108 protein-coding genes, 3 tRNA genes and 1 pseudogene (1 of these 112 running past the window's edge) are annotated in these 115,343 nt (G+C 51.7%); 50 read left to right on the plus strand and 62 right to left on the minus strand.

Features of this window, described 5'->3' with window-relative positions:
* The coding region (locus DXY38_RS11225; protein WP_305791127.1) for a sigma factor-like helix-turn-helix DNA-binding protein at positions 1 to 170 on the plus strand (170 nt) is incomplete at its 5' end.
* Positions 171 to 178: 8 nt separating this feature from the next.
* Here the strand turns inward: DXY38_RS11225 and DXY38_RS11230 are convergent.
* Together DXY38_RS11230 and DXY38_RS11235 are read right to left on the minus strand one after the other, a co-directional pair.
* Entirely contained in the window at positions 179 to 658 is a 480-nt protein-coding gene (locus DXY38_RS11230) for a hypothetical protein (protein ID WP_006852311.1), read from the minus strand.
* A gap of 43 nt (positions 659 to 701) precedes the next feature.
* Complete coding sequence (locus DXY38_RS11235) at positions 702 to 2,351, minus strand: AarF/ABC1/UbiB kinase family protein (RefSeq protein ID WP_115072032.1); 1,650 nt, start codon at positions 2,349 to 2,351, stop codon at positions 702 to 704.
* A 223-nt stretch (positions 2,352 to 2,574) separates the two neighbouring features.
* On the opposite strand from DXY38_RS11235, the gene DXY38_RS11240 reads away from it, so the two are divergent.
* Positions 2,575 to 3,999 carry an aminotransferase class I/II-fold pyridoxal phosphate-dependent enzyme gene (locus DXY38_RS11240; RefSeq protein ID WP_115071729.1) on the plus strand — a complete coding sequence of 475 codons (1,425 nt, stop codon included), beginning with the start codon at positions 2,575 to 2,577 and terminating at the stop codon, positions 3,997 to 3,999.
* Complete coding sequence (locus DXY38_RS11245; protein ID WP_115071730.1) at positions 3,996 to 4,916, plus strand: phosphatidate cytidylyltransferase; 921 nt, start codon at positions 3,996 to 3,998, stop codon at positions 4,914 to 4,916. Before DXY38_RS11240 ends, DXY38_RS11245 begins: the two co-directional genes overlap by 4 nt.
* 39 nt (positions 4,917 to 4,955) lie before the next feature.
* Here DXY38_RS11245 and DXY38_RS11250 read toward each other — a convergent pair whose 3' ends face one another.
* The 5 genes from DXY38_RS11250 to DXY38_RS11270 all read right to left on the minus strand — a co-directional run bounded on the left by DXY38_RS11250 (position 4,956) and on the right by DXY38_RS11270 (position 10,790).
* Complete coding sequence (locus tag DXY38_RS11250) at positions 4,956 to 5,594, minus strand: DUF2993 domain-containing protein (RefSeq protein ID WP_115071731.1); 639 nt, start codon at positions 5,592 to 5,594, stop codon at positions 4,956 to 4,958.
* Complete coding sequence (locus DXY38_RS11255; protein ID WP_115071732.1) at positions 5,591 to 6,457, minus strand: alpha/beta fold hydrolase; 867 nt, start codon at positions 6,455 to 6,457, stop codon at positions 5,591 to 5,593. The genes DXY38_RS11250 and DXY38_RS11255 overlap by 4 nt, the downstream gene beginning before the upstream one ends.
* Positions 6,454 to 7,587, minus strand: a complete 1,134-nt coding sequence (locus DXY38_RS11260) for an iron-containing alcohol dehydrogenase family protein (protein WP_115071733.1) — start codon at positions 7,585 to 7,587, stop codon at positions 6,454 to 6,456. Before DXY38_RS11260 ends, DXY38_RS11255 begins: the two co-directional genes overlap by 4 nt.
* Before the next feature lie 7 nt (positions 7,588 to 7,594).
* The gene (locus DXY38_RS11265; protein ID WP_115071734.1) at positions 7,595 to 10,177 is read right to left on the minus strand and encodes an ATP-dependent Clp protease ATP-binding subunit; all 2,583 of its coding nucleotides are present in this window, start codon (positions 10,175 to 10,177) and stop codon (positions 7,595 to 7,597) included.
* A gap of 190 nt (positions 10,178 to 10,367) precedes the next feature.
* Positions 10,368 to 10,790 (minus strand): GNAT family N-acetyltransferase, encoded by a 423-nt coding sequence (locus DXY38_RS11270; protein WP_115071735.1) that lies wholly within the window; start codon positions 10,788 to 10,790, stop codon positions 10,368 to 10,370.
* 93 nt (positions 10,791 to 10,883) lie between these two features.
* Between DXY38_RS11270 and lysA the strand changes: the two genes are divergently transcribed.
* The 7 genes from lysA to DXY38_RS11305 are packed head-to-tail and all read left to right on the plus strand — an operon-like array spanning position 10,884 to position 17,367.
* Complete coding sequence (gene lysA / locus DXY38_RS11275; RefSeq protein ID WP_115072033.1) at positions 10,884 to 12,245, plus strand: diaminopimelate decarboxylase; 1,362 nt, start codon at positions 10,884 to 10,886, stop codon at positions 12,243 to 12,245.
* A 29-nt stretch (positions 12,246 to 12,274) separates the two neighbouring features.
* Positions 12,275 to 13,108, plus strand: a complete 834-nt coding sequence (gene cdaA / locus DXY38_RS11280; RefSeq protein WP_115071736.1) for a diadenylate cyclase CdaA — start codon at positions 12,275 to 12,277, stop codon at positions 13,106 to 13,108.
* Entirely contained in the window at positions 13,105 to 13,878 is a 774-nt protein-coding gene (locus DXY38_RS11285; RefSeq protein WP_115071737.1) for an isoprenyl transferase, read from the plus strand. Before cdaA ends, DXY38_RS11285 begins: the two co-directional genes overlap by 4 nt.
* Positions 13,879 to 13,926: 48 nt before the next feature.
* Entirely contained in the window at positions 13,927 to 14,904 is a 978-nt protein-coding gene (gene bioB / locus DXY38_RS11290) for a biotin synthase BioB (RefSeq protein WP_115071738.1), read from the plus strand.
* The gene (locus tag DXY38_RS11295) at positions 14,904 to 15,851 is read left to right on the plus strand and encodes a rhodanese-related sulfurtransferase (protein ID WP_115071739.1); all 948 of its coding nucleotides are present in this window, start codon (positions 14,904 to 14,906) and stop codon (positions 15,849 to 15,851) included. The genes bioB and DXY38_RS11295 overlap by 1 nt, the downstream gene beginning before the upstream one ends.
* A 35-nt stretch (positions 15,852 to 15,886) precedes the next feature.
* A complete protein-coding gene (locus DXY38_RS11300; protein ID WP_115071740.1) occupies positions 15,887 to 16,864 on the plus strand; it encodes a DUF952 domain-containing protein in 978 nt (325 codons plus the stop codon).
* Positions 16,864 to 17,367: a hypothetical protein gene (locus DXY38_RS11305; RefSeq protein ID WP_115072035.1), complete on the plus strand. Its 504-nt coding sequence runs from the start codon at positions 16,864 to 16,866 to the stop codon at positions 17,365 to 17,367. Before DXY38_RS11300 ends, DXY38_RS11305 begins: the two co-directional genes overlap by 1 nt.
* Here DXY38_RS11305 and lipA read toward each other — a convergent pair.
* On the minus strand, positions 17,349 to 18,251 hold the full coding sequence (gene lipA / locus DXY38_RS11310) for a lipoyl synthase (protein WP_115072034.1): 903 nt from the start codon (positions 18,249 to 18,251) through the stop codon (positions 17,349 to 17,351). The two genes, DXY38_RS11305 and lipA, sit on opposite strands and share 19 nt — an antisense overlap.
* Before the next feature lie 31 nt (positions 18,252 to 18,282).
* Positions 18,283 to 18,882 (minus strand): recombination mediator RecR, encoded by a 600-nt coding sequence (recR, locus tag DXY38_RS11315; protein ID WP_071778013.1) that lies wholly within the window; start codon positions 18,880 to 18,882, stop codon positions 18,283 to 18,285.
* 74 nt (positions 18,883 to 18,956) lie between these two features.
* Here recR and psbP point away from each other — a divergent pair, with 74 nt between their 5' ends.
* Together psbP and DXY38_RS11325 are read left to right on the plus strand one after the other, a co-directional pair.
* Positions 18,957 to 19,511: a photosystem II reaction center PsbP gene (psbP, locus tag DXY38_RS11320; protein ID WP_006852329.1), complete on the plus strand. Its 555-nt coding sequence runs from the start codon at positions 18,957 to 18,959 to the stop codon at positions 19,509 to 19,511.
* Between the two features lie 139 nt (positions 19,512 to 19,650).
* Complete coding sequence (locus DXY38_RS11325; RefSeq protein ID WP_115071741.1) at positions 19,651 to 20,949, plus strand: NHLP bacteriocin system secretion protein; 1,299 nt, start codon at positions 19,651 to 19,653, stop codon at positions 20,947 to 20,949.
* Between the two features lie 196 nt (positions 20,950 to 21,145).
* Here the strand turns inward: DXY38_RS11325 and DXY38_RS11330 are convergent, their stop codons facing one another.
* The 6 genes from DXY38_RS11330 to DXY38_RS11355 form a co-directional block, all read right to left on the minus strand.
* A complete protein-coding gene (locus tag DXY38_RS11330) occupies positions 21,146 to 22,957 on the minus strand; it encodes a TolC family protein (RefSeq protein ID WP_244279112.1) in 1,812 nt (603 codons plus the stop codon).
* Positions 22,958 to 23,273: 316 nt separating this feature from the next.
* Entirely contained in the window at positions 23,274 to 24,419 is a 1,146-nt protein-coding gene (locus DXY38_RS11335; RefSeq protein WP_115071743.1) for an FUSC family protein, read from the minus strand.
* A complete protein-coding gene (locus DXY38_RS11340; RefSeq protein ID WP_170952940.1) occupies positions 24,420 to 25,370 on the minus strand; it encodes an aromatic acid exporter family protein in 951 nt (316 codons plus the stop codon).
* A 27-nt stretch (positions 25,371 to 25,397) separates the two neighbouring features.
* Positions 25,398 to 26,306 (minus strand): LCP family protein, encoded by a 909-nt coding sequence (locus DXY38_RS11345; RefSeq protein ID WP_115071745.1) that lies wholly within the window; start codon positions 26,304 to 26,306, stop codon positions 25,398 to 25,400.
* Between the two features lie 67 nt (positions 26,307 to 26,373).
* Positions 26,374 to 28,464 carry a cation:proton antiporter gene (locus tag DXY38_RS11350; RefSeq protein WP_115071746.1) on the minus strand — a complete coding sequence of 697 codons (2,091 nt, stop codon included), beginning with the start codon at positions 28,462 to 28,464 and terminating at the stop codon, positions 26,374 to 26,376.
* 30 nt (positions 28,465 to 28,494) lie between these two features.
* Entirely contained in the window at positions 28,495 to 30,303 is a 1,809-nt protein-coding gene (locus DXY38_RS11355) for an ABC transporter ATP-binding protein (protein WP_115072036.1), read from the minus strand.
* A gap of 97 nt (positions 30,304 to 30,400) precedes the next feature.
* Between DXY38_RS11355 and DXY38_RS11360 the strand changes: the two genes are divergently transcribed.
* Complete coding sequence (locus DXY38_RS11360; RefSeq protein ID WP_115071747.1) at positions 30,401 to 30,586, plus strand: hypothetical protein; 186 nt, start codon at positions 30,401 to 30,403, stop codon at positions 30,584 to 30,586.
* A 19-nt stretch (positions 30,587 to 30,605) separates the two neighbouring features.
* Here DXY38_RS11360 and DXY38_RS11365 read toward each other — a convergent pair whose 3' ends face one another.
* From DXY38_RS11365 to DXY38_RS11400, 8 genes are all read right to left on the minus strand, one after another.
* Positions 30,606 to 30,962, minus strand: coding sequence for an RNA-binding protein (locus DXY38_RS11365; RefSeq protein ID WP_006852339.1), 357 nt, complete (start codon positions 30,960 to 30,962; stop codon positions 30,606 to 30,608).
* 272 nt (positions 30,963 to 31,234) lie between these two features.
* Positions 31,235 to 31,483, minus strand: coding sequence for a hypothetical protein (locus tag DXY38_RS11370; RefSeq protein ID WP_006852340.1), 249 nt, complete (start codon positions 31,481 to 31,483; stop codon positions 31,235 to 31,237).
* A 48-nt stretch (positions 31,484 to 31,531) separates the two neighbouring features.
* Positions 31,532 to 33,340: a DEAD/DEAH box helicase gene (locus DXY38_RS11375; RefSeq protein ID WP_115071748.1), complete on the minus strand. Its 1,809-nt coding sequence runs from the start codon at positions 33,338 to 33,340 to the stop codon at positions 31,532 to 31,534.
* Positions 33,341 to 33,443: 103 nt separating this feature from the next.
* A complete protein-coding gene (locus DXY38_RS11380; RefSeq protein WP_115071749.1) occupies positions 33,444 to 33,833 on the minus strand; it encodes a phosphomannose isomerase type II C-terminal cupin domain in 390 nt (129 codons plus the stop codon).
* Complete coding sequence (locus tag DXY38_RS11385; RefSeq protein WP_115071750.1) at positions 33,834 to 35,525, minus strand: ATP-dependent RecD-like DNA helicase; 1,692 nt, start codon at positions 35,523 to 35,525, stop codon at positions 33,834 to 33,836.
* Entirely contained in the window at positions 35,522 to 39,175 is a 3,654-nt protein-coding gene (locus DXY38_RS11390; protein WP_115071751.1) for a UvrD-helicase domain-containing protein, read from the minus strand. Before DXY38_RS11390 ends, DXY38_RS11385 begins: the two co-directional genes overlap by 4 nt.
* A complete protein-coding gene (locus tag DXY38_RS11395) occupies positions 39,172 to 42,468 on the minus strand; it encodes an exodeoxyribonuclease V subunit gamma (protein WP_115071752.1) in 3,297 nt (1,098 codons plus the stop codon). The genes DXY38_RS11390 and DXY38_RS11395 overlap by 4 nt, the downstream gene beginning before the upstream one ends.
* The gene (locus tag DXY38_RS11400; protein WP_115071753.1) at positions 42,462 to 43,070 is read right to left on the minus strand and encodes a metallophosphoesterase; all 609 of its coding nucleotides are present in this window, start codon (positions 43,068 to 43,070) and stop codon (positions 42,462 to 42,464) included. Before DXY38_RS11400 ends, DXY38_RS11395 begins: the two co-directional genes overlap by 7 nt.
* A 116-nt stretch (positions 43,071 to 43,186) precedes the next feature.
* Here DXY38_RS11400 and DXY38_RS11405 point away from each other — a divergent pair, with 116 nt between their 5' ends.
* Complete coding sequence (locus tag DXY38_RS11405; protein ID WP_244279113.1) at positions 43,187 to 43,411, plus strand: hypothetical protein; 225 nt, start codon at positions 43,187 to 43,189, stop codon at positions 43,409 to 43,411.
* A gap of 373 nt (positions 43,412 to 43,784) precedes the next feature.
* Here the strand turns inward: DXY38_RS11405 and DXY38_RS11410 are convergent, their stop codons facing one another.
* Positions 43,785 to 47,459 carry a multicopper oxidase family protein gene (locus DXY38_RS11410; protein ID WP_170952941.1) on the minus strand — a complete coding sequence of 1,225 codons (3,675 nt, stop codon included), beginning with the start codon at positions 47,457 to 47,459 and terminating at the stop codon, positions 43,785 to 43,787.
* Between the two features lie 1,293 nt (positions 47,460 to 48,752).
* Here DXY38_RS11410 and DXY38_RS11415 point away from each other — a divergent pair.
* The 5 genes from DXY38_RS11415 (at position 48,753) to DXY38_RS11435 (ending at position 57,941) form a co-directional block, all read left to right on the plus strand.
* Entirely contained in the window at positions 48,753 to 53,159 is a 4,407-nt protein-coding gene (locus DXY38_RS11415; protein WP_115071756.1) for a multicopper oxidase family protein, read from the plus strand.
* A gap of 133 nt (positions 53,160 to 53,292) precedes the next feature.
* Complete coding sequence (locus DXY38_RS11420; protein WP_115071757.1) at positions 53,293 to 54,546, plus strand: MFS transporter; 1,254 nt, start codon at positions 53,293 to 53,295, stop codon at positions 54,544 to 54,546.
* A gap of 761 nt (positions 54,547 to 55,307) precedes the next feature.
* A complete protein-coding gene (locus DXY38_RS11425) occupies positions 55,308 to 56,855 on the plus strand; it encodes a GMC family oxidoreductase (RefSeq protein WP_115071758.1) in 1,548 nt (515 codons plus the stop codon).
* 30 nt (positions 56,856 to 56,885) lie between these two features.
* A complete protein-coding gene (locus DXY38_RS11430; RefSeq protein WP_136988115.1) occupies positions 56,886 to 57,266 on the plus strand; it encodes a putative quinol monooxygenase in 381 nt (126 codons plus the stop codon).
* Between the two features lie 306 nt (positions 57,267 to 57,572).
* Positions 57,573 to 57,941, plus strand: coding sequence for a putative quinol monooxygenase (locus DXY38_RS11435; protein ID WP_115071760.1), 369 nt, complete (start codon positions 57,573 to 57,575; stop codon positions 57,939 to 57,941).
* Between the two features lie 1,661 nt (positions 57,942 to 59,602).
* Here DXY38_RS11435 and DXY38_RS11445 read toward each other — a convergent pair.
* The gene (locus DXY38_RS11445) at positions 59,603 to 60,469 is read right to left on the minus strand and encodes an NAD(P)-dependent oxidoreductase (RefSeq protein WP_115071762.1); all 867 of its coding nucleotides are present in this window, start codon (positions 60,467 to 60,469) and stop codon (positions 59,603 to 59,605) included.
* A 397-nt stretch (positions 60,470 to 60,866) separates the two neighbouring features.
* On the opposite strand from DXY38_RS11445, the gene DXY38_RS11450 reads away from it, so the two are divergent.
* Positions 60,867 to 61,325, plus strand: coding sequence for a hypothetical protein (locus DXY38_RS11450; RefSeq protein ID WP_115071763.1), 459 nt, complete (start codon positions 60,867 to 60,869; stop codon positions 61,323 to 61,325).
* Between the two features lie 137 nt (positions 61,326 to 61,462).
* Here the strand turns inward: DXY38_RS11450 and DXY38_RS11455 are convergent.
* From DXY38_RS11455 to DXY38_RS13505, 3 genes and pseudogenes are all read right to left on the minus strand, one after another.
* Positions 61,463 to 61,804 (minus strand): annotated as a pseudogene (locus DXY38_RS11455) (DUF3764 family protein).
* A gap of 535 nt (positions 61,805 to 62,339) precedes the next feature.
* Positions 62,340 to 63,188, minus strand: a complete 849-nt coding sequence (locus DXY38_RS11465) for an RNA polymerase sigma factor RpoD/SigA (protein ID WP_115071764.1) — start codon at positions 63,186 to 63,188, stop codon at positions 62,340 to 62,342.
* A gap of 237 nt (positions 63,189 to 63,425) precedes the next feature.
* Positions 63,426 to 63,806 (minus strand): hypothetical protein, encoded by a 381-nt coding sequence (locus DXY38_RS13505; protein WP_170952942.1) that lies wholly within the window; start codon positions 63,804 to 63,806, stop codon positions 63,426 to 63,428.
* Positions 63,807 to 64,259: 453 nt separating this feature from the next.
* Here DXY38_RS13505 and DXY38_RS11475 point away from each other — a divergent pair, with 453 nt between their 5' ends.
* The gene (locus DXY38_RS11475) at positions 64,260 to 64,484 is read left to right on the plus strand and encodes a hypothetical protein (protein ID WP_115071766.1); all 225 of its coding nucleotides are present in this window, start codon (positions 64,260 to 64,262) and stop codon (positions 64,482 to 64,484) included.
* A gap of 183 nt (positions 64,485 to 64,667) precedes the next feature.
* On the opposite strand, the gene DXY38_RS11480 is transcribed toward DXY38_RS11475, so the two are convergent.
* The 3 genes from DXY38_RS11480 to DXY38_RS11490 all read right to left on the minus strand — a co-directional run bounded on the left by DXY38_RS11480 (position 64,668) and on the right by DXY38_RS11490 (position 65,600).
* Positions 64,668 to 65,060, minus strand: coding sequence for a hypothetical protein (locus DXY38_RS11480; RefSeq protein WP_115072037.1), 393 nt, complete (start codon positions 65,058 to 65,060; stop codon positions 64,668 to 64,670).
* A 157-nt stretch (positions 65,061 to 65,217) separates the two neighbouring features.
* Complete coding sequence (locus tag DXY38_RS13780) at positions 65,218 to 65,466, minus strand: hypothetical protein (RefSeq protein WP_115071767.1); 249 nt, start codon at positions 65,464 to 65,466, stop codon at positions 65,218 to 65,220.
* A 60-nt stretch (positions 65,467 to 65,526) separates the two neighbouring features.
* A tRNA-Pro gene (locus DXY38_RS11490) sits at positions 65,527 to 65,600 on the minus strand.
* A 78-nt stretch (positions 65,601 to 65,678) separates the two neighbouring features.
* Between DXY38_RS11490 and DXY38_RS11495 the strand changes: the two genes are divergently transcribed.
* Complete coding sequence (locus DXY38_RS11495) at positions 65,679 to 66,062, plus strand: PAS domain S-box protein (protein WP_006852354.1); 384 nt, start codon at positions 65,679 to 65,681, stop codon at positions 66,060 to 66,062.
* 46 nt (positions 66,063 to 66,108) lie between these two features.
* On the plus strand, positions 66,109 to 67,239 hold the full coding sequence (locus tag DXY38_RS11500) for a HAMP domain-containing sensor histidine kinase (RefSeq protein WP_256359572.1): 1,131 nt from the start codon (positions 66,109 to 66,111) through the stop codon (positions 67,237 to 67,239).
* On the opposite strand, the gene DXY38_RS11505 is transcribed toward DXY38_RS11500, so the two are convergent.
* Together DXY38_RS11505 and DXY38_RS11510 are read right to left on the minus strand one after the other, a co-directional pair.
* The gene (locus DXY38_RS11505) at positions 67,236 to 67,589 is read right to left on the minus strand and encodes a response regulator transcription factor (protein WP_006852356.1); all 354 of its coding nucleotides are present in this window, start codon (positions 67,587 to 67,589) and stop codon (positions 67,236 to 67,238) included. The genes DXY38_RS11500 and DXY38_RS11505 overlap by 4 nt on opposite strands.
* 73 nt (positions 67,590 to 67,662) lie before the next feature.
* Positions 67,663 to 67,734, minus strand: a tRNA-Lys gene (locus tag DXY38_RS11510).
* A gap of 79 nt (positions 67,735 to 67,813) precedes the next feature.
* Between DXY38_RS11510 and DXY38_RS11515 the strand changes: the two genes are divergently transcribed.
* The 7 genes from DXY38_RS11515 (at position 67,814) to DXY38_RS11545 (ending at position 73,351) form a co-directional block, all read left to right on the plus strand.
* Positions 67,814 to 68,377 (plus strand): gamma carbonic anhydrase family protein, encoded by a 564-nt coding sequence (locus DXY38_RS11515; RefSeq protein WP_115071769.1) that lies wholly within the window; start codon positions 67,814 to 67,816, stop codon positions 68,375 to 68,377.
* 27 nt (positions 68,378 to 68,404) lie between these two features.
* On the plus strand, positions 68,405 to 68,527 hold the full coding sequence (locus DXY38_RS11520; RefSeq protein WP_006852358.1) for a photosystem II protein Y: 123 nt from the start codon (positions 68,405 to 68,407) through the stop codon (positions 68,525 to 68,527).
* Positions 68,528 to 68,570: 43 nt separating this feature from the next.
* Positions 68,571 to 69,950, plus strand: coding sequence for an FADH(2)-oxidizing methylenetetrahydrofolate--tRNA-(uracil(54)-C(5))-methyltransferase TrmFO (gene trmFO / locus DXY38_RS11525; protein ID WP_006852359.1), 1,380 nt, complete (start codon positions 68,571 to 68,573; stop codon positions 69,948 to 69,950).
* Positions 69,931 to 70,884, plus strand: coding sequence for a cation transporter (locus tag DXY38_RS11530; protein ID WP_115071770.1), 954 nt, complete (start codon positions 69,931 to 69,933; stop codon positions 70,882 to 70,884). Before trmFO ends, DXY38_RS11530 begins: the two co-directional genes overlap by 20 nt.
* 31 nt (positions 70,885 to 70,915) lie before the next feature.
* Positions 70,916 to 72,451 (plus strand): carotenoid isomerase, encoded by a 1,536-nt coding sequence (gene crtH / locus DXY38_RS11535; RefSeq protein ID WP_115071771.1) that lies wholly within the window; start codon positions 70,916 to 70,918, stop codon positions 72,449 to 72,451.
* Positions 72,452 to 72,530: 79 nt separating this feature from the next.
* Positions 72,531 to 72,812: a hypothetical protein gene (locus DXY38_RS11540; protein ID WP_115072038.1), complete on the plus strand. Its 282-nt coding sequence runs from the start codon at positions 72,531 to 72,533 to the stop codon at positions 72,810 to 72,812.
* Positions 72,809 to 73,351, plus strand: coding sequence for a hypothetical protein (locus tag DXY38_RS11545; protein WP_115071772.1), 543 nt, complete (start codon positions 72,809 to 72,811; stop codon positions 73,349 to 73,351). Before DXY38_RS11540 ends, DXY38_RS11545 begins: the two co-directional genes overlap by 4 nt.
* A gap of 505 nt (positions 73,352 to 73,856) precedes the next feature.
* On the opposite strand, the gene DXY38_RS11550 is transcribed toward DXY38_RS11545, so the two are convergent.
* Complete coding sequence (locus DXY38_RS11550; RefSeq protein ID WP_371411012.1) at positions 73,857 to 74,579, minus strand: response regulator transcription factor; 723 nt, start codon at positions 74,577 to 74,579, stop codon at positions 73,857 to 73,859.
* A 118-nt stretch (positions 74,580 to 74,697) separates the two neighbouring features.
* Here DXY38_RS11550 and DXY38_RS11555 point away from each other — a divergent pair, with 118 nt between their 5' ends.
* Positions 74,698 to 74,970, plus strand: coding sequence for a DUF6761 family protein (locus DXY38_RS11555; protein ID WP_006852366.1), 273 nt, complete (start codon positions 74,698 to 74,700; stop codon positions 74,968 to 74,970).
* 23 nt (positions 74,971 to 74,993) lie between these two features.
* On the opposite strand, the gene grxD is transcribed toward DXY38_RS11555, so the two are convergent.
* The 4 genes from grxD to DXY38_RS11575 form a co-directional block, all read right to left on the minus strand.
* Positions 74,994 to 75,317, minus strand: a complete 324-nt coding sequence (gene grxD, locus DXY38_RS11560) for a Grx4 family monothiol glutaredoxin (RefSeq protein ID WP_048346315.1) — start codon at positions 75,315 to 75,317, stop codon at positions 74,994 to 74,996.
* Positions 75,318 to 75,366: 49 nt separating this feature from the next.
* The gene (locus tag DXY38_RS11565; RefSeq protein WP_006852368.1) at positions 75,367 to 75,600 is read right to left on the minus strand and encodes a BolA family protein; all 234 of its coding nucleotides are present in this window, start codon (positions 75,598 to 75,600) and stop codon (positions 75,367 to 75,369) included.
* A 68-nt stretch (positions 75,601 to 75,668) separates the two neighbouring features.
* Positions 75,669 to 76,208, minus strand: coding sequence for a hypothetical protein (locus DXY38_RS11570; protein WP_006852369.1), 540 nt, complete (start codon positions 76,206 to 76,208; stop codon positions 75,669 to 75,671).
* Between the two features lie 26 nt (positions 76,209 to 76,234).
* Positions 76,235 to 76,861: a lysophospholipid acyltransferase family protein gene (locus DXY38_RS11575; RefSeq protein ID WP_115072040.1), complete on the minus strand. Its 627-nt coding sequence runs from the start codon at positions 76,859 to 76,861 to the stop codon at positions 76,235 to 76,237.
* 205 nt (positions 76,862 to 77,066) lie between these two features.
* On the opposite strand from DXY38_RS11575, the gene DXY38_RS11580 reads away from it, so the two are divergent.
* The 4 genes from DXY38_RS11580 (at position 77,067) to DXY38_RS11605 (ending at position 80,810) form a co-directional block, all read left to right on the plus strand.
* Positions 77,067 to 77,816 carry a pyridoxine 5'-phosphate synthase gene (locus DXY38_RS11580; RefSeq protein ID WP_115071773.1) on the plus strand — a complete coding sequence of 250 codons (750 nt, stop codon included), beginning with the start codon at positions 77,067 to 77,069 and terminating at the stop codon, positions 77,814 to 77,816.
* Entirely contained in the window at positions 77,813 to 78,133 is a 321-nt protein-coding gene (locus DXY38_RS11585; RefSeq protein ID WP_006852372.1) for an MgPME-cyclase complex family protein, read from the plus strand. The genes DXY38_RS11580 and DXY38_RS11585 overlap by 4 nt, the downstream gene beginning before the upstream one ends.
* 1,804 nt (positions 78,134 to 79,937) lie before the next feature.
* Positions 79,938 to 80,333 (plus strand): phosphoribosyltransferase, encoded by a 396-nt coding sequence (locus DXY38_RS11600; RefSeq protein ID WP_115071776.1) that lies wholly within the window; start codon positions 79,938 to 79,940, stop codon positions 80,331 to 80,333.
* 9 nt (positions 80,334 to 80,342) lie between these two features.
* Positions 80,343 to 80,810, plus strand: a complete 468-nt coding sequence (locus DXY38_RS11605) for a nucleoside 2-deoxyribosyltransferase (protein WP_115071777.1) — start codon at positions 80,343 to 80,345, stop codon at positions 80,808 to 80,810.
* Here DXY38_RS11605 and DXY38_RS11610 read toward each other — a convergent pair.
* From DXY38_RS11610 to DXY38_RS11625, 4 genes are all read right to left on the minus strand, one after another.
* Complete coding sequence (locus DXY38_RS11610) at positions 80,789 to 81,424, minus strand: DUF3598 family protein (RefSeq protein ID WP_115071778.1); 636 nt, start codon at positions 81,422 to 81,424, stop codon at positions 80,789 to 80,791. The two genes, DXY38_RS11605 and DXY38_RS11610, sit on opposite strands and share 22 nt — an antisense overlap.
* Positions 81,425 to 81,484: 60 nt before the next feature.
* Positions 81,485 to 82,066, minus strand: coding sequence for a glutathione S-transferase family protein (locus tag DXY38_RS11615; RefSeq protein WP_115071779.1), 582 nt, complete (start codon positions 82,064 to 82,066; stop codon positions 81,485 to 81,487).
* Positions 82,067 to 82,144: 78 nt separating this feature from the next.
* The gene (locus tag DXY38_RS11620; RefSeq protein WP_115071780.1) at positions 82,145 to 83,146 is read right to left on the minus strand and encodes an SDR family NAD(P)-dependent oxidoreductase; all 1,002 of its coding nucleotides are present in this window, start codon (positions 83,144 to 83,146) and stop codon (positions 82,145 to 82,147) included.
* A 236-nt stretch (positions 83,147 to 83,382) separates the two neighbouring features.
* On the minus strand, positions 83,383 to 83,622 hold the full coding sequence (locus DXY38_RS11625) for a hypothetical protein (RefSeq protein ID WP_006852382.1): 240 nt from the start codon (positions 83,620 to 83,622) through the stop codon (positions 83,383 to 83,385).
* A 61-nt stretch (positions 83,623 to 83,683) separates the two neighbouring features.
* Between DXY38_RS11625 and DXY38_RS11630 the strand changes: the two genes are divergently transcribed.
* Positions 83,684 to 84,169, plus strand: a complete 486-nt coding sequence (locus DXY38_RS11630) for a hypothetical protein (protein WP_244279115.1) — start codon at positions 83,684 to 83,686, stop codon at positions 84,167 to 84,169.
* Here the strand turns inward: DXY38_RS11630 and DXY38_RS11635 are convergent.
* Complete coding sequence (locus tag DXY38_RS11635; protein ID WP_083825887.1) at positions 84,166 to 84,402, minus strand: hypothetical protein; 237 nt, start codon at positions 84,400 to 84,402, stop codon at positions 84,166 to 84,168. The two genes, DXY38_RS11630 and DXY38_RS11635, sit on opposite strands and share 4 nt — an antisense overlap.
* Positions 84,403 to 84,507: 105 nt before the next feature.
* On the opposite strand from DXY38_RS11635, the gene DXY38_RS11640 reads away from it, so the two are divergent.
* Positions 84,508 to 84,954: a Fur family transcriptional regulator gene (locus DXY38_RS11640; protein ID WP_006852385.1), complete on the plus strand. Its 447-nt coding sequence runs from the start codon at positions 84,508 to 84,510 to the stop codon at positions 84,952 to 84,954.
* On the opposite strand, the gene DXY38_RS11645 is transcribed toward DXY38_RS11640, so the two are convergent.
* Positions 84,955 to 85,428 (minus strand): hypothetical protein, encoded by a 474-nt coding sequence (locus tag DXY38_RS11645; protein WP_115071781.1) that lies wholly within the window; start codon positions 85,426 to 85,428, stop codon positions 84,955 to 84,957. It lies immediately after the preceding gene.
* Positions 85,429 to 85,483: 55 nt separating this feature from the next.
* Here DXY38_RS11645 and DXY38_RS14045 point away from each other — a divergent pair, with 55 nt between their 5' ends.
* A complete protein-coding gene (locus DXY38_RS14045; protein ID WP_256359576.1) occupies positions 85,484 to 85,747 on the plus strand; it encodes a cell division protein SepF in 264 nt (87 codons plus the stop codon).
* Here DXY38_RS14045 and arsS read toward each other — a convergent pair.
* From arsS to DXY38_RS11665, 3 genes are read right to left on the minus strand one after another with little or no spacing between them, the layout of a single operon-like run.
* Positions 85,740 to 86,717 (minus strand): arsenosugar biosynthesis radical SAM (seleno)protein ArsS, encoded by a 978-nt coding sequence (arsS, locus tag DXY38_RS11655; RefSeq protein WP_244279117.1) that lies wholly within the window; start codon positions 86,715 to 86,717, stop codon positions 85,740 to 85,742. The two genes, DXY38_RS14045 and arsS, sit on opposite strands and share 8 nt — an antisense overlap.
* A gap of 60 nt (positions 86,718 to 86,777) precedes the next feature.
* A complete protein-coding gene (gene stpA / locus DXY38_RS11660; RefSeq protein ID WP_115071783.1) occupies positions 86,778 to 87,989 on the minus strand; it encodes a glucosylglycerol 3-phosphatase in 1,212 nt (403 codons plus the stop codon).
* A gap of 56 nt (positions 87,990 to 88,045) precedes the next feature.
* Entirely contained in the window at positions 88,046 to 88,633 is a 588-nt protein-coding gene (locus DXY38_RS11665) for a glutathione S-transferase family protein (RefSeq protein ID WP_115071784.1), read from the minus strand.
* 513 nt (positions 88,634 to 89,146) lie between these two features.
* Between DXY38_RS11665 and DXY38_RS11675 the strand changes: the two genes are divergently transcribed.
* Positions 89,147 to 90,676: a hypothetical protein gene (locus DXY38_RS11675; RefSeq protein WP_115072044.1), complete on the plus strand. Its 1,530-nt coding sequence runs from the start codon at positions 89,147 to 89,149 to the stop codon at positions 90,674 to 90,676.
* Here DXY38_RS11675 and DXY38_RS11680 read toward each other — a convergent pair.
* Positions 90,673 to 93,324, minus strand: coding sequence for an AAA family ATPase (locus DXY38_RS11680; RefSeq protein WP_115071786.1), 2,652 nt, complete (start codon positions 93,322 to 93,324; stop codon positions 90,673 to 90,675). The two genes, DXY38_RS11675 and DXY38_RS11680, sit on opposite strands and share 4 nt — an antisense overlap.
* Positions 93,315 to 94,514, minus strand: coding sequence for a DNA repair exonuclease (locus DXY38_RS11685; protein ID WP_115072043.1), 1,200 nt, complete (start codon positions 94,512 to 94,514; stop codon positions 93,315 to 93,317). The genes DXY38_RS11680 and DXY38_RS11685 overlap by 10 nt, the downstream gene beginning before the upstream one ends.
* Positions 94,515 to 94,623: 109 nt before the next feature.
* Here DXY38_RS11685 and DXY38_RS11690 point away from each other — a divergent pair, with 109 nt between their 5' ends.
* From DXY38_RS11690 to DXY38_RS11715, 6 genes are all read left to right on the plus strand, one after another.
* Positions 94,624 to 95,790 (plus strand): phosphotransferase enzyme family protein, encoded by a 1,167-nt coding sequence (locus DXY38_RS11690; RefSeq protein ID WP_244279118.1) that lies wholly within the window; start codon positions 94,624 to 94,626, stop codon positions 95,788 to 95,790.
* A gap of 1 nt (position 95,791) precedes the next feature.
* On the plus strand, positions 95,792 to 96,388 hold the full coding sequence (locus DXY38_RS11695; protein WP_115071788.1) for a DOMON-like domain-containing protein: 597 nt from the start codon (positions 95,792 to 95,794) through the stop codon (positions 96,386 to 96,388).
* Between the two features lie 19 nt (positions 96,389 to 96,407).
* The gene (locus tag DXY38_RS11700; protein ID WP_115071789.1) at positions 96,408 to 97,400 is read left to right on the plus strand and encodes a lytic transglycosylase domain-containing protein; all 993 of its coding nucleotides are present in this window, start codon (positions 96,408 to 96,410) and stop codon (positions 97,398 to 97,400) included.
* A gap of 64 nt (positions 97,401 to 97,464) precedes the next feature.
* The gene (locus DXY38_RS11705; RefSeq protein ID WP_115071790.1) at positions 97,465 to 98,169 is read left to right on the plus strand and encodes a hypothetical protein; all 705 of its coding nucleotides are present in this window, start codon (positions 97,465 to 97,467) and stop codon (positions 98,167 to 98,169) included.
* Positions 98,170 to 98,193: 24 nt separating this feature from the next.
* Positions 98,194 to 99,516 carry an O-acetylhomoserine aminocarboxypropyltransferase/cysteine synthase family protein gene (locus DXY38_RS11710; RefSeq protein WP_115071791.1) on the plus strand — a complete coding sequence of 441 codons (1,323 nt, stop codon included), beginning with the start codon at positions 98,194 to 98,196 and terminating at the stop codon, positions 99,514 to 99,516.
* A 171-nt stretch (positions 99,517 to 99,687) separates the two neighbouring features.
* Positions 99,688 to 100,581 carry a homoserine O-succinyltransferase gene (locus DXY38_RS11715; protein ID WP_006852399.1) on the plus strand — a complete coding sequence of 298 codons (894 nt, stop codon included), beginning with the start codon at positions 99,688 to 99,690 and terminating at the stop codon, positions 100,579 to 100,581.
* Positions 100,582 to 100,625: 44 nt separating this feature from the next.
* On the opposite strand, the gene DXY38_RS11720 is transcribed toward DXY38_RS11715, so the two are convergent.
* The gene (locus DXY38_RS11720; protein ID WP_115071792.1) at positions 100,626 to 100,940 is read right to left on the minus strand and encodes a hypothetical protein; all 315 of its coding nucleotides are present in this window, start codon (positions 100,938 to 100,940) and stop codon (positions 100,626 to 100,628) included.
* A gap of 85 nt (positions 100,941 to 101,025) precedes the next feature.
* Between DXY38_RS11720 and DXY38_RS11725 the strand changes: the two genes are divergently transcribed.
* A complete protein-coding gene (locus tag DXY38_RS11725; RefSeq protein WP_115071793.1) occupies positions 101,026 to 101,613 on the plus strand; it encodes an alpha-ketoglutarate-dependent dioxygenase AlkB in 588 nt (195 codons plus the stop codon).
* Here DXY38_RS11725 and DXY38_RS11730 read toward each other — a convergent pair.
* Complete coding sequence (locus DXY38_RS11730) at positions 101,555 to 102,391, minus strand: AEC family transporter (RefSeq protein WP_115072045.1); 837 nt, start codon at positions 102,389 to 102,391, stop codon at positions 101,555 to 101,557. The two genes, DXY38_RS11725 and DXY38_RS11730, sit on opposite strands and share 59 nt — an antisense overlap.
* Before the next feature lie 210 nt (positions 102,392 to 102,601).
* Here DXY38_RS11730 and DXY38_RS11735 point away from each other — a divergent pair, with 210 nt between their 5' ends.
* Positions 102,602 to 102,817: a hypothetical protein gene (locus DXY38_RS11735; RefSeq protein WP_006852405.1), complete on the plus strand. Its 216-nt coding sequence runs from the start codon at positions 102,602 to 102,604 to the stop codon at positions 102,815 to 102,817.
* Here DXY38_RS11735 and DXY38_RS11740 read toward each other — a convergent pair.
* From DXY38_RS11740 to DXY38_RS11760, 5 genes are read right to left on the minus strand one after another with little or no spacing between them, the layout of a single operon-like run.
* Positions 102,802 to 103,545: an amino acid ABC transporter ATP-binding protein gene (locus tag DXY38_RS11740; protein WP_115071794.1), complete on the minus strand. Its 744-nt coding sequence runs from the start codon at positions 103,543 to 103,545 to the stop codon at positions 102,802 to 102,804. The genes DXY38_RS11735 and DXY38_RS11740 overlap by 16 nt on opposite strands.
* A 24-nt stretch (positions 103,546 to 103,569) precedes the next feature.
* Complete coding sequence (locus DXY38_RS11745; protein WP_115071795.1) at positions 103,570 to 104,598, minus strand: amino acid ABC transporter permease; 1,029 nt, start codon at positions 104,596 to 104,598, stop codon at positions 103,570 to 103,572.
* A complete protein-coding gene (locus DXY38_RS11750; protein ID WP_006852408.1) occupies positions 104,598 to 105,101 on the minus strand; it encodes an HdeD family acid-resistance protein in 504 nt (167 codons plus the stop codon). Before DXY38_RS11750 ends, DXY38_RS11745 begins: the two co-directional genes overlap by 1 nt.
* 25 nt (positions 105,102 to 105,126) lie before the next feature.
* Entirely contained in the window at positions 105,127 to 106,026 is a 900-nt protein-coding gene (locus tag DXY38_RS11755; protein WP_115071796.1) for an ABC transporter permease subunit, read from the minus strand.
* Entirely contained in the window at positions 106,023 to 107,075 is a 1,053-nt protein-coding gene (locus tag DXY38_RS11760; RefSeq protein ID WP_115072046.1) for an amino acid ABC transporter substrate-binding protein, read from the minus strand. Before DXY38_RS11760 ends, DXY38_RS11755 begins: the two co-directional genes overlap by 4 nt.
* 179 nt (positions 107,076 to 107,254) lie before the next feature.
* On the opposite strand from DXY38_RS11760, the gene DXY38_RS11765 reads away from it, so the two are divergent.
* The gene (locus DXY38_RS11765) at positions 107,255 to 107,509 is read left to right on the plus strand and encodes a hypothetical protein (protein ID WP_244279119.1); all 255 of its coding nucleotides are present in this window, start codon (positions 107,255 to 107,257) and stop codon (positions 107,507 to 107,509) included.
* Between the two features lie 19 nt (positions 107,510 to 107,528).
* Here the strand turns inward: DXY38_RS11765 and DXY38_RS11770 are convergent, their stop codons facing one another.
* Together DXY38_RS11770 and DXY38_RS11775 are read right to left on the minus strand one after the other, a co-directional pair.
* On the minus strand, positions 107,529 to 109,100 hold the full coding sequence (locus DXY38_RS11770) for a SulP family inorganic anion transporter (RefSeq protein WP_115071797.1): 1,572 nt from the start codon (positions 109,098 to 109,100) through the stop codon (positions 107,529 to 107,531).
* A 36-nt stretch (positions 109,101 to 109,136) separates the two neighbouring features.
* Positions 109,137 to 110,405, minus strand: coding sequence for an FAD-binding protein (locus DXY38_RS11775; protein ID WP_244279120.1), 1,269 nt, complete (start codon positions 110,403 to 110,405; stop codon positions 109,137 to 109,139).
* Between the two features lie 94 nt (positions 110,406 to 110,499).
* Between DXY38_RS11775 and DXY38_RS11780 the strand changes: the two genes are divergently transcribed.
* Both DXY38_RS11780 and DXY38_RS11790 read left to right on the plus strand, forming a co-directional pair.
* Complete coding sequence (locus DXY38_RS11780; RefSeq protein ID WP_115071798.1) at positions 110,500 to 111,633, plus strand: sirohydrochlorin chelatase; 1,134 nt, start codon at positions 110,500 to 110,502, stop codon at positions 111,631 to 111,633.
* A 394-nt stretch (positions 111,634 to 112,027) separates the two neighbouring features.
* A complete protein-coding gene (locus DXY38_RS11790) occupies positions 112,028 to 112,291 on the plus strand; it encodes a DUF2811 domain-containing protein (protein ID WP_115071800.1) in 264 nt (87 codons plus the stop codon).
* On the opposite strand, the gene DXY38_RS11795 is transcribed toward DXY38_RS11790, so the two are convergent.
* From DXY38_RS11795 to DXY38_RS11805, 4 genes are all read right to left on the minus strand, one after another.
* Complete coding sequence (locus DXY38_RS11795) at positions 112,272 to 113,933, minus strand: GMC oxidoreductase (protein ID WP_115071801.1); 1,662 nt, start codon at positions 113,931 to 113,933, stop codon at positions 112,272 to 112,274. The genes DXY38_RS11790 and DXY38_RS11795 overlap by 20 nt on opposite strands.
* Positions 113,934 to 113,954: 21 nt before the next feature.
* Positions 113,955 to 114,089, minus strand: a complete 135-nt coding sequence (locus DXY38_RS14105) for a hypothetical protein (RefSeq protein WP_256359573.1) — start codon at positions 114,087 to 114,089, stop codon at positions 113,955 to 113,957.
* 313 nt (positions 114,090 to 114,402) lie between these two features.
* A tRNA-Met gene (locus DXY38_RS11800) sits at positions 114,403 to 114,479 on the minus strand.
* A 53-nt stretch (positions 114,480 to 114,532) separates the two neighbouring features.
* Positions 114,533 to 115,343: the 3' portion of an asparaginase gene (locus DXY38_RS11805; protein ID WP_115071802.1), read on the minus strand. The gene runs 161 nt beyond the window's last position; the window shows 811 of its 972 coding nt (coding positions 162-972); its start codon lies off the right edge, out of view; the stop codon is at positions 114,533 to 114,535.

Below are 115,343 nucleotides of genomic sequence, written 5' to 3' on the forward strand. Positions count from 1 at the left end.
GAAAAGTGTTGCGTATGCGCTACGGGATGGACGGGGAAGAGCCGATGAGCCTCACGGGGATTGCCAAATCCATGAAGATGAGTCGAGACCGGACGCGCAGGCTCGAACGTGAAGGCCTTGAGATGTTGCGCCGAGGTGATGAACAACTCCACGCCTATGTGCTTGTTTAAGCCTGAATTCAGAAGAATTCGTCGAAGTTGTCGAAATCAACGGCTTTGAAATTGCCGGATTCCACTTGAGTCATTAATCGCTCCAATTGCACCCATAACGCTCCACCCGTGAGAAGGGAAAGCAGCATGGCAACCAGGTATCCAGCCCCAGACGCGAAGCCAAACACTTGAAGTGACCCTCCGATGAACAGGGTGATACCGAGCAGGGTTCCGGCATAACTCATCGTGACTTCTGCCGTCCCAAGGGGCAACAGGGCGAGCCGATCTTGCTTCCATCCATCTAAGCGAATCTGGATCAGACGCGCAAAGGTGAGCCCGCACAACACGCCAATGGCTAGCCCCAGCCCCGCCACGAGATAGGGAGGCTGGCTCATCGGAGCGTATTCCAGCAATATTTCACTGGGATCGAGATCACCAAAGAAATCACTGAGTGCATCGAGGTCGGCTTGGTCTAACTCGATGGGCATGAGGTCAGGGGCTAATCCCATAACAGTGAGGTTGAGAGTGTGAGGTGAAAGCGTTGGGGGGACCCTAAGCGGCAGCTAGTGGATTCAGTTGTTGGAGCATGCGCCCTGCAATGCGACGCGGGCTAAAGGTGCGTCCAAGCAGGGAGGTCAGGGATCTGATGTCTGCTGTGCTGAGGCGATCGTCACGCACGAGGGTGAGCAGCAGCCGTCTGCGCAGGTCGGCGCCATCCTTGCTCAGCAGTAAGCGCAAACCGGCTCCCGCAACTGGGATGAGCTCAGCACCCGGTGTGGGTGCATCGCTTCCCACAACGTCGAGGAGGCTTTCCAGTCGTTCGAGGCGTAGGTGGCCCTCGGAATCAAACAAGACCTCCAAAAGCTTTTCGCGCATTTCTTTGGTGTCTCCCGCCAAAAGTCGCTTCGCCACGTAGGGGTAGGCCACGGCAATGATTTTGAAATCCGGGTCTAGACGCAGAGCAAGACCCTCCTGACTCACAACGGCGCGGATGATCAGAGCAAAGCGAGCTGGCACGCGGAATGGATAGTCGTACATCAATTCCGAAAAGCGATCGGTAATCGCCTTGAAATTGAAGGTGCCAACGGAGTCGCCCAGGCTTCCCCCCAACACTTCTCTCAGCGGAGGAATGATCGACTCCAGGTCGGCATTGGGTGTCAAGAATCCCAGCTGTTGGAAATCCTTGGCCAGCGCTGAAAAGTCCTTATTGATCAGGTGAACCACGGCACCAGTGAGCGTTAAGCGGTCTGCATCACTGATGGAATCCATCATTCCGAAATCAACGTAGGCCACGTGACCGAGATCCCCCGTTTGTCCACTCAGGGCAAACAGATTGCCCGGATGAGGATCAGCGTGGAAGTATCCATATTCGAGAAGTTGCTGGAGGCCGCTAATCACCCCCGTGCGGATCAGGGCTGGGGGGTTGAGACGTTGAGATTTCAACTCCTGCCGATCTCTCATTTTTGTGCCATGAATCCAGGAGGTGGTAAGCACACGCCTAGCGGATAACAGGCGCTCAACCTTTGGAATCGTGACGGCTGGATTATCAGCAAACAGCGCAGAAAATCGTTCGGCATTGTCGGCTTCGCAGTAGTAATCGATTTCTTCAAACAAGCTGCGACCAAATTCATCGATGATCTCTCCCAATCCGAAGCCCAAGTTGAGAGGCAGGAAAGGTGCTCCGATCACGCCCAAGGTGCGAATCAGCACCATGTCGCGCCGCAAAATAAACGCAAGATTGGGGCGTTGCACCTTCACGGCAACCCAGTGCTGACCATGCAAACGCGCCTTGTAGACCTGCCCCAGACTGGCGGCAGCAACAGGGACGTCGGGAAAGTCTTCGAAGAGTTGCTCCACCGGAGCGCCTAGCTCCTCTTCAATGGTTTGCAGGGCGATCGCATGGTTGAAAGGGGGGAGATCGTCCTGAAGCTTGGTGAGTTCATCGAGCCAATCGCGTCGGATCAGATCAGGCCGTGTGGACAGGGCTTGCCCCACTTTGATGAAACATGGCCCCAGATTGGTGAGGGTGCGAAGCAGGGTTCTGGCCAGTTTTCGCTGCACCTCGGCGTCCTTGCTTCTGCCGCGAAGCAGCAAGCTGACGACCAACCCCGTGAGTGCCCAAATGATTTGGAGGACCCGCGGCAAATAGATCCACGGTCGGAGTAAGAGCCAGCGCGCATCCTTGCCAGGGGAGTAACGCATGCGTTGTTCAGAAGCGTCTTTAGGCGGGGTGTTGTTGGTCAGACTGATTCGCTCTGCCATATCCAACACACTTCGATCTTTAGATCGTGAATCTTAGGCAGATCGTTCCTTCAACTCGTTTCATGGGCGATTGAATGGCCATCGTTGTCGTGTTGTCTTTTCGTTCCATCGCTTTCTGGGCGACCCTGCCCCTTTTGGCTGAACTGAAGAAGCGCAGGCCCTTATGCACTCCTTAATTCCCTTATTGCGGCCTGATCGTCGGCAGCCTCTGCACTTGCCAGTGCATGGTCGGGGCAGAGCCTTGCCGCCCGCTTTGAAGCGTTTGCTGCGGCAGGCACCCGGTAGTTGGGACCTCCCAGAACTTCCAGAGATTGGTGGCCCCCTTGAGAGCGAAGGGGCTGTGGCTGAATCGCAAGCACAACTGGCTTCCCTATTGGGTGTTGCGGGTTGTTGGTTTGGTGTGAACGGGGCCACCGGTTTGCTTCAAGCAGCGCTTTCGGCCCTGGCAGGACCTGGGCAGGCGGTGTTGTTGCCGCGCAATGCGCATCGCAGCTTGATTGCTGCCTGTGTGATGGGAGGGATTCGGCCTGTGTTTTTACCCGTTCCTTTCCTGTCTGATCGTGGACATCCCGGTGCGATGTCTGAGCCATGCCTGGAGCAAGCGCTCATGGCTCTGCCTTCCATCCCCGAGGCGATCGTGGCTGCTGTGTTGGTGCATCCCACTTATCACGGGTATGCGTCCGACCCCACGCCGTTGATCGCAGCCCTGCATCGGCGCGGCTTGCCCGTGCTTGTGGATGAGGCGCATGGCACCCACTTCGCTTTCTCTGGCGGGGAGGACCTCCCGCGCTCCTCCCTTCATGCGGGCGCTGACCTCATCGTGCATTCCCTGCATAAATCAGCTCCTGGTCTCGGGCAGACAGCCGTGCTTTGGCTGCAAGGAATGCGTGTCAGCTCTGAAGCCGTGCAAGCGTCTTTGCTCAGGTTTCAGACCAGTAGCCCCAGTGCCTTGTTGTTGGCTTCCTGTGAGGCAACGTTGCATTGGATGCTGACCTCATCATGGGAGCGTTTGCTGCAGCGAAGGTTGAAGGAAGCGCATCAGATCGCCGCTCGCCTTCGTGCTGCAGGACTGCCCTTGAGAAGCAGTGATGACCCTTTGCGTTTGATTTTGGTGACGGCAGAGCAGGGAATGAGCGGTTTGGATGCCGATGCCTGGTTCATGCAGCGGGGATTGATCGCCGAGCTCCCAGAACCTTTGTGTTTAACCTTTTGCTTTGGCTTGGCCTCTCAGCGTGGGTTGGCTCAACGCATGCAACAGCTTTGGCGGAGGCTCCAGCTGTCCCAACCCCGTTCTGAGCCCTTGGAGCCGTTGCTTGTGCCGCCTCTGGAGACCAGTTCAACCCCTGAACTGCTTCCAGCGCTTGCCGTTCGGGCCCCAGCCTGTGAGCTGTCTCTTCAGGACAGTGGTGGGCGCATTGCCGCCGAGATGATTTGTCCCTACCCGCCAGGGATTCCATTGCTGATCCCTGGAGAAAGAATTGAATCGGATCGGTTGGAGTGGTTATTGAATCAGCACCAGAGATGGCCGGAACTGGTGCCCGGTAAGGTGAAAGTTCTGGCTGAAGAGCCGCAGGTGCAACTGGGGTGATTTCAGACGCAGCAAGCAGCAGCAAAGGCAAAACCAAGACGGGTTTTGATCGCAAGCGCTTGCTCAGTGGACTGCTGGCTGGCGCTTTTGGGTTGCTGGTGGTGGGACTCGGCGGCTGGTGGTTCACGCTCGCGTTGGGGGTGATCGTGCATCTGGGCTTGTTGGAATTTTTCCGAATGGCCCAGTTCAAAGGCATGAGGCCTGCCACGAAAACAACGCTTGTGGCGTGTCAGCTCTTGCTTTTGAGCACGCAGTGGGCCAATTCAGGAGGTCTTCCGGCTCTTTTGCCTGATGCCGTGCTGCCCTTATCGGGTGCAGCCATTTGTGGTTGGTTGCTCTTGCAGCCGGTTACAGGATCGATTGCGGACATCGCCGCTTCCATTTTTGGTTTGTTTTATCTCGGCTTTCTTCCAAGCCATTGGTTGAGACTTCGCAACCTGACTGATTTTGAAGTTGCTCCGATTTTGCAACGGCTAAGCATTGATAATTCCTGGCTTTCATCGGGCTTATTAATCACTCTGGCTGCCTGTTTAATGGTGGTTGCGAGTGATATTGGCTCCTACATGATTGGTCGTCGATTCGGACGCCATCCCCTGTCTCCAATCTCTCCGTCAAAGACGATTGAGGGGGCGATCGGAGGAGCCTTATGCTCTGTTTTAGTGGGGGCTTTGATGGCAAGCCTGATGGGCTGGAACCTGGGGTGGCTGAGTGGTGGTTTGCTTGGAGCGCTGGTGGGGTTATTTGCTCTTGTCGGTGATCTGACCGAGTCGATGATGAAACGCGATGCAGGAGTGAAAGACTCTGGAGATGCTCTTCCAGGACATGGGGGGATTCTGGATCGGATTGATAGTTATTTGTTCACCCCAGCGGTGGTGTATTACGCCTTGATTTTGATCATGCCTTTACTCGCCAACTAGAACTTCGAATTTGCAAGTCACGGAATGATCAAGGACTGATCAGGGACTAACAGTGGCCTTCCCTTGAAGGATTAATTGACCTGCTTTGAGGTTTGCCTTGTCAATGTGAATGACGGGATCCATGGGCAATAAAAACGATTTTCCTGTCTCGAGCTGGGTGATTTGAATGGTGCCTTCCGCGGCCTGAAGACCAAAACGAGCGCGAACAGGATCTTGGGTTGCAATCACGGCTGCCTGCAATTCCAGTAAGTCGTCGTCAATGCTCAAGGTTTGCAGAGGTGTGAGCCCCATCAATTGCTCACTGATGAGATCTCTTAACCACCTCCAACGATCACTGGCGAGGGCACGGTTGAGATCGGCTCCGCTGAGGACCACCTCTCCATCAATGGTGAAGGGGTGCGAAAGCTGAATCGGTTGGCCAGGATTGGAGGGATTGATGTGGGCTTGAAGGGCACCGGATTTGAGCTCAGCCCGCAGAAGGGGGAGTTTCTGAAAACTCACTTTGCGAGCGGTTAAGGACACACCTTCCAGCTTGCCGCGCAGAAGTTGCAAAGCTGATCCTTGGAGATTCAGCTTCAACTCACCGACGTCATCGCATTGACCTCGGATCCAAATTTGCAGACCATTGGACAGCAGCTGTAGCAGCGGGCCAGAGCTATTTGCGTTCATGGCAGTCATTCTGATGCTTGCCAGCGTTTCGCCACCAACTCCGGTTGATCGAGATGGGGAAGATGCCCGCAATTGGCAACCGATTCAAGCTTGTCTCCCAATAATTCCTGAGCGGAACGTTTTTGAGGAGCGCGCAGGATTCGATCCTGTTCACCCCAGAGCACATGCAGGGGCTGAGGGGGAAGGGGGGCACCACACCCGGCAAACCCTCCGCTGCGGGCGAAGGCCGCTAAGGAACGGGCCCACCCAGGCACCTTGAGATGCAGGGATGCAATCTCAATTTCTGGTTCTCCAACGTTGCTGTCGGGATCGGCGAAGGCTTGTCTGCATAAACCTCGTCTCACGCCAGGTCTGCCTAGAAACCAAACCCCTAGTTGGTCCAGCACCGGAGGCAGGGGCATCGGTTTGCCATCCAGTCCTGCTGGAGCAAGAAGCAGCAAGCGATCGATGCGTTCGGGGTGGCGCCGCGCCAGTTCCATCGCGACAGATCCACCCATCGAGGCTCCGATCACACCGATGGTTTCGTCTGTTGGCAGGGTGTCGAGCAGGGCATCGAGATGGTTGAGCACCAGCTCAGGTCCGTAGCTGGTTTGTTCTGGCCTTGGACAGAACCCGAAACCGAACAGATCGGGAATGATCAGTTTGTTGTTGGTTTTGAGCAGGGGCACCAGACGTCTGAATTCCAGATTGGAACTATCAAATCCGTGCAGTAACAACACCGGTGGCCCACTGCCCACAGTCACCACTGGGTAGTGGTCTGCCCCCCCATCGGTGCAGGCAAGTTCCAACCACTCCAAGCCCTGGAGCTGTTCACGGGCCAGAGGATCGAGAAGGGTGGATGCAGCGTTCTCGAGAATGCGCTTGTTGGTCAAGCTTCGGTCTCCAGCGAGGTGCTGAAGGAGCGACTGTCTGCGTCGGTGCTCACGAGAGCTTCCAGCAGATCGGTCTCAGTGACATCGAAGGGGAGATGGTGCAGGTCGGAGCCTGGCCGGCAGGCGAAGCTGCAAATGGCGCGCAATTCATGCAACCCAGCTTCTCCAAGTCCAAGATCTTGGAGCGTGACCGGGACACCCAGCTCTTGAAGCAGAGGCAAAAGTTGACGACGGGATTGGGCGGCTAATTGATTGCCACCAAGGCGCTCTTCTAGCCGGAGCTGCACAAGAATGCCGAAGCCCACTTTTTCTCCGTGCAACTTGCTGTGACAGGAATGCAATTGCGTTAAGCCGTTATGGACCGCATGGGCCGCAACCGTTCTGCATTGCGCACCTCCAAGGCCACCAATCACCCCGGCGGTGAGACCACAGGCTTCAGCCACCCGAACCCAGGCTTCACTCTCAGGTTGAGCCATCGCCTCGCGGGCATCGATCAAAAGTTGATCGCGAAGCACCCGGGCCATCTGTACGGCCTGTTGGATGATTCCGTCCGTGCTGGATCCGCTCCCCACAGAGGCCTCGTACCACTTGGCGAGGGCGTCGGCGATGCCACTGGCCAACGTTTGATTCGGGGCTTGGCGAACCAGGCCATGGTCAAAAATCAAAAGATCTGGGCAAGCGGCGAGTGCCTCGTCGGAAATAAAGGCTCCATCGGGGGAATAGATGTTGGCAAGCGCTGTCCACCCGGCGCAGGTCGCGGCACTAAGCGGCACCGTGATGCATGGAAGCTTGAGTCGATAGGCCAGAAGTTTTCCTGCGTCTAAAACCTTTCCTCCACCGGCTGCAATCACGGCGTCACAGGCTGTTGCCTGCAGTTGGGCCTGCAGGCGTGTGAGGTCGTCTTCGCAGCAGTCGAACTGGAGTTCGCTCTCCACAACGGCCAAATCACAGCCGATGAGATCGGCCTTTAATCGAGCACGAATGGCTTGGGTTGCGGGGCTGCGTCCGAGTAGGGCAGGTCGCTGACAGAGATCAGCAATAGCGGGGAGACCTTGTTGCCAGGCTTGCTCTCCCCGGATCACCCGGGAAGGAGCAATGGCATGGGTATGGCAAACCAACGACGTGGTCATGCTTGCCTCAAACCCCAGCGTTGGCCAGTTGAGGTGTCACTGGGGTGGTGGTGTTGAGGTGTCGAACAACTACTTTTTTGTCGTGGTCGATGTCCACTTCAGCGGAATCGCCTTCCTTGATACGCCCGGTGAGGACTTCCTCCGCCAGGCTGTCTTCGAGAAGACGCATCACGGCACGACGCAAAGGTCTTGCGCCGTAAGCAGGGTTGTAACCCTCCTCCACAAGCCGCTCTTTGAAAGCATTGGACACCGTCAAGGTGATTCCCTTGTCGCCAATACGAGCGAAGACCTCTTTAAGCATGATTTCAGCAATGTCTTTCACCTCCTCACGGTTGAGTTGACGGAAGACGATGATTTCATCAAGACGGTTAAGGAATTCAGGGCGGAAATACTGCTTCAGTTCCTCATTTACAAGAGATTTGATTCTGTTGTATTGATTCTCTTCGGCATTTTCACCAGAGAATTCGAAACCTAAACCACCACCACCTTTTTCAATCACTTTCGAACCGATGTTCGAAGTCATGATGATCAAGGTATTTTTGAAATCAACGGTCCTTCCTTTGGAATCGGTCAGGCGACCATCTTCGAGAAGTTGCAGAAGCAAGTTGAAGACATCGGGATGGGCTTTCTCAATCTCGTCAAAGAGAACAACGGTGTAAGGACGACGGCGAACCGCTTCGGTGAGCTGTCCTCCTTCGTTAAATCCCACATATCCAGGAGGTGAACCGATCAATTTGCTGACCGTGTGCCTCTCCATGAATTCCGACATGTCGAGACGGATCATCGCTTCTTCGCTACCGAAGAAATAGGCGGCGAGAGCCTTGGTGAGCTCGGTTTTACCAACGCCGGTGGGGCCAGAGAAAATGAAGCTGGCAATCGGACGATTGGGGTTTTTCAGGCCAACGCGTGCCCGCCGAATCGCCTTGGAAACCGCTTTCACCGCCTCATCTTGTCCAATCAAACGCTTATGGAGTGTTTCCTCCATGTTCAACAATTTGACGGACTCGCTCTCGGTGAGCTTCTGAACGGGGACTCCAGTCCAGGAGGCCACGATGTGAGCGATATCTTCCTCGTCCACAATCGGAGTGGTGAGGAGTTGAGGTTGGGCTGTTGATCCTTCCGCTGAATCGGAGGACAAAGCCTCTCCCACCGCACCCTCGCTGGTTTGGCCGGCATCCCCGCTGTTAACAGGAGTTTCTTCTCGGCTGCTTTGCAGCAACGTGCGGATCTTTTCACGCAACTCAACTTCTTTGTCGCGGAGTTCTCCTGCGCGACCGAAGTCTTGATCGCGAACAGCATCCTCTTTTTCCTTCTGGACAGCGCGGAGCTCTTTGTCCACTTCCTTGGCGGCAGGGGGAAGCTTGGAATTCAGCAAACGAACTCTGCTTCCAGCTTCATCAATGAGATCGATGGCCTTATCTGGAAGGAAACGATCGGAGATATAACGATCCCCCAAGGTTGCTGCTGCATCGAGGGCCGCGTCGGTGATTTTGAGGCGATGGTGCTGCTCGTAGCGCTCGCGCAGTCCCCTCAGAATTTCAATCGTGTCTGGGATGGAAGGTTCGCCCACGGTGACGGGCTGGAAGCGACGCTCCAGGGCCGCATCGCGCTCAATGTGTTTGCGGTATTCATCAAGGGTGGTTGCTCCGATGCATTGGAGTTCGCCACGAGCCAGTGCTGGCTTGAGGATGTTGGCGGCATCGATGGCACCTTCAGCCGCTCCAGCACCGATCAAGGTGTGAACCTCGTCGATCACCAAGATCACATTGCCGGCTGATTTGATCTCTTCCATAATCTTCTTGAGCCGCTCCTCAAATTCCCCTCGATATTTCGTGCCTGCAACGAGCAAGCCGATATCGAGGGTGAGAACGCGCTTCTCTTCAAGAATGTCTGGGATATCCCCCTGCTGAATTCTCTGAGCAAGGCCCTCAGCAATAGCCGTCTTGCCAACTCCTGGTTCCCCGATAAGAACAGGGTTGTTTTTTGTGCGTCGGCCGAGAATCTGGATCACCCGTTCGATTTCTTTGTGACGTCCAACAACCGGATCCAGTTTGGATTCAGTTGCCAATTGGGTGAGGTTGGTGCCGAATTCATCCAACGTTGGAGTCTTGGTGGACCCTTTGGCTCCGCCACCCCCTCCGGCTCCCACTTCAGCTGTTTCGCCAAGCATGCGAATCACCTGAGTGCGCACCTTCGCCAGGTCGACTCCGAGATTTTCGAGCACGCGTGCCGCAACCCCTTCGCCTTCGCGGATCAGGCCTAAGAGCAGGTGCTCGGTGCCGATGTAGTTGTGACCCAGCTGCCTCGCCTCTTCCAAGGAGAGTTCAAGGACGCGCTTGGCACGGGGAGTGAAAGGAATCTCAACGGCAACGAAGCCTGATCCCCTTCCAATGATTTTTTCAACTTCAACCCGAGCGTCCTTGAGGTTGACGCCCATCGACTTGAGCACTTTGGCGGCGACGCCAGTGCCCTCACCGATCAAACCCAACAAAATCTGCTCTGTTCCAACAAAGTTGTGGCCGAGGCGACGGGCCTCTTCCTGGGCCAGCATGATCACCTTGATGGCCTTCTCGGTAAACCGCTCGAACATCTTGAGGGCCGTTAATGGTGAAACCAAGCTATCAGGGATGAAGAGTTGTTGTGATCACTCTCGATACCAACTCAGATCCCAGTAGTGATTTGGGGTGAGCATCCCAAAAAGTGTTAATCAATGCAGAAATGTAGTGCGGGTTTCTGTTTGATCAGTGCGGTTATCCCTACCGATTGCGTGCTGAATTGATTCAATTCAGTTTGATGTCTGTTTGCAGCTCAAGGGACTGAATCAAGGCGTCCTTGCCGTTGCGGTAATAGCCGGCCCTGCGACCAATGGTGTGGAAGCCAAAGGCCCCGTAAAGAGCGAGGGCTCCATGGTTGTCTTCGGCCACATCAAGAAAGGCCTGCCTTGCCCCGGCGTTGCTGGCGTCCACGAGCAGCTGTTTCAAAACAGTTCGGCCCAGTCCTTGGCGCCGTTGCTCAGGATCAACGGCAACCACGGTGATTTGGAGCTCATCGAGGACAACCCAGCCGCTGGCCACTGCAGACACATTGTCTGAGCCCTCTGTCATTCCGACACAAATGCGCTTGGGATCGGAGAGTTCACGCTCCCAATGGTCGGCATTCCAAAGGCCATTGAGCGCTCGGGCATCGAGTTTTAGGCAGGCCAAAGCATGCGTTGGATTGAGCCTGATTGTTTTTGGAGTCAGGGTTGAGAAGCGTCGCTTCTTACATTGCCCTGATTGCCTGCCCCTGACGAAGCCATGGCCACCCCTTATGAATCCGGCTGTGATCCCGTCAGCCCCAATCGAAATCTCGCTCCCGTCTCGGCTGAGCTCGATGATCAGGGCCGTCTGATGGTGGGGGGCTGCCGTCTGAGCGAACTCGCAGAGCGATACGGAACCCCGCTTTACGTCCTTGATGAGCTGAGCATTCGCGCCTCGGCTCAGGAATACCGCGAAGCCCTAAAGCGTCATTACCCCGGCGATTCCCTTGCCGTGTATGCATCAAAAGCCCATAGCTCCTTGGCCTTAACCGGACTCGTGGCTTCAGAAGGGCTGGGTCTTGATGCCGTTTCAGCTGGAGAGTTGCTCACAGCACTCGATGGAGGGATGCCGCCAGAACGCATGGTGCTGCATGGCAATAACAAGTCGGTGGAGGAGCTCGCCCTTGCCTACAGCCATGGCGTGATGGTGGTGGCTGATAACCAGCACGATCTGGATTGCCTCGCTGAGCTCGTTCCCAAGGGTGGAGCACCGGTTCGCTTGATGTTGCGTTTCACGCCGGGCATCGAGTGCCACACCCATGAGTACATCCGTACGGGACATTTGGACAGCAAATTTGGGTTTGATCCCGATCAATTGCAGCCCGTGCTGACAGCGTTGGCCGGGTGTGCTTGGGCCCGTGTTGAAGGCCTACACGCGCACATTGGCTCGCAGATTTTTGAACTGGATCCGCATCGGGATTTGGCGGCTGTGATGGCAGATGCCCTGAAGTTGGCCCGTGAGCTCGGACATCCAGTGCGTGATCTCAATGTCGGCGGGGGGCTGGGAATTCGCTACGTCGAATCCGACGATCCACCGTCGATTGATGCCTGGGTCAAGGTGGTGGCTGAAGCCGTGACCTTGGCCTGCAGGGAGCGTGGTCTTGAGCTGCCGCGCTTGATGTGCGAGCCGGGTCGTTCTCTGGTGGCATCCAGTGGGGTGACGGTGTACACCGTGGGTGCACGCAAGGTGGTTCCTGGCATTCGCACCTATGTCTCTGTTGACGGTGGGATGAGCGACAACCCGCGTCCGATCACTTACCAGTCGCTCTATACGGCCTGTCTTGCTGATCGTCCCCTGGCAACGGCAGACGAAACGATCACTTTGGCCGGAAAACACTGTGAATCCGGTGACGTGTTGCTCAAGGATCTGCCGTTTCCGACTTGCCGCAGTGGTGAGGTGCTCGTGGTTCTGGCGACGGGTGCCTACAACCTCTCGATGAGCTCGAACTACAACCGGATTCCAAGACCCGCTGCCGTGCTGGTGCATCAAGGCGAGGCGGAGCTGATTCAGCGGCGAGAACAGCCAGAGGATCTGCTTCGTTTTGACCTGATGCCAGATCGCCTGCGCTCGTTAAAGTGAGGTGAACGTATGAGGGGTGCATAAACGGAATGGCGGTGTTGCAACTTCGCCTGCTGATCGACGTTTTCTGCGCCTCTGCTCTTGGTTTTCTTCTCTTCACGAGAGTCAACGAGCAGCGAACCCTTTGGCTGTTAAGGGGGTACCTGTTTCTTGTTGCTCTCGCTTGGTTCGTTAAACGCTTTTTCAATCTTCCGCTCACATCGACGTTGGTCGATGCCTTGGTTCTGGCCTGCTCGCTTTCTTTGGCCATCCTTTGGCAAGGGGAATTGCGCCGGCTGATGGAGCTGCTCGGCACCGGAAGGCTTGCCGTTTTGTTGGGGAATCCGCAAAGCAAGCTCAGAGCGACCGCCAGCACCGTTGCGCAACTCACGGATGCGGCAGGCCGGCTGTCCAAATCGCGCCGTGGTGCCTTGATCGTGGTGGATTTGGGTAGTGATTTGCGCCCCGAGGATTTCCTGAATCCAGGGGTGACCGTCGATGCTCAATTGAGCAGTGAACTCCTTCTCAACCTGTTTGCTTCTGACACCCCTCTGCATGACGGTGCTGTGGTGCTGAAGGGAAATCGCATTATTTCCGCTGGCGTGATCTTGCCGCTGTCGCGGCAAGGGATTAGTCGCTACGGCACCCGACACCTCGCGGCCTTAGGAATCACGGAACGCTTTGACCGCTGCATCTGTGTTGTGGTTTCGGAAGAAACAGGCACTCTGTCGCTCGCGAATCAGGGCAAGCTCGAACGTCCGATCACCAGTTCGCGTCTTCAGGATCTCTTGACCGAACTGATGGCGGCTCCAGTGACTTCAACGCCAGCGAAAACCGGGTCTTCACGTAGCGTGAAAAGTGCTTCCCAGGACTCAACGCCTTGAGTCAACGCTTGGTCACTAGTTCTGATGACGCTCGGATAGACGTTCGTCCTGCCGAGATCAATCCTCAGCGTTTGCCGGCTCACGTAGCAGTGATCATGGATGGCAATGGACGCTGGGCCCAATCAAGGGGCTTACCGCGGGTGATGGGGCATCGGGCCGGTGTTGAGGCTCTGAAAGCCACCTTGCGTCGCTGTAGCGATTGGGGTGTGAAGGCTCTCACCGCTTACGCCTTCTCCACGGAAAACTGGTCTCGCCCTGGAGACGAGGTGAATTTTTTAATGACGCTGTTTGAGCGGGTGCTGGAACGGGAGCTTCAGGCCTTAGAGGCGGAGAGGGTGCGGATCCGTTTTCTTGGTGATCTTGAGCCCCTGCCTTCCCGTCTGCAGTCCTTGATTGAGGAGGCGACAAAGCGCACGGCGTCCAACGATGGAATTCATTTCAACGTTTGTACTAATTACGGCGGACGGCATGAGCTGGTGATTGCTGCCAGACGGCTGGCTCAACGGGCAGCCAGTGGGGAGCTTGACCCCGCTGAGATCGACGAGCAGACCCTCGCAGGCGAATTGTTCACCGCCGGTGAAATCGATCCCGATCTCTTGATTCGCACCAGTGGGGAACATCGAATCAGCAATTTTTTGTTGTGGCAGCTTGCCTATGCCGAAATCCACGTCACCGATGTCCTCTGGCCCGATTTCGATCGTGATGCCTTAGTGGGTGCGTTTGTGGATTACCAAAGCCGAACCCGTCGCTTTGGGGGGTTAGTGGTCTAATCGCCGATGCTCTGGGATCCTGAGGGTTCGAGGTTTTCTCTCAGGGTGATGACGGAAGCGGTTGAAGTGCGCCACGACTGGACGCGAAGCGAGATCGAAGCGCTTCTGGATCTTCCACTGATGGATTTGCTTTGGCGTGCCCAGGGGGTGCATCGAGCGTCCAACCCTGGATATCACGTTCAGTTGGCCTCGCTTTTGAGCGTCAAAACCGGAGGCTGTGAAGAAGACTGCGCCTACTGCCCTCAATCGATGCATCACAGCAGTGATGTCACGGGGCAGCCCGAATTGCAGGTTGCTTCTGTTTTAGAGCGTGCCAAAGCAGCCAAGCAGGCAGGTGCGGATCGATTTTGCATGGGCTGGGCTTGGCGTGAAATCCGTGAGGGTGCCCCCTTCGACGCCATGTTGAAAATGGTGAGTGGCGTGCGTGCCCTGGGGATGGAAGCCTGCGTGACCGCCGGAATGCTCACCGATGACCAGGCACAACGCCTCGCTGAAGCGGGTTTAACGGCGTACAACCACAACCTCGATACCAGTCCTGAGCACTACGACAAAATCATCACCACCCGGACCTTTCAAGAACGTCTGGAGACGCTTGAGCGGGTGCGTCAAGCGGGTGTGACCCTGTGCTGCGGCGGCATTATTGGCATGGGGGAAACCGTGAAGGATCGAGCCTCCATGCTGGAGGTGCTGGCGTCGATCAACCCCCATCCAGAAAGCGTTCCGATCAACGCCTTGGTGGCAGTGGAGGGTACTCCGCTCGAAGAACTCCCTCCCATCGATCCCATCGAGCTCGTGCGCATGATTGCTGTCACGAGGATCCTGATGCCAAGCAGTCGGGTTCGTCTGAGCGCGGGTCGGGAACAGCTCAGCCAGGAGGCTCAGATTTTGTGTTTGCAGGCTGGTGCGGATTCGATTTTTTATGGTGAAACGCTGCTCACGACGGGAAACCCCGCTGTGGAGGCTGACCGTGCCCTGCTTCGCACGGCCGGAGTGCTGGCCAACTGGCACTCCCCTGCGGCTGCCTGATGGAACCGGCAATGGGAGCTGATGGAGTCCAGAGCGATCTGTTGGTGGCGGCTTTTTATGCCTTTACCCCTTTGGCTGAGGCGGATCAACAGGAGCTCCTCAGCGCCCTTCCCCCCCTGGCTCAGACCGAAGCCGTTCTCGGGTCAGTGCTGATTGCTGCTGAAGGCGTGAACGGCACGGTGTGCGGTCCTTCGCTGGGAGTGGAGCGATTGCTCGCTCTTCTACGCAGCGAACTTCAGTTGGGTGATGCCCATTACGAGTGTTTGGAGGTGAAGCGCAGCTGGAATCCGGATCAAGTGTTTCGACGCTTTAAGGCCAGGAGCAAGCGCGAAATCGTCACGCTTGGCCAGCCCCAAGTGGATCCTCGCGACAGTGTGGGCACGTACGTGGACCCTCAAGACTGGAATGCCTTGATCGATGATCCCAACACGTTGGTGATCGATGCGCGCAACACCTACGAGGTGGCGATCGGTAGTTTTGCCGGGGCCCTGAATCCGCAAACGGAGAGTTTCAGAGACTTCCCCCACTGGGTGGATCAAGAGCTTCGTCCCCGTGTGGAGCGAGAGGGACCTCAGCGGATTGCAATGTTTTGCACGGGAGGAATCCGATGTGAAAAGGCCAGCAGTTTTCTGCAGCAGCAGGGATTCGGCGAAGTTCATCATTTGCGCGGGGGCATTCTTCGCTACCTCGAAGAGGTTCCTGAGCAGAACAGCCGTTGGCAAGGGGAGTGTTTCGTGTTTGACCAACGCGTTGCGCTCAACCACCAGTTGGAACGGGGCGACTACTGCCTTTGCCATGCTTGCGGCCTGCCGGTTTCCTCTGAGCAGCAGACCCTGCCGAGTTACATCAAGGGCGTGCAGTGTGTGCATTGCATCGATCAATTCACAGAGGCCGATCGCCGCAGATTTGCGATGCGCCAACAACAGATCGACCAGCTTCAGGCCTAGTGCTTCAGTAGCCCTGACTTGCTTTCAGGCTTCACTTGCTGCCCATCCTTTACAGCTTTCGCCGTTGTCCCTACGCGATGCGTGCTCGCTGGGCCCTGCTCCAGGCAGGGCTCTTGGTGCATTGGCGTGAGATTGAGCTCAAAGCCAAGCCTGCAGCGATGCTGGAGGTCTCGGCGAAGGGCACGGTTCCTGTGCTGGTCCTTCCGGATGGCAGCGTGATCGATGAGAGCTTGGCGATCATGCGCTGGGCTTTGCAGCAGGCCGATCCCCGAGGCGTGTTGGAGGGGGATGGCTCGGACTTTTTGATCGAAGAAAATGATGGGCCGTTTAAGCATCATCTCGATCGCTTCAAATACACCGATCGCTATCCAGGAGCCTTAAAGGAGAACCATCGCCAGGCTGGTCTTGAGATCCTGCGCCGTTGGAGCGAACGCATCCGTCGGAACGGCTGGTTGCTGGCGGATCGGCTGGCTTTGGCGGATGCGGCCCTCTGGCCGTTTGTACGGCAATGGCGTCTGGCGGATGAAGCTGGATTTGATGCCGATCATCACTTGGCGCCATTGCGGGAGTGGCTCATGCGCTTTCTCGATGACCCGATGATGGAACGGTTGATGCAACGGGCAGATCCTTGGTTGCCAGGCGCCATGCAACCGATTTTCCCGGCGGATGCCATTGCGATTCCCATCGATCAGCCGTTGTTTCATCTCGCCTTGGAATCCGATTGGAAGGCTGCGCTGCAGCACGGCGAGTATCGCGTTTCAACCCGCGGACTTTCTCTTGAGCAGGTGGGATTCATTCATCTGTCTTGGCAAGAGCAGGTGCAAGACACGTTTGATCGGTTTTATGCCGACGCTGGTGCCGTCCTATCGCTCAGAATCGATCCAAAGCTGGTGTCTGCCCCCCTGCGAGCAGATGCCATTCACACAGGCGTGCTTTTCCCGCATCTGTATGGCCCGCTTCCCATTGCCTCGGTGGTCGAGGTGAGTCCCTTCTCTTCCCTGCCCACGTGCTGATGCTCAATGACTTAGAAGCTCAGGCGCGCGAGCGCGGCTTGCTGCTGCGCCTCAAGGTGGGACGCCCCTTAGGGCTGTGGAGTTTGCGTCTGGTGGTGGCTGAACAGTTGGCTGATGATCGCTTGCAACTCCAGGGCGAGATGAAAGCCTGGGCCTATGGCGCCAGCGCTGGATTGCAGCTCGATACGATGCGCGTTCATCCCCAAGCTCCGGCCGGAACAGGCGATTTGATTTGGGCCGCCACCATGGCTTGGGCGTTGGAGTCCACTCCTTGCCGGAGGGCCAGGCTGTTGGCGATTCGCGATGCAGAGGGCCAACATCGGCGTTTGGTGCGCTATTTCCAACAGCGGGGCTTCCACACGGTGCGTGAGGTGGAAGCAGCTGTTTGGGATTTGCCTCTGCGCATGGTTTGGGGTGGTGCTGGTGCGCTGATGACGGCTGATTGTGCCCAGGTGCAGCAGCGAGCAGAGCAGCGCTGGACGGCTCAGTCGCCCGCCGCGTGATAGCTGCTACGGACCAAAGGTCCACTGCGCACTTGAGAAAAACCAAGCTCGCTGGCGATGGCACCAAGCTCTGCAAATTCCGTGGGGTGCCAGTAACGCTCTACGGGGATATGGGCCAAGGAAGGCCGGAGGTACTGGCCGAGTGTGATGCGCTGACAATCCACACGGCGTAGATCTTTCAAGGTGTCGACGACTTCATCTTTGCTTTCACCCAAACCAAGCATCAGGCCACTTTTGGTGGGTATCGATGGAGCAAGCTCTCTGGCCGCGGCGAGTAGTCCAAGCGAGCGGATGTACGTCGCTCCACGGCGCACTTCGCCTTGCAATCGTTTCACCGTCTCGAGATTGTGGTTGAAACAAACGGGCTGTGCCTTCAGAACGCTCGCTAACCGTTGCCGTTGAGCTTGGAGGGCTTTGGCTTGATCGGCCACACCGCCCCAGAAGTCTGGGGTGAGCACTTCGATAGCGATCAAGGGGTTGCGGGCGCGAATCGCCGCCATCGCGTTGGTGAACAAGCTGGCCCCATGGTCTGCAAGGTCATCGCGGGCTACGGCCGTGAGGACCACATAGCGCAGTCCCATGCGCAGCACGGCTTCCGCCACCCGTGCCCCTTCCTCAGGGTTCAGGGCTTCTGGTGATCGGCCTTTGTCGACTTGGCAGAACGCACAACTACGGGTGCAGATGGAGCCACCGAGCAAGAAGGTGGCGGTATTGGCTGCGTAACACTCCCCCCGGTTGGGGCAGCGGCCCTCCTCGCAGATCGTATTGAGCCCGTTTTGTTTGACCAGGTTTTGCACCTCTTCAATCGCCGAGGCATTGCCGATCGGCCGTCTCAACCACTCGGGTAGGCGCTCACTGGGGCGGATTCCGCTGTAACGGCTCATGCTCGTTTTCATGACCGCATTTCTGGGGGGTTCATTCAACTGCTCGACGGCCTTCAAGCGCCCGACTCAAGGTGACGTCGTCGGCATATTCGAGTTCGCTTCCGACCGGAAGGCCGTAGGCGATACGGCTGACGTCCGTAAATGGTTTGAGCAGGCGAGCCAGGTAAAGGCTGGTGGTGTCCCCTTCCACGCTCGGTGTGAGCGCCAGGATCACTTCTTTGATGTCGTCTGCTGCGACCCTGTTCACGAGGCTGCTGATTTGCAGCATTTCTGGACCAATGCCGTCCATCGGAGAGATCAGGCCGCCCAAAACGTGATAGTTGCCGGCATATTCTCTGGTGCGTTCAAGGGCAAGCAGATCCCTTGAATCGGCCACCACGCAAAGCAAGCCGATCGAGCGCTCTGGATTCCTGCAGATCTCACAGGTGGGTTCCGCACTGAGATGGAAACAGGTTTGGCATTGCCCCACCTGACTTCTTGCTGCCAATAGAGCATCAGCAAAACTATGGATCTGCTCTTCCGGTTGGCGAAGCAGATGGAGCGCCAGCCGTTGTGCGGTCCGTGGACCAATGCCAGGGAGACGTTCGAACTGGTCGATCAACCGGGCTAGCGGTCGGGTGAAGCCGCTCAGAACTCTTCTGCAAGTCTCTGAAATCTAGGCAGGGAGATCTCCGGGCAGAATGGGATGGATTCATGAACGATTCGATGCGCTTCCCTTCGCAAGTTCCGCTCCGATCGCTCCTCAGCGTCGTCTGTGTTTTATTGCTCACCGCCTGCAGTGGCGCTGGAGCTGGTCTTAATTCGTTCCAGAGCCCTGATGGCAGGTACGCCTTCCTCTATCCCACGGGTTGGACCCGTGTGGCGGTGACGGGAGGTCCCACCGTTGTCTTTCACGATTTGATCAACAGTGATGAGACGGTGAGCCTGGTGGTCTCGGATGTGGATGCTGATAACGACCTCCAAACCCTTGGCAGTGCTGTTGCCGTTGGGGAACGGTTGCGCCGTGATGTGATCGCCCCAGATGGGAGTGGACGCAATGCCGAGTTGATCGAAGCGCGAGAACGGGAGTCCTCAGGTCATACGTTCTATGACCTCGAGTACGCCGTGCATCTTCAGGATCGTGACCGCCATGAGCTGGCCACCGTCGTTGTTGATCGGGGCCGTTTGTATACCCTTGCCACAAGCACGAATGAAAGCCGCTGGCCTCGCGTTAAAGACTTATTTGAGTCTGTGATTACATCGTTTACGTTGTTGATCTGATAGATGTCCTAGCCATGGAGGAGGAGCTGATCCTTGAACTGATCCTTGAACATTGTTGACACAAGATTAATGTTCTTAGAATGACCTCATCCATGGTTTTCAGGATGGACCTGCAGAAGAGATATTCCTTGTGGCTTTAATGTCCCTCAGCAAGTTGAAAACGCGTTGGACTGGTCTTGATGACCATCGGCAGGTTGGGGTCTGTTTGGCAGGGATGGGGGGATTGTTCACAGCTTGGCTTTTGTTTTGGCCAGTCCCTACTCAAGTTGAAGGGAAAGGAGTTCTGATCTATCCAGATAATGCTGGCGTTTTGAATGCCAGGTCTGCTGGTCAAGTGCTTGATGTTGATGTGCGTGTCGGTGATCGCGTTGAGAAACAGCAGGTCCTCATGACGCTGTATTTGCCTGAGCTTGAAAGTGAACTGGAGCAAGAAAAAGGGAATTTAAATCAGCTTCAAAAACAAAATGTCGAGTTAAACCAGCGCGATGCATTGAGGATTGAGACTGCACGACAGGCTCTCGATACAACGCTCGCCAAACTCAAAGATGACGAGCGACGGCTGGGTGACCTCCAGAGCACGTTTGCGGGAAAGCTTCGCAACCTTGAATGGTTATCGCGTCGTGCGGTGGTCGCTCCCCTGTCCAATGAAGTGGTGTCAGCAGAGCAAGGACTGACCAGCACCAGTGTTGCTTTGGATGACCTCAAGATTCAAAGCAAACAAGCGCTGACGATGTTTCAGCAAATCAAACTAGATCTTGAGTCTGAGCAGCTCGATCGGACCTTTGTTATTGATGATCTGAAGCGCAAGATTCGCGTCAGTGAGGCGAAATTAGCCTTTGATGGCACGATTACAGCCCAACGCGATGGCCGTGTGCTGGATCTGCAGGTGATTCCCGGTCAGACCATCAAAATGGGGGATCGTCTTGGCACGATTGGACGGGGTGATGAGGCCCGAGGTAACGGCCGCGATCTGATCGCTGTCGCCTACTTCTCCCCTGCTGATGCGCGTCGTTTACCCCTAGGGCTCCCCGTTGAAGTGGTCCCGCGCTGGAACCAAAGGGGGCGTTTTGGCGGCATTGAAGGGAAGGTAACGAGTGTGCTCACCTTGCCTGCAACCCAAGAAGATATCGCCACAACAACCGGTAATGCACAGCTGGCGAAAGACTTGGTCGGGGATGGCCCAGTGATGCGAGCTGAGATCAGTCTGCAGCGTCAATCCAACTCTGATGACGGATTCCTTTGGACGCTTTCTGATGGAAGTGGCGTCTTCCCGATTCGCGATGGTTTGACTGTGGACACCTTTGCTTATGTCGAATGGCGTTCACCGGTCACCTATGTCTTGCCGGGGCTTCGTTCGCTCACAGGTGGTTATCGCTCCTTGAGGATTGACCGCTTCTTTGACTTACCTTTTCTGCGCCAACCAGACACTCTTCCTTGATTCTGTTTCCACGATGTCATTGCGTCCACTCCTCAAACAAGAGATTCCTTGGTTAATCTCTGAATTGGTTTTATTGATCGTGCTTTTGAATGCTAACCCACCAGAATTATGGTTTTGGTTCGTCGTTTTTTTGGTGATTTTTGGGTATCGAATTGAGCGCTGGTGGTCTTCAAAGTCTCATTAGCTAAGGCTGCTTTCAAGGAAAACGAAGCGTTAATTGGGTTAAGACGGGTTCGTTAGGATTCTTAGGCATGGGTAAGAGTTCACGCAGCATGCGTGCATAGGTGACATTCACATCCACAGTGGCGAATAATCGTCTCACTAAGGCATTCACGAGCTGTTCTTGGGTCATGGATAGATCCACTTCATCGCTCAGTCCGGTCTGGTAGCGCAGTTGTGTGTCGCGGAAGGCCTCTTTGCTGGCACCAACCGCTCGTCTAGCTGACACTAATTTCGCCAAACTTGCTTCATGATTTAAAAACGCTCGCTCGAGTCGTAAGCGAATCGCGTTTCGGGTCTTCGCATATTGTTCGGCGGCTGCTTGCTCTTGAAGTTGCAGTGCCTTCACTCTGTTTGAGGTTCCACCGGCATCAAAGATCATCCAATGGAAGGCCAGCCCCACCGACCATTCGTAACCGCTGACTTGCTCGAGTGGAAGAAACGTGCCGCCGCAGCATCCACCTCCGATCAGCGAAAGATTGAAGGTGCGTTCTACGCCGCCCAGGCCACCGGCTGCTGCAAATAGGCTGAGGCGCGGGAGTAGCTGGGCAGCCGCCTCATCTTGACGACGCATCAGTGCCTGTTGTGTGGCGAGAATCGCTGTGAGCTCTGGATTGTCGTCATAAGCCGCCAACACCGTTTTTTCTAGGTTTAAGGGCCATCGTGGTTGGAGTGTGATCGGGTCGCTGGCACTGGGGGTGATCTCACTCGACAGGTTGAGAACGGTCCAAAGTTCACGGCGGGCGACCGCACGATCAGTCATTGCTTGGATCAAACTTTCTTCGTCCAAAGCGAGAAGGCTGCTCCGTCTGAGCAGATCCACTCTTGGAACAAGACCAGCTTGTTTGAGGTTAAGTGTGTCTTCTAAAACGACAAGATCGGTGCGAACGATCGCATCGCGAATGCGCACAAGTTGCTCAGCACGTTGAAGGTTGTAATAGGCCTCACTCACTTCAAGCTGAATCGCTCTTAACTGGTTGGCATAGAGATTTTCTTGTTGCCTAAGACGGGCTTGTGCGGCTTGAACTCTGGGAGTTCGCGCAAAATTAATGATGTCGTAATCGACTTGAAGCCCCGCATCGGCGGAGACCCCATTGGATACCAACCCGATGCCCCCCCCGGGTGGCTGGTAAAAGGGGCCAGCACTCACTCCACTGATGTCTTTCCCATTCTTGGTCAGCGCAAAATTGGGAGTCTGATCTTTTTGATTAAAGAGCGATCCCAGTCCATAGGTGTTGTTGCCGTAGGGGGTGTAGGTGGTTGTTCCGCTTTGAAATCCATCCAGATTGGCGAACACACTGATCGTTGGCCAATAGCGACTTGATTCGGATGCAATGGTGGCGGCCTGCGCCTCGATTAAATCTCGCTGAGCGCCTAGGGAAGGGTTGTTGCGGAAGGCTGTCGTGACAGCCTTTTCAAGAGTGAGAGAAAGGACGCGTGTTTGGCGGTCAGTGGATGAAGGAAGGCGAAGAAGTGGATCAGGCTGCGCGTCTTGTTCTGTAAGCACACCGGAAGGAGAGGCATTGACATCGATCAGCCGTTGGGGGATTTCCAGGGTTCGGAGATCGTCACTGCTCTCGATCGCTGGTGCTGGACCGGTCAACGTGTCAATAGCGTTGACCTGGATATTCAGTCGTTCCCAGTTTTTCTCAAGTTGTTCTGTTGTGTCATCTCGATCAAGGGGAGCCGCAATGGACTGAGCGGCGACGGGCGCGAAGGTGCTGCAAATCAATCCGAGCGCGGATAGGTAACGGCTGAGGACCAGATCACATCGGGAGGAATTCAACACGTGCTTCGGATGACGGCTCCTAAAGCCACTTTTGGGTATGTTCACGCACTTTGGTCAGCAGTGACAGGTGTCCATGGCACAAGTTGGTTGAGTTTGACCGTTCGCGATTCATCGTGATCATGACCATGAGACTGTTTGCAAGCTGAACGAGGCTGCAGCAATGGATCGCCAATTCCTTCCATAGATTTTTGCCCTTGACGGATCAATGCATGGGAGAAAGCTTCGCCTTTTTGGATCAACTTTTTGGGTGAGACTCTCGGCCAGTTTGGATGGATCTTTGGGATGCTTATTAATTGGGGTTGATTGAATCTTCTACCTATGACTTGTTTGAGATGGCTGTCATGGATGGAATCGATACCGCTTCGATGATGGCCGATCGAATGTAGTCAATCAAGGTAACTCTTAGGATGATTTGTCTCAATCGTTGCTTGCTGATCTGGCTGTGTTCATTGGCTAGGTGGTCGTGGGTGGTTTGTTCGAGCCATTGGCCATAATCACAAGAAAGATTCTTGATCTTAAGCATCGCCTGAGGATTTAATTTTTGATAGCTAATTGTTTTTGGGCTTCTGAGCTCGCTGCTAATCGTTAGGATCTGCTTGCAGAGTATGTCTAATAATTCTGCTTCCTTTTGGTGAAGTTGCTTGATTTTTTCAGGCTTCTGAATGGGCGCACTCAGGCTTCTTATCGCCCATAGGGAGGTGAGTAGTTGTGAAGCTAGAAGGTCGATGCTGCTCCATAGTTCATGCAACGGATGCTGTTCAGGGTTCACTCCTAGCTCCATTTGTGCCATGGCCTGCTGTTGTCTCGCTGCATTGAGTTGTGTTTGGAGGGAGATGCGATTTGCCTGTTGTTGTTTTGGTGATCTGGCGCTTATGGAATCATCCTTCAGCCGACGACTCTCTGTTGATAATTCTTGTTCGATAGCTGCGAGTAGTGATGCAAATTGTTGATGGAGTGCGGGAATGCTTCGACTGGGCCATATCGATTGTGATGCCCACAGTGATATAACAATCCCAAGTCCAGTCCAGAAGAGGCGAATCGGGCCCCAGACGGTTTCCACCTGTTCATGGACAAGCCATCCCATCACAATGATATTCCCAGCCACTTTGTAGCCCACTTGTAGACCTAAAATCCCTCCAAAAAGCCTCGTTGTGGCTAGAGCCAGCCCGAGCCCTAAAGGAAGAGGTAGCTCCAGTCCTCGGGTGAAAATGATCAGGACAATGACACCCATGAGGGAGCCCAGCAGTCTCTGAATGCCAAGCCTCATTGAATTTCCGTAGGTGCTTGCTAAGACAGCTGTTGTTGTGAGTGGTAAGTAATAGCCATAGGGAATAGGGCTTAGGAGACCAAGTCCGGCACTGAGTCCGGTGACGACGGCGAGGCGTAGATCTTGTCGAGTCAACCAGGGATGCTGCTCGTGATGACGTTTGCTCTGTTGAGGGTGATGGTTATGACCTAGCATTTATTTGCTTCCTTGAATCAAAATTTGATTCAGGCGTCTTTGACTGTTGACCAGTCGAAGAAAGCATGTGAACTCTTCCTCCAAGAGGATCCTCTGGGCGAGGCCAAGTGGATGATCTTGATCGTGGAGTTTTAATCGCTTCCAGCCAATCACGTAGTTTGGATCTAACTGTTCAGCCAATTCAGGTAATCGTAGAGACTGGTTCCTGTGCGATAGATCATCAAGAAGCCTCTCGCTTAAAATCCAGTGCGATTGAAGGCTGCGCCAAAGGCTGATGCGTTGTTTCCAGCGCAGCCGAATGAGCTGATGGCGATGCCGTGGACCGAGTTGTTGTTCGATATTGATCAGACGCTGAATTTCTAAAATATCTCGCGTGATTGAGCCAGGATTTAATGGAGGTGGTGGAGTCGTGATCCCCTGCAGTGCTTGCGTGTGATGCTGCATCCGCCGATTCAGTGCGGTCATCAGTTTTTGATGGATTTCTTCCATGCGCTTCAAGCGATCTTTCGGCCAAAGCAAATGGCCTATCACTAAAGCTACGCAGATTCCAACGAGGGTGTCGATGCTCCTATTAAGGATGTAACTCCAATTTAAGAGTGCGTAATCATGGATCCCTAGAAACATCACCGTAATCACAACAGCCGTCGATAAACCACTGGTCCAGCCCAGGCGCCGAAGCAGGGGGACGGTGATCAGAAGACTGACCAATATCCCGATCCAGCCTGATAAAAGTGTATGGACTAGAAAGACAACCAAGCCCCCACTAATCGTGCCGAGAATTCTGCCTCGAGCTGCTCGTAGAGTATTTTCATCTTGATCATCAACCACAAAAATTACGGCTAAGACCGAATACCAAACGAAGTCGATTCGATCAAAGTGCTGAGCGATTGCGCAGGTAATTAAGACACTAATTCCGAGTCTCAGGCTTTGTTTGACAATGTTGTCGTTCATGCCGGATATGCTTGCTTGCAGGCGTCCTCAGAACAGCAGCTGGAAGCGTCTGCTGCTGGATTCACTCGAATCGATGCCTCGTTCTGGAACATTTGCAGGCCATTGTGTGTCGAGATAACTCACTCCGTTTTGATAAAAGGGACGGGCCTTGAGCCGACTGGTTTGGAGTTCTGTTGTTCCCATCGTGGTGATCAGTTTGCCTAACTCCATAGGGCCAAGATCTGTTTCAAGATTGCGTCCAGCTGCCGTGATGAGGGCTGGCAAACGGATGAGATGTTGTGGCTGGATGAGTTTATTGAATAGGCTTTTCAAGACGAGTTGTTGTCGGTCAAGTCGGCCAAAGTCACCCTGTCCATCGTGGCGCCAGCGTAGAAAACCTTCAAGCTCACGGCCTTTGAGCACCTGAGGGCCTGGCTGAAGATCAATTAGTAATCCTTGGCTTTTGTCTTGGTAGTAGAGGCGTTTAGGTACATCAACTTCTAGGCCTCCAAGTAAATCACTAATGGTGCGAATTCCTTCGAGATTGACTAAAATATGATGATTGATTGGGCGGCCCATTAAGCGAGTTAATTCTGTCTTAACGGCATCTGGTCCTCCTCTCGCATGAAGTGCGTTGGCCTTCATGGGACCAAAGCTGTGAGAATCAATGTAGCTATCTCTTGGGATTTGAATGATCGAGGTTTCACCATCTTCAATGCCAAGGATGAAAATGGTGTCTGTATTGCCGCCTCCAGCATCCATCCCAAGAACAACGATATTTTCATTGTCAAAGCTGGACCAGCCTTCAAATGGGTTGCTGACGGAGACCAGATTGGGAAGTTCTGTTGATGGAATCAGGGATCGACTGAGAGGGATCGATAGCAACAAGCCGCCAAAGAGTCCTACCACTGCTGCTGTGAACAGGGTTTTTTTATTCGGACTTCTTTGGCCGTTCATCTGCAAATTCTAGGTCTGTTCCTCCAACCGTCGAATTGTGTTGAAGTTTGTGTCGTGACAACCATGATTAGTGGAGTGGATCGCTAATCATTAGGGCCGGACAGCCCAACTGATGCACCAAGTTGCTCGTGCGATCACTGGCAGGAATGGGGAGGCCAGCAACGCGACGTCGTTGTGAACGCAGAATCACGAGATCTTGGTTTTGGCTGAACCAGTGGATTTTTGAATCGATGCCAGGTCCTTGCAGCAGTTTGATTTGAATCTGTTGGCTGGAGATGTTACGCGGACACCAGCTCAGTAGTTGCTCTTCCATCCAGGATCGTTCGTGGCGATTGAAGCGCGGATCATGGATGTGAAGAAGGCTGATGGTGGTGGATGTCGGGTCAGGCGCGGTGGATAGGAGCCGTAGGGCGAGCTCAAATTGTTCGCGCGCACTGGCCGATAGATCTTTGATTGGAACCAAAATTTGGTTGAGTTCCTTGAGGTCTCGCCGCCCCAGATTGGCTACCACCACTGGACAATGAGCCGTTCGGCAGACCCCATCGACCAGATCGCCCAGGAGCCATTTGCGTAGTGGGTCAGGGCGTCCTGCTCCGATTAAAAGCAGATCAGCTCCCTCCTCTAAAGCGCTTCTGCTCATGCCCGCAGCGATGTCGTCATCCACGCGTAGGAGGCAACGCGTGGTTGCCTTAAGGCCCTCGCCGTTGCTGGCTGCCTGACTGAGCCTGCTCCTTGCGGCGGACAGGGCCCGATTTAAGCCACCGCGTGCTTCCTCAAGGCTTGGGCTCACCAGTGCAAGCGGAAGAAGCTGCCCATTGTGATCCCCCTCTCCCTGGGAGAGTCGAGCCGCCAACTTCAGCAGACTCAACTCTGTCTCTGGGTTGGCCACTGGCACCAATACTTTCAGCGGGCGGCGCACCACCTCTCCAGGTACGTCCTGATCTTGATCGAGTCCTGGTGTTCCAAAGCCGGAGTGTTCATTCGGTTCCATCAGGGCCACGACGGATCGAGTGGTGAGGGTTGGACCGAGCGTCGCCGTGACCACCATGACGGCCAGAACGCTGTTGAGAACTGTGTTGTCGAGCAAGCCGGCTTGATAACCAATGAATGCCGTTGCCAGCGTGGCGGCCACCTTCGGCATGGCGAGCGACCACATCAGCAGCATTTGATTGCGGCTGTAGCGGAACCAGCGCCCGGCAATCACGGACGCCAGGGCTTTGCATCCCAAAGCGCCAGTGAGCATGAGGGCTGTGAATTCAATGTTGCTGATGCTGTCGGCAAGGCTGCCGAGATCGAGCAGCAGTCCTAAATGAATGAAGAAGATGGGGATGAATAAGGCTCCCCCTACAAAGATCACCTGCTCTTTGACCTTGCCTTCTGGAAGGACGGAATTCACGGCGAGCCCAGCCAGAAAGGCGCCCACAATTTTTTCAACCCCCGCGAGTTCAGCGCCAAGGGAAGCCACAAATAAGGTGAGTAACACCGCCAGAAACACCCGGTTTTCATCGATGACGCTGCGCATCCATAGATGGCGCCCAAGCATGCGAATGCCCCAGACGACGACGAAAGCAAACACACCGATGCTGATCAGCAGCGCCGTAAAGCTGCTCGGTGTGAGGTTTCCCTTGCCGAGCCCTAGGGCTACAGCGAGCAGTAATAGCGCTGCAATGTCGGTGAAGATCGTGCTTCCAACGCTCACAATCACGGATTCGTCACGCTGGGCTCCGTAACTCCTCACGATTGGATATCCCAGCGGAGTGTGTGTGGCCATCAGGGCCCCCAAGAGCAGGCTGGGCACTAAGGGGAAGCCAAAGATCTGGCCGATGCCGAACCCCGTTCCAACCCCCAGGACAAAAATCAGGGCTCCGAAGGTCACGGAGCGACTTTTCACCCTGTTGAACTCTTCCAGGTCGATTTCCAGTCCAACCGTGAACAGCAAATAGATCGCTCCGATATCAGAAAGAAGCGTGATCGTTTCGCTTTTGGCATCGATCCAATGCAAGACGTGGGGACCAACCAGGACGCCAGCGGCTAACAGTCCGACCAGATCCGGAAGCCTTAGCCGTCTGGTTAAGGGCGGAATCAAGACGCTGATCCCAACAAGCTGAGCAAAAATGCCCAGTGGGTGATGCATCAGGTGGGACAGCGAAGCAGCCATCGGCGAAGTCTTGGATGAAAAGTTTTGGCGTTAAAGCGTCAGCGCTTCGTCACTGCGTAAGCCAGCTTGAACCCGCCAGAGGTCGGCGTAAGCGCCTGGTTTGTGCAGAAGTTGATCATGGGTGCCCTGTTCAACAATGCGACCAGCGTCCATCACAATGATCTGATCGGCATGTCGCACGGTGCTGAGTCGATGCGCAATTACCAGTGTGGTCCGATTCGCCGTAATGCGCATGAGCGAACGCTGAATTGCCGCCTCTGTTTCATTGTCAACAGCGGCTGTTGCTTCATCGAGGATCAACACGGGTACATTTTTTAATATGGCTCTAGCCAGGGCGATTCTCTGGCGCTGACCACCGGACAAACGCTGACCTCTTTCGCCTACAAGCGTGTCAAAGCCTTGCGGGAGGCTTTCGATAAAATCTAGGGCTTCAGCTTGTTCTGCTGCCCAAGCGATGGACGACCTAGACGCTTCAGGAGATCCGTAGGCAATATTTTCTGAGACGCTTCCGTGAAACAAATAAACATCTTGACTCACGAGTGCAATGCAGCGGCGAAGATCTTGCAGATGCAGCGATGCAATCGGATGGTTGTCAAGAACAATCCTGCCGCTCGTGAGCGGATAAAGCCTCAGGAGTAATTTAACCAGTGAACTTTTCCCTGAACCTGTGGCACCCACAATGCCAATGGTTTCTCCTGCACGAATCTCTAGGTTGAAGTTGTTGAGTAGTGGTTCGCGATCTCTATAGGAGAAGCAAACATGTTCATAGCGTATGTCTCCTTTGATAGCGCTTGGGTTGAGGCGAGTGCTTCCACTGGCGATTTGAATCGGAGTGTCAATGAGATCGAGAACTCGCTGTGTGGAGGCCATTGAACGTTGGTAATCGTCCAAGGTTCGTCCCAATGTGGTGAGGGGCCAGAGCAGTCGCTGGGTAATAAAGACCAAGAAGCTGTAGGTCCCCACAGCGATAAGTCCTTGCCAAGCTTGGATGCCTCCGATCAGAAGGATTGCTAAAAAGGCAAATAAGATTGCAAAGCGAATTAGGGGGATAAAGGCAGCAGAGATTCGAATCGCCTGACGATTGCACTGTCGGTAGGAATCACTGGCTGAACGTAGTTGTTCGAGTTCCCATGCTTCAGTTGCAAAGCTTTTGATCGTGAGCATCCCGCCAAGATTGTTAGAAAGTCGAGAGGCGAGATCTCCAGCTCGTTGGCGTACGTCGCGATATCGCGGCGCTAGGCGACGTTGAAAATTGAGCGATCCCACAAGGATGATCGGGATCGGTAGAAAGGCGAAAAGTGCTACTCCCGGTGCCATCAACGTCATGGCGCCACCGACCAGCAGAACGGTGGTGACTAATTGAAGAATTTCGTTTGCGCCCCGTTCAAGAAAGCGTTCCAGCTGATGGATATCGTCACCAAGAACGGTGAGAAGGCGTCCAGTGCTATCTCTTTCAAAGAAATCCATCTCTAGTTTTTGGAGATGGTCGTAGGCCTCCAACCTCAAACTGTGTTGGGTGGTTTGTGCAAGATTGCGCCACAAAACACCGTAGAGATATTCAAAGAGTGATTCTGCGGTCCAGACCAGGAAGGACAGCAGCGCCAGAACAATCAGTTGGCTGGGCACTGTTGTGGCACCCAAGGCTGCCAGCCATGAAGAATCTTGCTGAACAACAACATCAACGGCGAGGCCAATGAGGACTGGAGGCAGCAGATCGAAGACTTTGTTGATGATGGAGCAGCTCACTGCCATCCAGACCCGTCTTCTGTAGGGCTGGAGATGGCTTAAAAGCCTTGGCAGGGCAGGCTGAGTGCGACCAGGCAGAATTTGATCGGCCATCACCAATGGCAAGACGTTCTATTCAAGCGTTGTGTTGCCCAACAGCGTCAAACCTCCTGAAACGGTGTAGACCGGAATCAGAGATCGAGGAGACTGGATGACTCGTACAAGAGCTTTCAATCGTTTTCATCGCTTCTTAGCGCGGAAGCATCGTGATGAAGTACGCAATGCAGCTCCCGTTTTGCCTGTTGAAGAGACAAGGCCTGGGGATCGCATTCAAAAGTTGATCGATCGTCGTTTTGAACTGGATTGCAGGCTTGAAATGGAGGAGACGGCTCGATGAGCTGTCTCCTCCCGATGGATCACCAGCGGTTGCCGCCGCCGTAGCCGCCGCCACCGCCACCATTGCCACCACCGTTGCCGCCGCCGCCGCCGTAACCGCCGCGGCCGCCGCCGCCACCGCCGCCGCCAGTGCGCTCACGTGGGGTTGCTTTGTTAACGCGGATCATGCGACCCATCCACTCCACGTTCTGGAGGTCGTCGATGGCTTTTTGCTCATCTTCGTCTGTGGCCATTTCAACGAAGCCAAATCCGCGCTTGCGGCCTGTTTCGCGATCGAGAGGAAGACTTGCGCTCTTAACCTCTCCGTATTGACCGAATAGATCGAGAAGATCTTCTTGTTCTGCCTGGAAAGACAGATTGCCGATGTAGATGGTCATTTCCTGAGGGGACCGTTGGACATTTGATCAGAGAAGTTTTGGTCCGAAAAGGAAAGTCCTTGATGCTGAAGCTGGAGAGCTGAAGCCTGGGGGAGCGAGCCGATCAGAGCCGAACATGAAGCTGATGCCTCACCACGCTACAGGTTTGCATGGAGCGACATCACAACATTTGATGAGAAAATCCAAAAGTTTCATTTTTTTCGATGTTCTGTTGCATGGTGTGGAGATCCTGACCATGCGACAGGGATGCGACAGGGATGCGTCAAGGGACATCACTGGGTTTTCATGAGGGGGCCGTACTTCTCGGCGGCCAATTCTTTGCAGATTGTTTGGGCTTGCATGATAAAAGCAAGGCCCTTCATTTCTCTTGCAAAGCATGAACAGGTGAAATCACCCATGCCTTCTGGTGGCGTTTGTCCAGCTTGAGACATGGCGGCATTAAAACCAGCCATGCAAAGCTTCTTGATTTCTTCCGAATCATCGGCGGCCTGCGCGATTGATCCGGTGGTTGTGATCAGCATGGGCGATAGGCAGAGGCTGATCACAAGTCGGAGAAGATGATTCAAGAGTTAGGAATCCTGGCGGATTTGAAGCTCTCGGTTCATCACTTTCAGTTGGCGTAGTGAATTGAAAACGTTCTCAGGCATCCCTTTAGGAAGGTCCACCAGGCTGTGCGTTTCAAAGATTTGAATTCGCCCAATCATCCGTCCTTCAAGTCCTGACTCATTGGCGATGGCTCCAACAAGGTTGCCGGGTTTGACGCGATCGCGATGGCCGACTTCAACCCTGAACCGCTCCATATCATCTTCGGGTGGGCGTGATGCCCGCTCGGGTCGCCTGCCGCGGTCGTGACCACCGCGATCTCCGCGTCGGTCATCTCTCCTGTCGTTGCGCATTGGAGCTTTCAACCAGCTTTCATCGCCCTGCACCAACAGAGGTCCTTCGCCAACGGCCAACCTCATGGCGGCCAGGGTGAGTTGACCGGGTTCCACCTCGAGCTCTTGGGCCACGCGTTGGATGAGCTCTTGAAGCAGTGCGGTTTCTTCCTCTGGTTTGTCTTCGCTGGTAGCTTCAGCGCTTAAGCGGGTGCGAAGACGGTCGAGTCGACTCTGGTTGATTTCGGCATTGCTAGGGATGTCCATCGGTTCGATGGCCTGTCCCACGGCGCGTTCGAGATTGCCAACGAATCTTCGCTCCCTGGGCGTGATGAACAGGATGGCTTCCCCACTACGGCCCGCTCGGCCTGTGCGACCGATGCGGTGCACGTAAGCCTCACTATCAAAAGGCATGTCGTAGTTGATCACGAGACCGATGCGATCAACGTCGAGTCCGCGCGCTGCCACATCGGTGGCAACCAGGATGTTGACGGTCCCTTTGCGTAGGCGTTCCACGGTGCGCTCCCGTTGGTTTTGGGGCACGTCTCCGTTGAGCACAGCCACGTCGTGACCAGCGGCTTCGAGGGATTCCGCAACGGTGAGGGTGATGGCTTTGGTGCGCGCAAAAATAATCACTCCTTCACCCGTCACCGCCTCGAGCACACGGTTGAGTGCTTCGAGCTTGTGAGAGTTCTGCATCGTGATGCAGCGATGACGGATTCGGCGTGCCTCCTTCTCCTTCGTTTTGATCGTGATTTCTGCCGGTTCACGCAAATAGCGCTTGGAGAGCCTGCGGATTTCGTTCGGCATCGTCGCTGAAAACAGCACGACCTGACGCTCTTCAGGCAATTGTTCAAGGATCCATTCGACGTCGTCGATGAAACCCATCCGCAGCATTTCATCGGCCTCATCGAGGACGAGGCTGCGCAATCCGCTCGTATTCAGCGTTCCTTGGCGCATGTGATCCATGACCCGTCCTGGGGTGCCCACCACGACGTCAACACCACGCCTTAGCGCGTTGATTTGGGAGCGGAAATCGGATCCCCCGTAGATCGCCAGCACGTTGAGGTGAGGGTGCCCAGCGGAATAGGCCTTAAACGCTTCTGCCACCTGCATCGCGAGCTCACGGGTCGGTGCCAGCACAAGCACGCTCGGGAGTGGGCTGTCGCCTTGCAATCTCTCCAGCAAAGGCAGAGCGAAGGCGGCGGTTTTCCCTGTGCCGGTTTGCGCCTGGCCCACGAGATCACGTCCGAGCATGAGCTCAGGGATGGCCTCCTTTTGAATCGGCGAGGGCTCTTTATACCCCTTGTCAGCAAGTGTTTTGAGCAGGGCTTCACTGAAGCCGAATTCTGAGAATCCAGACGGTGCCTCTGGCTCTTCGACTTTTTCAATCACCGTTGTAAACACGTCATCGTTGGATTCCGATGACGTGGTCTCGGAAATCTCAGACATGCTGAGATCCACTGAACAGGACCCTTCGCCCTGAGCTGGTGTATTGGTCATTCTTGAAAGGCAATTGCCTGATTAATCCTTTAAATCAGGCTTGCAACGTCCAATCGGCGTGAGCCGCGCTGTATTGCTTGCCTTTCGATCAAAGGTTGAAAATTTATGTTAACACTCTGCCGAAATCGTCCTCTAAACGTTCGATATCGCTTTCTTCGAGGATCGAGCCATGCTGGACCTCAATGATCAGCAGGTCGCCATCTCCGCCCAGCGCTCGGTGGATGGCTCCTTTTGGAATATGCAGTGTGTCTCCTGCTGAGACATTCGACCATTGCCCCTGGCAGTACAGCTCGCCGCTTCCTTGCGCCACTGTCCAGTTTTCGCTGCGATGCTGATGGCGTTGCAGGCTCAAGCGTTGCCCGTTCTTTATCAGCAAACGCTTCAGCTTGTAGCCCGGGCCACTGCCGAGATCTTCGTACCAGCCCCAAGGGCGGATCACTCTTTCGATTCCACTTTCGATCCCGCTTTCGATCCCGCTCACGATCCCGCTCATCTACGCATCCCCGATCTTGCTTTGATCTTCAGGATGCCGAGATCCTGCTGAGCGGCCTAGGGACAATGCTGTTGGATCTGCAAATAAAAGCAGTTGCTGTTTGGCGCGGGTAATGGCTGTGTAAAGCAGCGAACTGCTTTGGCGATCGTCGAGTGCAGGCCAGAGCAGCAGCACCTTGTCCATTTCGCAGCCCTGAGCTTTGTGGATGGTGAGTGCCAGGGCCGGTTCTAGGTGTTGAAGACGGGCTGGATGCAACAGCGCATGCCGGCTCTCGCCCGAGGGGTCGCTGCTGAGAAACAGGGCCCGTTGATGCGCCCCCTCTCCGATCATCACCCCGAGATCTCCATTGGCGAGGCCCAGTTCTGGCTGATTTTCGCTGCATAGCACTGGCAAGCCCGACGGCCAGCGCTGAGGTTCAGAGCTGGCAATCATCCGTTGATGGACGGCATCCACACCCCATGGCCCGCGTCGTCGCGGGCAGAGCACCATGAGGGTGTCAAGGATGCCGAGAAGGTCTTGCGCTTGTTGTTGATGGGGTTGCCCATCAGCGTTGAGCTCTAAAGCTCTTGCCCTTGCTTGGAGATGGTCAAGATGCCGCGTGAGTACGGCATGCACAGCCTCGGGGATCTGCTTTGTTTTGGGCTGAAACAGGCTGATGTTGGAGGTTTTCGGCAACGTGCTCAGTTGCGACCAGAACGGGTTCAAGCCTTGGTCGCGGAGCAACGCACTCATCTGCGCGAGGGCACCTCGGTTGCGGTACACCTTCGTGAGGGTGATCGCCCCCTCCTTAAATCGCTCGTTTTGATCAGGGGCCTGAAGATGCTGCCAGACCGCTCCAGCACCAATTGGTGGCAACTGAGCGCTGTCTCCCACCAGGACCAGTTGGCAATGGCTTGGCAGTGCACTCAACAGGGCACGGCCTAGCTCCAAGTCCACCATCGACATTTCGTCGACGATGAGTAGGTCCAAATGCAGGGGGTTGCGTCGGTGACGGCCAAAGCCTCCCGGACGGGCCTCTAGCAGGCGATGAAGAGTGGTGCAGGGCAAGGACGCGGTGGTTGGGTGGCTGCGAATGGCGTCCTGGAGGCGGCGTGCGGCCTTGCCAGTGGGAGCGGCAAGTCGGGCCCGAAGATTTGGTTGATTTTCAAAGGCGCGGAGCAGCATGTGCAACACCGTGCTGGTTTTACCGGTTCCGGGACCTCCGCTGAGCAAAACCACGCCGTAGCGATCGATGGCATGAATCGCCGATCGCTGTTCGGGACTGAGATCGGAGGTCTTCGATTGCTGGCTGGTACGGCTGTCGTGGGGTGTGGCATGGCTTGGGGCATGGCTTGGGGCCTGGAGGTAGCGGCGTTGAAGTTCGCGTTCGAGCTCTTGCATGGCTCCATGCCAGCGACGCCAGGAGAGGGTGTTGTGGTGCAAGACCAAGACGGATTGGTCACCGTCCAGCCATCCACTCGCCAGCAAGGCTTCCCGGTGAACCCTGGGCCAGCCATCACTTTCGATCCCCTCTGGAACCTCGGATCCATCGTGGAGTGCAAGGGAAATGTCCCCTCGGCCAAGCGCAAGGGTGAGGGCACGCAAGAGCTCCACAAGTGGTTCACTGCTTTGCTCCGGCGGCAAGCGCCGTTGAAGCGTGGCGAGCAATCCGCGGTGAAGGGAAAGGAGAGCCTCCGACGCTGCAGATGTCATGACGACAGCCCCTCAAGCCACTGATCCAGCCGGCGAATTCGCGTTAAGGGGGCCGGCTCGATCACGAGCCCTGAGCCCCCTTTCGGGCTGATGCCTCTGAGGAAGACATAGGCGTAGCCGCCGAGGTGGCGTTCGGGCTCGTAGCCATCGAGCCTCCAGCGCAGGTAGCGATCTAGAGCCAAAAGGTAGAGATGAGCCTGGAGCGGGTAGTGATGGGAGAGCATCTGCTCCTCCATCGCGGCTTGGCTGTAATGCCGGGGTCCGCAGGCGATGCCACGGCCAGCCTCGTCCCGTTCTCCAATCCAATTGCTTTTCCAATCCGCGACCCACCATCGGGCTGTCGCTGGATCATCCCCATCGGTGAACACCAGATCGATCGATCCCGTGAGAAACCCCCGACTGCGAATGTCCAACGACCGCAGGCTTTGCGCGTAGTGAGCACCAAAACGATGGTCGCTGTCTGCCTCGAACGCATGGGCTAAGCCTGCAGAGCGCACGGGATCGCCTTGCTGGGCAACAGGGAGATCAAAGCTGAGCTCGTGAAGACGTCTACCCGCACCCAACTCGGACAGCTTTAAGTGTTTGAGGGGGCCTCCTAGGGGTGCCGTCAGCACGTTGTTGAGCGCTGAGATCACGGCATCACTGTGCTCGAGGTCGATTCCCGCTCGGCCAAGCTCCTCAGCCACCACCAGCTGATTGGGCGCTTGGTCTGCAGGACCTTGAAAGTTCACCTGTTCAAGAATTCTGTGCAGACAATCTCCCGCTCCCGGGCCTTTGGGAAAGGCGGCAAGCGGGCCACTTAGATCGGCTGAATCGTCCGGGTTAATGGGGGCTTCGCTGTCGGCTACAGCATCGATGTCACGCCCCTCTTCCAGCGTGCGTGGATCCGCAGGAGCTGGGGTGTGATGGGTGTTTTGAGAGGAGATCCAGGCGGAATAGCTGCTCCGACCCCAGCTGCGGTCGAGGCTGCGTTGAGGAACCTCCGACAACTGCAAGGTCTCCAGCCTCGGAGTTGGATGCCAGAACGGCTGGGTTGTGTGCTCGAACGGTGAATGGCGACTCATGCCTGGTGTATCGCCTAAGGAGAGCTCCTTCATCCAGCTGGCCAGAGGGTTGGCGTCCTGTCCAGCAGCGACGCACCAAAACACCACGAGATGGCGCTCCGCCCGTGTGAGTGCCACGTAGGCCAGCCGCTCTGCTTCGGCAGCACTGTCGTATTGATCACGTTCGGCGGCTTTGTGTCCCCGGTCCCAATGGGGGTTGAGCGCCACCTGCCAAGTGCCTTCTGGATCGTTGGCTGGGTTTCGCCAAAGGGGGCCTTTGCTCTCCGCTGCTGCTTGCCATAAATAGGGGCAGATCACCACGGGGTACTGCAGGCCTTTGCTTCGGTGCACGGTGACGACGGCCACCGCGCTTTCTGCCAGGTCGCTATGGGGCTGTCTGATGTCGGGGGTGGGTTCGATCGGTTGTAAGCGTTGTCGCCTCAGCCAATCTGCGGCGCTGCCCAGGTCGAGACCTTGTCGATGCATGGCGTCTTGCACCAGTCGGGCACATTGCTGAATGTCGCCTAATAAGCGCCCGCGGCTGGAGAGATCAGCGAGCATTCGCCCTTCGAGGAGTTGGGACAGGCAACCGAGCAACCCGAGGTGTGGGAGGTCGTCTTGCAGGTTGCGAAGTTGCCCTGCCAGTCGGTCGAGATCACCGTTGCTCTCCGCGTTCTGCAACTGACGGCTTGTCCATTGCATCAAGGCAGAACAGGCGAGTCGCCGCAAGCGTCCGCCATCGGCGGGCGTGGCGAGGGCATCGAGGAGATGTTGCAGCTCTGTGGCACCGGTGGTGCTGAGGACATCTCCTGGACTGACAAGGCGGCTGGGAAGTCCTCTTAGGGCGAGCTGTTCTCGCACCGCCTCGGCCTGGCGATGACGGCTCACAAGAACGCAAAGATCCGATGGGGTGAGAGAGGGATCGCTATCCAGCAGGTGGAGGGCTTGGCCAGCGACTAAGGGCGGAATGGTCGATTCGAGGGATGTGCGGGAGGGGAGGTCGTCAGGGTTATCTGCTGGAAGCTCGATCAGTTGGAGAGGCTGATCGCCGTCCTGGAGGTCTAAGGGAAGGGCACTGGCGCAGGGGGTGACAGGGGGCACCTCGAGGTCCGACAAGATGAGGCCTGGAGCCATCCACTGGTTCATCGCCTCCATTAGGGAAGGCGTTGTACGCCGGTTGTCGAGCAGGTTGTCGATTCGATCGACGCTTTGTCGGGCTTGTTTGTAGGTGTTGAGATCTCCTCCTCGAAAGCGGTAGATCGCTTGCTTGGGATCACCCACCATCAGCAAGAGATGGTCTGGCGTTGCGAAGCAGGCCTGGAGCAGGCGCCACTGCAGAGGATCCGTGTCTTGAAATTCGTCGATTAGAGCAACGCGGTAGCGCTGCTGAATCGGGGCTAGCCAGCGTTGTGGTTCCGCGTCTGATGGTTTGGGATCAAGGGCGTCGAGCAAGCCAGAAAAGCTGATCACGCCCTGTTGAGCGCGGCGGCTAGCCAGGGTGTGGAGTCCGTGGTTGAGCGCATGGCGCCAGACCTGCTCAGCTGGGCCATCCCATAGCGCCGCAATGGCTTGTTGCAGGGTTGGTTGTGGAAGGTTGGGATTGATTTCGCTGCAGCGGCGGGCTGTTTTGCTGAAACAACCCGGATGGAAGTAGTCAGCGAGCAGATGCTGTTGTCGCACGTTACCGTAACTAATACGTAACGATTGCGTGTTGTTTTCCTGGTTGATCCAAGCGTCGATTGCGCTGGCGCGATCTTTTTTCGGTTTCGGTGCGTAGGGCTTGGTGTCGGTTTGGCCTTGGCTTCGCCAATCTGTGGCGCAGTCGCGAAAGGCTGTTTCTAAGGCGTGTCCGCTGGTTTCCCACTGCGCTTCAAATTCAGTCCAGCTCGATTGGAGCCAGTGGTCAAAGCACTCGATTAGCGGACGCGGTTGCTCGTGGGACCCTTCCGTGTTGGCGATCTGAACAGCGCAATCGCTATCCAAACGACGGAGGGCTTGGCTCAGTTGATCGGCTGAGAGGCCGGCGTGCAGGAGCCCGGAAACGTCGTCCGCTGGCAGGGCTAGCACCTGCTGTTCCCAGTAGTCGTAGGCCACCTCTTGGCAGAGATGGTGGCTGTCATCGTCAAGACACACCTCCATCGCTGTGCCGTTTTGGAGAGCTTGCCGGCGAAGGCTGCGCCGGCAGAAGCCATGGATAGTTGTGATGTCGGCTCGCTCCAGTCCTTCCAGCGCTTCCAGCAGCTGGCTGGCAATGGTGCGCCGGCTGTGGGGATCTTGCCCATGGATGGACAGCCACTCCTCCAACACGGCATCGCTGGGTGGGGAGTTGGCTTGGGAGCCGGATTTGGAGTCGGAGTCCTGCGCTGGGGGTTGGAGTAGGGCTTGTAGGGCGTCGTTCAGACGCCGGCCAATGCGATCCCGTAATTCGGCAGCAGCGGCTTCTGTGAAGGTGACCACCAAAAGCTCTTTGAGGTTGAGCTTCCGCTCAGTCACCAGCCGTAAGACCAGGTGGGCTAATGCAAAGGTTTTGCCCGTGCCAGCACTGGCTTCTATGAGACGCACTCCGGCATCGAGGGGGTACTGATTGGGTTCAAAACGGCTCCTCATGGCCGCTGCGCCTCCAGCATCGGTGCATACAACGCTTGAAAGGCCTCTTCAAAGCAGGCTTCGCTTAAAAAATTGTCAGCATCGAAGTGGTCGCCAAAACACAGCTGCATCTCTGGACGCTCCCGCTCTCCCATGCCTGCAAATCCCCCATCCCAGCGGCTTTCAAACGCTCGGTTTGCTTTTTCAAGACCTTTGTTCAACGTGAGGGCTCTGGCCAACCCACTGGCCGGTGGGACCGGCCAGCACGTTTCAGCTCCTGCATGTGCCAAAGCCTTGAGAGACAAGAGAAGCTCCTGAGCTCGCTCTCGATCCAGAGGTTGCCAGTGAAGCGCGATTTGAAACTGATCGGCTTTGGTGCTGCTGTCACAACGACAGATCACAGCCGTTGTGGTGGATCCTCCCGCCGCTTGCTGGATGAGGTGTGTGAACCAGCCGCCCAAGGCCGTGCGTGATTGGAGCCGTCCGGCGCTGACCCAAACCGTGGTTGATCCAGCTCTGAGAACGGTGCGTGACTCGCTCTCTGCGCGGATCGATTCACACTGCACAGGCCCAAGTTGCAACAGGGTTTGTTGCAGGTTTTGCCAGCGCTGTTCGAGGCGATTCGCAGCCAGTAGGCCTGCTGCGCCAGGTGGAAGCATCCCTTGGCCGCGAAGCTGCTTCGCCCATTCCCCTGGAAGCGCGTGATCCCACTTCAAGCGCGAATCGGTAGCCAGCCAATCGATCTGATCGAGGAATGACTGGTTCAGAAGAGATTGACGGTGCCGCTCCTCGAGTTCGAGCGCTGAGAGATCCTCTACGGGGGTGGACCACTCCCGTGTTTCCAATCCTCGCGCTTTGAGCCAATAGCGCTGGGGAGCCTCTAGCCAACGGCTGACGGCATCCGTATCCAAACCATCAGAGTGGCCCCCTGGAGTCCAGTGCAGGGGATGAGCTAAGCCCAAGGAGTTCTTGCTCACGCCCATGGGATCGCGGCGATCCAGATTGAGCCTGGCGTCGAGGTGGTGACGATCAGAACTGAAGGCTGAGCCGGAGCGATTGGCAAGAAAATTGCGAGGATCCAAGGGGTTGGCTGGCTGCTCCAACACCACGCGCTCAAACTGTTCGGGGGTGAGTTGGTCCTTCAGCAAGGTGAGCCATTGTTGGACCGGAGGTGCTGGGGGAAGCGCCTCGCCCTTGCGTTCATCGCGTGCATTCCAGCTGATGAGGAGATGTTGTCGCGCGGACATCAAGGCTTCCAGCAGGACGTAGCGGTCCTGATCTGTGCTCGATGGATCGCCGAGTCGGCGCTGCTGTTCCAAGAGGTGAAAGCCGGCGCGTTCCTGTTGACGTGGAAAGTCTTGTGAATCCAGCCCCATCAGCACGATCAGCCGATGGGGAATCGCCCGCATGGGCTCTAGGGCGCTGATCGTTAGGGCACCACTGCGGTGGCCAAAACGACCGCTATCGGCGGAGAGGGCTTCATCAAGAATGGAGACCACGACGGAGAGGTCAAGGTCAAGAGTGCACTCAGATGCCTGTTGCTGCATCGTGTCGAGTGCTTGGACGATCGCTTGTTGCTCCCAGGCCCAGTCCCCTCCATCGCCATAAAGATGCTGGAGAAGCTGATTCAACTGGGAGGTCCAACCGCTGGGGGGATGGGGTTGACGTAGACGCGTGATCCATTGCGCTAGTCCATCTAGAAGCGGCCACCATTGTTCGAGTTGCTGAATGGTGAGCCCCCCCTGGTAAGGAGCACAGCCTCCAGGAGCAAGACCTGGTTCGGCAGGCAGCACCAGGCCAAGCAGCCAGCGATCAAGGCACCAACGGAGGCTATGGGTGTCATCGCCACCCCGCTCTTCGCCATTCACCCCCCAACGGAAGCCGGTCTGTTGGAGGCACTGGGTGATTCGCACGGCATCCGTGGCCGTGATGCCTTGGAGGACTTGCAGGGCGGGGTTGGCGAGAAGAGCCTCAAGCCCGGAGGCTGTTAAGCGCTCACTCGCCAGCCTTAACAGGGCCATAAATCCCTGGCTCAGGCCTGGAGTGGATTGTTGGCTGCGATCGGTGAGTCTCCAGGGAATGCTCACTCCCGTGGCGTCTTGATCACCGAAGACGGAGGTGAGGAGCGGGGCATAGCGCTCCACATCTGGAGTCATCACCAAGACATCTCGCGGCTCCAGGCTTGGATCAGAGGCCAGCCATTGCAGGATCTGATCGCGGACCAGTTGCACTTCTCGCCATGGTCCTGCGCAGGCCAAAAAGCGCAACGAGCGGTCTTGATCAGCAGGCGTGAGGGGTGGTGCGCTTCCATCCACCAGCTGTTGTTGCACTTGCTCCAGGAGCGTGGCTGGCCGACCTTCGGATGCAGCGATCTGTATCGGCGCGGCGAAGAGATCTCCTTGATCCCATTGGCCGAGAAAGCAATCACCGTTGCCTTCTAACAGCAACTGAAACTCAGCTCCCATTCGTCCCAAGATCGCCTCCAGACGAGGCGATTCCAAGAGCCAGGGCCCATCGGGTGGGGTGTTCCAAGCTTGTCCGAGCGTTTGTCTCCTCTGTTCGGAGCGTTGCCATAGCTCTGGACAGGGTGTGAGCAGGTAAAGCTCGATCGCCATCAGGCCCGAGAGGCCCTGAAGGAGTTCCACCTGGACCGGGGCGAGATTGCTGATGCCAAACAGGCGCAATCGAGGCGGAAGGGCTCCTGCTGGAACATCACCTGCCCGCAAACGTTCAACGGCCTTTTGCACTTGGAGACCAAAGGGATCACAGGGGAGGCTTGCGGCTAGGGCGCGAACGAGCTGTGGTTGCCAGCGCAAATGAGCCGGTAGGTCAGCGTCTCCGTGGCCCTCAATCCATTGGCTCAGTTCCTGCGGTCGGTAGAGGGCGTAGTCATCCACCGCATCGGCGAGGCAGCGGGCAAGCTGCCAATGATCACGATTGAGCCGTCCAGCGGCGCTTGCGTGTTGCTCCCACCAGAGTTTCAGGCTTTCAGCAGTGGGGTGTTCGAGAAGATCGGGGAGCACTTTTAAAACCGACCAAACCAGTCGTTCTGCCCGCCAAGGATCTTCGCTGCTTGGATCGAGATCCAAGATGCAGCGCACCAGCTGACGTAAGCGCGATCCAGGAAAGGGAAAACGCACCAGAGCACTGATGCCATTGGCTTTGGCAAGCTGCTCGCCGAGCCATCGGCTTGTGGGCCAGGTGTTGACGACAATCTCCAGCTCCTCAAACGGACCTGGGGGGTCAAGCGTCAGCGTTTGAGCGAGAAGCGTTGCCAGAAACTCGGTGCGATTGCTGCGGTAGACCGTTAGCAAGGTCTTGCCTGCAGCGATGAAGCCGTCCTTTTTCTTGGAGCAGCGGCTGTCTCCTGAACTCCCTCCACTTGCACAACAGCTTCTGTTTCTGGGCAGTACGCCGAGAGTTTTCCTCCATACACCGCACCCGTATCCACCATCACGATCCGGCCATGACGCTCTACATCAGGCCGGGGGGTGTGACCAATCACCACAACTCCATGGCTTCCGTCGTAATGCTCCCAGAAGGGCTCACGAATGGTCAGGTCGGGGTGACCGTTGCAATTAAATCCTGCATGGGTGGCTACCCAGCCTTGTCCACAGAAAACGGTGGGGAGTTGATGTAGGCGAGTCAGCCATGGGTTGGGATTTGTGAGGTCAGGATCGCTCCTGGACTGCAGGAACGCCTGTTCATGATTTCCCCTAAGCCAGGTTGCCCGTCCAGCCATGACTAAAGACCAAACCAACTGCATCGTGGAAGGGCTATCGGGCCCACGGTTGATGACATCTCCGCAAAACACGACGTGGTCTTTTTTTGGTAAAGCGTTGAGGAGCCTTTGCAAAGGCTGATAACAACCATGCACGTCACCAATCACCCAGTGGTTGCACGTCAGTGATCGCATGCCAAACAGCCAATGGCCTGCTCACATTAATTCCCTTTACTTATGCCAATGCGATGCGTTGAAATGCTTACCCTGATGGCCGTTGTGAACATGGTTTGGACCCTCGATCATTGCCTGTGACTCGTCGCGTGAGCCTGCTTGTGAACGCCCTTGATGGTGCACAACGCACCAATGAGGCTCTTGCTCAGTGTGCCAATGGTGAAGAAATGCTCGACGTACTCCTGGACGCGTCGATGAAATTGAGGCTTGGACTCACGCGAGAGCAGCTTCGCAATACACCACCGATTCGAGATTGGGTTTGGTGGAAAAACAAAAATGCTCTGGTCACCATTGGGGATTAGGAGCTGGGATAGGTGTCTTGAGGCTTAAGGGAAATCAAATTTAAAATTCTTTAATCCAAAGAGAGAATCGAACTGATCTGAACAGCGATATTTAAAAATTTGAAAAAGTTTTTGCTTTGAACGAAGAGGCCTGTAGTGGCTTACGTTTGAATTGTCTTATGGAAAATTTATTGAGTATGAGCAACCACTGCAAAAGCCAGCAAGGAAAACCTATTCTTCTCCATTAAAAAGCTGATGCAGTAATCGGCTCAGTAAAAATTGATTAGAGAAAAATTTTTTGCAAGCGTTTGACCGAGTTTTATAATCGTAATCCTGAGAATAGGCGGATATTTTTAATAATTAGCGCTAACGTGATTACTGATTGTAAGATTCATTAAACCAGGTTAGAGCTGGTATTACCATTCATCCAAGAGAAATATTCAACATCAAAATCAGCAGAGCTTTCCACGTTCGTTCCCGTTGCTAGAGTTTTGAGATGAACTAATGATTTAGATCCATCTGCATCAGAAACAAGGAAGCCTCCTTGCCCTCTTTGGTCGGATTGGATATCGAAATAATTAAAATCAATATCAATATAGGCGTTATTGGATGAGAAAAATCCATTTTTAAGAAGTTCAACGGGTGTGATCATGTCATCATTCATCATGCTGTGTGAGCTCATATTCATATCAGTACCATGCCCTGAGTGGGCTCCATCCGGTGAATCGTACAGCCAATTGATAATATCGGTGGTCGCAGAAGCATTGGGATTAACCTCTAAGGTGGATAGATTTGCTAAATAAGTTTGATTGTGCGTATTATCCTTGTATACATAACCTTGACCTGGCTGCTCATCTGGTAGAGAATATCCAACAGCGACACGTACTGCATTGCTAGTTTTTCCATGGGGATTAAAAGGTTGGTTCCAAAGTTTACTCATTTTTGATAACATATTAGAATTTTTATTCTCTGCATAATTATCTGATAATTTTTTACCATTAAATCCATCAACTAAGCCTTGGCCGCCCTCAAGTTGGCTAACAATAATATCCCCATAGTTATCACCGTTGATATCGCCTATTGAAATATCAATACCATTGCTCAGAGCACCGTCGAACGGGTTCAGGCTATAAAGCTCCTCAAAGGTTTTGCCACTGTAAACACGCAATTCAGGACTATAATTACTACCTGAAATTCCAACAACAATATCATCAAAGCCATCTCCATCAATATCCCCGAGAGCGATTGAAGATTTTAAATCTTCTCTGCCTCCTTCAGATTTTGCATTGATAGTTATTTCTCTAAGCTTAGATATAGAATCAGGATTTGGATTTAAGCCATTGATTTCATTGGAATAGTAGTTTTTCGCACTTTGACCATCAAATATGTTTAATTTAAACTGACCATTACTTGTAGCTGAAGCCTCAATGACTGCTATATCTTCTATATTGTCACTAACATTGACAGTCCTTGATGTAGGTCCAGGGGTAAAGTTAAGAGCATTTACGTCACCACTTGCTACGTTGACTCCCGTTGATTGAGTGTCATTGAACACTTTTATTTGAACCGTTTTTTCTCTGTTCGATCCGAGAGACAGATCAATAGTATTATTTGTTGCTGAGCCACTCGTGATCCAGCTGTCATTCGTATTTAATATGGCCAGGACTGGTGCCATCATTCCACCATCTTCATGGAAAAGTAAGTGACAGTGATCTACAAATAGTCCAGTGTAATCTTCAAAACGAATTAAAATATCAGTCTCTGAATTTGTAAGGTAACCGGCAGCTTCAGACCCCCAATTATTTCCATAACCATCGATATAATTTCCCTCATCATCCAGAATCATTGGAGTTCCAAATGGATTATCTGATGTAGCACTTCCCTTTGCATAGGCCGGGCCCATTTGAATTACATCAACCAATGAATCACCAACAAAAGCATCACCAACTTGGTTCAGGCTTTGATTTCCATCAACGTTAAGTCCATTAATCGACTCAACAATGAATTCATTCTGATGCAGATGGAATGGATGTGATTGACCTACCTGGATTTGTGTCTCTGGGTTGTCAATTGGGTGTTTGTCTCTTTTGACTGATGCTGAACTATTGATTAGTGACCATCGTTCTAGAGTATCCAACATTGAAATCGTTAATGTTGGACCCTGCGTCGCTTTGTGAGTCCAATATTGACTGTTAATTGTCCAAACACTTTCCCATTCTTGTGGATTGTTATATCCAGGATCAATATACTCTTCGCCATTTGGCCCTTCTTTCTTCTCACGTTGACCTTCTGTCTTGATTTTCTGGGCAGCCGTATTCCATATAAACTCTCTTGATTTGGTTACCCCTAATTGATCTGCTTCTTCTTTTAAGCCCAGTGCATGATCTCTTTGGTCATCAAGATAACTCCATGCTTCAGGTTGTTCACTCTCTTTAACTGCCTTACCCGCAACATCTACGGTGGCTAACACCTGTGATGGTGTAATTTGAAATCCATCATTGTATCCTAGATATGTTTCATTCGCATTTTTAGGTCTATTTGTTTCTATCGGGGCTAAATCACCCAGCACCTCATCTGTAGCATTACTAATAAAGTAATAACTTCCTGGTTTTTCAAAAGAATGCTGAATAGTGACTCTCCCTCCTGGAGATATTCCTGGAAGTGTTGTTACAGAAGTATCATATTCAGATGCCCAGCGTGAAATATCCGAATCCAACCCTAATAAGTTTGGTGATTCCAGTGTCAAGTTTCCATCTTCATCTGCATGAACTAGCTGGATTACATGGCTGGAATTTAATGAGAAATTTAAAAATCCAAAAGTGACCCACTCACCTGTTTTAGCCTCAATGGTTGGATTGTATTGACCGTTCACAGTATGTATTAGGTTTTCTGTTGGTTCTGCTGCAACATAGTCAGCATATGTTGCGCCACCTGGCGAAAAAATATCACTATCCTCAAAAAATGCTAAAGGCTCATAATTATTACCGTTAAAGGGAGCTGAAGCGTATTGATAATAATATTCGCCATCTTCATGAAAGAGCCTAGGAGGCATTTGCTTAGTATTTTCCCAATTATTGTCTCCCTGCTGAATGCTTGGATTGATATCTTGCTCTACGGCCCAAGACTGTAAACCTAACAGATGAATATTAGATGTTGTAGGATCATATTTCTCCAAATTATTGGCATCTTCTGAATCAGGTAATATGAATACTGGAAGAGCAGCACCTCCTCCTAATGATAAAGATGTTGATCCATGATAATGAGGATGCATCCACAATAAACCACTTGGATGATTTTCTGGTATCTGATACAGATATTCCTGACTATCTCCATTCTCAACTGAAATCATAACATTATCACCATTACCTTCTGGTGAAACATGTGCGCCATGAAAATGTAAATTTGTGTCTTTTGCTGCTTCGTTCCACTGATTTGTTTGCGGATCTACATTTAAATCATTTGATAATTTTATTCGTATAGTATCTCCAGGGTCTGCAATAATCACAGGCCCTGGCGTCATTCCATTATAAATCCAGAATTCATTATCATAAACACTCTTTGAAAACTCTTCTCGAGATCTAATTTCCCCGAAACCATCAATTTTGATCTTGTCATGAGATGCTAATGACAAGTCAATATCTACGTTTTGAAATTCAGGTCCCCAACTGGAGTAGAATGTACCCTCATTATTAGTCTGTTTAAATTTACCCTTAGAATGGTTTCGATTTGCTTTTTGCCAATCCAACCAACCACTTTTAACATCAATATTCGAATTATGCTGAGGTAAAACATTTAAATAAGATGTTTCTGGATTTTGCGGCCATACACCTATTCTTTCATTTATAAATTGTTCGAATTTACCATTTGAATGATTTTGATTTGCTTTTTGCCAATCTAACCAATCACTTTTGACATCATAATTTAAAATATCCTGCGGCAGAATATTGAAATAAAATGGTTGTTTATTCTGAGGTCTAGCACTTAATCCTGCATTTTTGGACCATTTTTGATAATTGTATTCGCCTATTGTTTTAGCATTGATTAAATTTCTAAGGTTTGCTGAGGGCATACTATTCTCTATATTGTACTTACTGTAACAAGAAAGCATTTGCGCTGCTAAAAGCTTTATAGTTTGTTTAGGTTTTGCGTTGATAGTTTTCTAACAATGATAATATTTTCGTGAGTATATTTTGACTTGAAACCATCGAATGGATTCGCGATGAGCTCCGAATAACATCATTCTCTTACTACGAATGCTTAGCATTGATTGACAATTGTCGGTAAAATAGTATGAACCTTATCGCGCATGATCTAATTAAACTCTTTGTATTGTAAGCCACTTGGCGCATAAAAGGTCTTGGATTGAATACATCAAGGTAGGATCAAAAAGAAAATTAAAAGGGCCTGTACGTATAGTCTTAGCATCACTAATCATCCTATTTTTGTAGAACAATTAATCAATTCAACAGAATCTCAGATTATTTGTCGATTTATCGATGGCTTAGGTTCAGCTCAACTTTTTACTGGTGTTCCTGCTTTGGCGAGTAAGGCAGTCATTGCTTCATGGGTGATAACAGGCATCGTGGCGGTGATCATGACGATACAAATTCATTTCTTATTGGATGTATGGATTGAAGGAGAAATTGTCAGTAGAGAGCAACGATAACTCTTTCCATCTTCTGATGCTGCTTCTAACGTATCGAGTTTTAGATAGACCCGGGATTTGCATTTGTCAGCAGTAATTACTTTTGGTTTTGGTGCAGCACATCTGTCCCAACCTATGTTCAACTTCTTTTAGTACCTAGGCTGAACATTGCTTAATCTTCATTCTCTAATATAGACTTGGGGCTAATATTGGTGTTATTGAGTTTTTTTATATACCTGAAAATTTCAGTACCAATTTGCTGATGGCATTAAGTAAATCAATTGGAATCATTGCTTTATTTTCATAATCTAAAGACTACAACATTCCCATTTTTTGTGGATTTTCTTTTGTTTTTTGGAGTGTCAGTATGGTGGGTGTATTTCTATAAAGGATTCATTAGAGTTTTGTTTAGAAGAATGCATGTGCACATAGCCAGCTCACAATTTAGCTTAATTCTCAGCGTTGGGTTCTCGATTTTCATTGTGGCATCTTTTTCAATCGCTAATGACCATGTTGTATTGATAATTTGGCCTGTTACTTTATTGGCTGCTATACATTAAATAGTACGTCATTTTATCAAAATACTTTAAAAAAAGACTAATGTTGATTATTTGTAATAATCTATGAGTTAAGCTCGAGACAACGTTAAATCATGCTTAAGCGATTGAACGTGCGTTTTACTATAGTTATAATCAAATTAATGTGTGGTTATGACTAGTGAGCAAGTTTCGGATTGGCGGACTTTATCCTGTAAATAGCAAAGGAAACCCTAATGTATTCCTTTCGTCAGGTTATAGCTTAGAGCAAGATGATAGTGGCTTTTATGTTATAGATAATGGCTCCGAAAATGGCGCATTAAAAGCTGACCTTGAAATCACGACTAATCCTGTTGATATCAAAAATCTAAATAAATATGTTGAGTCTTGGTTGATTCCTCAGCTTACCAATAAAGATGATGAGAGTAGTATCTTTAATCAGTATTTAAAAACGATTACCAGTCCTCCTGAGGAAGGTGGTGCATGGGGAGTTTATTCAAATAATCTATTGCTAGAAGCTCTTAGCTACCTCGGATATAGGGGATATGGTTTCGATCAATCTGCTAATCAAACTGGTTTTTGGGCTGAGACCTCCAAAGCAAGTGGTTTACTTCATGAAGAGGTTTTAAAAAAGGAAAATTATGACCCTGCATTAGTTTGGAGTAAAGACAAAGGTGTTGACACTATTTTTTCTGAATTTGATTCTAATTCTCTTTTGAAGAATTTAGCATCTATGAGTGGAAATCAAGAGGGAGATCCTCCCCTTTGGTATCCCTCAATGTTATATACCTATGGAATAAAAGGCGAGGGGACATCTTATCCAGGTCCTGTCTTAATGATTAAACCTGGCGAAACTTTAGAATTGGATTTTGATAATAACATCAGTATTGCTGGACTCACTGGGAAGCAAGCTCAAATGGCTTCTATGGTTGAAAATAATTCCTATGGATTAAATGGTGGCTCTACCGCGGGTGCCATGGATAGTACGAATTTTCATATGCATGGAGGACATGTAACACCCACTGGTTTTGGTGACAATGTTGTTAGTCGGTATACAACAGGACAAGATTGGACAACCATTATTGATATCCCGGACGATCATGGGATTGGTTCTTACTGGTATCACCCACATTTTCATCCTGCTGTAAACACACAGGTTTATGGTGGTCTTTCTGGTTTTATGCAGGTTGGTGATCCTCTTCAACTAATTCCTGCATTCAAAGATGTACCAAGAAATTTAGGTGTCATTAAAACTATGCAAGTTGGGATTGATGAAGAATCTGGAGATTATAAATTAGCTTCAGTGAATGGCAATATATTAGGTACACAAGGTCTTGCAGCCAATCGCGCAAGTATGTTTACTATTAACGGTGAATATCAGCCAGAAGTTGAATTGACATCTGGAGGATGGCAATCATTTTCCTTGAGTAATCAAGATAATAATTATTATATGAATTTAGCTATCCGTCATCAACAAAGTGATGGAACCTGGAAAGTACTGCCACTTTATATCTATGGTGAAGATGGGCATACATATCCCCAGATTCGTCCAGCCAATCAAAACGTTTTAGGTTATCAACAAGATGGTAAGAATGCTACTTCGTATGAACAAGCATCAAATCTAATATCTTTGCCTTCTGGTAAGCGAATGGATGTACTTGTTAATTTACCTGCGGGAAAATCCGAACTTATCAGCACATATAGTTTTGAGGGGAAGAATGGTGAGAAATTTGATATCAATTCTTTGCGTTTTCCGTCTGATCAATATGTTGAACTTTCAAATCAGAATACAGATGTATCTAATCCTCAGTCTGGACCTGGTGCTATAGCTACATTTAATGTGAATGGTGATTCTCCTTCCCTAGATAATTCAGCACTTGATGCTTTTATTGAGGCAGCCAATAAGGAAATTAATGTTCAAAAGGTCACACCTCAAACGTCAAGTGAAGATTATTCAAAGACTGCTATACCTAGTATTGATCTTTATGAAACGAATAAAGATGGCAAGGAGCTCTGGGATCCAACCCGTAAACGTGAGTTTAATTATCAGATTTTACAGTTAGTAGGTCCTGAGGATCAAAGAGATATTCCAACTCAAAAGGCTATTGCTCAAAGAGCAAAAAGTGGTACACCAATTGATAATTTTAAAATGATCAACACTTCCATGGACGATCCATGGCTCGGATATGTAAGTCCTGATCTCATTAATGATCATGTTTTTCCGAACGGTCCATTGGTTATCTCCCAGCTTGGCACGATGGAAGAGTGGTCTTTGAAAAATTGGAATTGGGGAGGTAAAAATGATCCAGTTGTTAATGGTGGTTATTACACTTCTCATCCATTTCATATCCATGTGAATGATTATCAGGTCAAGCAAAGTGACAATGAGTTACCTAACAAGCGAAGTCTTGAAGATGTTACTCAGCTCAACTCTTCCGGTTATGATTATGTCGATAAAGAAGGAGTTCGCCATAGGCTTGATCCTTTAGTTGGAGAGTTTGTGCCTCTAGATGCAAATTATGACCCTAGCTCAGAGTTATATACTACCGGCTATAATAATACTACAATAAGAATGTTGTTTCAAGACTTTCTTGGAACGTTCGTTCACCATTGTCATCTTTTAGAGCATGAAGATGCTGGAATGATGCAGGTTGTTTCTGTCATTGAAAATACAGACTCTAGTTGGCTACTTCCTGCTGAATCTTTTACGACTAATTCCAAGGGACTTGAGCTTCGTGAGGCTGATTCATTAGATCAAGTTACACTAAAATTAAATCGGGCTAATACTAGAACGTTAAAGAGAGCACATGTTGGTGATATTTCAAACGATTTTGTTCAGGACATTATTCTTTCTTTCAGTGGTGATTCGGACTCCCCAGGTAAAGTTCAGATTTATGATGGATCTTCTCTAAAACATAATCAGCAATCTGAATTGCTTTCTACTCTTACACCCTACGGAAATTCTCGCTTATCTCCTTGGTCTTTTAACAGTGATTTCACTGGTGATGGAAAAAGAGATTTAGTCACTGCTGGATTTATTGATTCTCCAGACAAGGATGATTTGGTAAAACTTACAGATTTGGAACTTATTGGCTGGCAAGCTGAGAAATCTTCATACGATTGGTCTAATCTTTATAGCTATCGTCCTTGGGAAAAAGTTGAGGGATCTAATTCTCTTGAGCTTAAGAGTACTTCAACGGCATTCGGGGTAGGTGATTATAATCTTGACAACTTTGATGATTATGCAACTGCATATGTTCATAATGGAGTTTTAAGGCTTCGGATTCTTGATGGTGCTTCCGTTGCTTTGTTGAATCAAACAGGTCAATTTGAAGGTGGTTATCTCCCTGATACTGATATTCTCTCCGACATTGAATACGCTTCTTCTGATTTTAACGATCTCAAATCATTGTCTATAACTTCCGGATTTAATAGTTATTCCCAATCTGCTATTGAAAATCTAGTTGTTACAGCAGAATCTGAATCTGGACATAGTCATGTTTTAACTTTTCAGCTAAATTCTGGCCATTTCATCTCAACTGGAACTATGACTGATGAGATGGATATGAGCGGAAATGGTAGTAGTTCTGATTCAGTTGATAGTAGTCATCAAGGCCACCAGATGTCCTCTGCATCTTTAGATGGTGTCGTTAAGGTTGGTGGTTCTTTTATGCTCAGCCTAACAAATCATCAACACATTGAATCAGGCTTGTCTTCAGCTACTCCTACTTTCGCAGGTGCTCTTGCTAATGGAGCATTACTTATTGATGATTATTTGGTATTTAGCCAAGGTGCCTCTGATGGTGAATATTTTATTGGCAATCCCTCAAGTTCAGATAATCTCTACAACAGCACGCAAGACTTGTACTTGAGTCTGAATGGTTTAAACGAGGTTAGTTATGATGATTTGACTGGAATTACTTACCCACCTGAAAAACTGGCTGGTCCGCTCCAGTTACCATTCACTGGATTTGAAGCAAGCGATGTTGATCAACGAGTAAACCTTACATTATTAGCTTACCAAGCTTATACCAATTCGATGATTAAACCTAGTGATTTAGCATTGCTTTCTGTCGCCAATGCTGATTCAAAGCTAACGTCTAGGCAACTCGTTGATAGAATCACGTCTGTTTATTCTTCTCAAGTTGAGGAGTATTATGGAAATAAACTTGAGAAAATGTCAACTAAAGCTATTACTGAAAAGGTTTTCAGCACCCTTTATGACAGGAGCCCTGATTCTGATGAAATCTCTACTTGGGCCTCGTCTGTAAAGGCTGGTCTATCTAAGAAGGATCTACCCATGGCTATTTTGCGCTCTACAAATGGAAATGATACTTATCGCATTGGACTGTTATCAGCAGCGAGTAAGTGGTCTCAGACACAATGGGGTACAAATGCTGCAGTTGATGGAAATTTTGGCCAAGGTCTTCTTTCTGAATCCTCAGCCTTCAACCATCTCTCGGATTTGATTCTTGACTCCGGATCAATCGCTAACTGGGATTCTGCTAATTCTATTTTTACTAGTTACAGGGATGATGTGGTAGCTTCTTTGAGTGGGTCTCAAATTTCTGATACTGGTTTCTTTTAACCTTTTTCTTAAATCATTGTTGACGCTTTCTTGTAATCCTATTGTTTACGGCTATTATAGAAGTAGTTCTTTTATAATCCAAAATTAGTTTTACATAAGTTTGCTTTCTTGTTTCAAGTTTTTATTCTCCAATATGACTTTCTCAACACAATCCAAAGTTACATCGTACGATTACCTTGGTGTTATTGCAGCTTCATGTGCATTGGCTATAGGGGTTGGTTTACAGAGAACGGAATTGGCCGTTCTTGGAAATATGATGGTAGAAGCCAATTGGATTACGTCAGACAATATTGGACAACTTGTAGGTTTTAACCTTGCTGGGTATCTTGCTGGTTGCGTACATCAGACAAGAATTAAAAGAGAGGGACAATCTCTTAGAATGATTCGAATAGCACTTATTGTTTGTGTTGCGACATTCTTCATTGAACCAATTTTTACTTCCATGGGATGGAATACACTTTGGCGCCTAATTTCTGGTTGGGGATGTGCTCATCTTGTTACTGGTTTGCCTGGATTTGGTACTCGAAATTTAAAAGCACATCAAAAGCGATTAGCGATGGGTATTATTTTTGCAGGCGCTGGTATTGCACCTCTATTAGACTCTGTTTTGTTACCCTTATTTGTTGAAAGTTCTCCTGTAGGGGCCTGGGATTTTACTGGTTTCTTCTCTATACTTTTTGCGATTCCTATTTGGATGTTGATTACCAGAGGATTGGCCGAGGAAAAAGAGCAAAATATATCTAGTCTATTAGATTCTGACTCAACCTCTACAATATCTTTAGACAAAAATATTAGTATTGAGACCGCTTCTCCGGATAAAATAATTTGGACTCCTGCTCTTAAATTATTTGCAATTACTACACTTCTCTATGGTGCTTCTCAGGTATCAATTTTAACGTATCAGCCTTTATATTTGACTACTGTTTTTAATGTTTCGAGTGAAGTAGCAAGTAATTCTTTCGGTCTGGTTGGACTTGGATATACCTTGGGTGCAATAATTGCTGGTTTGGTCCCCAAAAGATTCACAACGGACTCAGTTCTCCTTACATCAGTTGGTATCGGAACTTTAGGAACATGTATTTTTGTTTTCTCACCGATACTTTCGTTTGTTAATTTTGGAGCATTTCTGTTTGCCTTCTGGAATGGTGCTTATATTGGCCTGATCGTAGCTCGATTAACAGAAGTAGTTGGACCTGGACTCGTTCGACCTGCATGGGCATTATTCAGCTTTCTTTTAAGTATTGGTTTTGTTGCTATGACATTTATTTCTGGTTTCATATCTATTTTTTCTGTTCCTCTGATTTTTTATATCGGCCTGGCCCTTGTAGTTATCAATCTTCTTCTAATGTCGATTACATCTCTCACCTTTAAAAAGCAACATGTCTAAATTATGATTCTATCGGTTTCATGCTGCTTTAGTTATTTTTTTAGTCAGATTACTTTTATGCATTGAGGTTTTTCGTCAAGGCCGGATAAAACTTTATTTTGAACTATTTGATTAATCCCCTGACTGTTAACTTGATTCTAGCGTCTTTGCTTTCTTCTTCTGGTTTTGTTTTTATGTTTTCTAATTTATGCAAGTTTCATTTTGTTCGTTTGTCCGATACTTTCCGTTGTGATTATTATTTGCCTTTTTGTAATGGCAGATGAGCTTTTACCATTGTCTAGCCAGGGTTAGCATTACGATGGCTTTGGTCTGTTTAACCGGCTAGCAATCTTGTACCCCCTTGAATTTGTGAATCAAGTATTACTTCTAAACTTTAATTTCAATTAGACCTGTTAATAAAGATCCTTCGTCATTGACTTTGTAAGTACTATTATAACATTGTTTTGCTAATACTACGAAGTAATTTCTCTCAAACATAGTGGGGTACAAATGCTCTATTTGCTTGAGGTTGTGGTTTGGTTTCTTTTCGCAAGCAACTGGCTCCAATCGTCTATCCGATTTGATCCTTGATTCCCGTTTGGTCGGTGACTTGGTATCTTTCTCCACTTTTGATTCGCTTCAGTGATGATGTGATCGCTTCTTGGAAAGGGTCTTCAATTCCTGACACTGGTTTTTTCTAGCCTTTTCTTAAAAGATTATTGAAGCTTTTTCGATTTCTGTTTTCTTGGCTATAATTAAGTTTAGCATTTGTATCTCTATCAATGAGTTCCTTTGATTATATAATTGTCGGCGCTGGTACTGCTGGTGCGGTTATTGCTTCCAGACTCACAGAAGATGAGAATATAAATGTCTTACTCATAGAAGCTGGCCCACATTTTTCTTCTATTGAAGATACGCCAACTGACCTTTTGGATTCGCGAGCTGTTTCTGTTGACAAGCATGATTGGCACTATGTGACTGAGGTGACTCCTGGTCGAGACTTCCCCTATGCCAGAGGCAAGGTCAGTGGAGGGTGTTCTGCAGTAAACGGTGTTATCTCTCTTCGTGGGCTGCAGCAAGACTTCAGGGCGTGGGCAGCGGCCGGCAATTCAGGTTGGGATTGGGAAGATATTCTACCTATGTATAAAAGAATTGAAAATGATATGGATTTTGGATATTCTTCACATCATGGCAGCTCAGGTAAGATTCCCATTCAACGTTTTCAACCTGATCAATATACCCCTGTCGTTTCTTCGTTCAGGGATTCTGCTACTGCTAAGGGTTATGCTTGGGTTCCAGATCATAATCATCCAAATGGTTATGATGGAGTAGGGCCCATACCTATGAATCGTGGCGGTGATGGTTCATTACGTATTTCTAGCTCAATTGCTTATCTTTTAGAGGCCCAATCTCGTCCTAACCTTACAATTAAAGATCAAACCTCTGTCAACAAAGTCTTATTTTCTGGCAAACAAGCCGTTGGTGTCGAGGTTGTCAATGCAGATGATTCTGTTGGGACCTTTTTCGGAGGAGAGGTTATTCTTAGTGCAGGCACCATTAACTCTCCTTCAATTCTTCTTCGTTCTGGTGTGGGTCCTGTTGATGATCTTCAACGTTTGAATATTCAATGTATCAATAATTTGCAAGGTGTTGGAAGTAACTTAATTGACCATTCTTTGGCTGTTGTTGCTGCTTATCCAAAGCCTGGAATCGTTAACGACAGTGATGATGATGTCCAAATGGTTATTCATTATACGGCCCCTGGTAGTAGTTACATTAATGATATGCAGATTTATTGCCTTGGTAAATTGGGTGCTGAGCGATTCCCTGGTGCGGATCCAACACGCGGATTAATGTTCGGCACAGGTATTGTCATCAATCGTCCTCAATCTCGTGGACGTGTTTCTCTTCAATCGTCTAACCCTACCCATCAGCCTCGCATTGATCATCGTTTGAATTCTCATGCAGAAGACATGAGAAAAATGGTTGATGGCGTTCGTCGTGGTTATGACTTGCTAACTTCAGGTGCTCTCAATGATATTTCTGGGGAAGTTGCTGTTCTTACCGATGAAATGATTAATGATACTCGTGTTATCGAACGTTATATTTCTGACCGATCTGCAACCATTTGGCATGCAATTGGTACTTGCAAGATGGGACCCGCTTCAGATAATCATGCAGTTGTAGATAAGCATCTCAAGGTTCATGAGTGCACCTCTCTTAGAGTTGTTGACTGTTCCGTTTTTCCTGATCACGTTTCTCGTAATCCTATGCTCACCTGTTACGCTGTAGCTGAACGATTAGTAGACATTATCAAATCCGGTCACTAATCTTTTAATTCTTTTTCTGCCTTTTCTATCATGTCATCGTCTATTTCTAATTCGAGTACTTGGGTCTCTTGGATCATTACATGTTCTTGTAAGCCTGATTCTTTTGATAAAATCTCAGCTCTTACAAAAAAAATGTCTGAGCATTTTGAGTCTAATGAACCCGATACTCTTAATTTTGAGTTAAGTGTAAATGCTGCTCATGATGAGATTCATGTTCATGAGAGGTATTCAAATTCAACACAAGCATTGGCTCATATGAAAACTTTTGGTGACATGTTTGGTTCTGAGTTTATGAGCCTCTTAACACCTGTCAAGGTTGTTGCATACGGCTTCCCAACACAAGAACTATCAACCGCACTTGAAGCCTTATCTCCTGTCAAAATGAATACATTCCAAGGTTTCACTCGTTAGGTTTGATCCATGTTTGTCGTTAAGAAGGGTAGTTCTTGCGACAAACTTTTTCTCTTAATTTTATGCCGTTGATTTTAATCTAAGTTCCTTTCATTAAGTTGTTTAACATTCTACTTTTATTATTTGTTGAACAAATCTATTCTTACCTCGCCATGCTTACTGACTTATTCTTTTTTTAAACCTTCTTTTATTGAGTTTTTCATCTCTATTAATGAACCAACCTTCATCTAAGAAATCTTTCTCCGCGCTTTGAATTAGTCTGATTCTCACTCTTCTTCTCTATTCTTTGTTTAAAAGGTCATTTTTATGAAACGAATTGATACTTTCATCAGCATCTATCCTCTGTTTCGAATTAAGGATGGTGAGATCCAAAATGTAAAAAAGATTACTGATGAAATTGTAAAACGAGGCCATGATGAAGTTGGGACTCTTTTGTTTACAGCAGCTTTTAGCGACACTCATCTTTTTTTAAGAGAAAGTTATGTAGATCTTGATGCTTTTCATGTCCACTTGGATACCGTCAAAGATATACTCAGTGATTTCTTTTCCAAACTTGATTTAGAAAGTCTCGTTATTGTAGGGAATGCACCTCATATTGAAGATATGAAAGTTGAAATGAAAAACTTGGGAATGGAAGCCACTTTTTGTGTGATTAATAATGGTTTTTCTATCTAAAATATCAATTTAATTTTTTCTTTAATTTATTGATATATTCCATCGTTTTTTCTCATATTGTTGTTTTTGATATTTTCCTGTTTTCTTGTTTTGTATATCCTTCTTTTACGATATCCAGCCTTGGTTACATTGTTTTCTCATACAGGTATGACTTACTGTGCTCGCCTACAAATTCATAACTGGAACTACGCTGATTTTCCTTTCCGCTCACGACCTGTATGTGCTTCTTCATATTTGGCTTCGGAAAAAGTTTTTGATTTCTCCAAGAACAGCTTCACTATTTGTTGGGTATTTGCTATTCTCATTTTTTTATTTTTAATTATATCCTTCTAATTCTTGTAAGATGCAGATTGTTAGATGCATCCTTGTATTGCCTTTTTATCTTGAGATGAATTTGGATATGTGCTGAAATTGAATCTATGTTTTCCAACATCGTAAAAGCTAAAGTTTCGGGTTCTGTCTTTGTGGTCGCAGTCACTCCACTTATTTTTTCCTTGACTTATCTTTTTCTAGCGGTTAGCTTATATAGTTAGCTTTTGATGCGGCTTTTATAACTTCAAGTTTGTTAAACGATGATGGCTTCAAATGGTCGATGAAGTGAATGCGAGCTGCTTCAGACTTTATCCATTGATTGAGTTGTTCCTTGGTCTGGAGTTCTGGTACATTTAATTTTACTGTAATGTTGGCAATTAGAGTTATTGTTTGCGAATAATTCATTGTTTAAAATTGATGTCTTATCATCATACTCATAGCTCGACTGTTTGCCCGTGAGCAGGCATAACCAATTATAGTTTTGATCATAACAAGTCTCTTCACTCTTGTTATTGATTCTGTATAATCCTCTTGCATCATTTTCTACTGGTTTGTTTTTTCATTTGTCATTTATTCTTTGCATACTCAATATTTTGTATTTGATTAATGATGATTGCTTGAAGGCATTGTCTGATTCTTTTTCCTAGATGGCTTTTATAGACATATCTATTTTAGATCTTTCGCTCAGTGTTTGTCTTTTTGCTTACTGTGATCGGTGCTTGATGATTGGCTTGCAGTCAACAGGTGCGAGCTCCTGTGTTGCACAAGCCTCACGAATGGCATTAAATCTCTCCTCACTTGTGCTCGCTCCCTTCCTGTTTAGAATTTCATATACATTTGGGGTAATTAATCTTTCTTTAAGGAGAGCTTCGTTTGTTATTGCGGATGCTGGAGATAGTATTTCTCTGACTGCTGTTGTGACGAATAGAATCTTGAGTAACTGTTTGACCATGAATGTTGGATGTATAGAGATCTGTGTGTAACTCGCTAATTATAGGGACAATGATTTTCACGAATTTTGCTTTTTAGATTCTTTAATTATAGTTCATTGATCTTGATTCGTTATCAAGTGTCACGATCTGTCTTGGCTCTGAAGTATAAATTCCTCAGGCTCTTACTTTTGAGCCTTTGATTTTTGCCTTGGCTTATGCCATGTTTTATTGTCTTGATTTATCTATTGTTTTTCTTTAATTTTGTCATCGCTAATGTCCATATTGATCTCCTGGGGGACTAATTTTTTTACCTGATTATTCTTTGGTTTTTAATGTTTTGACGATGAAACATCTCTCTTTGTAATTTTATTCTTAGGCTTTTTCTTTTTCTAGTCACTAAGTTGCTTCTCTTGGTTTTCAGCTTTTCTCTACTGAACCTGCCGTTAAGGCGTGCAGTGCAGAATAATCGCCATTATCCAGAGAGGTTCCCTCTGCTCTATTCAACAGATCTACTAACCCCATTAGTGCTTCAGTATTCACATCAGCCATGTTTGCTTCCCGTACAAACAACTTCAGATCTTTTCGCAGCAATGCTGTACTGAAGTTTGGATTGCTGAAGTCGTTGGAAAGCATCCGCTCTAGTTTCTTGTCAGCGGTGCGCGCGTAGAGCGCCGAGGGGCGAAGTACTTCCATAAAACATTCCACATCTAAGCCTGATGCTTGAACTAATCGCAACGCCAGTGAATAGCTGTGGGTGAGGCTTGCAATCAGCTGGTTGAGCGCAAGCTTTGCTGCTGCTGCGCTGCCAGTTGGCCCCATCCACTTGGGATCAGCAGCCAGTATTCGCAGCAGTGGCAACTGCTTTTCAAATTCTGATGTTTCACCTCCCGTCATCATAAGAAGGGTGCCGTTGATTGCCTCTGATCTGCTGCCCAGCACTGGTGCCTCCAAATATGCACCCCTTTGCCCACATACCTGCTTTGCCAGTTGACGTGATTCGCTGATACCCATCGTTCCCATTGGTATGCAGCAGCCAGTATCCAAATCTCCTAATGCAGCAATCACCTCTGCACTTACAGGTCCGTCGCGCAGCACAGTGATGACGGATTGACATCCCCTAGCAGCCCCATCGAGGTTTTCGATTAGCTCAGCACCCTGCTTTAGAAGGCATTCGCATTTTTTCGCGGTTCGATTCCATACCTTCAGTCTCACCCCTCGCTCGAGAAGTCGCAGGCCGATGGCCTCCCCGAGAAGACCGGTGCCGAGCAACGCAATTGTGGCCATTGAAATGTCAGCCGTTGAATTCTCTGATCATCACCCAGCTTTGGCTGTTGATCCACCAGTGACTTCGAATGTTACCTCCTGTTTAGTTCCTAATTATCTTTCTTCCTTATCGGTGATTTGGTTCTATGCCGATATTCACTCATAAGAAGTGTGATTTTATTCATAATTTTTTGACTTCTATTCACCTTCAACTTTAGTCAGTCCAGAATGATGCTCAATTACTTTTGTTGTTTTCCGGTGATTTGCTTTTGCTTACTGCAGACCTCGATGGTTACAGTGTAAAGGAGCGTGATTTTTGTTTCCTTGATTTTATCTTCTAGAAGTCGTTGTTGCGGTTAAAGTCTTTATATTTAGTTTGCAAGCATCCTGATAACAGTGTAATTTAGTACTAAAGGCCATGACGCTAATGACAGAAAGAAATGTTAAACCAGCTAGCTTGAAGCAACGTATATACTCTCTTGACCGGCAAATCAACACCAAACAAGCTCTTGTTCAAAACCTTATTGATCAAAAGCATGAGCTAAGGCAATCTTATATTGTATCAATGGAAGAAATGCGTCATAATATCGTCGAGAAATACTCAGGAATTGACAGGATTCAAGATGATTACAATTCATTAATCGTGAATCTTGATAGGGAGGAGCAAGTTTTGGGTCTTGAGCTTGATGAGCTTTCAAATCAAAGAGATCTGCTTAGAAAAGCTCTTTTGGAGAGTAACGCAAGCCTGTTTATTGCTAAAAAGCATGTTTTGGTTTTCTTGGTTTTTATCTTTTTTGTTGTGGGTGTGGGATTATTAGTTGCGCACAAGCATGTCCTGTACAAGGATGTTCCACAACAACAAGGCGTTCTGAATTAGCCTCTTGTCGTTATTCAGTACGGTAGCAAGATAAAACCTCGTTGACTTCTCAGACAAAATAACTCACTTATTATTAGATTCTTAAGTAGTTCTCACGTTATATGAGTGTCGAGGGGCATTATTGGCAAGTATCTGCCTTACAGTATTCCTCGCTGCACAAAAAACCCCACTCGAGGCGGGGGCACTACCTCGAAATCATCTTCAGCAAGCCAACGGGTAATACCCGTGCCATCGTAAATATGGCCAGAAGCTTCAACGACGGGCTTAGTTTCTGGATTCATAAAGGTGTCATTGAGGATATTTTCAGGACCTTGAAACATCACTGTTGCTTTACCAGGATCGTCCTTGGAGACATCGCTCTAGAAAGTCTTAACTCCCATATTGGCAAACATTGCCTGCTGCTCAGGCGCATTCATATATATGTGAAATTCCACAATCGTATTGCTGAGCTTGAAGTCCAGTACGGTTTTCTCGATCATCTCATCAAAAGCATCTAAGTAATTTCAACACAATTCTTTCGGTTATCGACTATTCATCCGAACAGCTAGTGAGTTGTGAGGAGATGAGCAGCGTTGTCAACCGATCTTCTGCAGGTTTATCCATATTTCGATGACTAGGCGTCTATGCATTCGCTGCTGCCTAATGGACTGCTCCCTTGTGCTGACAAGCGGTAGTAGCTCACCAGAATGAACTGAGCATGTTGAGTTGATGCATCGGGCTTGATCTGTATGAGCGTCCCTTCTTGCCTGTCACCTGCCAGCCTTCACCACTGAGCATCTCTTTGTCCCGGGCGCAATGACGCTGCTACCAGCACATGAGTGCAATTTGTCGAGATTGCCCGTTTGGATTGGCTTTGATACCAGCGGCAGGGTGCCACACCAACAGACTTTGGCTGATGCATGGCCAATTTTTTGCGGAGCGTCCACTTCATATGATCGCTAGCGCCTGATCGGTGGGGATCGCTATTGATTCCACTCAGTGAGCTTTCACTTTCACCCCTATGGGCCTCTGCATTCACGCCACTAACTGTCGGTGTTCGATCAACTTTGCTGCTAGCTGTTTTTTGGCACGCTCAACTTTTTGACGAACTCGTTCTCGGCTTATTCCGATTTCGTTGGCGATTGATTGAAGGCTTTCTTCTCCAACCACAATGCGCCGCAGCAATTCTTGGTCATTATTTTGAGCTAATTTTGTGTGCAGTTCGAGGCTGTCTCGGACTGCTTCCCATTGGAATTTGTCGATGTGGAGCGTAGACTGTTCGTCGCACAGCATTTCACTCAGGGTTGAGCCATCACCGTCCCCCCCCAGTCTCATGTCTAAGGATGTCGGCCTCTTTGCTACAAGTGCATGGCGCAGGTTTTTAAGTTGTTCATCGCTGATGTGAAGCTGATCACAAATCTCTGGATCGGTTAATCCTCTTGGTAAGTGATTGAGCTTGGTGATCAACTGATTTAGGGAGACTGGAACTCGGATCGTGGATCCTGTCTGATCGATAGCCCTGCTGATCGCTTGACGGATCCACCAGTAGGCGTAGGTGCTGAATTTGTAGCCCAGTTCTGGGTCGAATTTTTCGACTGCGCGGTTTAGGCCAATGCAGCCTTCCTGAATCAAATCTCCCCACTCCAATTGGCCGAGTTGGCGATGCATGTATTTCCTTGAAACATTGACCACAAGCCTGAGGTTGGCCTTGATCATTCGATCCTTAGCTCTTTTCCCAGCTCTTATTTGGCTGCGGGTTGCCTTGGGTGACTGGCTCAACTTCACAGCCGTTCCGAGAGTGATCTCCTCTGCCGCTGTGAGCAATGGGGTTCGGCCCATCTCGTTCTTGAATTGGTCGATATTGCCGTTATCCAAGAATGCCATTCAGATCCGAGCGATGTTCCATCCAAGGAACTTTCGCGCGCGTGGGCCTTCCTTGATGTGAGATCCATCACCATTGGCATGATCCTGCTTTGGTATTTGTGTACTTGTCTATGCCTTGGTGTGTGTTAGCTCTTCGTGCTGAATCGTTAGGCGTCTTCTGCAGGAGAAGGGTTGAGTCGCCTTCGTTTTTTGAGTAATCGCTGTTTACTCGTTTGTATGGGTTCTTTATTGCTTTCATCACCACAAAGAATGTTTAAAATTCTTTTGATGGAACCAGCAAAAAATTCCACCGATTTTGCGAGCCCATGGCTTTTGATCTTTACGATCGATCTTCCATCCGAGGGTCACCGCATATCTCCCCGTTTTACAATTAATGATCATGGCCGTTGTCTGTTTTAGATCATTTGGAGTACTGACGCCTAATTCTGGAACGCCAATGGCTAATGCAAATTGCTCATTTTTGCCTGGGTCTCGGATGTAGTTAATGGCTACTCTTGGTTCGTTAAAGCTAACAACTCCCATTTCAGATGTCGATTTATGCCTTCTACTGCTGATGTTGGAAATGCTGAAGTAGGCAAAAGGAAAGCGACAAATAAAGCTTTCTTCATCCTGTGACAACGGAAAATTATGTATTTTGAATGTAGTGCAGGATAAGAGGTAAGTGGCTTGACTTCTCACGGAACTCAATAAGGGTATGGATCCATTTGGTATCAATGGCCAGCAATGTCGCTACACCCGATAGTATTTGTCGTATGAGTGAATTGTTCCTTTCTCATTAGGCACTCTCGCCTAGTTGCACTGATCTCGCCTCAGCAGCCCGATGACTCCCGATGCAATGAAAAATTAGACGCTGAAGGTTTTTGCTGATTAGGTAACTGGGCATGCTTAGGACCCCTTAGGCAGCAACTCAGCCCACCACTTCACTTAGTCATCCCATGGCGACGCAGACATCATCCTGTGAGCAAGATCACAGCACCTCTTGATGGAGGTCACCACCTCAGCCATTGATTCGTGAGATGCGTAATTCGTCGGAGGGACGACCTCCATAACTCTTCTCACCTACTAATAACCATGATCACTTCTTTCATTAACGAAACTGCCGACCATGAGCTGCATTTAGCTGATCTGCAAAACCTGAATGGTGCCATGCCAGTTCTTATCGCACTGGCTTATACGGGGACTGGACTAATGCTCGGTATGGGAGGTTTTGCTGTTAATGAATGGTTTCAAGTAAACAGGGAGGATATTGCTGATGCTGTCCACGATGCAATCAGTGAAGAGGACGACGCGGATTGATGTCATCTTTGAATTAATCCGGTACCCATCACTGTGGGTGTAGCAGAAGACCAGCAACCCCCGCCATGAGCGGGGTTTTTATGACCGACGCAGTTGTTTGATTAAAACGCTCGATAGGTTTTTGCTTTCGTCGTGTTTTGTCTAGTGGTCTTCAGCAAGGGTTAGTCCACTTCTCAGCCCCTATCAGTCGTCACCTCCATCAAGATCCATTGATTTGAGCAAGAGGCTTATGCGGTCTTCTGCTTCAAGTACTTTATTCGGTCCTCTTGTCGCCCCATCAACAGCAATCTTGCCTCCGCTCTTGAATACCAGCTCTTTGCACATGTCATCAAACACATCTGCTGCTTCTGGCTGCCGCCTGAAATAGTCCGCAAGCCATCGGTTGACCTCCTCCGGTAACTCGACATCACCTATCAGCTTCTTATCAAGCACGGCTCTCGCAAACGAGACGGATGGCTCCTCTTCCGGAGTTTCAGCCTCAGCGATCACCCTGACCTTCACTTCAAAGGTCTGTGCAACCTCCCAGAAGTCAACACCTGGGTAAGCGTCTTCCAAAAATGAAGCTTCGAGTTTCATTGCTCTACTTTCGGCGCTTAGTCGGTTTTGTAGTGGTTGATTGCTAGACATAGGTCTTACCAAACAAGACCGATCTCTTCACTCCACTTCTATCAAATTTGGCTTCTGCTGGTGTCTCCTTCTGGAGTTGTTACAGCCTTCTGGTTCAACCATTGCCTTACGCCACTCGATGTTCAGCGATCGATCCACTGCCTTTACGCAGTGACGCTGGACCAGTACGGCTCCATCTCTTGCCCCGTTGCTTCTGCTCCACGCCAAACCGGGTTGATTGAGCAAGCAACCTGATCGCTTTAATGCCGTATTTCTCTGCCTTGCTAGCCAGCCTGTCCGTGCGGTCGATGTCGACATGATCAGCCTTAGCGATCAATGCTTTGCACACCCTTTGCGCCCACCACTCTGCAGGCAATAAAAAAGCCGCCTTGGGTGGGCGGCTGAGATGTCAGTGCTGGACTGACTTGTTTTGCAGTCGGGGTGACAGGATTCGAACCTGCGACATCCTGCTCCCAAAGCAGGCGCGCTACCAAACTGCGCTACACCCCGCAGCTCATCCACTTTAAAGGAATGGGTCCTCCTGATCCCAGGGATGCGTGTCTAAGCTGATAAAAAGCTTTTCCGGGTATGTCAAATTCCTGGACGCCAGGCGCTGTCGATGCGTTGAGGCAGCAACACAATCTCCCTTTCGTCCGAACGGATGAGCAGGGGCAGGTGGTTGAGTTCAATGACCGCTTTCGTCTGATTTATGGCTGGGACGATGGCTTAGTTGGTCAAACCATTGGGATGATTCTGCCAGCGTCCTTTCGTGAGCTCCATCACGCTGGATTCTCTCGTTTCAAGCTGACAGAGACATCAAAGCTTGTTAATCACCCCCTTGAGTTGGCGACGATTTGTCGTGATGGAGCTGAAATTCGTAGTGAACATTTCATCGTTGCCGAGCGTAGTGATGATGGTGGATGGAGTTTTGCGGCAACGCTGAGGCCCCTGGAAGGACCCCATGCTTGCTGAAAACAGCTCTTCAGGGTCAGCAGATTCTGGATCTCTGATCCAGCAGATGAGTCAGTCGCTCGGACTGCTGAGAGTTGCCTTTGATTCCACGGGTGAAGCGATGTTGATCGTGGATGAATCCTCTGCAGTGCGCTGGGCTAACCAGCAAGCTGCAGATCTCTGGGGAGGAGGAATCACATTGCAGATGGTTGGACGGCCTCTTACCGCTTTGCTGCAGTTCCACCATCTTGATCGAAGCCCCATGGGTGATCAAGAGCCAACGCATCCTTTACAAAAAGCCCTTTCTGCTGAAGGTCGTCATTCTTATCTAATACAAGCACTTTCTGAGCCTGATATTGATCAGCCGCAACTGATTACTCGCTCGGTGAGTTGGCGTCAGATCATTCAGATGAACCAGAGCTTTGTTTTGTTGATTTTTCGTGATCTCGAGCCCTTAGAGAAAGCTTTGGCAAGACAACGACAATTTATCGATAAGCTTGCTCATGAGTTAAGAACTCCGCTTGCGATTATTACCGGAAATTTGCATCGGATGAAGCGTAAAGAGCAGCTGTCTGGGAAAATTCTCCAATCCCTATCCGATGCCACCGCAGAGACACAGCGTATGGCCAGTCTTGTTGATAATCTTTTGTTGCTTTCGGAGTTAGATGCTGACTGCCGCCGTTGGACGTTGCAAATAGATGATTTGCGAACTTACGTTGATCAATGGGTCGCCAAGCTGAATCCTGAATCAAGAGAATGTCTACAGACGATTGTTGCCAATGAAAATGATGAATATCAGGTTCAGCTTGACCAAGATGCTTTTTATCTGATTCTCGATAACCTTCTCGATAACAGCCGTCGGTTTTGTCGTTCTCGGCTGTTGATCCAGATACGTTTAATCAAAAATCCATCACACGTTGAGCTGCAATTTATAGACAATGGACCCGGGATACAAAATGATGACAATTATGATGCCGCCTTTGAGCGATTTGTCCGTATTGAGGAGCATCGAAAGGCTGACATGACCGATGGAGGTGGTCTTGGACTCCCTTTGGTGAAAAGTTTGATGGAAGGAATGGGAGGGTCAGCGAGTTGTGCGTCGCCTCAAGGATTCACAAGTTCGATCAGTCAGGGGCTCGTTGTGACATTGCGATTCCCATGCCCTAGGTCGTCTGTTGGAGTAGAGAGCTTTCTTTAAAGATAACGCTCGAGTAATTCGGGTAGGAGTTCGAATAGGTCTGGTTTAAGAATAAAGTCACTAGCACCTAGGGCCTTGGCTTCGCTGCGTTTGCTGTCTTCATTGAAAGCAGTGACGACTAAAACCGGCACAGCATTGGAGCGGTCTCGTAAGTGTTGCAGGCAGGTCATTCCGCTCATATTTGGCATCATCAAGTCGAGCAAAATCAAATCAATTTGGCGTTGATCCAAGAGCTCCAACAAGGCTTCTCCGTCGGAACAAACAACAGGATCAACGCCTTCATCGATTAATTCGTCTCGAATTAATTCACGTAATCGAGGATCATCATCAACAATGGCGACGCATTTCATCGTTTCTCGATAAGAGGTGCCCTGCGCCTGAAACCACTAAAAAAGAATGGAGAAAGGTGTAGCTTTGAACTAATGGGTCGCCTGAGATTCGAACTCAGGACCAATCGGTTAAAAGCCGAGTGCTCTACCGCTGAGCTAGCGACCCGCCGCATGGGCATGCCATTCAGGCACCTGTGGAGGTTATCACTTAACGATCCACCTGCAAGATGCTTGTCCCCCCGTTGATGACCGAGTTGGGAATGAACAACCCTTGGCCCCAACCCAGCATCGCTTCGGATGCCTGGATTGCACCTGGAGCGGTGCTGATGGCCGATGTGACTGTGAGTTCCGGAGCAAGCATTTGGCCAACCGCCGTTGTCCGTGGAGACATGGCAGCCATTCATATCGGTGCTCGTAGCAATGTTCAGGAGGGAGCTGTTCTGCATGGCGATCCGAATTTTCCTGTTCAAATTGCCGAGAACGTGACGATTGGACATCGAGCCGTTGTTCACGGCGCCTTGCTGGAGGCTGGTTGTTTGATTGGTATCGGTGCCGTTGTCCTCAATGGCGTCACCGTTGGGCGTGGGGCTCTTGTTGCAGCAGGGTCTGTGGTCACGAAGGATGTTCCAGCCCAAACCCTTGTGGCGGGTGTGCCTGCCAAGGTGAAACGTGAGCTGAGTCAGGAGGAAATCGATGATCAGTGGCACCACGCAGATCACTACGCCGAGCTGGCTGCGCAGTGGTCTCAATTGCTGCAAAACCAAACGGACTGCCCACTGTTGATCCCGGTTTCTCCCGACTGTCCTTAAACTCCAAAAGCTTTTCTAAATGGACTCATGGACCTTCGGCTTGTGCTCGTGGCTTCTCCGATCCTTCTGGCACTTGCCTGGGCTGGGTTCAACATTGGTCGTGCTGCCGTTGGTCAGCTCCAGCTGATGATCAAACGAAGCCGCGCTTGATGGTGATCGATAGGGTTGAGTTGAGTTCTCGATCCCATCGTCCTTGAGCGAACAGTCTTCGGTTGTTGTGATAGGTGCTGGCCTTGCCGGTACAGAAGCTGCTTGGCAGGTCGCAAAAGCAGGTGTTCCCGTCACGCTCTGGGAAATGCGCCCTTTCAAGCGCTCTCCTGCTCATCACAGCTCTGAGTTTGCAGAGCTTGTTTGCAGCAACAGCTTCGGCGCTCTTAGCAGTGATCGTGCAGCAGGGTTGTTGCAGGAAGAATTAAGGCGTCTTGGATCCTTGGTTATCCAAACGGCAGACCATCATTCCGTCCCCGCCGGCGGTGCTCTTGCTGTTGATCGTGGTCGCTACAGCGCAGCACTCACCTCTGCTTTAGACGCCCATCCTTTGGTCACGATTCGTCGAGAAGAGCAGCTAGCGCTGCCGGATCCTGATCAGATCACCGTGCTGGCCACAGGTCCGCTTACGAGTGAGGCACTGGCTGATGATCTACGTGCTTTCACGGGCCGAGATGATTGCCATTTTTTCGATGCGGCGAGTCCGATCGTTGAAGGGGAAAGCATCGATATGACCAAGGCCTTTCGTGCCAGTCGCTACGACAAGGGCGATGCCGATTACATCAATTGTCCGATGGATCGAGACCAGTTTTTGGCGTTTCGAACGGCTCTGTTGGAGGCTGAACAAGCCGAACTCAAGGACTTTGATCAGAGCAGTGCCACTTTTTTTGAGGGCTGTTTGCCCATTGAAGAGTTGGCCCGTCGTGGCGAGGACACGATGCGCTACGGACCTCTCAAGCCAATCGGGTTATGGGATCCGCGCTGGGGGGATGTGAATGACCGGGATGTACGCCGTGCCAAACGGGCCTATGCCGTTGTGCAATTGCGACAGGAAGACAAGGATGGCCGACTCTGGAATCTGGTGGGCTTCCAGACCAATCTCAAGTGGGGGGAACAGAAACGCGTGCTGCGTCTCATTCCAGGCCTGGAGCAGGCCGATTTCGTGCGTTTTGGCGTGATGCATCGCAACACCTTTTTGGAGGCACCAGAACTGTTGGAGCCGACCCTCCAGTTCCGACGCAGACTTCATCTGCTAGCCGCTGGTCAAATCACGGGAACTGAGGGGTATGCAGCCGCTGTTGCAGGAGGCTGGTTGGCTGGCACCAATGCAGCACGGCTGGTTCATGGTCAAGAACCGATTCAGTTGCCGCACACCACGATGATCGGAGCACTCACCCATTTCATCAGTGAGGCACCATCGGGCAAATTCCAGCCCATGCCCCCAAATTTCGGCTTGATGCCTGAGCTTCAGGAGCGCATCAGAGATAAGCGCGCCCGTTATGGCGCTTACCGCGATAGAGCCTTGGCGGATCTTCAAAGCACCATTGAAGAGAGCCAGGTTGCCCATGTCGCTTGCCCCGCTTAAAGCGCGTCAAATTGAAAGGCGCTCACTGCGCATCGGCGTTTATGCCAGCGCCTGTATGGCGGTCGCTGGTGTTTGCGTTCATGTGCTTTCAGGGTCGTATGCCCTTCTCCTCGATGGGCTTTATTCCGCGGTGATGGTGGGCTCAGGCCTTGTCGCTTCGAGGATTAGCCGCAATGTGGTTCGCCCCCAGGACAGGGCCTATCCCTATGGCTACGACGGTCAAGAAGCGTTGTACGTCCTCTTCCGCTCACTGGTCCTGATTGGTGTCCTCAGCTTTGCGGCCATGAGTGGTCTGAGCACCTTGATTGATTACGCCAGCGGCCGTGCCATTGCCGTGGTCACGCTCGGGCCCGTGGCGCTTTACTCCACCTCGATGGTGGCGATTTGCTGGGGTTTGGCATGGCGCCATCACCACGATTGGATTCGTTCCGGTCGTCAGTCTCAATTGCTGTTGATGGAAGCGAAGGCCGCGAGAATGGATGCCTTAATCAGCGGGCTGACGGGCATTGCATTGCTGGGCTCACCGCTGCTTAAGGGAACCCCCCTGGCCGCTCTCAGCCCGATCACCGATTCGCTGTTGGTGTTGGTGGTCAGCTTGGTCATCTTGAAAGACCCTTTGCAGACCTTTTTGAATGCGCTCGGACAGGCTGCTGGTGCATCGGCAGAAACGGAGGTTGTTCGCAGCACTCGACTCGCTCTGGAAGACTTGCTGGCCGGGTTGTCGTGTTGGCTGCTCGACCTCACCGTGATGCAGGTGGGGCGTACGGCCTTTGTGGTGGTGTATCTCAACCCAAATCAACCGATGGATGGTGCAGCCATCGATCTGATCCGAGAACGAATCGAGGAGCGCTGCCGGGAGCTTTTAGCCATGCCGGTGAGATCGGAGGTGATTTTGACCGCCACTCCTCCCTTCTCCACGACCGGCGCCTCCTAGGGTCTGGATCAAAGGATGAATCGTCGCTCCGATGCCTGACTGGGATGTAATTGTCATCGGATCCGGGATCGGTGGCCTGGTCACAGCATCACAACTGGCTGCGAAGGGGGCGAAGACGTTGGTCCTCGAGCGCTATCTGATTCCAGGCGGGTCTGGTGGGAGCTTTCGCAGAGAGGGATACACCTTTGATGTTGGTGCGTCGATGATTTTTGGATTTGGAGAGAAGGGGCACACCAACTTGCTCACGAGAGCGTTGGCGGACGTCGGCCAACACTGCGCGACGGTTCCTGACGCTGTGCAGCTTGAATACCATCTTCCAGACGGCCTGACGATGGCCGTAGACAGGGACTACGACGATTTCATCACGCGAATGAGTGCCCGCTTTCCCCATGAAGCCAAGGGGATTCGCGCTTTTTATGAGACCTGCTGGCAGGTGTTTCGTTGTTTAGATGCGATGCCATTGCTGTCTTTGGAGGATCCTGCCTATCTCGCCAAAGTTTTTTTTAAGGCCCCATTGGCTTGTCTTGGTCTGGCGCGGTGGCTTCCTTTCAATGTTGGAGATGTGGCCAAAAAGCACATCAAGGATGAGGATCTCTTGCGTCTGATCGATATGGAATGTTTCTGCTGGTCGGTGATGCCAGCAGATCGCACACCCATGATCAATGCCGGCATGGTGTTCTCCGATCGTCATGCCGGCGGCATTAATTATCCGAAAGGGGGTGTCGGTGTCATCGCCGAAAAACTCGTGGCTGGTTTGGAAGCCAATGGCGGCGAAATTCGCTACAAACATCGCGTCACCAACGTTCTGATTGAGCAGGGTGAGGCTGTTGGCGTTCGGCTTGCTGATGGTGAGGAGCTAAGAGCGAGACGGATCGTGAGCAATGCCACGCGCTGGGACACCTTCGCTGGGGAAGGATCAGCACAGTCAACGCTGGTTAGTCCGGAGCACACCCCAGCGGCTGAAACCACTTGGCGCAAGCGCTACCAGCCCTCTTCATCATTCCTTTCCCTCCATCTCGGCATCGACGCTTCAGTGGTTCCCCCTGGTTTTCACTGTCACCACCTCTTGCTTGAAGACTGGGCTGAGATGGAATCCGAGCAAGGTGTGGTGTTCGTTTCGATGCCATCGCTTCTGGATCCTTCGTTGGCTCCAGCTGGACGACACATCCTGCACACCTTTACCCAGAGCGATATGCGCCATTGGAAAGGTTTGTCCCCAAGCGCTTATGCCGAGAAGAAACAGCAGGATGCCGATCGCTTGATCGATCGTCTGGAAGCTCTTATCCCCGGCTTGAAGAGCGCCATTGAATTCAAGGAAATTGGCACACCCCGGACGCATCGTCGCTTCCTTGGCCGAATGGGTGGGAGCTATGGGCCGGTTCCTGCGACCCGCCTTCCTGGCTTGTTGCCGATGCCGTTTAACCGCACCGGCTTGAAAAACCTGTATTGCGTTGGTGATTCCTGCTTCCCTGGCCAGGGGCTCAATGCCGTGGCTTTTAGTGGTTATGCCTGCAGCCACCGAATCGGCGCGGATCTTGGCCTGAATCCTTGGTCCCTTCCCGCTTAAATCGACAGCAGGATCACGCCTTCATCGCGCTAACGATGGTTGTCAGTGCCTAAGGTTTGCTCCTTTGGCAACGCCCATCGTGGAGTCCACTCCTCCCAGCGCCGCTGAATTGGCCCGCTATCTCGAGAGTCGAGGGGACCTCAGTAAGCCCTGGATGCTGCAGATGTTGCGCTTGGCCAAGCTCAAAGAGGCTCGAGGCAGCATGAGCCATGAGGACTACATGAGCAGTCTCAAAGAAGCCCACTCCGATCTGATGCGTTTGGGTGAGTTCTGGAAAGGTCGCGAGGCTGAAGTGTTTGGCGGGACCTATCGGCCCAACGACGTGATCGAGCCATTACCTGGATCTCCGGAGGATCGATGAACAACAACAACCATTGTTTTCAGCTCTCGCCGTTAATTCGCGGGACATTGATCACCGTCTACTTAGCCTTGGTGCTTCCTTTGCCGGCCTTGGCCCCGGAATCCCTGAGGTTGTGGCTTCTTGCCGCTGTGCCACTGGGATTGCTCGCTGTTTTGGCGATGCTTAGTGAACAAGTCACCGTTACAAATTCTGGAATCACGGTTGGACACCCTGCGTGGTGCAGCTGGTTGCTGCGTCGTGGCTGGAGCCTCAACTGGAGCGAAATGAAAGCCCTCGTTCCTGTGGGTACCAGTCAAGGAGGGAAGGTGTTTTACATCACAACCCATGATCAAAGCCAACGGCTGCTTCCACAGCGCCTTGAACACTTTGATCGTTTTCTGGACTTAATCCAAGCTCGGAGCACCTTGCGAACCAAGGGTGTTGGCAGGTTGACGCCTCCTTGGACCTATCAACTGCTTGCAGTGTTGGCCGCTTTGATGCTTCTTGGTGAAGGATCTGTAGCGTTTGCAGTCCAGCAGGGTTTGATCCTTATCCCTTGATAACTCGAATCATTCAAAACATATGATGACGTGATGGTTGGAAATTCGAACCAGAATGATCTTTGAATAGGCAAAGACTAAGTGGTTAATTAAGTAGATTTAGCTTTAACATGTTTATCGGCACTGATAGCAGATTGTAGAGATCATGGCCAAATTCAAGACAACGAGGCTGCTCGCAATCACAAAGCTAGTCATGGATTTCGAGCAGGGCGAAGCCTGACAGCACGCTAATCAATAATTCTTTAGCAGTCTCTTTTGCTACGCCGAGCCATGTTTATTCCACTATGGCTGCTGGCTAAGGCGCCCAGAAAGCTGTTGATATCAACGCTGCTGGAATCAAAAACACTGCCGATAATGTTTTGGTCTCAAACCGTTTAGCGGCAGAGATCAACGCTGTTCTTATTCGCCCTCATTGGTTCGATCCCGTTGGGACAACTGGATTGGGTTTTCCTTACCAATTGCCCCTCCTCTTTCGTTTCAGCAAAAGCCATGCAATGACTGCCCCTTAGTCCCTGATGTTTTCAAGACTGAATCGGTAGCCCTGCTGGCGAACGGTGGTAATACCACCGCCGTCTCCCAACCCTGCTTGCTCCAGTTTGCGACGCAGGGTGAGCACCTGAGTGTCAACAGATCGCGGACCTCCACTAAAGGGAGGCCACGCCATTCGCAGCAATTCCTGACGACTCCGCACCATGCCGGGAGGCATCAACAAAGCGCAGAGCAAGGCGAATTCCCGTGGGCTGAGTTCCACAGGCTTCTCGCGCAGGGTGACCTGGCGAAGAAGGAGGTGAACTTCTAACGGCCCCACACTGACGCGCTCTTGAAGACCGCTATGGCCCCGCTTAAGCAGCGTGCGGCAGCGTGCCGCTAATTCCTCAAGACCGAAGGGCTTGCGGAGCACATCGTCAGCGCCGTCGTCGAGAAGACCGACGACCGGCTCAGCGCCAGTACGCGCGGTTAAGACGATGACGGGCGACCGCAATTGTTGGGCCAAGCGCAAAGCCGAACTTTGCTCGAGGAGCTCAGCACAAACCAATAAATCAGGAGATTGGTCCTGGCAAAGCTCCTGAGCTTCAGCAGGGGAGGAAACCGCTGCTGTTAGATAACCGTCTTGACGCAAACGCTGAACCAGAACAGTTCTCAGCGTGGGGTGAGGCTCAACAACCAGAACCCGGAACGGTTCTCGAGGCTGACCTGCAGTCGGCACGAATTGTGAAGTGGAGACCAAGTCAGGACTGTTGTCCAGAAGGTCCCGGGATGAGGAGGTCACACAGCACGGAAAACCGCTCTTACGCTAGTACCATTCCATTGATTGCTGGTAGCAGAGGCTGCAGCTCACACTAAAGATGACATCCCTTCAGCATCCGGAAGCCATTCGACACTTCCAGTCGCTGTGTGATGCCTGTCAGGAGCTGACCACCAGGTACCACACCCCATCTGAGCTGAGACTGTATGCCGATGGGTATTTGCACGCTCTGAGGCGCTGTAGCGCCTTGGAAACCCGCGAAATGGCTCGCCTCGAGTCGCTGGTTGAGCGTTGGATCATGGATCCATCTAGCTTTATTGGCCCCGATGGGGATGTCAGTACGTTGTACAGCCATCCCCATCGCGATTGGTAGGGATCAGATCCAATCGCACAGATTTAGCTGGCGAGCTCGATCTCCAATTTTTCCTTCAGCTCACCCGAGTTATACATTTCGATCAGGATGTCGGATCCACCCATGAATTCCCCTTTGACATAGACCTGGGGAATTGTGGGCCATTCGGAGTAATCCTTGATGCCCTGACGGATTTCCATGTCCGACAACACATCGAAGGTTTCAAAACTCATGCCTAGGGCATTGAGGATCTGAACCACATTGTTTGAAAAGCCGCATTGAGGCATTAATTTCGTGCCCTTCATGAACACAAAAATCGGGCTGGACTGGATCAGCGCCTGAATGCGCTCTTTGGTTTGGGAATCCATAGATCAAAGTTTGAGTAAGAAGATAAAGACTTAACGAACGAGCGAATAATTAGCCAGGAGTTGAAGTGATAAGCGCCAATGCGTGAATCGCCTCACTTGCAAGATCTTCCCGCAAGGCCCCGTAGACCAATTGGTGCTGTTTGATTCGGGTGAGACCCTCGAATTTTGCAGACACCACACTCACTTGAAGATGATCTCCACCTCCAGTGAGGTCTTCCACTGAGACCTGAGCATCTGGAAGAGCTCGGCGAATCGCCGAACTCACCGCCTCTGACTGAACCATGCAACGCCGGATTGAACTGAGCTGATGCTGGCAGATCAACGTCGTGAATGACTCCTCTGGATCACTTCTTATTTCGCTGCTTTTGCTCCTGCGAAGGGTGTCTCTACAAATCCCAGCTCAAGCAAGCTTTGATAGGCCTTTTGACCTTCGTTGCTGGTCGGAGTCATTAGACGAACGACTTCAACCAGAACTGGTACAGCAACTTCGGGCTGATTTTGCCGTCTGAACAAAGCGGCTAAGCGCAGATTGGCCTGGGCCAGAAGGGATAGAGCTTCGCGTCCTTTGGAATCCATCTCCCTGGGAATGCGTGCATCCAGACCTCTGAAGGCACCACTGAGATCTCTATAGAAGGCAAGCAGCTGCTTTGCGGCAGTCCGAGCATTGTCGTAATCGGTCTTGGCTTGGCCAAGATTTCCTGATGCGACTGCTGCATCACCACGGTTGAGAAGGCTTTGGACAGCTGCCACGTTGAATCCAGCACCACTTGATGCCAGAACTTTGCTCACAGAGGGGGTGGTTCCATCTGAAGACTGAGCCAACACCTGCACTGGAGCAGCAGCCAATCCAGCCAAAAGGGCCAAGGCGGTGATGGTGAGACGGGAACGCATGAACTGAGCAGGACAGTGGGCGGACTTTAGTGGCTTCTTAGCGGTCGGCCCACCGCCTGTCGGGCCGCTTGTTCAGCCGTATGCATCCGATTGGCCAACTGTTCACTCATTTGAGCAGCAGCAGCCCTTCCCGTTCCTTCCGCTACGAGCGGTGCCTCGAAGCAGACGGCTGCACGACTAAATGCTGAGGGGATGGCTTTGCTGTACGCGATCCCAACGGGAACAACTTTCACAGGAATCCCACTTGTTGTGGACATTTGGGCAAGACGAACGAGTCCCTGTTGCAAACGAATCGGTTCGTCGGTGCGGTTGATTCGCCCTTCAGGAAAAACCACCACCTGCTGGTCAGCCCCTAAGAGATCAATCGCGTAGCGAAGTGTCGTGAGGGTTGGACGTCCTTGGTCAACAGGGAAGCAGCCGAGCCGATAAAGAAACCAGCCCTGAAGGCCTTTCATTTCGGTGCGCGTCACCATGAATCGGCAATCACGGCCGGTGACGCGTCGCCCCGTTGCCATCGGCAAGATCAGGGCATCCCAGCGCGCTCGATGGGTGGGGGCCAAAAGAACAGGCCCCTCCTTCGGGAGGTGGTGGCTGCCAAGCACATGTCTTTCTCGGAAATACCAAGGCAATGCCAGGTCTTGCGTGAACAACATCGCAAGCGATGACCAGAAAGGGTTCATCGCTGAACCCAAGACCTCTCCCCTAGTTTTCAGAGCGCTGCCCACGGCTGAAGACCGCTTTCCTACACGGTTGAAATGTAGGTGGCTCCTGTCTCTGGATCGCTCCAGCTTGGGCAGTTAGAGCTGCGTCTCGGTTATGGGCAACCCGCGGATAAAGTTGATCCTTTGAGTGAGGGTTGTGGCCAGTCTCGGGGTCAACATTGATCACATTGCCAATGTCAGGCAAGCCAGGCGCACGGTCGAACCCGATCCTGTGCCGATGGCCTTAATGGCTGAATTGGGTGGTGCTGATGGGATCACGATTCACCTCAGGGAAGATCGCCGTCACATCCAAGATCGTGACTTAACGCTCTTACGGCAAACCGTTCGGACCCGCTTGAATTTGGAAATGGCGGCCACTTCAGAAATGGTGGAGATTGCGCTGCGAGAACAACCAGACATGGTCACCTTGGTGCCAGAACGGAGAGAAGAGGTCACAACAGAGGGAGGCTTGGATGTCCGAACTCAGTGCAAAAGCTTGTCTTCTGTGATCGATACGCTTCAGAGCAACGACATTCCGGTCAGCTTGTTCGTGGATCCTGATCGAAATCAACTTGAAGCTTGTCAGCAGAGCGGCGCCCGTTGGGTTGAACTTCACACCGGACGCTATGCGCAGGCCAGCTGGAGAGAACAACCCATCACTTTGGCCCGTCTCATCGAGGCAACGGAACAAGCCAGGTCGATGGGATTACGGGTGAATGCAGGTCACGGTTTGACCTATCAAAACGTGGAGCCCATTGCTGCCATTCCAGGCATGGAAGAGCTCAATATCGGGCATACCATTGTGGCCCGGGCTCTCTCCGTGGGTTTACAAGAAGCCGTGAGAGAGATGAAGAGTCTGGTTCAGAATCCAAGACGTGACCCCTTGTTCGGAAGCAGTTGCTCATGACCACCCATCATTTTGTTGCAGCCAGTGCTCGCTTTTTGACAGAAGAGGAACCTCTGGAAGAAGTGCTCAAAGAAAGACGCAGGCATTACGGCGAACAGGGCAAAACCATTGATTTTTGGCTAGTTCGCAATCCAAGTTTTCTCAATACTCCTGAATTATCTGAAATCAAAGCCAAGGTTCCCCAACCTTCCGCAGCAGTGGTTTCTACAGATGCAACCTTCATCACATTTATGAAGTTGAGGCTGGAATATGTGATCGAGGGGCAATTCGAAGCACCAACTGATTCCATTCCAGATCCTCTTGCTGAAGCGAACTGACCAAATAGATTTTAACCCCACCTCTGAGGGTGATGACTGGGGGCAACGAGTGGCTATCCTTATCAAGTTAAATAAAATGTGCAATCATTAGATATCTAATGATTGATACCGGCTAGGCAAGCTTCTTGCTAAAAATCGAGCTCGCGATTTAGTTTGATGATAGAAAGAATCTAATTCGCGATTGTTGTGCTCGGGATTGCTTCGGTTTGGCCGCATAAATGTGCACGATTGGGATCAGTTTCCTTTGCTGAGCTGGTGCAAAAGTGTTTTAATAAAATTAGAAATGTTTAATTCTTGAGATCTCTGCGTCCGTCATGGTGATTCGACTTCCCTTGCTTGCCGCAATGTCTGCTTTCGTGTTGGCTCTTGGCTTGGCAGCAGCCTCCAATGCTCAGCAGGAACTGTTGAGGAGGCAGGTCTGTTGTGAGGGCTGTTCAATGAATGCCGAGATCTGTAAGCCCTAGGCATAAGCGGTGTTTTCGGCTCAAAGATTTCGCTCTTATCGTTGACACCCCCTATTGGCTTGTATGTCATCCTGCTGTGGGGACGATCGGTTTTGAACGTATGATTGGCTGATCAAAGCATCGAGGCAGGCGATGAATGATAATAAAGAGTATTTAGTCAGTCGCTAATGGAGTTTAGTCGAGTCCAAATTATTCAAGCGTTGTGCAATGAATATCTTCATTTGTTTAAAGATGCTTATGATCCAAGGTTTGATCTCTCATTTAAAGAGTATCAATTGGTGATGGAGCAAAAAACTCTTGAAGAATTGATCAAAGAAACCTCCACAGATAAGGAGTTTTACACCCTGGATGACTTTATGAAGCGGTATGGTTAAGCCGTTCATGTTGTTGGTCTGATTTTTTTCTGGGGCGAAGTTGATCACGACGTCAAGCATGGCTTGGCCTGGATGGATTGAGTGCTCGCTCCTTAACTGCCACAACAGATTCGGGTCCTGTTGATTCTCTTTGATCTTGATGACAGCACAGAGGCTGGCGCCCTGCTTGAAAGCAGTTATGAATTGCTAGGTAGCAGCATTCACTGATGAAAATCAGTATCGCCTCAGCACAGCCTATTGGAACCGTGATTTGCGAAGGAGAGCATAAGCCTTTCAAAGCATCGGCGTGCCCTATTCGAGCGCTTGACTATGACGAATCACAGATGAGGGATGACGACGTCATTCGACATCAACAGCGTTCAGAAGTGGAATATGACTGCTAATGATTCATGGCTGATACAGTGTTGATGGACTGTTATCTTTCAGGTAGAAATTAATAAATGCAAATTAAATCTAAGTAAAATGCAAATAGTGAGATCGTCTTGATTGTATCAAGGGTTAGTGAACTTGTGAGTCGCGTTGTGAGGCCAGATTGGCTTGATGTGCTGAGGAATGAGGCATCTGTCTAGTCGTTCTCTCTCTGATCTCTTTTCATCCAAGGCCTTGATCGTGGATCACAGTATCAGGCGCAGATAGGATTCGTAGCAATTCAAGCTCTTTCTTGTAACACATTGGTTTGAGCTCATCTCAAGATAGGTGACCAAGCAATTCAATGATGCCTGTTTTGCCCCAGCTCACAATGAAGGTAGAGCGTCAAGAACTTGCCAAAAAGATGGCAAAGCCTTTTATAAAAGAGCCCAATTATCTCCAAACCAAGCACTCATTTACCTGTTTTGTTTCTCGGATGTCAGCGCCAACAGTTCTGCATTGTCTTGCTTTGATGGATGAGTAACTACTTCTTTTGTTGGCTTTTGAATTCTAGTTTGCAAGGATCACCTATAGAATGGAGGTGCGATCTGAAATGAAATGCTGCAACTTTCTTGGATCCAATTTGATTTAGCTGTTGAGACAATCACTGAACGCTATGGCTCTCGTTCCTTCGCAGGCGTTTACGGTGTTCCTCGCGGTGGTGTTTGTCTTGCAGTGGCTTTGAGTCACGCGCTCTCCCTTCCTTGGCTGCCAGAACCAAAGGACGGTTGCTTAGTTGTGGACGATGTGTATGAAACTGGGCAGACCTTGAGAGCGATCCGCGAACAGGTTGACGCGACTTTTGTTGTTTGGATGAGCAAGTGCTCTCCAGAATGGTGGGATGCTGCTACCACGATCTCAGCTGATGAATGGTTGGTTTTTCCCTGGGAAAATGTTGACCTCGCAGTAGAAGATGAAGGTCGCTATCGCGCCTCAAGATCCATGCATGCCTGAACCTTTTTCATGACATCGAAAACCATTTATCTGGCTTCTCCTTACGGGTTTTCCGCCCAGTGCAAGCGCCTTCTGATTCCTGAGTTTGTGGAGGCTCTCGCCCATCTTGGTCTTACGGTTTGGGAGCCTTTTGAACGCAATGCCAATCTCGACACCAGCAAGCCTGGGTGGGCCTATCGCGTGGCCCAGCAATGCATGCAGGATGTCCGTGACGCTGACGGGGTCTTTGCGATCGTGAATGGAACTCCACCAGATGAGGGGGTGATGGTGGAGGTTGGAGCTGCTTATGCACTCAACAAACCTGTTTTCCTGTTCCGTGACGACTTTCGCCGTTGCACCGATTCTGATCAGTACCCTCTCAACTTGATGCTTTTTGCCGGGTTGCCTGAATCGGACTGGCAGGAGATGGTGTATGACTCAATGGATTCAATTAAAAATCGTGATCGCTCCCTGGCTCAATGGGCGCAACTGGGCTGATCAATCCAACTGTCTGATAAGGGGGAAAGGGCACCTTCTGCGTTGTACTGACGCAGAATTTGATGCGTGATTCCGTTTTGATCACACCAGCGGATACCGCAGCCCGTGATGTCTCCTTGTTGGCGATCTCTTGGATCAATGAATAGCTCCACGCCTGGCTCCGGTTGCCAAATCTGTAACGATCCAAAAGATGTTGATTGGCACTGCAGTGGTTGTGACGGGTTTTGTTGTGCTGTGTCTTCTTTGGCTTCTACGACATAAATGATCCGTTCGAGTCCGCTCACCCCGTGGCGAACGATCATGCGTCGGCGTTGTTGTTGATTGACAACGCAGAGCTCCGCAACCCAGTTCCATGGTGTGATGAAATTGGGACCTGTTGACCAATGTCCAGTCTGTGTGACTTGCATCGATGGAGGAATCGATCCGAAATTCATCGATTGCTGCCGGCCATTCTCTTTGTAGGTCAAACATGTCTGAATAAAGCCTTCGGCTTCTTTGACCTCAAGGGATGTGGAGAAGCGCTCTTGTTCTTTTCCTGTGTGATCCATTCTGATAAAGCATCCCTGCCAATGCCCACTGTTGTGCAGGAGCAAGGTTTCACGAAGATCATGCATCGGTTGGTCAGATTGGTTTCGGTAGTTTGGCTAGCTTGGATGTGCTGCTGTAAGTATTGATTAGCCCATCCCCATGATCTTTTTATAGGAAGGACGTTCGCGCGTGGATTGAATTAATGCTTCGACTGACGGATAGGCACTGAGATCCTCACTTGGGAAGAATAATTTGATATACGCCAAGTAAGAGGAGACAGCGCAATCAGCGGCGCCCCATTTGTTGTTGACAAAATACCCTTTTGCAATTTCTGAATTCAGTTGCGTTAAAAGTCGTGGCAGAGTTTTTGATTTTTGGTCTGGAACGAAAATTGCAAATGCTAATGTTGAGTTAGCAAAATGTGTCCATTGGCTGATTAATGATCGATCGCACGGACTCTTTATCTCGTTGCCATGATGCTCAGCCAAATGCAATAAAATGGCGCCTGATTCAAATAAAACCAGGGGTTGTCCGTTGGCATTGACAACAGAATCATCCTTCATAGCTGGAAGTTTCCCGAAGGGATTAATCGATAGAAAATCTTCTTTTAGATGTTGTCCTTCAGCCAACGAGAGTTCTACAAGCTCATAGGGAATGCCCATTTCTTCCATGTACCAACGGGGCATGGAGGCGCGGGTTTGGGGGCCGCCGTAAAGGATGATTGCCATCTCTAATAAGATCTTTGCTTGTCTTGAGATGCTAATAGATGCTTGCTCTTGATGTGATCCCAAAAAGAGGTCTTGGATCTAAGGGGTCTCGCCGAGTTTCTGATTGATCAAGTGTTCGCTGAGTGTCCATAGTTCCTCTCCAAGTTGCTCATTGTTTCCCTCATTGCTTGTCTCCGTTTCTTTGAAAATATGTTTTCCAGGTCTTATTAGTTGATTGCTGATGTATTGAAAGCCGTTCTTTTCATGGATAGATCTATCGGCTAGTCCTGCAAGGAGTGATCCTGCTTTTTGCACGGTTTCTGTTAGCCGAAGTAAGTCTCTTGCAACGAACGTAAAGACAGCCAGGCCGATCGGATTTTGCTGACGACTTGTTCGAAAAAAGCCTTCGCTTCCTTGTGGAATGACCAGTCCTGGGCTCCATGCAAGCACTGGGATCTCTTGCCCACTTTGTTTGAGTTTGATGGCAATTTTTCTTGCCATGAGGATATTGCAGAGCTTGCTATCTTTATAGGCTTTGTCAGCATCAAAATTTCTTTGACCGTTGAGCATTGCCATGCTTTTCTGATCTTTTAATCCAGCAAGTGTTCCCAGTGTGGCTGGTAGGCCAACGCGCCCTCCTCCACTGATTGGGTTGTGCACTTCAGAGCTGGTGACCACGAGCCGAGGTTTCTTGCTTTTGATAAGCAATGGCAACAGGCGCATGGCGATCAGTTGATGGGCCAGATGATTAACGCAAAATGTTTCTTCGATTCCTTGTGCGGTCAATCGTGGCTCTTTGATTCCTACATTTTGAATTCCAGCATTCAGAATGAGGGTGTCGATCGGTTCATTTTTTTGAAGGATTGTTCTGCAACCAGATTCAATGCTTTTGAGATCTGTCAGGTTCATGGCTATTCCTTCTGCTTTTATGTGCTCCTCGCTCTCTGCCGAGAGGGTTCTTAGTGTTTCTTGACAGCGCTCTGCTGTGCGGCAGAGCAGTGTGAGGCGATGCCCTCTCTGCGTTAATTGTTTGCTTGCCTCGAGTCCGATGCCAGAGCTTCCTCCTGTGATCAGAATTCGTTGCGCAGTTTCGTCTTGCATTCAGGGCTGGATGGGTGATTGATAAGAGAACAATGGGGCTTTCGTTCTATAGACTTCATTGCTCTTGCTGTGATGCTTTATTGATCACTACATTGTACTTTCTGTAATGGTTAGTTGTGTCTAACAACGTTTTAAAGCAAGCTATTAATGCTGCTGGCGTTTATAAAATGAGTGCAATATAAAGAAATAGTTGGTTGGTTTTGAGTGGGTTGCTTAATGGTCTCTTCTCGAGAATCTTACTGTTGAGGAATGCGCTCCCACCAGGATGGCTTGAGGAATGTGTCTTCGTCGTTTGCTTCTACGAGGTCGCCGTTATTGAATTGATCAAAGTCATGGGGGTGAATGTCAAATCCCCTCTCTTTGGCAACACTGCATTGATCATCGACATCTGCGCACTGACTTGATGCACAGAGAGCTTTCAACGTTGCATCGGCTTTGATGGCGTTGGCAAGGTCGATCACGGCCTGAGCGGACATGGGCTTTGTGTGTCTTCACTTCTTATAAGCGCTGATTCTTCCCTTTGGGGCTGGTTGTTGCTTGCCGGAGCCTTCCGCGGATGAGGTTGCAGATGCGGCCGCAGATGAGGCTGCTGATGGTTCCAAGCGTTTCGTTGCGTTGATGACGTTCGGCTTGCATCGTTGCTATGCCGAAGTCAGTCATGGTTTGGAAGCGATGAAAGGACTGCACTTTGCATTCTTCGTCCTGCCATTTCTGAGTGGTGGTGCCGTCTTCGCTGACTCCATGTCTTCCACGACTGTTCAGTTGCAAGTGGGTCAGTCGATCCGTGCGGCAGATGCTTCGTTGTTGGCATCAGGCTGGTTGCCACAACCCGATCAATCTATTGAGGGGCCTAGGCGAGGTCACTCTGGATCAGCCCTTCCTGCTCTTTCCGCCTGTTCTGGGACAGGTGTTGGCTTTTGTCGTTATGACTATGCCAAAGACCGACAGCGACTTTCGGTGGTAACGGTCCCCGCAGCGTCCTCCGATTTGTCTGGGTTGGTTCAGCGTTGGTGGATTGATTAGCCAATCATGTTGGTGAGCCTGAGCGTTCCCCACAGATCAAAGACGCAGAAGACAACACCGATCACGATCAAATCCCAGGCCCGATGACGTATCGCCCAGGGCGCCAGGAAGACCTCAGCAATGCCGTGCAGGGCAGTGCCAAGCGCCACGTACTCGAGCACGAGTAATCCATGTGCCAGAAGGAACAGCCCGCTGGCTACAAAGCGCATCAACACTCGCCAGGAGGTAGACACAGCAATTGGAAAACAGAGTCAAACCTTACCGGTCTTTTTCCCAGCCATGTTTTCCTCTCGCATTAATCGGTACTGTTGAGAAGAGTTGTTCCGGTGCAGACGCCAATGGCCTCGTTGCCAGTTCCGGTTGAAGGACCTCTAGAGCGGGGTTTGCATCAGGACGGCAGGCGCTTAACTCCCCAGCGTCGACTGATTCTCGATCTGTTTGAGCAAATCGGTGGCGGTACTCACCTCAGTGCCGAGGATGTCCACCGTTTGCTGGTGGATTCAAAGGCACGGGTCTCATTGGCGACGATTTACCGCACCTTGAGACTGTTGGTTGAGATGGGATTTCTGCAAGAGCTTGAACTGAGTGATGGCGGTCGTCGTTTCGAGCTCTCCAGCGGCGATCATGGCGATCATCATCATTTGATTTGCGTTCGCTGCGGCCGCACCGAAGAATTTGAAAGCATCCCGGTTCTTGAGGCTGGCCGTGATGCAGCCAAGCGATTCAACTTTGAACTGATCGAATCGAGTTTGAACGTGCGAGCCGTTTGTCCTAATTGCCTTTAATCATTGATCGTTGCCTGGATGCTCTGAACAGGGCATCCAGAAGTCACCCATCGCGTGGACCCCTTGGCATCCTTGAGCAGCGGCCTGGGCTTCGGCTTCGGCCCGGGTGGGGTAGGCCATGAACCTCGGGTCATCGCCCTCTTGATGTTGGTTTGGCTGGCCATGCTGGTGAGCGCTGTGATCAGTTGAGTTTTTGCCTAAGGGCACGAGCCCCATGCTCATCGGTCCTGCGGTCCAAACGCCCATGGTGTTCACTCCGATTGCCAGCAGACCCATTCCCACCACCGAGAGGTTGATCACACCCATCGCGACAACTCCGATCGAGACGACCCCCATCGGAACAACCCCGATACAAATCACCCCCATTGGCACAACTCCGATGGAGACCGTCCCCAGCGGAGCAATTCCGATTGCGAATTTCTTTGGCGTCGTGCCGCAGTGTCCTCCTTTGGTCTTTGGGTCTGGATCAATCATTGATTAATTATTACTGCTCTTGTGGCGAGCAGAAGCTTCCGTCAATCTGGTGAGTATGGACCTTTCTGGCGTTTCAGGCTTTCACGAAATTATCGTGCTCCAACCCCGAAGATTCGAAGAGGGGTTGGACGCGGTCATGGCTGTACGCGAGCAACGCACTGTTCTGCTCAACCTTTCAGAGATGGAGCCGAAACTGGCGCAGCGCACCGCCGACTTCGTTTCTGGTGGCGTCTATGCCCTGCAGGGGCAGGAGCGTCGTGTGGGAGAGCGGGTGTTGTTATTTGCACCGGCTTCTGTTGATATTGATCAGCTCAGCTAAGCGCTCCACCACAGCTGGAGCCCCCTCCAGCCGTGCATCCGAAACAGTGAGCTCCAACAGCTATCGGTTGGTTGTTGACGGTTCCAGATTGATTCAGAAGTTCATTAAGGGTCCTTGGTCCAGAACGCACGGGGATGCCTAATTGTTGATTGAAATCGCAGTCGAACAAGTGTCCAGTCCAGTCGACACTGATCAAATGTCTGCACATCACTGCGCTGAGGTTGTTGTCGCGATGGGCTTGATGCAGCAAGGCGTAATAAGCCTCAAGCTCACCACGGGCCTTTAACGTTTGGGCAAATCTTTGAATTGGCATGTTTGTGATGGTTAATAATCTGCTGAAATGAATGCCATGATTTTCTAAAAGTTTTTCGCGATATATGCGTTCTAATTCTCCTTGTGCAGGTGGTAATTGTGCACCTGAAGGATTGAAGACTAAATCCAGTGCAAGGTTGCTATTAGGCATTCCATAACCCAGTGCATTCAGGCTTTGTAGGCCAGCAATACTGCGTTGAAAAACACCAGAACCTCGTTGGTTGTCCACTCTCTCCTCTTCAAAACACGGGAGAGAAGCAACCACTTTGACTCCTGCATCGGCCAAAAATGCAGCTAAATCTTCTTGGCCAGGTTCTTGCAGGATCGTGAGATTGCAGCGATCAATCACTTGAACACCAAGGTCCCGAGCTTCTTGGACCAGTGATCGGAATTGGGGATGCAGTTCTGGAGCACCTCCCGTTAGGTCGAGGCAGTTGAGTTTGAGTGTTTGGAGAACCTTGGGAATGAGCTTGATGTGCTCCCCTTCCATCATTTCCGTTCGCCACGGTCCCGCATTGACATGACAATGGCTGCAGCTCTGATTGCAGCGGTAGCCCAGATTCACTTGAAGTGTCTCAAGCTCTCCACGGTTGAGTGCAGGGAACGGCTTCGCCCTTCGCTTGGGATCTTGCTCAGTGAGGGGGGAGATGGATGTCAAGGGGAGGGGATGAGGGGACCGAGTGTTGGTTGTGGAGAGGGCTGCAGCGCTGCTGATGAGCTATTCAGCATCAGTGCAGGAATGAGGCAATGTTTTAAACCAATCGACGTACTCATTGGGACCTCCCTTGACGAGGCAGTCAAAACGGAGTGGGTCGTCAGGATCGCTGATCCCTGACAGTTGGCTGTTGCTCAAATTCGGGCGATCAACTTCTCCATGACTGCTATCCACAAGAACAACACGGGCTGGCCGGTCATAACTTGCACCGAGTTGTTGAAGAAGGGTTAAAAATCCTCTGTCGCTTCCTCCTCGCAACCAACCATTACCCAGTGGACAGGGCGTGGACGTCACGGTGTCACCGACGCCAACCAGCATCGGAATGGCATCGCGTTTGATGTGCTGATGACAAAGATCCAGCAGGGCTTGATGATCGTGGGGCGCGTTGCGCACATTGAACGTCTCACCAAGTGGCGCAGTCCCGGTTTTTTGTGCGATGTGCCGATTGATGAGCACGAGCAATCCCACTTCTTTGATGGCTCCCTTCAGCATGAATTGGATGTCAGTGGTTCCAACATCGCCTGGTTCTGCCGGTTTGATTCGTTCCTCACCAGAGGCATCAAGTCCCAGGTTTGGAGCGACGTGTAGAAAAAATGACTTGGGTAGTCCAGCATCTGCTGCGGCTGACATCAGGGCATCCATCAAATCGGACAACATCAATTGCAGCTGTTTTTGGCGATCCACGTCTCCTTGGATCCTGCTGAACAGACTGTTCAGGTTGATGGTTGGTGAGACTTGCGTATCAAGAATGGCGAGCTTGAGTTCGTCCTCGAGTGCTTGGCCTTGTAATTCAGGCAGGACTTGACTCAGTTTGAAGCGCAATAGATCTTCCATCCTTTGAGGCACGGATTCCAGGAAGCTCATTTCCTCATCGCTGACCCCGGGGTGGCAAACCATGCCAAATCGGTCTTGAAATTGAACGCCTCCCGCGGCCAGCCCTGGCAGGTAGAGCCCCTCTCGTTGGGCCTTCTGGTTGTCGCCTAGGGCTTTTTCAACGAGTCGGTTTACACCTCGCCTGCCCTCATGTTCACCGTTCGTCAGCACGCTGAACTTGTTTTGCATCGCTCCCGCCGCTTGCACGTAATCAGCGCGAAGGCTGCGGGTGAGCGGATCTTTGACAAGGGGCATGCAAACTCCGTCGAGGTCTTGCACGATCAGCAAGTCTGTCTCCGCACTCATTTCGTCACGGAGTGCATCAAGGCTTAGTGGTGCCATTGTTTGAGCGATGTCCTTAGGAGTTTTGAAGCGGTTTGAGCGCGCGATGGGGTGTTTTAGCGCAGATTTCCCATGGCTTTGCGATAAGCGGGACGACGCTCAACATGTTTGATTGTTGTTCGGATTGATGGATAGGGAGTTAGATCGATCTGGGGAAACATTAAAGGTAAATAAGCTAGATAGGCCTGAATAGCGCAATCCGCTGCTCCCCAGTTGTTCCCTACAAGGGGTTGACCTGTTTCTAATTGGCGATCCAACTCTTTCATGAGACGCGGAAACTCTTTCTCTCGATTCCTTGGAACAAAAAGGGCAATTGATAGGGTTGAGTTGGCAAACTGTAACCACTGGCTTGTAAGAGCTTTGTGTTCAATTGTTTGGATGTCTTCGCTATATTGCTCTGCCAAGTGCAAAAGGATTGTTCCGCTTTCAAAGAGGGTGAGAGGCTCTCCATTTGGCATTGAAATACTTGAATCAATCAGTGTTGGAAGTTTTCCGAATGGGTTGATTGCGAGGAATTCTGTGTTGTAGTTCTCACCCTTCTGATGATCTAGTTCGACTAATTGATAGGAGATGTCTTTTTCTTCCATGTACCAACGTGGCAGGCTTGCCCTCGTTTTTGGGCCTCCGTAAAGCGTCAACACCATGGAATCCTCCTCAGATTTCTAAAGCTTTTGGTGATGCTTCACCCAGGGGGTTCCAGTGTTATCACAATGCCTGATTCATAGTAAATACCAATATCAAAGGGGATCCGGCGCTCCTGTCGATTTGATCAAGAGTCGTGAGATGGCTGTGGTTTGTTGTTGCGGAATCAGACTCTTATCTTTGTTGGTTGGCTGAAGACCAGCGTGATGCATTTGTATTAAATTGAACACTATTTTGTCTTTTTGCTGGTTATGGCGAAGGGCTGCCTTGTTTGTTTGACCTCATTCTTTAGGCAGTTTTAATCTTTGCTTGGTTTCTGGGCCTTTGGTATTGAACAGCAAGAGCGCGAGATGGCTGTAGCTGCCTTGCTAGCGTGGGTTTTGAGGCGTGATTGTTGGAGCGCAGCTCCCTTTGTTCATGCCGCGAAGCATGCCCGCAGCCTGGTGCTTCCTCATCGGGAACATCGAGCTCAGCTATGCCTTCTTTAGTGTTGGGGTGTGCAAAGCGATGGGTTGATGGAGACGGTGCTGGATAGCAACTCATTTTTTTCGCCGTCTCTTGATCGGGACGCCATCCACGGCCGCATTCTGGAGCTGGAGAAAGGCAAGGTTGGCCTCTACAGCGTGGGGCTCTATCCCGCCTCCCTGGCCTACAACTGCGCCATGCAGAAAAACAGTGAGGGGCATCTATTGCTGGCCCCTCGCCCAGGTCGTGACTTGCTTGGCGCGTTTCCCGACGATGTGATTCAAGGCATGGACGAAGTCCATGTGGCAACGATTGAGGCGATGGCCACCCACGAGCTTGCTGGCAAGCGTGTGACCAACTCGTTAGCCGACCTTCTGATGCGCTGTGAGTTGGTGATCCTTGGTGCGAACAGCAACCACGTCGAGGAAGATCTGAGAGAGGCTTGCCGGCTGCGCTCGGAGCTCAACAGGGAACAGGTGGTGATTGCTTGTCTTGCTGGCTCGTTTGGTCATGATCAAATTGCCAATGAGTCTTATGTGCTCTGCGAAAAAGAGCCCAACTTGGCTTTTTTCTCAGGCTTTCATCGGCATGGAGCCTTACGAAATCCCCTGGATAGTTTCACGGCCAATTTCTGTCATCCCAATGCGTTAACGGCTCTTTTGGGCGCACGTTTACTTGATTGTCTTTCGCCGAATATTCAGGTTTCTCCGGGGGTTCACAACGTGGAGGGCCAGTACATCAAGGCAGCTAAAAACATGGCATCCGTGTTTGCAGGCTTTGGTTACTCGTTTCACAAACAGAATCCAGGCGTTTTGCCGACGTTGCTCACGCTTCTTTTGGATCAATGCCTGGATCAGGCCGCCACGGTGTCGATGGCACGCCGCGATCGTCAACGGCTTTACAACCGCCAGCCATTTTCACTCACTGAACTCGGTTATGGCGTGCCGAGAATTGAAGCGGCCCTGGTGCGTGAAGGGGACATGGAGAAGGTTCGTGACCATACCTTTGCGCAACTCACGGCGATGGTGGCTGATGTTCGCGGCAGCATGATGATGCCCGTTTCAGGGAAGCCAACGCGGAATTTTCAGGTTGGGCAGGTGCTTTCTGATCACATGCGCCTTGAGCAGCGTTGTCCTGAAAGCATGGAGGAGTTGGAAGGTTGGTGTGAAGCTGCCGGCTTACGCAAGGGCGGCCTAGAGGGGTTGAAGGCTTTGCGTTATTGGCCACAAATTGCGCGCAAATATTCCATTCCTGTTCACGACGCATCCATGATCAATTTGCTCTATATGGCTATTTATGGGCGACAAGCGACCAAAGATGTTGCTTTTTCAGTCATGACTGATAGCCGGCAATTATCTACCTATTGTCAGGAATCTGTTCGACCATCCCATAGCCGCCGTTATGCCGAGGCTTTGCAGAATCTGGACCTGCCTGAGGCGATGGATCTGATCGTTAATGCGGTGATTGCAGATAATGCAAGGCGCCTGATTCGTGGCGATTCAGGGTTCGAGGATATGGAAGTTGATGATGATCCTCCGGCCTATCTTCGAGCGATGAATGTGATTGAAAATGCGCTTTAATCAATCATGATGACGTTGTCGGCCACGGATTTGTAGGGATCAGGATCACAGCTCAAAACAATCACCTGGAGGCCCCTTGAAACGGCTTCTTGCAACATCTTCAAAACGCCCTGCAAGCGCTGAGCATCCGTGTTGGTGAAGCCGTCGTCGAAGAGCAGGGGAAGACAGCCCCCATGCCGCTCTTTAAGGGTGTCAGCAATCGCGATGCGTAGGGCTGCATTCAATTGTTCTTTCATCCCGCCGCTTAATTGCTGAAAGGCAAAGAGCGTTCCCTCCCGTTGTAGGCCTAGTTGTTGCAAGCCCTCTTGTGGGTCATACCCAAGCGAACAGCCGTCTTTTGGGTTGCCCAGCAGGGGTTGAAGGACCTGATTGATGTTCTGTTTAAGCGGATTGGAATAGCGCTGAGAGAGATCACTGCGCGCTTGTTGAAAGCGTTGAAGTAGATGGCTACGGGCGCGGACCAAGAGGGCTTCCTGCTGTTCAGCTTGCATGGCTAAGTCGAGCTTTGCTGCGGCTTCTGCCACTGCGGAGTGGAGATCACTCTGTCCAAGAGAGTCGCATCGTTCCAGGAGTGCACCACGCTGGCTCCCCAGCTCATGACGTTGCTCTGTGAGCTGATGCTCTAGGCGATCAAGCGTTTCTAATTCCGCTTTTGGATCGCAGATCTCTTGCCCTGGGATGGGTCGTTGAAGGTCCTGAATATGAGCTTTCAATGCCTGTTGTTGATTGATCAATGTTTGGATCAATTCTGCGAGTTGTTCCTGCGATCCCACCTCTTGTTCAAGTGTTTGATGTTGCTTTAAACGTTGCTCCTGCTCTGCTTTGAGTCGTTCTTGCTGGAGACGCTTTTGTTGCCAATGTTTCTGTTTGGCATTGTGCTGAACTTCCAGTTGCCGCATCTGTTGTTGATGCGTGTTGCTTTCGTCTTTCAACTCTCGGTAGTGAATCCGGCATGTCTCTAGGTCTTTTTCATCATCTGAACTGGGTTTCAGGTCGTTGGCTGGAAGACCTTGATTGAGGGCATCCAACTGGAGACGTAACTCCTCGAGGTTGGGGACGTTCTGTCCTGGAGGAGGAGCCAGTTGTGTTAATTGGGCTTTTAAGAGTGCTTGCTGTTGGAGAAGGAGGTTGCGTTGTTCGTTGCGTTGTTGAGCCTCCTCAAAGGAGCTTGCGTTCCAACGCTTTAAGCCAGCTTGCAAGGCACTTTGGAGGGTCTTTTGTCTGTTTTCGAGTGAGGCGAGTCCTGTTCCTTCGCCTGGGCTGATCTTTAGACGGACGTGTTCTCCAACGCCAATGCGGAAGACCCCTGCTTGTTCACATGATTCACCTTCCTTCAGATCTGATCCCTCAATGGAAATGGTCTGATCTGTCGATTCCACCAACACTTTGGAGGCCATGCTCTCGATGCGAATCGCGATGGCCCGAAGCTCCTCTTGGGTTTTGTTCAGTTGCTGCAGGTCTTGGGCGGTCCCGGCGTCGATCTTGTTGAACGCCGCGTTGAGTTGCTGTTGCTGTTCGGTTAAGCGTTGGCGTTCCTGATCCTGGAGATGGAGACTCTCAAGGCGCCGTTGCAGGTCATCGCGGTCCTTTCGTTGTCTCAGCAAGAGCCCCTGTTCCTCAAGGGTTTGTTTTTTTTGTTCGAGTTCTGCGGTCCGTTTCTGTGCCGCTTTGATTTGGTTGCTGGTCGCGTTGCAGGTCGTCTCTAAATCTTTGAGATCACGCTCCAAGCTGGCCAGGCTGCGCTCACAGGCAGTGCTGTCAGCCGAAAGCTGGCGCAAGCTGGCGCAGCTTTTTTCGAGTTGCTGCTGCTGCAGGGTGAGCGGCTTCAATTGTTGAAGCGCTTCCTGCCACTGAAGCAATCGTTGGCGCTGTCGTCGGAGTTCAGGCAATTGCTCGCGTTCCAGGGCGCGCAGCTTGGTTTCAACCCGATCGAGCTCCTCACAGGACAGCTCAAACCCCTGCAGTTGTTCCAGGCTTGAAGCGTGATGCTCCTTGGCGGCTTTAAGAGCTTCTTGACGCTTCCACAGTTCGCTTTGCTGACGAACGCCTCGGCTGCTCAAGCTTTCGGAGACCAGGCGTTCGAGTTGGGTGTGAACGCGTTGATCTAAAGGTGACTGCAGTGATTGCTCGGCTTGTTGTTCCAAGCATTCGATCAAGCTGTTGAGGTCGTAGTGCTCATGGCCGAGGCTCAGCAAGTCGCGACCCGATTCCCCCTGCTTGACCCAAAGATGGGCCCAGCGGCTGGGCAATGTTTTGTTCACCTGCCTGCTGTTGAGGATCTCGTCAACGCCGAGCAAGTGGGCTAGCTGATCCTCAGCGGCTGATCCAATCAGAGCCGCCTGCCCTTTGGCTGCCAATTGGGTGGTGCCACTGGGTCCGCTGAAGCGTTTGAGCAGGGTCCAGTGTTGTTGGCTGGCTTCAAATTCCAGCTTGATTTGGGGGTGGCCTGCATGGAGCTGGGAACGCAGATCCTGCGCTGCCGTCCCACTGGCGGCCGCACGCACAAACAGGGTTCGATGCAGTGCCTCCACCAGGGAACTTTTGCCGCTTTCATTGGCTCCGCCAATGACCGTTAAACCTGGGGAAAAATCAAGAACCAGTTCTTGATGGCGGCGAACGCTGGTGAACTCACTGCGAATCAGCCGCATGAAGCCTCCTGATCCTCTGCTTCTTCCAGCACAATCCTCTGCAATTCGAGCAGCGCTTGTTCGAGCATGGCCCGATCTGTTGCGTTGTGCTCAGCGCCTGGGGCGGTACCGCTGTTGTTATCCAATTCAACTGCAAGCTCTGTCGTGATGCCCCTGATCAAGGGCGCATCGTCGCGTTGCAGAAATCTTTGAAATTCTCCTGGTTCCGGCCTGCGCTTGGGCATCCCGCGAATTCTGAGGTGGAGAAGTTGTTGATCTAAATCTTGCAAATGCTGTTGCAACTGTTGGTGCTCTTGAAAAGAAAGTTGGCCGCTGAGCTCAATCCTCAAGAGATCTTTCCCAACCTTGCGCCCCACAGAGGACGCGATTGTTTTTTTAAGGCCTTGAAGATCAGCCCCACTGTTCAGTTTGGCGTCGATCCTGTGCCATGACATGGCCCCTGTTGCCATCGGAGTGACCTCTGGGGTCCGTTGTCGGTGCACGTCCACCAGAAGGGCTTGCGAGCGTTGGTCCTGAGAACTTGTGGGGAAACGATCGGGTTCAGGGGTGCCGGAATACCAAGCGCGTGGGTTCAGTTGGGTCAGGGCATGCCAGTCCCCGAGAGCGATGTAGTCCACCTCCACTTCAGGCCATCGATCGAGATGCAATTGGTTGACCTGTCCCTCTGCACCAAAGCCCTGAACGGAGCCATGGGCGAGTACGACCCTGGGCTGATCGTGGGGTAACGCACTCCAGTTCAGGGATTCCAGCCAATCTGCGGGGCTGCGACTGTCTCGTTGGCGCAGCAACGGGCAAGGAAGTAGCACCATGCCTGCCATGACTTGAGGCTCTTTTTGCAGGAGAAGCTGCAAGTTCGGGCAACGCTCTCGCATTTGACGTTGCACGTCTCGGCGCTGCCAGATTCCACCAGCACCTCCATGGTCATGGTTTCCAGGAATGACCAGCACAGGACAGCTGATCGAAGCGATGGCTTCCATCACCTCCATCACAATGCCTGGCGCCACCGTGCTCGAGTCGAATAAGTCACCGGCTACCAGGACGGCATCAAGGTTGTGTTCGCTTGCTGTTGCAGCGATACGGGATACGGCATTGATCCGTTCTTGCTGAAGTCGGGCTCGTTTTTGAGGATCCTCAATCCAGTGATACGGCTTGCCGATTTGCCAGTCAGCCGTGTGAAGAAAACGTGGCACCGTTGCTGAGTGGGTGTTCTGACCCCATGCTGCCGCTTCCCGGCTCTTTTTCCGCACACTCAGCGCTGGCGGATCAGCAGATACACGGCATTGTTTCGTCCTGAGTCTCATGCGATTCGTCATGGCCGATGCCACCACCAGGCTTTACCCATCGCTTGACGCGATTGCAGGACTGTTTCATCCGCCCGAGCAAATCACCTCGATTGACACGCTTGGCTCTGGAAACGTGAACGACACGTTTTTGGTGTCCTTGGCAGCGGATGCGGATTGTCGGGCTTTTGTCATGCAGCGTCTGAACACAAGCGTGTTCGAAAAGCCCGAGCTGGTCATGCGCAATTTGCTTGCACTGGGCACGCATGTGCAACAACGTTTGGCGACCGATCCCCCTGAATTGGCTGGACGGCGTTGGGAGATTCCAAAGGTTCTCCCTACACGCCATCGCAAAGGCCATTGGGTTGAGCACAACGGTGAGTTTTGGCGCTCGATTTCCTACATCGGAGCGGCCACCACGAGTGATGTGATCCGCGATGCTGACCATGCCCGAGAGGTGGGGTATGGATTGGGAATGTTCCATCACCTGATCAGTGATTTGCCCACTGGCGACTTGGCAGACACCCTGGAAGGCTTCCATATCACTCCCAGCTATCTCAACCATTTCGACACTGTTTGCCGAGATCAAACCCAGTGGATTGAGAAGCAGTTATCTCTCGATCCGCGCCTGAAAAATGCGCTTGATTTCGTGGAACGTCGTCGCGACTGCGTGGATGTGTTGGAAGCGGCCTGTGCACGCGGTGAGCTGCAACGACGCCCGATTCATGGAGATCCCAAGATCAACAATGTGATGCTCGATGAGCGCAGTGGTCGCGCGGTGGGATTAATCGATCTGGATACGGTCAAGCCCGGATTGGTGCACTACGACATCGGCGATTGTTTGCGTTCTTGCTGTAACCCTCTCGGCGAAGAGACCTTGCAGGTTGAGATGGTGAGGTTCGATCTCAATCTCTGTCGGGCGATTCTTGAGGGCTACCTCACGATGAGCCGTTCTTTTCTTTCTGAACAGGATTTTCGCTATCTACCAGACTGCATTCGTTTGATTCCGTTTGAGCTTGGGTTGCGCTTTTTAACCGACTATCTGGATGGCGATCGTTACTTTCGTACAGAACGACCGTCTCACAATTTGGATCGAGCCTTGGTGCAATTCGCGCTGACCCAATCGATCGAAGTCCAGGGGGATGACCTTCAGCTCATGATTCGCGAACTTTCAGGAGCGTGCTGAAATGTCGCGCCATCCCGTGATGGTCCGGCAGGTTTGCCCGCTCCTTCCGCAAGAACCCCAAGAATCACCCAATCTTTTGCTCAGTGCTGAGTTTGTTTGGCGTGAAGGAGGCGTTCTTGAACTCAGCTACAACCTTCGTCCTTCCCAGCGTGATGGCGATTTGCTCGCGCTTGCGTTGCCTTGCTCAGAGCCAACATCAGGTCCAGTCACAGGTCCATTGCAGGGGGATCGCCGCGATGAACTTTGGAAGCACAGTTGCTTTGAGGCGTTCATCGGGTTGCCCGACTCTCAGCAGTATTGGGAATTAAACGTATCGCCTTTGGGTCACTGGAATCTGTACAGCTTTGAGCGCTATCGACAGAGTGGCTCTGGGTTGGTTGAGGCCTTGCCACCAGCCGTGACCGTGCGACAAACGCGACGGGACTTTCGTTGTGATGTGGTCTTGGATTTACGTCCTTGGTGGCCGATTGAGGGCATGCCCGAACTTGGCCTGACGATGGTTCTCGAGGAAATCAATGGCCGACTCAGCTATTGGGCTCTCTCCCATCCAGGGGAGGCTGCAGACTTTCATGACCGTCGCAGCTTTTTGACCTGTTGATGGATCGTCGAAGCTTTTGATGATGACTTCAGTCCGCCGCCTCCTGATCTCTCTTTCCCTCTTGGCGATTCCCCTGGCCTGGGGCTGTGGTTCCCCTGCCCTCCAGGACCCCAAAAATCAAGAGCAGGGAGTCTCGGAACAGGTTGAACCAACGGAGCTCGCTCTTCCAGCTCTCCCTACAAGCCCAGATCTTCCCCGCGCTCCTTCTGGAGCGCACTATCCGCTGTTTCCGGCGAACCCTGATCAGCTCGCTCAATTGTTGTCAGAGATTGAGCTGTCCATACGCAATCCCGACGTCTCCTCAGAGGCCATTCCCCCTCTGGCTCATCAGCAACAGGTGCTTTATCGGGTGTTGTCGCATCGCCCTGCTCTCGCCAATCAGGTGAGATCCAAGCTCGATGAGCGCTGGCGCTGGGTGTTTGATCGGCACATCGCAGCTCGGCGCTCGTTTCTTGCCATGCATCGTGGCCCTGCTTCCTCCACGCTTCCGGCCTGGCGGATTCAGACTCCGGCTCCTCCAGATCAATTGCTCAAGGCTTACCGCAGTGCTTCAGCGTCCACAGGGATCGAATGGGAGATTCTAGCTGCTGTGAATTTGGTCGAAACGGGGATGGGTCGCATTGATGGCATTTCCGTCGCCAATGCTCAAGGTCCCATGCAATTTCTACCGACAACCTGGACGGAACCTGGAATTGGCCGGGGTGGTGACATTCGCGATCCATGGGATGCCATCCATGCGGCGGCACGCTATTTGGTGCGCCGTGGTGGCCTTCAGGACATCCGAAAAGGGCTCTGGGGCTACAACAACAGCGATCATTACGGCAGGGCTGTGGTCCATTACGCCGACCTGTTGAAACGGGATCTTCTCGCCTATCGAGGTTTGTATCACTGGCAAATTCACTACGCCTCCTCGGCGGGTGATCTCTGGCTTCATGAGGGGTACAACCAGCAACAGCCCACAAACGTCTTGGAGTATTTGCGTCAAAACCCGCACAGTCGTCCTGCAGGTTGAGGCTTAGAAACTGGCGTGATCGCCTTTGACCTCTACGATTCCGATCAGATGAAGGCTGAGCTCTTTGGCGAAGGAACTGACGCATCGAGCCGATGAGCTCAAGACCCTTGGTTGGTCCACGGACGAAGTGGCCCGATACGCCGAGCTATGGGACTATCGCCAGCGTTGGGGAGCAATGAACCTCGAACGTGAGGATCGTTTGTTCCTGCGTAAGGCTGAAGCCGCACTCCCAGCGATTGTTTCGGGCAAGGCTGCAGCGAAAAAGGCGATCAACGAAAAGTCCTATTACCGCTGGCTCTGTTTCCATCTAGAGGCGATGGATACGGCTGAAGCCGGGTATGCCTTACCCGAAGGATCCCGTGGTGCTTGGCCGATCTTGCTGGAGGAGGAGAGACGTTTGCTCGATTACTACCAGCCAGTTCTTGGGCTTCCCGACACGATTAAGGCCAAAGCATTTGATGCGGTCCGGGAAGAACTCGCAGCCCAGGCTGGCCCTCTCGCTGCTGCAGATGGTCAGACCAAGAATTACGACTTCATGGCTGCCTTAAAAGAACTCAAGGCGCAAGAGAACAGCAAGTGGCGTCATTTGCGCGAGCAGGAGGGTGACCAGCCCTATCCAGTGCTCAGTGCTGAAGCAGCAAGCTCCTTTCGATCAGAAGTGCGCAGTCGCTTTGGCCCTCTGATGCGTGACACGCTTCCATCCCTTGCTGAGACTGAAAAACCGGCACCTGACGACAATTGGAACCCTGCAATGGAAGTTGCGAGCTAGAACGGAGTTATCCGTATTTCGGCCTTGACATCACAACGTTTCGAGACCCTTCAGTTGCATGCTGGTCAGGTCCCTGACCCCACGACAAACTCTCGGGCGGTCCCGATCTACCAGACCAGCTCCTACGTGTTCAACAACGCTGAACACGGCGCCAACTTGTTTGGGTTGAAGGAATTCGGGAACATCTACACCCGGTTGATGAACCCCACGACGGATGTCTTTGAAAAGCGCGTTGCTGCTTTGGAAGGTGGGGTGGCGGCTGTCGCCACCGCTTCGGGGCAGTCAGCTCAGTTTTTGGCGATCACCAACTGCATGCAGGCAGGAGACAACTTTGTTTCCACATCCTTTCTGTACGGCGGCACCTACAACCAATTCAAGGTGCAATTTCCGCGCCTAGGAATCCAGGTCAAGTTTGCTGATGGTGACGATGTCGCCAGCTTTGCGGCGCAGATTGATGACAACACCAAGGCGATCTATGTGGAAGCGATGGGCAACCCCCGCTTCAACATTCCCGACTTCGCTGGCCTCTCTGCACTCGCGAAGGAACGGGGCATCCCTCTGATTGTCGACAACACCCTCGGAGCGGCGGGAGCCTTGATTCGACCGATTGAGCATGGCGCCGATGTGGTGGTGGAGAGTGCGACGAAATGGATTGGTGGACACGGCACCAGCCTTGGTGGAGTGATTGTGGATGCCGGCACCTTCAACTGGGGAAATGGCAAGTTCCCGTTGATGAGTCAGCCGAGTGCCGCGTATCACGGCCTTGTGCACTGGGATGCCTTTGGTTTCGGGAGTGACATCTGCAAAATGCTGGGGTTACCCGATGAACGCAACATCGCCTTTGCGCTCAGAGCAAGGGTGGAGTGTCTCCGCGATTGGGGACCGGCCATCAGTCCTTTTAACAGCTTTTTGTTGCTGCAAGGCCTTGAAACCCTGAGCTTGCGCGTGGAGAGACATGCGCAAAATGCGATGGCGCTGGCCACTTGGTTGCAGGAGCATTCCAGTGTTGCTCATGTGAGCTATCCCGGATTGCCCAGCGACCCTTATCACGCAAGTGCTAAGCGCTATCTCACCGACCGTGGGATGGGCTGCATGCTGATGTTCTCCCTGAAGGGTGGCTACGACGATGCGGTGCGTTTCATCGACAGTCTCAAGTTGGCCAGCCATCTCGCCAATGTGGGCGACTCCAAGACGCTGGTGATTCACCCAGCCTCCACGACCCATCAGCAGCTCAGTGCTGATGAACAAGCTTCAGCTGGTGTGACTCCCACCATGGTGCGCGTGTCTGTCGGTTTGGAACATATCGATGACATCAAGGCTGATTTTGAGCAGGCGCTGGCGAGCTGAGTAGGGAGAGGTGGTCGATCACTTGGAGCCCAAGGCCCAGGTGGTCGATATTCTGTGCAGTCATGGAGATGGGCTGTGGCTACCTTGAAAAGACCACACCATGCATAGAAAGGCCGCTCGTCATTGAATACATGATGGATCAAACTCAGTCAGTGGAAGGGATCTGAGCTGATGGCACTCATACTTCCTAGGAACTATCACAAGATCACCGCTGTTGAACGGAACCGGATCTCTTGGATTGAACCTGAACAAGCCGAGCGTCAGGACATCCGGCCCCTGCGCATTGGCATTCTCAACATCATGCCCCTAGGGAAGCAGTACGAATTCAACCTCTTGCATCCTCTGGGTCTTTCGGTTCTTCAGATTGAACCGATTTGGATTCGTCTTCAATCGCATGCGTACCGAAGTTGGGACCAGGCCCATCTCAACCAGCACTACGTGAGTTGGGAGGAGGCTCAGTCCCAGCGTCCATTGGATGGATTAATCATTACCGGTGCTCCAGTGGAACACCTGGCATTTGAGGACGTCACCTATTGGCCAGAATTGGTTGAGCTGATTAAGGAAGCTCGTCACTCTTGTGCCAGCACTCTGGGCCTCTGTTGGGCTGGATTTGCTCTGGCCTATCTCGCTGGAGTGAACAAGGTGACGTTTGATCGGAAACTATTTGGGGTGTTTCCGATGCGCAGTCTTGTGCCTGGTCATCCGCTTATGGGAACGCAGGATGATCAATTTCTCTGTCCCCAAAGCCGTCATGCGGGTTTGCCGGATGCGGCGATGGAATCGGCGCAACGCCAGGGGCGACTGAGGCTTTTAGCCCATGGAGAGAAGGTGGGGTACACCATTTTTGAGACGCCGGATCAGCGTCAGCTCATGCATCTTGGCCATCCTGAATACAACGTTGGGAGGTTGCAAGGGGAAATGGAGCGCGATCGCGCCCGTGGTGATGTTCCACCACCTGAAAACTTTGATGCGGATCACCCGAGAACGCTCTGGCGTTCCCATCGCAATTTGCTCTTCCAGCAGTGGTTGTGGTTCTGCTACCACCGTGTGAGTCTTCAGTCCTAACCAGAACGGCTCGGCTCCCCCTTTAGCAGGAGAGGGAGTGCCCGCTAGGAGGACAGGGCTCCCTTTTTTGCGGCTGTTTTGATTGGAGCTGGGGTTTCGGTCGGCCGCTGAGCAGCATCGCGATTGAGCTCCCGCTCCAAGGCGGCAATCCGTCTTTCTCTGAGGCAGTGCCGACAGCCCCCTGTGGTTTGCAGATGTTTCTCAGGCGTGATGTTGATCAGTTGCACCGGATGGTCGTTGCAACGAATTTTGACCGGACTCTTGTAGCTGCGGTATTTGATCTCTGAATAATCAAAGTGTTCACCGAAGCGCTCATGCGCCCGTTTGAGAAACTCCGATTCCGTGATACGAGCTGCCATGGAAAGAATGTATGGGTAGTTCGCTCGAAGTTTTCGTCTCTGTTATGGCTCGTTACTGGTTTGTTGTTGGCAAGACCCTCGATCGATGAGCTGGAACCATCGTGTTGGCTGGCTTGAACCGCAGGCTTCGGCTTACTGGTTTGGACTGTGTCAGGAACAGATCGTCTGGGAGCAGCCCCAAGTTCGGGTTTACGGCAAGGTCCACCCTGTGCCGCGATTGGCGGCTTTCCTTGCGGACGCTTCAGTGTCGTATCGCTATAGCGGTGTGACGCATCGAGGCCAGGGATGGCCCGACTGGTTTACGCCTTTGCTTGAGAAGGTGAATGAGAGTTGCTCGGCTCCATTCAATGGATGCCTGTTCAATCTCTATCGGGATGGAGACGACCGCATGGGTTGGCATGCTGATGATGAACCGGAGATTGATGCCAACTATCCAATCGCCTCCCTTTCGTTTGGTGCCACCAGGGCTTTTCAGTTTCGGCATCGCCAGAGCCAGTGCCGAGAGGAACTAGCGCTTGCAGATGGGGATCTGCTGGTGATGGAGCCTGAGTGTCAACGCTTGTGGATGCATGGCCTTCCGGTCCGCAGGAGGGTCCGCACGGCACGGTTGAACCTCACGTTCCGAGTCTTTCTGCCATCGTCTTCAGCAGCCAAGCCCAAATCGGAATCGTGATCATGGCGATCAGGGTGCTGCGCCAAATGAGCTGTGCTGCTGCCGTGCTGTCTGCCTGTTCGGTTTCTGCGATCAGAAGCACGGAAATGGCCGTGGGGGCTGCAGCCTGCAAGACAAGAGCCTGACGTGCGATAGAGCTGATGGGAAGGATCAAGCTGAGTCCAAACAGAAAGGCAGGAAAGAGCAAAAGCTTGCAGACCAGCGCAGCATTCAACAGGTTGGCTTGAGGGCGCAGTCTTTGCTCAGGGTGTCTCTGCCCAAGATGCGTTGCTGCTGACCTCTCCTCTGCAAGGCCTGCGAGTCGCATGCCCACAACGATCAAGGCCAGCACGATGACCACCCTTGAAGGCATCCAGAGTGCGGTCGTAATCGTTGCTTGCCATGGCGTTGCCATCACAAGCAAGGCTCCCAGGAGTCCTCGTGATGCTGGACTCGAACTGAGGTGGTTGACTAACTCACGCCAACGGGAAGGATGAGCCTCCGGCCGAGCTCCTGCGAGCCAGATGGGTCCGAGTCCCCAACAAAGCAGGGTTGCGCCCAAGTCGTAGCCGATGCTGATCGATAGGGCCTCCGGGGGGAGTAAGGCCAGGGCGACCGGAATCCCGAAATAAGCCGTGTTGCCGACGCAACTTCCCAGTTGAAGCGTGGGTGATAGTTGCTGATTGCCGCCTTCACGCCAACTGTTCAGCATCAGCAGCATGACCATGATGGCGGCCGCGGCGATGGCGGCCGTGCTCACCAGGGAGCTATGCAATCCACCCTTCAAGAGCAAGCCCATCAGGCTGATGGGAACGCCGTAGCGCACGAGTGGCGTCGCTAGCGGTTTGATCCACCCCGGTTTGAAGCGTCCAAGCAGATATCCACTCAGAAGGCCTGGAATGAGTTCAACCAGGAGGCGATCAATCGCGGTGACTGCCAGATCTCGGTAAAGACTAGGAACATTCGCGATGATGTGCCAAAGTCTCAGCTGTCCCACGACCGGTGCTCAGTGGCTGTTTCGGCTCCTTTCTGTTCCATCCCCCAGAGAGTTGTTCGGCTCAGTGAGGCCTTGCAAGCTCAACGTGAGCGCTTGCAGGAGCGTTTGGCTGAGCAAATCAACAGCCTCCCCGTTGGCAATGAAAGCTGGCTGCAGACCGAAAGGGAGCTTGTGGCAGCTGAGCGGGCTCTGCACCAGTTGGATGGCCGTTGTCAGTTGGTCATTTGATTGAGAAAGCGCCTGCTGCGCTCTTCTTTGGCATGACTAAAAAATGTCTTGGCGTCGGAAAGTTCAACCACTTTTCCCGCGTCCATAAACAGCACCCGGTCAGCGACCTCACGGGCAAATCCCAGCTCATGGGTGACGACCACCATGGTCATTCCTGCTGAGGCCAGCGTGCGCATGGCATCGAGAACTTCTTTGACGCGTTCTGGATCGAGAGCACTGGTTGGTTCGTCAAACAGCATCACCTCTGGATCCATCGCCAAAGCTCTGGCGATGGCGACCCGTTGTTGCTGCCCGCCACTGAGCTGGGCGGGGCGTTTCATGGCCTGATCAGCAATCCCCATTTGGCTCAACAGCGCCATGGCCCTCAGTTCCGCTTCTTTTTTATTTGTCTTTTTGACACGGATTGGAGCCAAGGTGATGTTGTCGAGGATCGAGAGATGGGGAAACAAATTGAACTGTTGAAACACCATTCCAACCCGTCGCCGGATTCGTTTGATCTGTCGTTCGTCATGGTTGGAATCCAGCTGAATGCCTACGATTTCCAGTTGACCTTCATCAATGCTTTCCAACCCATTGAACGTGCGGATCAAGGTGCTTTTTCCTGAACCAGAGGGCCCCATGACCACCAGAACTTCGCCAAGGCTGACGCTGAGATTGACCTCATCAAGGGCTCGATGATCGTCGGAATAGGACTTGCTGACGGACTGCGCTTGGATGGCAATAGACATGGTGTTTTGGAAGTACGAGCGGTCTTAGGAGCCAGTCGATAAGAGGCCTTGACGTTCAATTCGCTTTGCCAAAAGGGCCATCCCTGAACAGAGCAGCCAATAGACACCGGCGAGCCAGACATAAACCTCAAGATGACGGCCGATGTATTCAGGGTTTGCAAGCAAGCTTCTGCTAATTCCTAGTAGCTCGATCAATCCAAGAATGGCCATCAAGCTGGTGTTTTGCAGCAACCCGATCGCTTGGTTGGTTAAGGCCGGAATAGCAATTCTCAGTGCCTGGGGAAGAATGATCAGTCTCATCGTGAGGGACGTATTGAGACCGAGGGCCGCGGCCGCTTCCCCTTGGGTGGGCGGGATGGACTGCAGTCCTCCGCGCACATCCTCAGCGACATAGGCCGCGGCAAACAGTGCAAACGCCATCACCGCTCGCAAGACTCGGTTGATTTCGATTTCAACCGGGAGGAAAAGCGGTAGAAGCAATTGCCCAAAGAACAACACCGCAATGAGAGGGACGGCACGCATCAGGTCGATGTAGAGGCGGCAGAGCATCGCCACCAAACCCAAATGGGATGTTCTGCCGATCGCAAGCGCGACACCCATGGGTAGGGCTAATGCCCCACTCGCTGCTGTCAGCAGCAATGTGAGCGTGAGCCCGCCCCAGGCGCGAGATGGCACGGCTTGAAGGTTGGCGGATCCAGCCAGCAGGACCACTCCGGTGGGCACCATCAGGATCCATGCCCATGGCAAGAGTGGCTGGAGGCGTTTCAGAGCTTGAGGTAAGCGATCACTGCCCAGCGTGGTGATCGTCAAGATCAGGATGAGGACCATCCATAGCAAAGGCCGCCAGCGTTGATCAGCGGGATAGCTGCCAAAGGCATACAGCGGAAAGTTGTGAGTCACCACCCGCCAATCAGCTCCAGTGATCAGCCAGGATCCGGTTGACCAGAGAGCCCAAGCAATCAACCCGAGGATGAAAACGCTCGATGCGGCCTCAATCGGTTTTTGGCGCCAACGCTGATAACGCCGCTGCCGAGGCTTGAATCGGCTCGCCATTAGCTGGCAGCTGGTGGAGCATCTGTGGGCTTGAGCAAGTTCAAGGCGGACAGGAAAAGAGAGACTCCAAAGATGGTCCCCAAAGCCCAGAGGCTGTCAGAAGGCCATTCGATCACCAGCAGCAATCCGAGGACGGCCGTCACGATTCCATCCACCACCACAAGACCGCGTGCGGGTGCATTCGTACTGGCTCCTGTTGCTAATTCCATGACCCCTTCCACAAGCAAGAGGACACCTGCAAACAGCGTGAGACTGATTTCACTGTCGATTGGGTCGATCAGAATGAAGACAGCACCGCCGATATAAAGCAGGCCTGACAAACCTTTAAAAAGTTTCCCCTGATTGTTTGGAATATCTCCAATCCGAAGCAGTTGATTCAGCCCAGCGACGAACACAATTCCCCCTAATCCAATGGTGAGAAGGGTTGCTGATGCAAAGGGCAGCAAAATGGCTGCAATAGACGCCACAATTAAAAGGACTGCGGCGATTCGGCGAGTATTCATAAAAGCGGACTGCTTGAGGATCAGTTTAATGATGGTGCTGGCCCCTTAAAACAGCTCGGTTCAGCAGCTGCATGCCCCCATTGATCAGCAAGTTCAGGAGCAGAAAACTCAGCAAAAGCAGCAAAAATCCCTCGATTGCGCGTCCTGTTTGGGTGATGGTTGTGTCACTCACCGCATAGAGATCGGCGTAGCCAACGGCAATCGCCAAGGTGCTGTTTTTGGCCAGATTCAAATATTGACTGCTCAGGGCAGGCAGGATTGCCGGAAGGGCCTGGGGAAGCACGATGCGGCGTAAGCCCAGGCCCTCCGTCATGCCAAGACTGCGGAAGGCCTCCCACTGACCTCGTGGCACGGAATCGAGACCACCGCGAACCACCTCCGCAATCGACGCTCCCGTAAACACGCTGAGTCCGAGCAGGACGGCTGCAAACTCCACACTGAGCGTGACTCCGAGCAAGCTGATCCCCTGATTCGACAGGTGAATGACTGCTCCAAGGGGTGCGAATGGCTCGGAAGGAAGTCCCAGGAAGGCAACGAAGTACCAGAACAGAAGCTGCAAGAGAAGAGGGATCTGACGAATCAATCCCACATAGAGAGCTGCTAACTGTCTCAACAATGGATTGAGACTGCGCCGAGCAGCACCGGTGGTGACGCCAAGCAGGGTGGCCAACACAATCCCTGCAACGATCACGCGCAAGCTGTTCAGCCATCCCATCAACAAAGCCCAGGCTGTGCTGTCTGAAGGTTGATAAGGAAGGGGGTGCTCACTGAGCGCGAAACCTGCGGGTCGCCACAACCAATCAAAACTGAGCCCTAGGCCCGTTCTTATCAAATTGACGGCGAGATTATTAATCAGAATCCCCATCACCGTGAGGAGCCCAAGCACGATGATGACCTGCCACCACCAGCGTTTCGAACGATTCATTGGAACGGGGGTGAGGTCAGCACACCTCCATTGCTGTGCAGATGATTGAGGCCTCTCGGGATCGGCACGGCGCTTTTAGGGCCGAGATGTCGATCATAGATTTCACCGTAATTTCCTACTGCTTGGATCACGTTGACAATGAAATCGTTGTTTAAACCTAGCTTTTGACCTAAATCACCTTCTATGCCAAGAAAGCGCCTCAGTTGAGTGAGTTCAGGTCGGCGTTTGGCTTCTTCAACTTTGTCTCCAATATTTTGTTGGTTAATGCCTAATTCTTCCGCGGCGATCAATGCATAGATCACCCAGCGCATGGCGTCGGTGAGTCGCTGATCACCACCTGCTGCCAGTGGAGCGAGGGGCTCTTTGCTCAAGACTTCAGGGAGAATGACGTGTTGCTCGGGGTTGTTAAAGCCGGATCTGGCCGCAGCGAGCTGAGAGCGATCGGAGGTCATGGCGCTGCAGCGACCTTGGAGGTAGCCAGCGATCACTTGATTGAGATCCTGATACTTGACCGGTTTGTAGTCGATCCCTCTGGCCTGAAAGGCATCGTTGAGGTTTTGCTCGGTTGTCGTGCCTGAGCCCACGCAGATGGTTTTGCCCTTGAGGTTGCTGAGCTTGGTGATTCCACTGTTGCGCTTGACCAAGAGCCCCTGCCCGTCGTGGAACACAACGGGAGCGAAGCTGACGCCGTTTCCTCCTGCAGCATCTCTGCTGAGGTTGAACGTGGTGTTGCGCGATAGGAGATCAATCTCTCCAGTTCGGAGCGCAGTGAATCGTTCGGGAGCGGTCAGAGACCTGTACTGCACCTGATCTGGGCTTCCAGTAAAGGCCGCAGCAAAGGCTCGGCAGATGTCTACATCCAGTCCTGCAAAGGATCCATCCCTTTGTAGAAAACTAAAACCGGGAATTTTGCCGCTGACTCCACAGCGAAGTTCCGTTCTCCGTTTGATCAGATCAAGTCTTGAAGCACCGCCTTCTCCGAGGGTGGCACATCCATTCAAAATGAATAGGAGAGAAACCAGCGGCAGTGCAAGAAGACGGACTCTCATCTGATTGTCTCTGTTAGGGATCAAGTGTGTCAGAGCTCGTTCATCAGGGGGAACGATCTTGTCAATCCAAAGAACTGGTTTAGTTTTCACACGTGTTCGTGAACAACTCGATGATGCGAACCTTTGTGAGATCGGCCCTGTTTTCGGCTCTGATTTTATTTGGCATGGTTCCTCCAGTGATGGCCTGGAAGGAAACTGATCAACAGGCTTATTACAATAAAATGTCCCTTTTAAAAGTAATGCTTGAGGGGGCTCGAATCAGGGCTGTTGAAACGAATGATTTGCAAACCCTTTGTCTGATCATGAGCATCGGTAACGATGTGACCGTTCGCTATGTCGAGTTGAATCCGAATGATGTTGAGATCAGGAATCGTCTCGAAGGCATGCGCAATGACATGACGGCTTGTTTGGCACTCCTCTACAACAAGAAATAGTGCTCAAGCTGATTCATGCTCAACCATGACTGCCCTCAGGTTGACTTCCAATTTTTTCAAACAGATTCAAACTTTCTTTGTTTAACCCCTCCACATTCACGACAGATCCGCCAAGTCTGAGCTTGCGAATGAGTTGGTTGAGTGCTCCAACGCCGCTTTGATCCCAAATATGTGCCTGGCTCATGTCAATGGTGATTCTGGCTGGATGATCGTGTACGTCAAATCCTTGTAGGAAATAAATCTTGCTTACAAAGAACAATTGTCCACTGACTACATAGCGACTTTCGTCTTCACTGATTTTGATCGCTTCAACGCGAATCACTTTTGCGACTTTGCGGCTGAATAAAATGCCTGCAAGGGCCACACCTGCCAATACACCTAGAGCAAGGTTGTGGGGCGTGGTGAGCATGGTGACCGCGAAAGTCATCAGCATCACGGCCGTGTCACTTTTGGGGATATTGCGAATATTGCGCAGCCCAGCCACGTCGGCTGTGCTCAAGGCGATTCCAATCATGACTGCGACCAGCGCGGCCATGGGGATCTGCTTCAGCCAAGCGCTGGCAAGCAAAATCATCGCTAAGAGGCTGATCCCCGACGACAGTGTGGAGAGACGTGTACGTCCACCGTTGTCGATGTTCATGACGGACTGGCCGACCAAGGCGCAGCCAGCCATTCCGCCGAACAAGGAGGACACGATGTTTGCAATTCCCTGGCCTTTTGCTTCCGTATTTTTATTTGAATTAGAATCAGTTCTTTCGTCAAGAATATCTTGGGTGAGGAATGTTTCCATGAGGCCAACCAGCGAGATTGAAAGTGCTGTTGGCAAGACAATCCCAAACGTTTCAAGACTGAAAGGAACCCGTTGATTGCTTACATCGCCAAAGGGAAGGTTAAACATAGGAAGGCCATTAGGAAGCTCTCCAAGGTTCTCAACCTTGGGAATGTCCAGATTCAGCCCCATGCTGATGGCTGTAATCACAATGATCGCTACTAGTTGGGAAGGCAGGACGCGTGTGATGCGCGGTAGGCCATAAATAATGACAAGACCAAGCAAAACGAGGGCCCAGACAACGGGAATTTGACTTCCACTGAGGGCCTGCATGGCATGGTCATGGCCGGCTTCTCCAAAGTGAAGGTTGATTCCCAATTGAGGAAGTTGAGCCTGAAAGATCAATAAAGCAAGAGCATTCACAAATCCGCTTAAGACACCCAGAGGCACGAATCGCATCTGATAAGCCAGGCGCAAATATCCCCAGAGAATTTGGAAGACTCCGGTGAGAATTCCTGCTGCCATCAAATAGGCCAGCCCCAGGCCTTCCCCGCGCAAATTTCCTGTCGCGACCAATCCGGTCATCAACAGGGCTGTCGATCCCGTGGCGGAGGTGATCATCGCCGTTCGTCCACCGACGAAGGCAATTGTTATGGAGAGGCAAAAGGCTCCAAACAATCCAACTCTGGGATCTACGCCTGCGATCCCAGAGAAGGCGATTGCTTCTGGAATCATGGCGAAGGCCACGACCAGGCCTGAGAGAACATCCCGTCTCGGATTGCTGAACCAGTTCTGAAGTCCCATTGCGGGAGAGGAAGCCATGGGCGTCAGTGCCACTTTCTATTCAGGGACCGTATCTCAGAGAGGTGGCAGCAACCCGTGGGGATCGTGATGTGTCTTCAATTGATTGAGGCCTGGAAGCCAGTCTTGAAAGGCGTCATGGAGTTCCGCCTTGTGGCACGACAGGTGGGGATGGATCTGAGCGAGGTGAGCACCTGGGCAGTAGTCAGAGACAAGGTTGTTGGTCTGCCATAACCACTCCAGTGCTCGGTCTCGCCCCTTGGTATCACCTGCGGACCAAGTGGCCGTACACCATGGTTTCCAGATCGCATCGCGATGAAGGAAGGAGGTGCGTGAAACGGGAACCTGAGAACTCTTCCCACCAAGTTGTTGGGCACTGATTTGGCATCCGGGGTGAGGACGCCTGCGCATGAGTTGCTCCAGTTCTGCCATGAGTGCCGGCCAGCGTTGGCCCCAGGCTGGCCCGAGCCTGCTGACGATTTCGGTGTGGATGCGCCCTTGGAGAGCCGTGGATCTCGCCAATGTTCCAAAGGGGGGCTGGGCATGTTGGCCGGGCACCATCGTCATGCTGGACTCAGCGCATTGGCCTAGCCGTGTTTTCAGCGACTCCACCGCTTTTATCGCGGCAGCGTCGTTCGCAAAGCAAACAATGAACAGCTCAATTCTTTCGTTCCAGGTCCACTGCAAGCTGGCGCTGTGGTTCCACTGTTCTGCCACCTCCATCGCAATGGAAAGCTGCTGAGCGCTGCCAATGCTCCGCCAAATGACGAGCGGTGTGAGCTCCTGCGTACGCAACCGGATCGCCGTGACAATGGCTAGGAATGGAGCGGCACCGAGCAGGCCTCTCCATTGCTGCTGCTCTTCATGGGGACTCACCGGGGCTGACAGCTCGAAGAAGTCGCCGTTTCCCCAAACCCCTCGCAGCCCCACGATGTGATCCATGGCTAGGCCCTGGGATCGGCTTAGGGGACTGATGCCACCCGTTAAAACAAAGCCGCTTCCTGGAAGGGTGGAGAGGCCAACGGGGATCGAGCGCCCCCTGGTTTGCAGACCTTCTAAAACCTCGGCCATGGAGAGTCCTGCCCCAATCTCCACCTCATCGCCTGCTTCGCTGATCACCAGCTGGCGATGGCGCGCTCTCAAGTCCAGAGTCCAGAGTCCATCGGCAGCACAGCGACTGCTTGTGCCCCCTGAACAAACCATCAACGGGCTTGGCTGGATCCCTTGGCGAATCAGATTGGAAAGCGTGATTGCATCAGACGAGATCCACCCCGCAGGGTGTGAATCGTTGGCCAATGGATTCCAAAGCGCAGCATGCTTGGTCACGTTTTGGCTCCCATGCGAACCGGTGGTCGAGGCAAGACCAACAAGCGCGATTCAACAATGCCGAGGATAGTGTCGTGGGAGTGGAACGAACCGAGTGAGTTCAGATCCGAGTGCGCCGCAACCATCGCCTTACGGCGTTTTAATTTGTGGTCATGGCAGCAGGAATCGCTTAGCGGTTGAGGAATTTGAACGTCTCGCGCTCGGTCTTCGCCGGCGCATGAGCCCGATTCCTGTTGAACATGGGTTTTTGGAATTTGCCAATCCAATCCTTAGGGATGGTTTGGATCGCTTAAGAGAGCAAGGGGTGGAGCGGGTGTTGGCCATTCCGGCCATGTTGTTTGCAGCAGGCCACGCCAAAAACGACATCCCGTCTGTGCTGAACACCTACAGCGCTGAAACGGGTTTGGAGATCGATTACGGCAGAGAACTGGGTGTTGATCGATTGATGATTGCAGCCGCAGGCGCTCGGATCCAAGAAGCCTTGGACGCCAATCCAAGCGTTCCTTTGTCCGAAACCATGTTGGTGGTTGTTGGACGCGGGTCATCGGATCCAGATGCCAATTCCAATGTCGCCAAGGTTGCGCGGATGCTTGTGGAAGGGTTTGGCTTCGGCTGGGGAGAAACCGTCTATTCAGGCGTGACGTTCCCGCTGGTGGAGCCAGGTCTGCGGCATGTGGTGCGCCTTGGGTTTAAGCGCATCATCGTGTTCCCCTATTTCCTGTTTTCTGGTGTTCTTGTGACCAGGATTCGCCAGCACAGTGAACGCGTCGCCAACGATCATCCCGAGGTGGAATTTCTGCATGCCTCCTACCTCGGAGACCATGCAAGGGTCCAAGACACGTTTGTGGAGCGGGTGGATGAGGTGCTCGGTGGTGAGACAGCGATGAATTGCTCGCTCTGTAAATACAGAGCACAGGTGCTCGGCTTTGAGACAGAGGTGGGCCTAGCCCAGGCCAGCCACCATCACCATGTGGAGGGCCTGACCGATGGCTGCGATCTATGCGAGCGCGAGTGCACCGGTGCTTGTCAGCCCGATGGTGTGCCTATTCCGCTGGGGGGTGGGCATCCTTCTCCCATGCATGGAGACCACACTCACGACCACGACCACGACCACGACCACGCCCATGACCATGGACATCACCCCTATCCGCATGCGGAACATCCCTTAGGCCCAAGCACCCTTCGTGCTCGCCGTGTGGATTCAAAGACAGATGCCCCTGAATCATGAAGGACGCACGTTTTTACTCGCTTTCTCAATGAATCTGTCCCGCGTAAGTCCAAAGAGACTTGCCCATATAAGCGAGGCTGATCAATCCAGGAGCAAGCTGATTGTTCCTACTTTTTCCACAGAATCAGCCGCGTTTTCCACGGTCTTTATGCGGGATCCAGGCTCATTGCTGAGAGTCTGTGGTTTTCCCAATTTGGCTTCAACTGAACTTGACATCTTCGGCAATGCCAGCACTCGGTTCAAATGCATCACGACCCGGTCTTCGAGATCCACTGGGGCGCAATGAATCTCACCTGGGTTTCCCTCTCATTTCCTCAATGTCTTCGTTTTTGACTGTTGCCCCCTTCATGTGTCTTCCTTAGTAACGAGCCCCACCGAGGATTGCCCTTATTCCATGGATCAGTATCAGCTTGAACATTGCGAAACTCCCGTCGCTGAATCACTCGACGACCTAGGAATTTCATTGGTGAGTATGGAAGCGGAAATCCCCGAGGTTCTTTATCGCGGAATGAAGGATTTCATTGGATTAAATCCTCGCTGGGATCAATATCGTCTGCTTAGTTCAGCAATTGCTCAATTTTTAGTGCAAAATGGTTGTACTGATCGAGCCGTTACAGAGCGTTACCTCGATGATCTTTTTACGCGCTCTCAGGCCTGAGCGCTTGCAAACAAGCTCTCCTCGTGAGGGCCATCATCGTCAACGTCGGACTTTGCCACGCTGAAGTGGGCCAACAGGAGCCGTCAACAACCAACACATTTGGACAGCGCCAGAGGCGATTCCAGGGATCCACAACGCTGTTGTTCTCATCGCTGCCCATCGGAGCTCCACCCAGCTCGTGCACGTAGTACCCAGGCGGAGGCGCGCCTGCTTTCATGGCCTCCATATTGCTGACAACAGGTTCGATCAGCGGCATCTTGACAAGATCGGTGAGCGGTTGAATCTCCCCTCCACCAAGAGCAATGGCCTCAGCCATCATGGTGTGCATGTGAGCCACCATTGCTGTTTCGTTCGCTCCCCATCGGCAGCTGATATGCGGGATGGGAACGCCCCAGCGATCGACTGTTTCCGACAAGGTGACCCGGTTTTGAGCGGACGGAAGCACTTCCCCGTGACCAATCAGAAAACCCAAGCGACAGTCGGGATTCCTTTTTAACCACCAGGGCGGATCAAAGCGATTGATTGCGCCCCACAGTCCATACCCTCTTGAAAATGGGAGAAGCCCGTCGCGGTGTGGTGGGAGACTCCCAAAGGGAAGGAAAAAACTTCCAGCCCCCGACAATTGGCTGGTGGGGTCTTGGTCTTGGAGAGGTTGACGCCCACTCCTGCTTGGAACGGCAAAGAAGCGGCAGGTGGAGACGTGATCCATCAAGTGACGTCCCAGGCTGGCTGAGGGATCCTGAAAGCCTCCTTCTGGTGCTGATGAGCCCTCTGAGAGCAATAGAAATCGCAGCGAGGCAATGGTGGAAGCGCAGAGAACCACCAAAGCTGCCTCCAAGGCCATGCGCTCACCGTTGCGTTGATCGATCACAACGACTCCGCGGGCGCGACTTTGATCGCCGTTCATCAGTAGGCGTTCTGCCAGGTGTCCTGACAGCACCTCCACGCGTCCAGTGGAGAGGGCTGCGCTGAGACTGCTTCCCGGACTGCTTGATGGGGGCCATGGACACTCTGCGGACGGTTGATGTGCCGAAAACCCGCGGGAGTGAATCATCTTGATGTCAGCCGAGTCCTGGAGGTCTCTCGCCAGCTGTTCTTCCTCTGGGGTGAAGCTCAGGGGTGCGGTGGTGCAACCATCTGGGAGCTGCGCTAGTCCATCTCTGTTGCCATGAACAGCAAATTGCCGCTCCAGCGAGGAATAATGCGAATCGAGATCTTGATGGGAAATCGGCCAGGAGTACCCGTGGCCATCCTGCTCTGCAGCTTTAAATTCCAGGTCTGAGAGTCGAAGGGTGATTCCACCCCAGGTCAAACTTCTGCCTCCAACCTGGCGTCCTTGAGTCCAGAGAAAAGGTTGATCGTTTGGTGTGGAATACGGATAGCGCTGCTCATCGGCATAGAGCAGTGGATTGTGTTTCCAATAGCCGGGGTGCTGGGCCTGAAGCCGATGCTTTCCGCTGAGAAGGCCGCTAACCCGTCTCATGCTGTTGCTGGGTTCGCTTCCCAGGGCCTCTTGAGCGCTGAGGTCGGGTCCTGTTTCCACCACCAGGACACGGACCCCTGCTTCAGCGAGCGTTTGGGCGGCCACGCCTCCGGTTGCACCTGAACCGATCACGATGGCTTCGAAGGGTTTCAGCGGCACAGCTCAAGCGATGACCTGTTCTTAGTGTCCCTCTTCGCCAGCGGATTCGATCTGCTGTTCGATCAGCTGAGTGACCTGGCAGAGACTGAGTGCCTTGATCAGTCGTTGGGATGGGGATGTCTTGATCCAATCATTGAAATTCCCCTCAGACTTCATTCCTGATAGTGATTGCTATTTGAAGTAAGAATCGATCCAATAAGCCTTGCTTTGGACAGTCTTGATGTTTCGTTGGTCGGCTTAATGCGGAATTAGATTTTAGGATAAAGTTTTTGACATATTTGTTTTATTAGAAGTGAGGTTTTGTATTGCGCGCGCCCATTCATGGGTGACTCTCTACTTGTCAATCAATGGTTTAAGTGTGAGAACACGTTGCTGGGTCTGAAGTCCAAGAATGAAAGATTCTTCGAACATGGATGGGATTGACGTGTCAAACATTAAAAAACCCCTCATAAAGAGGGGCTTTTTGATTTGGTGGCGGGGGGGAGATTTGAACTCCCGACCTTCGGGTTATGAGCCCGACGAGCTACCAGACTGCTCTACCCCGCGTTGACTCCAAAACTATACAACTTGGGGTTCGCAGCCCTAGCGATTGTGAGCGTTCACGCGCGGAGTTCTCCTTTCACTTCGAGCCGCAGGCCTGGGCCGATGATCAACATCTTGTCCTCTAGTTCGTCCAGGCTCCCCTGAGTGATCCAATCAAGTTGTCGCAGGAGATGCAGCGCGACCGCCTGTTTGGCACGACGAGAGCCATCTTCCACCTTGATCGCAACTCCCAGGCCATCTCCCGTTCTGCTCAAGCACTGAACGCCTTCGGCGCCCCCCTTGCTAATCACCTGCTGATGTGAGCGGGACATGAGCTCTGTGTCGAAGCGACCCTCTCCGGCCACAAGCTTGGGGTGGGCGAGCATCGCTCTGCTGATTTGCTCTAGCTCTGCATGGGTTGAAGCGCCGAGATGGGCGTAGAGCAAGGCGATCTGGGACAGCTGCAGGAGCAGGGTGGGCGCACCGCAGTCATCGCGCTCAGCCACGAGTTCCTGCGCTGGGAGTCCAAGGATTTCCCCCACGCGCCGATTGATTTCTTGCTGCAGTGGATGGTCACCTTGGAGATAGCTCTCGAGGGGCCACCCCATTTTTCGTGATGTGGCAAGGAATGCCGCATGTTTTCCAGAGCAATTGTGCTCCAGGGGACTGTGACCCCAAGCTGGAATTGGACAGTGGAGAGCGTCCGGCTCTAGTTGGGCATTCCAAAGCAGTCGGAACGCTTCCCTGGCATGTTCAGAAGTCCCGGCATGGGAGGCACAACTGATCGCCAAGCCGCGATCGCCAAAGTCATAGGTTCCGGAGGCGCCACTGCTGAGGGCAGGCAAGGCCTGGAAGGGCTTGAGTGCTGATCTCACGAAGGTTTCATGA

It is taken from the genome of Synechococcus sp. UW179B, assembly GCF_900474245.1.
GTDB lineage: Bacteria > Cyanobacteriota > Cyanobacteriia > PCC-6307 > Cyanobiaceae > Synechococcus_C.

Coding starts and splice junctions, on each gene's coding strand:
- DXY38_RS11530 (WP_115071770.1), top strand. CDS start 69,931: ATGTCGCTTGCCCCGCTTAAAGCGCGTCAAATTGAAAGGCGCTCACTG.
- crtH (WP_115071771.1), top strand. CDS start 70,916: ATGCCTGACTGGGATGTAATTGTCATCGGATCCGGGATCGGTGGCCTG.
- DXY38_RS11435 (WP_115071760.1), top strand. CDS start 57,573: ATGAAACGAATTGATACTTTCATCAGCATCTATCCTCTGTTTCGAATT.
- DXY38_RS11400 (WP_115071753.1), bottom strand. CDS start 43,070: ATGCGATCACTGACGTGCAACCACTGGGTGATTGGTGACGTGCATGGT.
- DXY38_RS11260 (WP_115071733.1), bottom strand. CDS start 7,587: ATGACCACGTCGTTGGTTTGCCATACCCATGCCATTGCTCCTTCCCGG.
- DXY38_RS11230 (WP_006852311.1), bottom strand. CDS start 658: ATGGGATTAGCCCCTGACCTCATGCCCATCGAGTTAGACCAAGCCGAC.
- DXY38_RS11665 (WP_115071784.1), bottom strand. CDS start 88,633: ATGGTGTTGACGCTTTACGGAGGCCCAAAAACGAGGGCAAGCCTGCCA.
- DXY38_RS11305 (WP_115072035.1), top strand. CDS start 16,864: ATGCTCAATGACTTAGAAGCTCAGGCGCGCGAGCGCGGCTTGCTGCTG.
- DXY38_RS11765 (WP_244279119.1), top strand. CDS start 107,255: ATGGCCTGGAAGGAAACTGATCAACAGGCTTATTACAATAAAATGTCC.
- DXY38_RS11240 (WP_115071729.1), top strand. CDS start 2,575: ATGCACTCCTTAATTCCCTTATTGCGGCCTGATCGTCGGCAGCCTCTG.
- DXY38_RS11325 (WP_115071741.1), top strand. CDS start 19,651: ATGTCCCTCAGCAAGTTGAAAACGCGTTGGACTGGTCTTGATGACCAT.
- DXY38_RS11640 (WP_006852385.1), top strand. CDS start 84,508: ATGGCCTCGTTGCCAGTTCCGGTTGAAGGACCTCTAGAGCGGGGTTTG.
- DXY38_RS11750 (WP_006852408.1), bottom strand. CDS start 105,101: ATGAATACTCGCCGAATCGCCGCAGTCCTTTTAATTGTGGCGTCTATT.
- DXY38_RS11430 (WP_136988115.1), top strand. CDS start 56,886: ATGTCATCGTCTATTTCTAATTCGAGTACTTGGGTCTCTTGGATCATT.
- DXY38_RS11385 (WP_115071750.1), bottom strand. CDS start 35,525: ATGACATCTGCAGCGTCGGAGGCTCTCCTTTCCCTTCACCGCGGATTG.
- DXY38_RS11755 (WP_115071796.1), bottom strand. CDS start 106,026: ATGAATCGTTCGAAACGCTGGTGGTGGCAGGTCATCATCGTGCTTGGG.
- DXY38_RS11475 (WP_115071766.1), top strand. CDS start 64,260: ATGATCACTTCTTTCATTAACGAAACTGCCGACCATGAGCTGCATTTA.
- DXY38_RS11770 (WP_115071797.1), bottom strand. CDS start 109,100: ATGGCTTCCTCTCCCGCAATGGGACTTCAGAACTGGTTCAGCAATCCG.
- DXY38_RS11645 (WP_115071781.1), bottom strand. CDS start 85,428: ATGATTGATCCAGACCCAAAGACCAAAGGAGGACACTGCGGCACGACG.
- DXY38_RS11375 (WP_115071748.1), bottom strand. CDS start 33,340: ATGACCAATACACCAGCTCAGGGCGAAGGGTCCTGTTCAGTGGATCTC.
- DXY38_RS11425 (WP_115071758.1), top strand. CDS start 55,308: ATGAGTTCCTTTGATTATATAATTGTCGGCGCTGGTACTGCTGGTGCG.
- DXY38_RS11625 (WP_006852382.1), bottom strand. CDS start 83,622: ATGTCCGCTCAGGCCGTGATCGACCTTGCCAACGCCATCAAAGCCGAT.
- DXY38_RS11500 (WP_256359572.1), top strand. CDS start 66,109: ATGAGTCAGTCGCTCGGACTGCTGAGAGTTGCCTTTGATTCCACGGGT.
- DXY38_RS11620 (WP_115071780.1), bottom strand. CDS start 83,146: ATGCAAGACGAAACTGCGCAACGAATTCTGATCACAGGAGGAAGCTCT.
- DXY38_RS11605 (WP_115071777.1), top strand. CDS start 80,343: ATGACATCGAAAACCATTTATCTGGCTTCTCCTTACGGGTTTTCCGCC.
- DXY38_RS11295 (WP_115071739.1), top strand. CDS start 14,904: ATGGAACCGGCAATGGGAGCTGATGGAGTCCAGAGCGATCTGTTGGTG.
- DXY38_RS11720 (WP_115071792.1), bottom strand. CDS start 100,940: ATGGCAGCTCGTATCACGGAATCGGAGTTTCTCAAACGGGCGCATGAG.
- DXY38_RS11615 (WP_115071779.1), bottom strand. CDS start 82,066: ATGGCAATCATCCTTTACGGCGGCCCCCAAACCCGCGCCTCCATGCCC.
- DXY38_RS11690 (WP_244279118.1), top strand. CDS start 94,624: ATGCGATTCGTCATGGCCGATGCCACCACCAGGCTTTACCCATCGCTT.
- DXY38_RS11520 (WP_006852358.1), top strand. CDS start 68,405: ATGGACCTTCGGCTTGTGCTCGTGGCTTCTCCGATCCTTCTGGCACTT.
- DXY38_RS11600 (WP_115071776.1), top strand. CDS start 79,938: ATGCTGCAACTTTCTTGGATCCAATTTGATTTAGCTGTTGAGACAATC.
- DXY38_RS11445 (WP_115071762.1), bottom strand. CDS start 60,469: ATGGCCACAATTGCGTTGCTCGGCACCGGTCTTCTCGGGGAGGCCATC.
- DXY38_RS11700 (WP_115071789.1), top strand. CDS start 96,408: ATGATGACTTCAGTCCGCCGCCTCCTGATCTCTCTTTCCCTCTTGGCG.
- DXY38_RS11465 (WP_115071764.1), bottom strand. CDS start 63,188: ATGGCATTCTTGGATAACGGCAATATCGACCAATTCAAGAACGAGATG.
- DXY38_RS11370 (WP_006852340.1), bottom strand. CDS start 31,483: ATGCTGATCACAACCACCGGATCAATCGCGCAGGCCGCCGATGATTCG.
- DXY38_RS11390 (WP_115071751.1), bottom strand. CDS start 39,175: ATGAGGAGCCGTTTTGAACCCAATCAGTACCCCCTCGATGCCGGAGTG.
- DXY38_RS11570 (WP_006852369.1), bottom strand. CDS start 76,208: ATGCGTTCCCGTCTCACCATCACCGCCTTGGCCCTTTTGGCTGGATTG.
- DXY38_RS11695 (WP_115071788.1), top strand. CDS start 95,792: ATGTCGCGCCATCCCGTGATGGTCCGGCAGGTTTGCCCGCTCCTTCCG.
- DXY38_RS11745 (WP_115071795.1), bottom strand. CDS start 104,598: ATGGCGAGCCGATTCAAGCCTCGGCAGCGGCGTTATCAGCGTTGGCGC.
- DXY38_RS11515 (WP_115071769.1), top strand. CDS start 67,814: ATGACCGAGTTGGGAATGAACAACCCTTGGCCCCAACCCAGCATCGCT.
- grxD (WP_048346315.1), bottom strand. CDS start 75,317: ATGGATTCCCAAACCAAAGAGCGCATTCAGGCGCTGATCCAGTCCAGC.
- DXY38_RS11585 (WP_006852372.1), top strand. CDS start 77,813: ATGACCACCCATCATTTTGTTGCAGCCAGTGCTCGCTTTTTGACAGAA.
- DXY38_RS11505 (WP_006852356.1), bottom strand. CDS start 67,589: ATGAAATGCGTCGCCATTGTTGATGATGATCCTCGATTACGTGAATTA.
- cdaA (WP_115071736.1), top strand. CDS start 12,275: ATGGCGGTGTTGCAACTTCGCCTGCTGATCGACGTTTTCTGCGCCTCT.
- DXY38_RS11715 (WP_006852399.1), top strand. CDS start 99,688: ATGGCACTCATACTTCCTAGGAACTATCACAAGATCACCGCTGTTGAA.
- DXY38_RS11790 (WP_115071800.1), top strand. CDS start 112,028: ATGGATCAGTATCAGCTTGAACATTGCGAAACTCCCGTCGCTGAATCA.
- DXY38_RS11575 (WP_115072040.1), bottom strand. CDS start 76,861: ATGTTGTTCACGCAAGACCTGGCATTGCCTTGGTATTTCCGAGAAAGA.
- DXY38_RS11365 (WP_006852339.1), bottom strand. CDS start 30,962: ATGACCATCTACATCGGCAATCTGTCTTTCCAGGCAGAACAAGAAGAT.
- DXY38_RS11725 (WP_115071793.1), top strand. CDS start 101,026: ATGAGCTGGAACCATCGTGTTGGCTGGCTTGAACCGCAGGCTTCGGCT.
- DXY38_RS11250 (WP_115071731.1), bottom strand. CDS start 5,594: ATGACTGCCATGAACGCAAATAGCTCTGGCCCGCTGCTACAGCTGCTG.
- stpA (WP_115071783.1), bottom strand. CDS start 87,989: ATGGCACCACTAAGCCTTGATGCACTCCGTGACGAAATGAGTGCGGAG.
- DXY38_RS14105 (WP_256359573.1), bottom strand. CDS start 114,089: ATGAAGTCTGAGGGGAATTTCAATGATTGGATCAAGACATCCCCATCC.
- DXY38_RS11545 (WP_115071772.1), top strand. CDS start 72,809: ATGAACAACAACAACCATTGTTTTCAGCTCTCGCCGTTAATTCGCGGG.
- DXY38_RS11450 (WP_115071763.1), top strand. CDS start 60,867: ATGACGCTAATGACAGAAAGAAATGTTAAACCAGCTAGCTTGAAGCAA.
- DXY38_RS11495 (WP_006852354.1), top strand. CDS start 65,679: ATGTCAAATTCCTGGACGCCAGGCGCTGTCGATGCGTTGAGGCAGCAA.
- DXY38_RS11740 (WP_115071794.1), bottom strand. CDS start 103,545: ATGTCTATTGCCATCCAAGCGCAGTCCGTCAGCAAGTCCTATTCCGAC.
- DXY38_RS11235 (WP_115072032.1), bottom strand. CDS start 2,351: ATGCGTTACTCCCCTGGCAAGGATGCGCGCTGGCTCTTACTCCGACCG.
- lipA (WP_115072034.1), bottom strand. CDS start 18,251: ATGAGCCGTTACAGCGGAATCCGCCCCAGTGAGCGCCTACCCGAGTGG.
- DXY38_RS11565 (WP_006852368.1), bottom strand. CDS start 75,600: ATGGTTCAGTCAGAGGCGGTGAGTTCGGCGATTCGCCGAGCTCTTCCA.
- DXY38_RS11760 (WP_115072046.1), bottom strand. CDS start 107,075: ATGAGAGTCCGTCTTCTTGCACTGCCGCTGGTTTCTCTCCTATTCATT.
- bioB (WP_115071738.1), top strand. CDS start 13,927: ATGACGGAAGCGGTTGAAGTGCGCCACGACTGGACGCGAAGCGAGATC.
- DXY38_RS11680 (WP_115071786.1), bottom strand. CDS start 93,324: ATGCGGCTGATTCGCAGTGAGTTCACCAGCGTTCGCCGCCATCAAGAA.
- psbP (WP_006852329.1), top strand. CDS start 18,957: ATGCGCTTCCCTTCGCAAGTTCCGCTCCGATCGCTCCTCAGCGTCGTC.
- DXY38_RS11730 (WP_115072045.1), bottom strand. CDS start 102,391: ATGGGCTTGCTCTTGAAGGGTGGATTGCATAGCTCCCTGGTGAGCACG.
- DXY38_RS11265 (WP_115071734.1), bottom strand. CDS start 10,177: ATGTTCGAGCGGTTTACCGAGAAGGCCATCAAGGTGATCATGCTGGCC.
- DXY38_RS11350 (WP_115071746.1), bottom strand. CDS start 28,464: ATGGCTGCTTCGCTGTCCCACCTGATGCATCACCCACTGGGCATTTTT.
- DXY38_RS11360 (WP_115071747.1), top strand. CDS start 30,401: ATGACTCGTACAAGAGCTTTCAATCGTTTTCATCGCTTCTTAGCGCGG.
- DXY38_RS11420 (WP_115071757.1), top strand. CDS start 53,293: ATGACTTTCTCAACACAATCCAAAGTTACATCGTACGATTACCTTGGT.
- DXY38_RS11410 (WP_170952941.1), bottom strand. CDS start 47,459: ATGCCCTCAGCAAACCTTAGAAATTTAATCAATGCTAAAACAATAGGC.
- lysA (WP_115072033.1), top strand. CDS start 10,884: ATGGCCACCCCTTATGAATCCGGCTGTGATCCCGTCAGCCCCAATCGA.
- DXY38_RS14045 (WP_256359576.1), top strand. CDS start 85,484: ATGGACCTTTCTGGCGTTTCAGGCTTTCACGAAATTATCGTGCTCCAA.
- DXY38_RS11675 (WP_115072044.1), top strand. CDS start 89,147: ATGGAGACGGTGCTGGATAGCAACTCATTTTTTTCGCCGTCTCTTGAT.
- DXY38_RS11345 (WP_115071745.1), bottom strand. CDS start 26,306: ATGAACGGCCAAAGAAGTCCGAATAAAAAAACCCTGTTCACAGCAGCA.
- DXY38_RS11610 (WP_115071778.1), bottom strand. CDS start 81,424: ATGCATGATCTTCGTGAAACCTTGCTCCTGCACAACAGTGGGCATTGG.
- DXY38_RS11480 (WP_115072037.1), bottom strand. CDS start 65,060: ATGAAACTCGAAGCTTCATTTTTGGAAGACGCTTACCCAGGTGTTGAC.
- DXY38_RS11340 (WP_170952940.1), bottom strand. CDS start 25,370: ATGAACGACAACATTGTCAAACAAAGCCTGAGACTCGGAATTAGTGTC.
- DXY38_RS11380 (WP_115071749.1), bottom strand. CDS start 33,833: ATGAGCGGGATCGTGAGCGGGATCGAAAGCGGGATCGAAAGTGGAATC.
- DXY38_RS11555 (WP_006852366.1), top strand. CDS start 74,698: ATGACATCCCTTCAGCATCCGGAAGCCATTCGACACTTCCAGTCGCTG.
- DXY38_RS11355 (WP_115072036.1), bottom strand. CDS start 30,303: ATGGCCGATCAAATTCTGCCTGGTCGCACTCAGCCTGCCCTGCCAAGG.
- DXY38_RS11335 (WP_115071743.1), bottom strand. CDS start 24,419: ATGCTAGGTCATAACCATCACCCTCAACAGAGCAAACGTCATCACGAG.